65 protein-coding genes and 1 pseudogene (1 of these 66 cut by a window edge) are annotated in these 83,170 nt (G+C 51.0%); 42 read left to right on the top strand and 24 right to left on the bottom strand.

Annotated features, from left to right (window positions below; translation table 11 throughout):
- Nucleotides 1–1,945, bottom strand: the 5' portion of a protein-coding gene (locus DB48_RS06620; protein ID WP_041509471.1) for a parallel beta-helix domain-containing protein. The gene continues 707 nt to the left of window position 1, outside the view; only the first 1,945 of its 2,652 coding nucleotides appear in the window; its start codon is at nucleotides 1,943–1,945; its stop codon lies off the left edge, out of view.
- Between the two features lie 308 nt (nucleotides 1,946–2,253).
- Here DB48_RS06620 and DB48_RS20210 point away from each other — a divergent pair, with 308 nt between their 5' ends.
- Nucleotides 2,254–2,394: a hypothetical protein gene (locus tag DB48_RS20210; protein WP_160290141.1), complete on the top strand. Its 141-nt coding sequence runs from the start codon at nucleotides 2,254–2,256 to the stop codon at nucleotides 2,392–2,394.
- 186 nt (nucleotides 2,395–2,580) lie between these two features.
- On the opposite strand, the gene DB48_RS06625 is transcribed toward DB48_RS20210, so the two are convergent.
- Nucleotides 2,581–3,174 (bottom strand): arylesterase, encoded by a 594-nt coding sequence (locus tag DB48_RS06625; protein ID WP_052813679.1) that lies wholly within the window; start codon nucleotides 3,172–3,174, stop codon nucleotides 2,581–2,583.
- 34 nt (nucleotides 3,175–3,208) lie between these two features.
- Here DB48_RS06625 and DB48_RS06630 point away from each other — a divergent pair, with 34 nt between their 5' ends.
- Together DB48_RS06630 and DB48_RS06635 are read left to right on the top strand one after the other, a co-directional pair.
- The gene (locus DB48_RS06630) at nucleotides 3,209–3,961 is read left to right on the top strand and encodes an ABC transporter ATP-binding protein (protein WP_041509472.1); all 753 of its coding nucleotides are present in this window, start codon (nucleotides 3,209–3,211) and stop codon (nucleotides 3,959–3,961) included.
- Nucleotides 3,961–6,411 carry an ABC transporter permease gene (locus DB48_RS06635; RefSeq protein WP_041509473.1) on the top strand — a complete coding sequence of 817 codons (2,451 nt, stop codon included), beginning with the start codon at nucleotides 3,961–3,963 and terminating at the stop codon, nucleotides 6,409–6,411. Before DB48_RS06630 ends, DB48_RS06635 begins: the two co-directional genes overlap by 1 nt.
- Nucleotides 6,412–6,788: 377 nt before the next feature.
- On the opposite strand, the gene DB48_RS06640 is transcribed toward DB48_RS06635, so the two are convergent.
- Together DB48_RS06640 and folX are read right to left on the bottom strand one after the other, a co-directional pair.
- Nucleotides 6,789–7,712, bottom strand: a complete 924-nt coding sequence (locus DB48_RS06640) for a TIGR01777 family oxidoreductase (RefSeq protein ID WP_041509474.1) — start codon at nucleotides 7,710–7,712, stop codon at nucleotides 6,789–6,791.
- Between the two features lie 98 nt (nucleotides 7,713–7,810).
- On the bottom strand, nucleotides 7,811–8,176 hold the full coding sequence (gene folX / locus DB48_RS06645; protein WP_011866196.1) for a dihydroneopterin triphosphate 2'-epimerase: 366 nt from the start codon (nucleotides 8,174–8,176) through the stop codon (nucleotides 7,811–7,813).
- 75 nt (nucleotides 8,177–8,251) lie between these two features.
- Between folX and DB48_RS06650 the strand changes: the two genes are divergently transcribed.
- Both DB48_RS06650 and DB48_RS06655 read left to right on the top strand, forming a co-directional pair.
- Nucleotides 8,252–9,370, top strand: coding sequence for an AI-2E family transporter (locus tag DB48_RS06650; protein ID WP_041509475.1), 1,119 nt, complete (start codon nucleotides 8,252–8,254; stop codon nucleotides 9,368–9,370).
- A gap of 49 nt (nucleotides 9,371–9,419) precedes the next feature.
- The gene (locus tag DB48_RS06655) at nucleotides 9,420–10,337 is read left to right on the top strand and encodes a class I SAM-dependent methyltransferase (protein ID WP_041509476.1); all 918 of its coding nucleotides are present in this window, start codon (nucleotides 9,420–9,422) and stop codon (nucleotides 10,335–10,337) included.
- 38 nt (nucleotides 10,338–10,375) lie between these two features.
- Here the strand turns inward: DB48_RS06655 and DB48_RS06660 are convergent, their stop codons facing one another.
- The 4 genes from DB48_RS06660 to ackA form a co-directional block, all read right to left on the bottom strand.
- Complete coding sequence (locus DB48_RS06660; protein ID WP_041509477.1) at nucleotides 10,376–10,600, bottom strand: hypothetical protein; 225 nt, start codon at nucleotides 10,598–10,600, stop codon at nucleotides 10,376–10,378.
- Between the two features lie 728 nt (nucleotides 10,601–11,328).
- Nucleotides 11,329–11,760 (bottom strand): hypothetical protein, encoded by a 432-nt coding sequence (locus tag DB48_RS06665; protein ID WP_041509478.1) that lies wholly within the window; start codon nucleotides 11,758–11,760, stop codon nucleotides 11,329–11,331.
- 335 nt (nucleotides 11,761–12,095) lie between these two features.
- The gene (gene pta, locus DB48_RS06670) at nucleotides 12,096–14,234 is read right to left on the bottom strand and encodes a phosphate acetyltransferase (RefSeq protein ID WP_041509479.1); all 2,139 of its coding nucleotides are present in this window, start codon (nucleotides 14,232–14,234) and stop codon (nucleotides 12,096–12,098) included.
- Nucleotides 14,235–14,330: 96 nt separating this feature from the next.
- Entirely contained in the window at nucleotides 14,331–15,527 is a 1,197-nt protein-coding gene (ackA, locus tag DB48_RS06675) for an acetate kinase (RefSeq protein ID WP_041509480.1), read from the bottom strand.
- Nucleotides 15,528–15,721: 194 nt separating this feature from the next.
- Here ackA and yfbV point away from each other — a divergent pair, with 194 nt between their 5' ends.
- Nucleotides 15,722–16,165 (top strand): terminus macrodomain insulation protein YfbV, encoded by a 444-nt coding sequence (gene yfbV / locus DB48_RS06680; protein ID WP_041509481.1) that lies wholly within the window; start codon nucleotides 15,722–15,724, stop codon nucleotides 16,163–16,165.
- On the opposite strand, the gene pflA is transcribed toward yfbV, so the two are convergent.
- From pflA to DB48_RS06695, 3 genes are all read right to left on the bottom strand, one after another.
- Complete coding sequence (pflA, locus tag DB48_RS06685) at nucleotides 16,166–16,906, bottom strand: pyruvate formate lyase 1-activating protein (protein WP_041509482.1); 741 nt, start codon at nucleotides 16,904–16,906, stop codon at nucleotides 16,166–16,168. It abuts the gene before it with no gap.
- A 103-nt stretch (nucleotides 16,907–17,009) separates the two neighbouring features.
- Nucleotides 17,010–19,292 (bottom strand): formate C-acetyltransferase, encoded by a 2,283-nt coding sequence (pflB, locus tag DB48_RS06690; RefSeq protein WP_041509483.1) that lies wholly within the window; start codon nucleotides 19,290–19,292, stop codon nucleotides 17,010–17,012.
- 563 nt (nucleotides 19,293–19,855) lie between these two features.
- Nucleotides 19,856–21,388: a DUF3360 family protein gene (locus tag DB48_RS06695; protein WP_041509484.1), complete on the bottom strand. Its 1,533-nt coding sequence runs from the start codon at nucleotides 21,386–21,388 to the stop codon at nucleotides 19,856–19,858.
- 972 nt (nucleotides 21,389–22,360) lie between these two features.
- Between DB48_RS06695 and focA the strand changes: the two genes are divergently transcribed.
- Nucleotides 22,361–23,884, top strand: a complete 1,524-nt coding sequence (focA, locus tag DB48_RS06700; protein ID WP_041509485.1) for a formate transporter FocA — start codon at nucleotides 22,361–22,363, stop codon at nucleotides 23,882–23,884.
- A 136-nt stretch (nucleotides 23,885–24,020) separates the two neighbouring features.
- On the opposite strand, the gene DB48_RS06705 is transcribed toward focA, so the two are convergent.
- Nucleotides 24,021–24,935 carry a LysR substrate-binding domain-containing protein gene (locus DB48_RS06705; RefSeq protein WP_041509486.1) on the bottom strand — a complete coding sequence of 305 codons (915 nt, stop codon included), beginning with the start codon at nucleotides 24,933–24,935 and terminating at the stop codon, nucleotides 24,021–24,023.
- A 379-nt stretch (nucleotides 24,936–25,314) separates the two neighbouring features.
- On the opposite strand from DB48_RS06705, the gene yfcC reads away from it, so the two are divergent.
- Nucleotides 25,315–26,844, top strand: a complete 1,530-nt coding sequence (yfcC, locus tag DB48_RS06710) for a putative basic amino acid antiporter YfcC (RefSeq protein ID WP_041509487.1) — start codon at nucleotides 25,315–25,317, stop codon at nucleotides 26,842–26,844.
- Nucleotides 26,845–26,915: 71 nt separating this feature from the next.
- On the opposite strand, the gene DB48_RS06715 is transcribed toward yfcC, so the two are convergent.
- Together DB48_RS06715 and DB48_RS06720 are read right to left on the bottom strand one after the other, a co-directional pair.
- The gene (locus DB48_RS06715) at nucleotides 26,916–29,594 is read right to left on the bottom strand and encodes a TonB-dependent receptor (protein ID WP_041509488.1); all 2,679 of its coding nucleotides are present in this window, start codon (nucleotides 29,592–29,594) and stop codon (nucleotides 26,916–26,918) included.
- Between the two features lie 1,072 nt (nucleotides 29,595–30,666).
- The gene (locus tag DB48_RS06720; protein WP_041509489.1) at nucleotides 30,667–31,734 is read right to left on the bottom strand and encodes a methyltransferase; all 1,068 of its coding nucleotides are present in this window, start codon (nucleotides 31,732–31,734) and stop codon (nucleotides 30,667–30,669) included.
- Nucleotides 31,735–31,988: 254 nt separating this feature from the next.
- Here DB48_RS06720 and DB48_RS06725 point away from each other — a divergent pair, with 254 nt between their 5' ends.
- Nucleotides 31,989–32,645, top strand: a complete 657-nt coding sequence (locus DB48_RS06725; protein WP_041509490.1) for a TetR/AcrR family transcriptional regulator — start codon at nucleotides 31,989–31,991, stop codon at nucleotides 32,643–32,645.
- 66 nt (nucleotides 32,646–32,711) lie between these two features.
- Here DB48_RS06725 and cysK read toward each other — a convergent pair whose 3' ends face one another.
- Nucleotides 32,712–33,680 (bottom strand): cysteine synthase A, encoded by a 969-nt coding sequence (gene cysK / locus DB48_RS06730; protein ID WP_041509491.1) that lies wholly within the window; start codon nucleotides 33,678–33,680, stop codon nucleotides 32,712–32,714.
- A gap of 263 nt (nucleotides 33,681–33,943) precedes the next feature.
- Here cysK and DB48_RS06735 point away from each other — a divergent pair, with 263 nt between their 5' ends.
- Entirely contained in the window at nucleotides 33,944–35,155 is a 1,212-nt protein-coding gene (locus DB48_RS06735) for an RDD family protein (RefSeq protein ID WP_041509492.1), read from the top strand.
- Between the two features lie 49 nt (nucleotides 35,156–35,204).
- On the opposite strand, the gene cysZ is transcribed toward DB48_RS06735, so the two are convergent.
- On the bottom strand, nucleotides 35,205–35,987 hold the full coding sequence (gene cysZ / locus DB48_RS06740) for a sulfate transporter CysZ (protein ID WP_041509493.1): 783 nt from the start codon (nucleotides 35,985–35,987) through the stop codon (nucleotides 35,205–35,207).
- 188 nt (nucleotides 35,988–36,175) lie between these two features.
- On the opposite strand from cysZ, the gene smc reads away from it, so the two are divergent.
- The 13 genes from smc to DB48_RS06805 all read left to right on the top strand — a co-directional run bounded on the left by smc (nucleotide 36,176) and on the right by DB48_RS06805 (nucleotide 53,188).
- Nucleotides 36,176–39,613 carry a chromosome segregation protein SMC gene (gene smc, locus DB48_RS06745; RefSeq protein WP_041509494.1) on the top strand — a complete coding sequence of 1,146 codons (3,438 nt, stop codon included), beginning with the start codon at nucleotides 36,176–36,178 and terminating at the stop codon, nucleotides 39,611–39,613.
- 23 nt (nucleotides 39,614–39,636) lie between these two features.
- Nucleotides 39,637–40,668 carry a cell division protein ZipA gene (gene zipA / locus DB48_RS06750; RefSeq protein WP_041509495.1) on the top strand — a complete coding sequence of 344 codons (1,032 nt, stop codon included), beginning with the start codon at nucleotides 39,637–39,639 and terminating at the stop codon, nucleotides 40,666–40,668.
- A 67-nt stretch (nucleotides 40,669–40,735) separates the two neighbouring features.
- Nucleotides 40,736–42,745, top strand: a complete 2,010-nt coding sequence (gene ligA / locus DB48_RS06755; RefSeq protein WP_041509496.1) for an NAD-dependent DNA ligase LigA — start codon at nucleotides 40,736–40,738, stop codon at nucleotides 42,743–42,745.
- Between the two features lie 161 nt (nucleotides 42,746–42,906).
- Nucleotides 42,907–43,377 (top strand): DUF2919 domain-containing protein, encoded by a 471-nt coding sequence (locus DB48_RS06760; protein WP_041509497.1) that lies wholly within the window; start codon nucleotides 42,907–42,909, stop codon nucleotides 43,375–43,377.
- Nucleotides 43,378–43,864: 487 nt separating this feature from the next.
- Nucleotides 43,865–45,073: an HD-GYP domain-containing protein gene (locus DB48_RS06765; RefSeq protein ID WP_041509498.1), complete on the top strand. Its 1,209-nt coding sequence runs from the start codon at nucleotides 43,865–43,867 to the stop codon at nucleotides 45,071–45,073.
- Between the two features lie 48 nt (nucleotides 45,074–45,121).
- Nucleotides 45,122–46,006: an SDR family oxidoreductase gene (locus tag DB48_RS06770; protein WP_041509499.1), complete on the top strand. Its 885-nt coding sequence runs from the start codon at nucleotides 45,122–45,124 to the stop codon at nucleotides 46,004–46,006.
- A gap of 81 nt (nucleotides 46,007–46,087) precedes the next feature.
- A complete protein-coding gene (locus DB48_RS06775) occupies nucleotides 46,088–46,720 on the top strand; it encodes a thiol:disulfide interchange protein DsbA/DsbL (RefSeq protein WP_041509500.1) in 633 nt (210 codons plus the stop codon).
- Nucleotides 46,721–47,008: 288 nt separating this feature from the next.
- Nucleotides 47,009–47,275, top strand: coding sequence for a DUF4212 domain-containing protein (locus DB48_RS06780; RefSeq protein WP_041509501.1), 267 nt, complete (start codon nucleotides 47,009–47,011; stop codon nucleotides 47,273–47,275).
- A gap of 11 nt (nucleotides 47,276–47,286) precedes the next feature.
- Nucleotides 47,287–49,005, top strand: a complete 1,719-nt coding sequence (locus tag DB48_RS06785) for a sodium:solute symporter family protein (protein WP_041509502.1) — start codon at nucleotides 47,287–47,289, stop codon at nucleotides 49,003–49,005.
- 151 nt (nucleotides 49,006–49,156) lie between these two features.
- Nucleotides 49,157–49,777, top strand: a complete 621-nt coding sequence (locus DB48_RS06790; protein WP_041509503.1) for a class I SAM-dependent methyltransferase — start codon at nucleotides 49,157–49,159, stop codon at nucleotides 49,775–49,777.
- Between the two features lie 132 nt (nucleotides 49,778–49,909).
- Nucleotides 49,910–51,757 carry a DUF294 nucleotidyltransferase-like domain-containing protein gene (locus DB48_RS06795; protein WP_041509504.1) on the top strand — a complete coding sequence of 616 codons (1,848 nt, stop codon included), beginning with the start codon at nucleotides 49,910–49,912 and terminating at the stop codon, nucleotides 51,755–51,757.
- Nucleotides 51,758–51,805: 48 nt separating this feature from the next.
- Nucleotides 51,806–52,438, top strand: a complete 633-nt coding sequence (locus DB48_RS06800; RefSeq protein ID WP_052813693.1) for an exonuclease domain-containing protein — start codon at nucleotides 51,806–51,808, stop codon at nucleotides 52,436–52,438.
- Nucleotides 52,439–52,582: 144 nt separating this feature from the next.
- Complete coding sequence (locus DB48_RS06805; protein ID WP_041509505.1) at nucleotides 52,583–53,188, top strand: lecithin retinol acyltransferase family protein; 606 nt, start codon at nucleotides 52,583–52,585, stop codon at nucleotides 53,186–53,188.
- Nucleotides 53,189–53,367: 179 nt separating this feature from the next.
- On the opposite strand, the gene DB48_RS06810 is transcribed toward DB48_RS06805, so the two are convergent.
- From DB48_RS06810 to dapA, 5 genes are all read right to left on the bottom strand, one after another.
- Nucleotides 53,368–54,435, bottom strand: a complete 1,068-nt coding sequence (locus DB48_RS06810) for a ketoacyl-ACP synthase III (RefSeq protein ID WP_041509506.1) — start codon at nucleotides 54,433–54,435, stop codon at nucleotides 53,368–53,370.
- 99 nt (nucleotides 54,436–54,534) lie between these two features.
- Nucleotides 54,535–55,206 (bottom strand): GntR family transcriptional regulator, encoded by a 672-nt coding sequence (locus tag DB48_RS06815; protein ID WP_041509507.1) that lies wholly within the window; start codon nucleotides 55,204–55,206, stop codon nucleotides 54,535–54,537.
- 106 nt (nucleotides 55,207–55,312) lie between these two features.
- Complete coding sequence (locus tag DB48_RS06820) at nucleotides 55,313–56,878, bottom strand: aldehyde dehydrogenase (NADP(+)) (RefSeq protein WP_041509508.1); 1,566 nt, start codon at nucleotides 56,876–56,878, stop codon at nucleotides 55,313–55,315.
- A gap of 36 nt (nucleotides 56,879–56,914) precedes the next feature.
- Nucleotides 56,915–57,916, bottom strand: coding sequence for a 4-hydroxyproline epimerase (locus DB48_RS06825; RefSeq protein ID WP_041509509.1), 1,002 nt, complete (start codon nucleotides 57,914–57,916; stop codon nucleotides 56,915–56,917).
- 21 nt (nucleotides 57,917–57,937) lie between these two features.
- On the bottom strand, nucleotides 57,938–58,852 hold the full coding sequence (dapA, locus tag DB48_RS06830) for a 4-hydroxy-tetrahydrodipicolinate synthase (protein WP_041509510.1): 915 nt from the start codon (nucleotides 58,850–58,852) through the stop codon (nucleotides 57,938–57,940).
- 205 nt (nucleotides 58,853–59,057) lie between these two features.
- Here dapA and DB48_RS06835 point away from each other — a divergent pair, with 205 nt between their 5' ends.
- The 3 genes from DB48_RS06835 (at nucleotide 59,058) to DB48_RS06845 (ending at nucleotide 62,098) form a co-directional block, all read left to right on the top strand.
- Nucleotides 59,058–60,098 (top strand): proline racemase family protein, encoded by a 1,041-nt coding sequence (locus DB48_RS06835; protein WP_041509511.1) that lies wholly within the window; start codon nucleotides 59,058–59,060, stop codon nucleotides 60,096–60,098.
- A gap of 17 nt (nucleotides 60,099–60,115) precedes the next feature.
- Nucleotides 60,116–61,408, top strand: a complete 1,293-nt coding sequence (locus tag DB48_RS06840) for an NAD(P)/FAD-dependent oxidoreductase (protein WP_052813694.1) — start codon at nucleotides 60,116–60,118, stop codon at nucleotides 61,406–61,408.
- Nucleotides 61,409–61,507: 99 nt separating this feature from the next.
- Nucleotides 61,508–62,098, top strand: coding sequence for a uracil-DNA glycosylase family protein (locus tag DB48_RS06845; protein ID WP_041509512.1), 591 nt, complete (start codon nucleotides 61,508–61,510; stop codon nucleotides 62,096–62,098).
- Nucleotides 62,099–62,319: 221 nt separating this feature from the next.
- Here DB48_RS06845 and DB48_RS06850 read toward each other — a convergent pair.
- A pseudogene (locus tag DB48_RS06850) lies at nucleotides 62,320–63,638 on the bottom strand (aminopeptidase P N-terminal domain-containing protein).
- A 168-nt stretch (nucleotides 63,639–63,806) separates the two neighbouring features.
- Here DB48_RS06850 and gmhB point away from each other — a divergent pair.
- Nucleotides 63,807–64,367 (top strand): D-glycero-beta-D-manno-heptose 1,7-bisphosphate 7-phosphatase, encoded by a 561-nt coding sequence (gmhB, locus tag DB48_RS06855; RefSeq protein ID WP_152619109.1) that lies wholly within the window; start codon nucleotides 63,807–63,809, stop codon nucleotides 64,365–64,367.
- 88 nt (nucleotides 64,368–64,455) lie between these two features.
- Here the strand turns inward: gmhB and DB48_RS06860 are convergent, their stop codons facing one another.
- Together DB48_RS06860 and DB48_RS19655 are read right to left on the bottom strand one after the other, a co-directional pair.
- Complete coding sequence (locus tag DB48_RS06860) at nucleotides 64,456–66,654, bottom strand: sulfatase-like hydrolase/transferase (RefSeq protein ID WP_082035597.1); 2,199 nt, start codon at nucleotides 66,652–66,654, stop codon at nucleotides 64,456–64,458.
- Between the two features lie 101 nt (nucleotides 66,655–66,755).
- A complete protein-coding gene (locus DB48_RS19655) occupies nucleotides 66,756–67,091 on the bottom strand; it encodes a hypothetical protein (RefSeq protein WP_052813680.1) in 336 nt (111 codons plus the stop codon).
- Between the two features lie 319 nt (nucleotides 67,092–67,410).
- Here DB48_RS19655 and DB48_RS06870 point away from each other — a divergent pair, with 319 nt between their 5' ends.
- The 15 genes from DB48_RS06870 to DB48_RS06940 all read left to right on the top strand — a co-directional run bounded on the left by DB48_RS06870 (nucleotide 67,411) and on the right by DB48_RS06940 (nucleotide 82,289).
- On the top strand, nucleotides 67,411–68,925 hold the full coding sequence (locus tag DB48_RS06870) for a L,D-transpeptidase family protein (RefSeq protein WP_052813681.1): 1,515 nt from the start codon (nucleotides 67,411–67,413) through the stop codon (nucleotides 68,923–68,925).
- A 534-nt stretch (nucleotides 68,926–69,459) separates the two neighbouring features.
- Nucleotides 69,460–69,654, top strand: a complete 195-nt coding sequence (locus tag DB48_RS06875) for a Flp family type IVb pilin (protein WP_041509514.1) — start codon at nucleotides 69,460–69,462, stop codon at nucleotides 69,652–69,654.
- A gap of 103 nt (nucleotides 69,655–69,757) precedes the next feature.
- A complete protein-coding gene (locus DB48_RS06880; protein ID WP_041509515.1) occupies nucleotides 69,758–70,321 on the top strand; it encodes an A24 family peptidase in 564 nt (187 codons plus the stop codon).
- A gap of 11 nt (nucleotides 70,322–70,332) precedes the next feature.
- On the top strand, nucleotides 70,333–71,673 hold the full coding sequence (locus tag DB48_RS06885; protein WP_200890544.1) for an AAA family ATPase: 1,341 nt from the start codon (nucleotides 70,333–70,335) through the stop codon (nucleotides 71,671–71,673).
- A gap of 50 nt (nucleotides 71,674–71,723) precedes the next feature.
- On the top strand, nucleotides 71,724–72,563 hold the full coding sequence (gene cpaB, locus DB48_RS06890) for a Flp pilus assembly protein CpaB (protein WP_041509516.1): 840 nt from the start codon (nucleotides 71,724–71,726) through the stop codon (nucleotides 72,561–72,563).
- A 50-nt stretch (nucleotides 72,564–72,613) separates the two neighbouring features.
- Nucleotides 72,614–74,071, top strand: a complete 1,458-nt coding sequence (locus DB48_RS06895) for a type II and III secretion system protein family protein (RefSeq protein WP_041509517.1) — start codon at nucleotides 72,614–72,616, stop codon at nucleotides 74,069–74,071.
- A gap of 15 nt (nucleotides 74,072–74,086) precedes the next feature.
- Nucleotides 74,087–74,374, top strand: a complete 288-nt coding sequence (locus tag DB48_RS20390; RefSeq protein WP_041509518.1) for a hypothetical protein — start codon at nucleotides 74,087–74,089, stop codon at nucleotides 74,372–74,374.
- Between the two features lie 50 nt (nucleotides 74,375–74,424).
- Nucleotides 74,425–75,696 (top strand): pilus assembly protein TadG-related protein, encoded by a 1,272-nt coding sequence (locus DB48_RS06905; protein WP_235375353.1) that lies wholly within the window; start codon nucleotides 74,425–74,427, stop codon nucleotides 75,694–75,696.
- Nucleotides 75,697–75,705: 9 nt separating this feature from the next.
- Nucleotides 75,706–76,179 (top strand): TadE/TadG family type IV pilus assembly protein, encoded by a 474-nt coding sequence (locus DB48_RS06910; RefSeq protein ID WP_041509520.1) that lies wholly within the window; start codon nucleotides 75,706–75,708, stop codon nucleotides 76,177–76,179.
- The gene (locus DB48_RS06915) at nucleotides 76,176–76,610 is read left to right on the top strand and encodes a TadE/TadG family type IV pilus assembly protein (protein ID WP_041509521.1); all 435 of its coding nucleotides are present in this window, start codon (nucleotides 76,176–76,178) and stop codon (nucleotides 76,608–76,610) included. The genes DB48_RS06910 and DB48_RS06915 overlap by 4 nt, the downstream gene beginning before the upstream one ends.
- An 81-nt stretch (nucleotides 76,611–76,691) precedes the next feature.
- Nucleotides 76,692–77,939, top strand: coding sequence for an AAA family ATPase (locus DB48_RS06920; RefSeq protein WP_041509522.1), 1,248 nt, complete (start codon nucleotides 76,692–76,694; stop codon nucleotides 77,937–77,939).
- A 15-nt stretch (nucleotides 77,940–77,954) separates the two neighbouring features.
- The gene (locus DB48_RS06925; RefSeq protein WP_041509578.1) at nucleotides 77,955–79,280 is read left to right on the top strand and encodes a CpaF family protein; all 1,326 of its coding nucleotides are present in this window, start codon (nucleotides 77,955–77,957) and stop codon (nucleotides 79,278–79,280) included.
- Between the two features lie 11 nt (nucleotides 79,281–79,291).
- On the top strand, nucleotides 79,292–80,269 hold the full coding sequence (locus DB48_RS06930; RefSeq protein ID WP_041509523.1) for a type II secretion system F family protein: 978 nt from the start codon (nucleotides 79,292–79,294) through the stop codon (nucleotides 80,267–80,269).
- Nucleotide 80,270: 1 nt separating this feature from the next.
- Nucleotides 80,271–81,242, top strand: coding sequence for a type II secretion system F family protein (locus tag DB48_RS06935; protein ID WP_041509524.1), 972 nt, complete (start codon nucleotides 80,271–80,273; stop codon nucleotides 81,240–81,242).
- A gap of 51 nt (nucleotides 81,243–81,293) precedes the next feature.
- A complete protein-coding gene (locus DB48_RS06940) occupies nucleotides 81,294–82,289 on the top strand; it encodes a tetratricopeptide repeat protein (protein ID WP_041509525.1) in 996 nt (331 codons plus the stop codon).
- Nucleotides 82,290–83,170 lie beyond the last annotated feature (881 nt).

Here is an 83,170-nt window from a genome sequence, read left to right on the forward strand (position 1 = left end):
CATAGGGCAGGGCCGACCAGCCGGTGGCACGTTTGATTAACAGACGGGTCTCGACCAGGGTCTCGTTGGCCACACCGCGCTTGCTGGTGTCACTTGGCAGGGCAAAGGTCTTAGTGATCACTGTGCCGACAGGGAAGTCCATGCTCTCGTTAGCCGAGTAGTTGGCTACCTTGCCTTCAGGCACGAAGACGAAGCGGTATTTGCTGGCATAGTCGGTAAACAGCTGAGTGTTGAGATCGTAGGGAATGCCGCCTGAGTTGGCGCCAGTGCTAGGATCTTTGGTATCGGCAAACAGCTGATAGTCAGAGAGGTTAGGACAGTTGGCGCCCATTAGCGCATCCCAATTCACGCCAGGGGTAGTGGTGCTGCATAGGCTGAGATCGCCATCGCCCACCAGACCGCCTTCACCTTCGCCTATGGTGCCGCCACCACCGACCAGGTTACCACCGTCACAGCCTTGGACATCATCATCTACGCCGCAGCCGAAGATCTGATCGCCAAAGGTGACCGTATGCACCGGCAGGCTCACCTGGGCACAGTCCATGATCTTATCCTGGGTCTTCTCATAGAGGACGTCGGCGATGCTGATGTCAGTGTTGTTGTTGGCATATAGACGCCCGAAGGAGACATCGCCGTTGTCACGGGCACAGATATTGTCGCTACCATCCTCGGCGAATGGCTGTTCCTTAAGCCCCAGGTAGGCGGCGGTGCCGTTGTTGGAGAGCATCTCGCCCAGGCCATCGTAGAGGATCCCTGGGAAGGCGCCATGGCTCAGCAGATAGGCCTTGATGACATCTTCGATCAGGTAGCCGTTGGGCTTCTTGCCATAGTCTGTGATGACGTTGTCATGCAGATAGATGTTACGCGGGGTCGGGCGCCAGCCATCTTCTATGGGTTGTCCCGGCTGGCCATAGTTGCCCACGAAGGTGGTCATGTCTGGCTCGGCGATAAAGAAGCTGGAGACGGTCACCCCTAAGGTGTCGTGGCCGGTGATCTCGTTGTTGAAGATCTCTACATCGTTGGTGGAGAGGATGATCACCCCTGTGCCCGGCGGCACAATATGTACCCCGGCAGGGTTGGACGAGGCGTTGGCGAAGTTAGGGGTATTGTTGTTATAGACCTTGTTGTTGAAGATACGCACGCTTGAGCCATATCTGTGGTTGTTGATCGGCAGATCGAACACCAGGATACCGCCCGTGTTGCCCATGGCTTCGTTGTCGTAGACGTCGGCGTATTTAGAGTTTTCAATTTCGATACCCGCGACGTTTTCCTTAGCGATATTACGGCGCACGACTATGTACTCAGACTGGCCGACATAGATACCGGCATCGGCGCTGCCCCGTACATAGGTGTCTTCGATGAGGATGTTTTCACACTCTACCGGATAGAGACCGTAGGCGCCGTTGTCTTCGTCCAGCGCGCCCTCCCATACGGTAGCCAGGCGTCTTAAGATGATGCCGTTGGTGTTCTTCAGCTTGATGCCGTTGTTCTTGGCCTCATTGACCGACAGATCCTGGATGGTGATGTTAACGGCATTTTGCACGAAGATACCATCGCCGGTGATCGACTCGGAGAAATCCAGCACAGTCTCTTCCATGCCGTGGCCCATGATGGTGATGTTCTTAGCATAGGCACCATCGCCATCCACATCGCCGTCAAACAGCAGGGTCGACGCTATCTTAAAGTGGCCCTTGGGCAGCACGATCACATCGTTGCTCAGGGCGTTGATCAGGGCTTCCTGGATGCGGGTGGTGAGGTTTTCACCATCTTCTATGATGATGGCGCCGACGGGAAAGCTTGGGCCGGGATCCGTTGGCGTCGTGGTAACAGGTGGTGTCTCGACGTTGGGTGTTTCGTCATCGTCTGAGGAACAGGCGGTGATGGAGAGGGCCACTGCACTGGCCACTAAACTTGGGAGCAGCCACGAAGGCATCTTGTTGAACATAGTATCTCCTACTTATTGTTATTATTCCTACCTTAGATTGCACTGACGTACTAGATAAGCAATGTGAAATCTGGCCAACAATCTATTAACATCTGGGCTAATCAGTAGTTTAGTACATTTTTTAAACAGGTGTTTAAGATAAAATTGAGGGAAAACAGCTATGTGTGGAATTTATCAAACAGCAAAATTTCCCCTGTCAAACTGGTAGGAGCAGTTGATTTTAACCTTGAGGGCTGATAGGTAGGCTAATTACCTGGTTCTAGTTCTAGTTCTAGTTCTAGTTCTAGTTCTGGGACGGATGCATTGGGATGAAGCCTGTTGCGGTGAATATCCACAGCGATCGCCGTGAGATCTTTAGCGGATCAGATCAGGCGCTGAGCAGGGATTTCGTTATCTGGTGGTTTAAAGCAAATGAAAACGGCAAAGATGGCTGCATGCAACTGGCGTAAGAGTAACCACCTGTTAGCATAGTTTTTTGGCGCAAATCGTTAACGCGAGCCTTTGGCGAAAGTTAAGTGAGCATTCTGGGGCAAGATGTTCAAGCCTTTGTATAAGTCCTGGTATAAGACTATTTATAAGGCCTTGGATAAGGCTTTTCTATAAGATTTTGTATAGGTTCTTGCCCCTAAGTGATCCTATTCACTGGCGTGCTGCGTATCGATAAGCCAGGGGCGGATAAAGCTGACAATATGCGGCTGCGCCTGCTCGTTGGGGTGTATGCCGTCGGCCTGCATCAGTTCGGGATGAATGGCTATTTCCGTCATAAAGAAGGGCACTAAGGTCACGCCATGCTCGGCCGCGAGTTCCTGGTAGACCTGGGTAAACTGCTTGGCGTAACGCGGGCCATAGTTAGGCGGCACCATCACCTCGCTGAGCAACACTTCGGCGCCGGATGCCTTAGCGAGCTGGATCATTTTTGTAAGATTATTTTTCAACTGCTTAGGTGAGAATCCACGCAGACCGTCATTGCCACCCAGCTCGATAAAGACCCGCTTGGCCTTGGTCGAGTCAAGCAGGGCGGGGAGTCGACGCAGGCCGCCGGCCGAGGTTTCGCCACTCACCGAGCCATTGATGATGGTGAGCTCAGGGGATTGCTGCTGCAAAAGATGCACCCAGCCCTTGTCTTGTTCCATGCCGTAGCTTGCGCTTAGGCTATCACCTAAGATCAATATCGGGTTAGCATGGGCCTGGGGGATCAAAAACAAAGCGAGCAGGCAAGTAGCCCGCAAAAACCAGCTTAAGCGACGAAGCGAGAAGGAATTTATGTTAGAAAATAGTGCTATCAAGGTCAGTGATCTCTATAAATCGGTAACTACCCAAGAGGGAGAGCTTACTATCCTCAATGGCATCAATCTGGATGTCAAGTCGGGGGAGAGTGTGGCCATTCTTGGTCCTTCGGGATCGGGGAAGTCGACCCTGCTCGGCCTGTTGGCGGCGCTCGATTCACCAACTAAGGGGGATATCACCCTGGATGGCGTGGCACTTAATGGGCTGGATGAGGAAGGCAAGGCGGCACTTCGCAAACAGAAAGTCAGCTTCATCTTTCAGTCTTTCATGCTGGTCGACACCCTCAATGCCCTGGAGAATGTGATGTTGCCGGCCGAGTTGTCGGGTATCACCAATGCCAAGCAGAAGGCGCAGCAGATGTTGGAGCGTGTGGGATTAAGCCACAGACTCAACCATTTCCCCAATCAGCTGTCGGGCGGCGAGCAGCAGCGCGTCGCCATTGCCAGAGCCTTTATCTGTGAGCCTAAGGTGCTGTTTGCCGATGAGCCGACGGGTAACCTGGATGGCGCCAACAGCGACCGGGTTGCCGACATGTTGTTTGAACTCAACCGAGAGAGCGACACCACTTTGGTGTTGGTGACCCATGATCTGCAACTGGCTAATCGCTGTCAGCGCCGCTTGAACATGCAGGCGGGGCAGTTGAGTGAGGTGCCTAAAGATACCGAGAATGAAAGTAAGCGCACTGCCGAGCAAGATGTAATCCGTTCGAGCGCGGCGGAGGCGAGTTAATGGAGTCTCGCATCGCATGGAAGTTATTTAAGCGAGAGTTGCTGCAGGGCCAGCTGTTACTCATCATCTTGGCGATCACCCTGGCGGTATTGTCGGTAACGGGACTGGCGCGGGTTAGCGAGCGCTTGCAACTGGCGATTAACGGCCAGGCATCCAAGTTTATCGCCGCCGATCGCATCATCAACTCGCCGGTTCCTTTAGATGAATCTATCCTGGCTCAGGCCGACGCCCTAGGGCTTAAGCATGTGGCCAGCATGCAGTTTAATTCCATGGCCTATGCAGGTGATGCCTTTCAGCTGGTCACCGTCAGGGCGGTGGGCGAGGCCTATCCGCTAAAAGGGGTGATAGAGCTGAGCGATGGTCCGACTCAGCAACTCCCGCAATCGGATACCATCTGGTATGAGACTCGTCTCGGCGGGATATTGGGCTACCCGAAACAACTTGAGCTCGGTAATGCCAACTTCAGCCTGAGCGCCGAGATAGCCAGACTACCCGATGCGGGCTTCAACCCCTTTGCGTCATCGCCCGTGGTGCTGATGCGCCTCGAGGATGTCCCTAAGACGGGGGTGATACAGCCCGGCAGCCGGGTCAGTTATATTCATCAGTTTGCGGGCGACAGTGACCAGCTAAAGGCCTTCGAGGAAGCGGTCAAGCCGCTGCTGAACAACAGTCAGCGCTGGGTAGACGTGCAGTCGGGAGACTCGCCCATTGCCGGCGCGGTCAAACGAGCTGAGCGTTTCTTGCTGCTAGCCAGCCTTCTAGGTATCGCGCTCGCCTGCGCCGCCATCGGCATTGCGGCGCAGCGTTACTGTCAGCGCCATTTCGACGTGGTCGCCATGCTGAAGACCTTTGGCGCCTCCAGTCGTCAGATCCGCATTCTCTTTGGCCTGCATCTGTTGTTCGTCACCCTTGCCGGTATCGTGCTGGGGCTTATCGGCGGTTACCTGCTCGATGCCATGATAAGTGCCTACCTGCCGGCATCGATATCGGCATACTCGCCGCCAGTGTTTAGGCCCATCGCCTTGGGAATCGCCACCGGCCTCATTTCGGCCTTCATGTTCTCGGCTTATCCGCTGATGAGGCTGCTGGCCATTCCGCCCCTTAGGGTGCTGCAGCGTCAGCTCGAGGGAATTCAGCTGGGGATGTGGTTACATCTCTTACTCAGCATATTGGCGATGGCGCTGCTGGGTTATCTCTATTCTCAGAGCCTAGTGCTTACCCTGACTGTGGTCGCCGGCGTTCTGCTGCTCGGCGTCTTGCTGAGCCTGTTTGGCTTTTTGTTGATCCGCGTAGGACACGGCGTGGGGATGAAGACCACCAACCCTATGCAGCTGGCCTTGGCGGGGCTGAGACGCCGAGCCCGGCAGAACGCGGTGCAACTGGTGGGCTTTAGTAGCGCCTTGGTGTTACTGCTCACTATCATAGCGCTACGCCAGGATTTGCTCGATGAGTGGCACAAACAGCTGCCGGAGAAGTCGCCCAACTACTTCTTGGTGAATATTGCGCCCGAGGAGCAGGCGCCGCTGGAAGCCTATTTTAGTGACAATCGCGTCAAGGCGACCGATATCTATCCTGTGATCCGCGGCCGTCTCGTGGCGATCAATGGCGAGAGCCTGATCTCTGCCGAGCAGGCCGAGGCTGGGGCCGAAGGTCGGGTCGGTATTTCTCGTGAGCTCAACCTCACCTGGCGCACCTCTGTTCCCCCCAATAATGAGCTGGTGGCCGGGCATTTCAACCAAAAGGCAGATGAAGTCTCGGTCGAGTCTGGGGTGGCCGAGCGTCTCGGCATAGGCTTGGGGGATGAGCTCAGTTATGTGATCGACAATCAGCCGCTAAGGGTGAAAGTCGCCAGCATTCGCACCGTTCACTGGGAGACGATGCAGCCGAATTTCTTCATGATCTTCCATCCCGACGCCTTAGCCCCCTTTGCTTACACCTCAATGGCGAGCTTCTATCTGGATGATAGCAAGCGCCCATTGGTAATTGAGTTGATCAAACGTTTTCCGACCGTCTCCATCATAGATGTTGGCGCCATGGTGAAGCAGCTAAGGCAGATCATCGACCAGGTCTCCTTGTCGCTGACCTTGGTGTTGGTCTTGGTGCTGCTGGCCAGTAGTCTGGTGATGATAGCCCAGACAGAGGCGGGCATGGCGACCCGACAACGTGAGCTGGCGGTGCTGCGAACCTTTGGCGCCTCGGGTTGGTTGCTGCGTATGGCTACCGCGCTGGAGTTTGCCCTGCTTGGCCTGATAGCAGGCTTACTGGCCGCCATAGTGGCCGAGTTTACCATCTATCTGCTAAAGACCCAGGTGTTTGAGCTGGTGGTTTATATGCATTGGGATTGGTGGCTGTTGGCGCCACTTTCCGGTGCCGTCATCGTCGCCCTGCTGGGGACCTGGCGCTGTCGTCAGCTATTGCTTAAGTCCTGTCGACAACTCTTGCAAGGCTAGGGCCTGTTGACCTTTTGAGAACAATTTTTGTTCTAATTGAGCACGTTCAAATCGCGGCATGAGGCTTGAAGTATAGTTATTCTATATAAAAGCCGAGTAACAAAGCGTTGAACGTGCTCAAGACGAACCCTGTGGGCAGCGTCTGTATCATTTTTCTACTGCGTTATCGCTCATTGATGTAGTGCACTAGATTACAATCGCTCTGCCTTGTATAAAAGCGATACAGAATGCTGCAAAAATGAACGCGAAAGATAAACAGGCCTAGTGAGAAGAAGTGAAAGGTAGCGGTGCGAGTGCGTTATCGCTGGCGCCGCAGCTCCTCGGTTATAGCTTGTTTCTAGGTTATAACTCGTTTCTAGGTTTTAGCGTCTGGCGATTTATGGGTCGCCAAATAGACTCGCCAGTGCTTCATTTAGGTGGGTATAGTGAAAGCTAAAGCCTGCCTGGGTCAAACGCTCAGGATAGACGTATTGGCCTTCGAGTAATAGCTGAGACATCTCCCCGAGGGCCAGGCTTAACACGGGGGCGGGCACAGGTAACAGGGTTGGACGACTCATAGCCGTGCCTAAGGCATTGGTAAATTCGCGATTGCTGACCGGGTTAGGGGCGGTGGCATTATAGATACCTTGGCATTGCTCGTTATTTAACAAGAATAGGATGATGGCGATCAGATCCTCTCTGTGGATCCAGCTCATTCCCTGTTTACCCGAGCCGACCACTCCACCTGCGCCCAGCTTGAAGGGTAACAACATCTTCTTCAGCGCGCCGCCGTTTAAGCCAAGTACCAGGCCGATGCGTATGATGCAGACGCGGGTTATCTCCTGGCATTGTAGGGCAAGTTCCTCCCACTTGGCGCAGACGCTATGGGGAAACTTTTCCTCTTCGCCTGTGTCTTTGAAGTGGGCGAGATCGAAGCTCTCGTCTAAGTGCTCCTGTTTGTCATGATCGCCATAGATGCCAATGGCCGAGCCGCTGATGAAGACTTTGGGCGGTGTCTTGCTGGCCTCGAAGAGTTTGGCTAGACGAGCGGTAATATCCCAGCGGCTGTCACAGATCTTCTGCTTAACGTCCAGGCTCCAGCGCTTGTCGGCAATGGCCTCACCCGCTAAGTTGATGACAGCATCGAAGCCGTCGAGGTTGGTCAGGGCGCCAAGGTTGCCCAGCAACTTATGCTGATTGCCAACTATCAGGTGGGCCTTGCCAGCCGAACGGGTGAGCAAGGTGAGTTGATGTTCCTCTTCTAAGGCCTTGACTAAGGCCTTGCCTATGAATCCGGTACCGCCCGTGATCAAAATCCGCATGCCGACTCCATTTTTTTAGGGGATATCAAAAATATACACCATAGCGCGCGATTAGGATCACTTTTAGGCGGCGGTCGCGATAGGAATGTGATGAGGGCTTAGCCCTTTTGATAGCAGAGCTGCATCGAGACAGAGTCGGCAAATCTCAGGGCGTGTGGTTTGTCTATCTCCACAGATGCAAAATCGACCCATTCGTGATCGCTGGCAATGCTTAACACCTGATCCGTGAGGTGTTCGAGCAACGAGAAGCGATTGTTTTCAACTAAAGCAATGATTTTTTTCGTTATCGTGCGATAATTCAGGGCATCTTGCATATTATCGCTGTTGCGGGCCTTAGCGGCGCAATAATGGATTTCTGCGTTGATGGTGACGTCCTGCTTGTTGTTGATCTCATCTTCCTTTATGCCGATGTAGGTGCGAAGACGTAGGTTTTTAATTCGAATGATGGCAATTTCTGGTTTCATGAGCGTAATTTTTCTTGTGTAAGATTTAAGTTAAGCCTATCAATATTATGGGTAATTCAGAAGGACTTTATTTAGATGACTCGATTCGATAATCAGGGGGTTGCGTTTAAAGGCTTTGCCATCATGGCGTTTATTGTCGTGATCCTGGCAGGGATAAAAGCCGCCAGCCCTATCGTGGTTCCCTTTGTGTTGTCGGCCTTTATTGCGGTGATCTGCAATCCGGCGATCAACGGCATGACGCGGCTCAAGTTGCCTCGGGCTCTGGCGGTGGCCATTATGATGGTCTTTATCGTGTTAATGGGGCTCTGGCTGGCTTCTCTGGTGGGCAGCTCGATTAACGAATTTTCCCGTCAACTGCCAGTCTATCGCGATCAATTGGTGGAGCAGTTTGCCTGGATATTGACTAAGTTGCAGGCGTTCAATATCGAGTTATCCAAAGAGCAGATATTGGCCTATTTTGACCCAGGGATCGCCCTGTCGATGACCACTAACATGTTGTCCAGTGTCGGCGGCGTGATGGCCAATCTCTTCCTCATCATACTGACAGTGGTGTTTATGTTGTTCGAGGCCCAGGACCTACCTAAGAAGCTGCATTTTGCCCTAGACGACCCGGACATGCGTATTAAGCAGATAGACAAGTTCCTGCTGTCGGTGAACCAATACATGGTGATCAAGACGCTCGTGAGTCTGGGGACGGGTGTGGTGGTGGGAACGGTCCTGGCGATTATAGGTGTAGACTATGCCTTGCTCTGGGCCGTGGTGGCCTTCCTGTTTAACTATATCCCTAACATAGGGTCTATCATCGCCGCGATTCCGCCTGTGCTGTTGGCCTTTATTCAACTCGGCCCTGCGGGGGCGGGGGGCACGGCGCTGCTCTATCTGGCGACCAATACCGTGATGGGTAACATAGTCGAGCCTAAATATATGGGACGTGGCCTGGGGTTATCGACCCTGGTGGTGTTCCTTTCTTTGATCTTCTGGGGTTGGCTGCTGGGCTCGGTGGGTATGCTGCTTTCGGTTCCGCTGACCATGATCGTCAAGATCGCACTGGAGTCGAGTCAGAGTGGCAGCTGGCTGGCCATCTTGCTGTCCGATCGCGTCGATGAGACCTTGATTAGTGCAGAGGCCAAGAATGACGCCGAGGCTTCAACCGATGCCGTTATCGATAGAGCCTCTGATGCCGAGAAGCAGTGATTCATTATTCATACAAGTTTAAGTTTAAGTAATAGGTAAATAGCGTTAAATGGAGTCATTTAAACACGCACTACAACAAGTGCAATTTTCTGAGGAAGCCGAGCGGCTGTTTCATGGCCGTGGTGGTCGCTATGCGGGGGCCGAGCATCTGTGTCTCGACTGGTTTCCGCCGGTCCTGCTGCTCACTAGCTTTAAAGAGATAGATGAGGCGGCGCTTGAGGAGCTAACCCAGGCGATTCAGGCGCGCTGGCGTGCAGAGAAAGGGGAGCAGGCCTTCAACCTAGTGTTTCAGCACAGGTGCGCCGGGCAGACCCAGACCCATCTGCTATATGGCGAGGTGCCCGAGCCTCATATCGTCAGCGAAAATGGCGCGCGTTTTCAGGTGCATCTGCTGCGCGGACAAAATCATGGCTTGTTTCTCGATATGCGCGCCGGGCGTGCCTGGGTGAAAGCAAATGCGGCCCAGTCCAATGTGCTTAATCTGTTTGCCTATACCTGTGGCTTCTCTGTGATGGCGCTGCAGGGCGGTGCCGATCAGGTGGTCAATATCGACATGAGCAAGGGGGCATTAGCCATAGGCAAGCAGAACCACCTGCTTAATGAACTGCCCCATGGTGCCCGCTTTCTGGGACACGATATTTTTAAGTCCTGGGGCAAGCTAACCAAGATGGGGCCTTATGATCTCATCATCGCCGATCCGCCGAGTAATCAGCGGGGCAGTTTTGTGGCCACTAAAGATTATGCTCGCCTGCTGCGCCGACTGCCTCAGTTGTTGGCCCCAAATGGCGAGGTCTTGCTGTGTCTTAATGCGCCCGAGCTGGGGATAGATTTTCTTAAACAGCAGGTGGCAGAGCAGAGCCCGACGCTTGGGTTTGTCGAGCAGCTGGCTAATCCTGAGGTGTTCTTGGATAGCGATCCCGATAAGGCATTAAAGGTGTTGCGCTACCGCCAGCGGGAGCGGGCATAGCGCAACTGGGCTCTTGGCATGGCCATGAGCCGCTTAAATCAGTAGCGATAGAGTTCTTGAATCAAGGATTGACAGTGTGACTCGATGACCTGGGCTATCTGTTGGTGGTCCAGGTTTTTTAATGCCGAAATCTCGTTAAACAATTTTTCTTGTACGTCGAAGGGCATGGACATGGAGTCCATGAACATGTGGATAGATAAGGTGTCTCCCTGCGTAAACAGGTCGGCTAACCTTTGAGCCTCAAATTCGATCAGCGTGTTCATTGCATTACCTCATTCCTGCCTGCGCAAACCATTCGCTATTAATTAATTGATAGCAGTTCTCATTTGAGTCATTAGATCGTTTTATTGTAAAGAAAATGTTTTTTAGTTTTCGCAGCATTAAAAAAATGAAAGACTTTCACCTTGCTCCTTGAATATTGACACTTTTAGGCTTTTTTTTGCTAAATGTGGCCACAATACTGAAAGTTTTCTGTAAGTCGTGGTTTTTTAGTGTTAGACTAGCGCCCATGAGTTAGCAGATAGTTGCAGCTTATACCCAAGGCAAAATGCACCAATAAAAAAGCATGCCTGTACCCTACACAAAAATCTGGAGTCGTTATGGAAGCCCGTGAATACGAGAACGCCTATTACCAAGTGCAAGATGAAGTAATTGAGTCATTACCCGTTGAGATGGATGACGAAGCGTTTTTGGATTAAGGAAATATCCAAACTGAATTTTCACCTTCGCGTTGAGTCTGACTGAACGCATTAAAGTTGAGAGTCTTCAGACAGAAAGAGCAGCCCTAGGGCTGCTCTTTTTTGTGGTTGTTTTTGTGGTTGTTTTAAAGATTGGTATGCCGCGTAGTGAGTGATGCCATTGGCTATGTGCCTTTAGACGTCAGCCCTGGCCTCGGCAAACTTATTTGAGACAAGCTTCTCTGACGCAAGGTCCTCTGAAACAAGGTCCTCTGAAACAAGCTCCTCTGACACTAGGCCTTTTAAGGCAATCCTTAGTTTAGGTTGCCTTTCTCTGGCAGGATTTCGACTATCACCCAACGTTTCTTTATTTTGTGCAGGCGTATGGTGCGATCGTCTATCCAGGGTTGTCCGCCCTTGAGCCCCTTCATCTTGACGATCACGGTGACATCCTTGGTAAATTTACGGAAGAAGTCGATATCTATCTCTTCGATCTCCAGGGTGACGTCGCGCATGGAGAGGTTTAACACATGGCGCTGCACCGAGGCGGCAATATAGTAATGCGACAATACCTTTTGCATCGGCTCATCGACAAACTGCTTGGCTTTCTCGACATCTCTGTCGACATAGATGGCTCTAAAGAATCCTAATGAGACCTGTTCTGGTGTCATGACGCCCGAGACGGTTTCCGAGTCCGGGCTGCAGGCTGATAGGAGCAAAATGAAGATAAAGAGTAATTTTTTCATAGGGTTTAATCGATTGGCTTTGGTCTAGTATCGCGATTCTCTAATGCCTTGGCAAGCGGCGCACGTCAGTCGAAAGTACTTGACTCTTTAGGGTTGGGGTGGCATATCTGAATGAACAAATTGTTACGGTTATCCACAGAATCTGTGGACAAGTATGTTGAAGAGTCGATGCATAACTCTTAAGTGACTGAACTTAATTGGTAAATTAGTGTGGTCATTTTTTGACGCATTGTGCATCTATGAATATTTTTTAATCTTGCCAGACCGTTTAAGCATAAAAAAAGCCTGTCTCATGACAGGCTTTTTCGTGCTTTTGGCGTATTGCTCGGTGTAGCTTAGTTTTGTGAGGCCTGGATCGCTGTCAGCGCTATGGTGTAGACGATGTCGTCTACCAGGGCACCACGAGACAGATCGTTAACCGGCTTGCGCATACCTTGCAGCATAGGGCCGATACTGATGAGATCCGCACTACGCTGAACCGCCTTATAGGTGGTGTTACCCGTGTTAAGGTCTGGGAAGACGAACACGGTTGCTTGGCCGGCCACAGGGCTGTTAGGCGCCTTAGATTGAGCGACATTTGGCATCACGGCGGCGTCATATTGCAGTGGGCCATCGATCACCAACTCAGGACGTTTCTCTTTGGCGATACGGGTCGCTTCGCGCACCTTATCAACGTCAGAGCCTGTGCCTGAGCTACCGGTTGAGTAGCTGATCATGGCAACCTTAGGCTCGATGCCGAAGGCCGCGGCACTGTCGGCCGACTGAATGGCGATATCAGCAAGCTGCTCGGCATTTGGATCTGGGTTAATGGCGCAATCACCATAAACCAGTACCTGATCCGGCATCAGCATGAAGAAGATTGAGGATACCAGGCTAGAACCAGGTGCCGTCTTGATCAGCTGCAGCGGTGGACGTATGGTGTTGGCCGTGGTGTTTACCGCGCCCGAGACGATACCGTCGACTTCACCTTGCGCCAGCATCATGGTACCTAGCACCATGTTGTCTTCCAGCTGCTCACGGGCAACCACTTCTGTCATGCCTTTATGGCGACGCAGTTCAACCATAGGGGCCACATAGCGTTCGCGAGCGGCTTCAGGTTCGACAATTTCAACGCCTTCGCCAAGGGTCACACCCTGTTGGCCGGCGATACGCAGGATCTCTTCACGGTTACCAATCAGCACACAGCGGGCGATGCCTCGCTCGGCGCAGATGGCGGCCGCTTCGATGGTTCTTGGTTCGTCACCCTCTGGCAGTACCACAGTCTTTTGCGCGGCGCGGGCCAACTCGGTGAGCTTGTAACGGAACGCCGGTGGCGACAGTCTGTGCTCGCGTGGCGAGTTCATGGTGATGCTTTCTACCCAGCTCTGATCGATATGGCTGGCAACATATTCCTGCACCTCTTCGATACGTACGGCATCGTCCACCGGTACTTCATGGTCGAAGCGCTGGATGTTGAGCGAGGTCTGCCAGGTGTTGGTGTCGATCAAGAAGACGGGGAGACCTGTCTCAAAGGCTTGTTCACACAGCGCCATGATCTCTGGCTCAGGCTCATAGCTACCGGTTAGCAGCAGTGCACCCACCTTGACGCCATTCATTGCCGCCAGACAGGCCGAGACGATCACATCTGAGCGGTCGCCCGAGGTCACCAGCAGCGAGTCTGTTTTGATGTGAGTAACCATGTTGGGAATACTGCGGGCGCAGAAGGTGACCTTGCGCAGACGACGGGTATTCATCTCACCGGCATTGATGATGCGGGCACTCAAGTGCTTGGCTAAGTCTGAGGCACGTGGCGCCACCAGGTTCAGGTTGTATGGCACGCTACCTAAGATGCGTAGCTTGCTCTTACCGGGAAGCTGGAACATGCTGGCAGCGTCTGGACGCTGCACATCCTGGTGGTCGAACACCTCAGACAGGTCTGGACGAGCACGGCCTTCATCGTCAACCGGCGCACCAATCTTGTTGATGATGGCGCCGATGAGACGTTTGTTCTTGCTGCCACCCCAAGCGTTGTGAGCTATCTCGAGACGGTTCATCAGGGCGGTAGGCGTTTCGTTACCTGGCGCCGCGACGAAGATGATGTCGGCGTCCAGCGCCTTGGCGATCTCATAGTTGATGTCGTCTGAGAAGGGGTGGTTGCGGGTCTGCACCAGACCTTCGACGATCAGGGTTTCGCTTGGATCGGCGCACTCGGTAGCGCGGGCGATGATCTGCTCCATCAAGACATCGGTCTGATCGGTGCGGATCAAGTGCTCGGCGTGTGCCATGTCGAAGGGTTCGAGCGGGTTAACCGTCGGGGATTTGCTAAGAATGGTGGTCGAACGCTCTGGGCCCTTATCGGTTGGGCGCTGCTGGGCGATAGGCTTGAAGAATCTCACCTTTACCCCGTGGCGCTCCAGCGCACGTACCATACCTAGACTGATAGAAGTCAGGCCGACGCCGGTACCATTGGGGATGAGCATAATATTGCGAGACATAGTTACCTCTTATGCCCCGGCCAGTCTATCGGCCGGGTCTTGTCTAAATTGGTTGCGGCGCAAAGCGCCGCGATAGCATTTACTGCTTCGATAACATTACTTTAGCAGTGAAACGGCGTCTTCGGCGATCACCCACTCTTCGTTTGTTGGGATCACCATGGCTACCGGGCCATTGTCTGTTGTGATCTGGCCTTGGTTGCCAAAGCGCGCAGCCTTGTTACGTTCTGCATCGACCTCAAAGTTAAAGATAGCGAGCAGGTTAAGCACTTTCTCACGGATAAGGTCTGAGTTTTCGCCGATACCGCCGGTGAATACAAGTGCGTCCAGGCGCCCCAGTGGTACTGTGTAAGAGGCGATATATTTGGCCAGACGGTAGCAGAAGATCTCAAGCGCTAGCGTCGCGCCCTTATGGCCTTCGGCGTAACCTTCTTCGATGCCGCGACAATCGTTGGTCAGCTCGGAGATGCCCAGTAGGCCGCTCTGCTTGTTCATCAGGTTGTTCACTTCATCTAGGGTGTAGCCCAGACGATCCACTAGGTGGTAGATGATAGAAGGGTCGATGTCACCACAGCGGGTACCCATGACCAGGCCTTCGAGCGGCGTCAGACCCATAGAGGTGTCGACACTCTTACCGCCTTTAACCGCAGTCACTGACGCGCCATTGCCCAGGTGGGCACAGATGACGTTAGTGTCGGCCAGCTCTTTACCCAGCGCCTTGGCGGCTTCGCGGCTGACAAACAGGTGGCTGGTGCCATGCATGCCGTAGCGACGAATGCCGTGCTCGCGATAGAGCTTGTAGGGCAGGGCATACACGTAGGCTCGCTCAGGCATGCTCTGGTGGAAGGCGGTGTCAAATACTGCAACCTGTGGCAGGTTAGGGAAAGAGGCCTGCGCGGCGCGAATACCGATAAGGTGCGCCGGGTTGTGTAGTGGCGCCAGGGCGGCACAATCTTCGATACCCGCGATCACGCTGTCGTCGATCACCACAGAATGGGTGAACTTCTCACCACCGTGTACGACACGGTGTCCGATTGCCTGGATCTGGGCGGCGACTTCAGGATACTGACCCAGAATCTCTTTAACGATAAACTCGACAGCCTCGCGGTGGGCGGTGAAGGCCCCAAGCTTAGACTCGAATTTGTTGCCATCGACTTTCCACTTGATGCGTGAATCTTCCAGACCAAAGCACTCTGCTAGACCTGAGATCTGGTCGTCACCTGTAAGCGCGTCGATAATGGCGAACTTCAGTGATGAGCTGCCGCAGTTTAGTACCAAAACCAGTTTGTTAGACATGTTTAAAACCTTTTGCAAAGTGAGTGAATGACTGGCATTCACCAAAATTAAATGACCTCAAGCCTAGGGCCGATGTCGCTTTAAATTCTCGTTCCTGAGATTAAGAGCCGGTCTCTGCCAAGGCGATGCCGCTTGGGGCTGGCGCTCGCCTTGTGCTATGGTAAAGACAGTCTCTTAAGTGTTAGGTGTCATCATTGACTGTTCAAGTGTTAAAAACCTTAGGGGTCGGTCGTCGCTATATGAAGACCTGGCCTATGGTTCGACAACTTAGCTTTTATTTTCCAGAGTATCGCGTGATCCGTGCGACCGCTCTGGCGATTCGTTTGATGCCGCCGCTGGCTCTGTTGGCCGGCGGCAGTCAACTCTATCTGTATGGCTGGGCCTGGTTACCTCAGGCTATCACCATTGCCTTATTCTTTATCAGCTTGCCTATTCAGGGCTTGCTCTGGCTTGGCTGGCGCGCCAAGCATCCTCTGCCACTTTCTCTGCTGGACTGGGGCAACAATCTGTCTGCCAAGCTCCAGGGTATGGGGGTGGCCTGTAACCCCTTGGGTGCCAATGCCTGTTATCTCGATATGGCGGTCATCTTAAAAATGGCTTTCGAACGTCTCGATAAGCATTATTGGGAAGCGCTCTAGTTAGTAGACGGCGTTGATGCCGGCTTCCACAAACACCTGTTTAATCTGTTCCATGGTTTCGCGCGAGGGGGGAGAGATATCCTTGAGGGTATACTCTTCGCCCATGGCTTCCCATTTGTGTTTACCCAGCTCGTGGTAGGGCAGCAGCTCTACCTTCTCCACGTTGGTCATAGGTTTAATAAATTCTGCCAACCCCTTTGCCGATTCAACATCGTCGGTATAGCCGCCCACGACCACATAGCGTATCCACACTTTTTGTTGGCGTTTTTGTAGATATTGGGCAAATTGCAGGGTGCGATGATTGCTGACATGGGTTAAGGCGATGTGTTGGTCATCATCGATATGTTTGATATCGAGCAGTACCAGGTCGGTGTTATCGAGGAGTTCATCGATAACTGGGGTGTATTTACGGACGAAGCCGTTAGTGTCTAGGCAGGTGTGTATGCCTTGCTGTTTGCAGGCCTTGAACAGGGCCGCGACAAATTCGGCTTGCAGTATAGCCTCGCCGCCACTGGCGGTGACGCCTCCGCCGCTGGACTCGAGAAAAGGCCGATAGCTGATGATCTGTTCCATCAACTCGTCGACCTCGATTTCACGTCCACCGTGAAGATCCCAGGTATCACGATTGTGGCAGTATTGGCAGCGCATCAAACAGCCTTGCATAAAGGTGATAAACCGAATGCCGGGACCGTCAACTGTGCCAAAGGATTCCAGTGAGTGAATCCGCCCTTTTACTGTCATTGTGACTCCGAAAACTTCAATTAAAGTAGGCTGTGCTAAATTAGTGCACAGCCTAGCTTATATTCACCAAAAATCTAGCGTTTGACCGCTCGATTGACGGAAATTACATCCCTTTGGTGAAAGTACGTGTAATGACGTCCTGTTGTTGCTCTGGTGTCAGTGCGTTGAAGCGCACGGCGTAGCCAGAAACACGGATGGTCAGCTGTGGATACTTGTCTGGGTTAACCACGGCATCTTCCAGCATTTCGCGGTTCATCACGTTCACGTTAAGGTGCTGACCACCTTCACGAGTCTCGTTATGAGCGAAGTAACCGTCCATCAGTGCAGCTAGGTTAGCGCGGCGACCGTCTTCATCTTTACCCAGTGCGTTTGGCACGATAGAGAAGGTATAAGAGATACCATCTTGTGCGTGAGCAAACGGCAGCTTGGCAACTGAGGTCAGTGACGCGATAGCGCCTTTCTCGTCGCGGCCATGCATTGGGTTCGCACCCGGTGCAAATGGTGCGCCGGCAGGGCGACCGTCTGGCGTAGTACCCGTCTTCTTACCATAAACCACGTTTGAGGTGATGGTGAGAATTGACTGAGTCGGGATCGCGTTACGGTACATCTTCTTGTGACGGATCTTAGCCATGAAGCGTTCAACCAGCTCGGTAGCCAGGTCATCGACGCGTGCATCGTTGTTACCAAACTTAGGATATTCACCCTCGATGTCGAAATCGACGGCGATGCCGTTTTCGTCACGAATTGGCTTCACCTTGGCAAACTTGATGGCTGACAGTGAATCGGCAGCAATCGATAGGCCAGCGATACCACAGGCCATAGTGCGACGTACGTCTCTGTCGTGCAGCGCCATTAGGGCCGCTTCGTAAGAGTACTTGTCGTGCATGTAGTGGATGGCGTTGAGTGCAGACACATATTGGGTGGCTAACCACTCCATCATGGTGTCCAGACGACCCATTACATCGTCAAAATCCAGTACTTCATCTGTGATTGGCTCAAACTTAGGACCGATCTGTGTCTTGAGTTTCTCATCCACGCCGCCGTTGATGGCATAAAGCATGGTCTTAGCCAGGTTTGCACGAGCGCCGAAGAACTGCATGTGTTTACCCACAACCATAGGGCTTACACAACAAGCGATGGCATAGTCGTCAGAGTCGAAATCTGGACGCATCAGGTCATCGTTTTCGTACTGGATAGAGCTGGTGTCGATAGAGACCTTAGCGCAGTACTTCTTGAAGTTCAGCGGAAGCTTCTCTGACCAAAGCACAGTGATGTTTGGCTCAGGACTTGGGCCCATGTTGTACAGGGTATGTAGGAAGCGGAAGCTAGACTTAGTCACCAGAGTACGGCCGTCAAGACCCATACCCGCGATAGATTCGGTGGCCCAGATTGGGTCGCCAGAGAATAGCTCATCGTATTCTGGTGTACGTAGGAAGCGCACCATACGCAGCTTCATCACGAAGTGGTCAACCATCTCCTGGGCTTGCTGCTCGGTCAGCACGCCGTTCTTGATGTCGCGCTCGATGTAGACATCCAGGAAGCTAGAGGTACGGCCCAGAGACATGGCGGCGCCGTTTTGGCTCTTCACTGCGGCCAGGTAGCCGAAGTAAGTCCATTGAATCGCTTCTTTCGCGTTAGTCGCAGGACCAGAGATATCACAGCCGTAGCTGGCAGCCATCTGCTTCATCTGGCCAAGGGCTTTGTGCTGCTCGGCGATCTCTTCGCGTAGCTGCATGGTGGCAGAAAGATCTTCGCCTGCTTCAAACTGGGCTTGCAGTGAGCTGAACTGGGCAAATTTTTCCTGCATCAGGTAGTCGATACCGTACAGGGCGATACGACGGTAGTCACCAATGATACGACCACGGCCGTACGCATCTGGCAGACCTGTCAGTACGCCAGACTTACGGCAGCGCATGATCTCTGGGGTGTAGATATCAAACACGCCCTGGTTGTGTGTCTTGCGCAGCTCAGAGTAGACATACTTGATGTTTGGATCCAGTTCACGACCATAGGCAGCGCATGAACCTTCGACCATACGGATACCGCCATTGGGTAACATGGCACGCTTAAGTGGCGCGTCTGTTTGTAGACCGACAATGGTTTCGAGATCTTGGTCGATGTAACCTGCTTCATGAGAGGTAATGGTAGAGACTTTGTCGGTATCGAAATCAACCGGCGCGTGAGTGCGGTTTTCTTGCTTGATACCTTCCATCACTTTGTCCCAAAGCGCGCTGGTCGCTTCGGTGGCGCCGGCTAGGAAAGATTCGTCTCCTTCATAGGGCGTGTAGTTCTTTTGAATAAAGTCGCGTACATTTACTTCAGACTTCCAATCACCAGGAGTAAAACCTTCCCACGCTTTGGTGAACAGCTCAGTTTTTTCGGTCATCGTACTAATACCTTCTGTTTGAGATAAAGGTTATTGGTTATCGAGTGGCTGTCACTTAAGACGTTGCGATACACCAATAGCTATTCTTCGCAGCTCCCTTCAATGTATTACCCGGATGATGGGAACTGATTATCGAACCGGTAAACCGTGTCGATTTAAATCTGTTTTACGCGATATCCGAGCTCGTTTGACACTTACTGTCTAAGCCGATTCGGCTATCGTTAAATTGGTAAGACCAATTAACCATATGAATAGTACCATATCTGCCTAGGTGCTGCATCTGAATCGGTCTGCTTTTGCCCGAGTTAATGCCAAAATTGCTATCGGGTTATCATTTTTGGCGCAAAATTTCGTTTGCATCTCACCTGAGAGTCGGTTATTTGCGCGAGCCAACGCTCACCTTTATCGGGTGTTACCTGCATCTAAGGAGAATGCTGATTCCCTGGGGTTATGAACGCCATGCCCATATGGCATATTGATGCCGGTTATCAGCAAGTTTGATGTAAGTATAGGGGAGATAAAAAAGAAGAGGGCCTAAGCCCTCTTCGTTGTCGTTTGCGCGATTAAAGTAGCGCTGGGATCCCTTGAATCATACCCACTGCCAGCATGGCGGCGAGACAGATCACAAAGGCTAGCCCCGGAATGATGAGCCTGTCGGCCAGACTTAGGCTGGCGGCACGTTCTTTGTCGCCAATCAGACCATTGTTATCTAGCAACATGGTCAGCGCCCAGGCCAGTACAGGGTTAGCAACGAAAGAGGCGAAGATACAGATACCCGCCGCCTGGCTGCTTTGGGTGTCTTTCACCATCTGCATGCCTGCCTCCAGGAGTGGTAGGAACACGCCAACCAGGAGAGCGATTGACATCACAGGACGCCATACGGTGACATCCATTGGGTAACCCAGTACCGCGACTATGATACACAGGCTACCTAGCAGGATGGCGCCAGCAGGAATAGGACGCTTAGCGATTGCCGCCGGGATCATATAGGTGCCCCAAGACGAGGTGATGTTACCGCCACCCACTGCCGTGCCGACGATTTGGCGCAGTGAACAGGTGGTCATGGTGTCATCTACATCCATCAGCACTTTCTCTGTGCCTTTAGGGTAGTTCAGCTCCTGGAAGATACGGTGACCCAAGAAATCGGGTGACCACATGGCAACCGCCAGGATGGCAAAGGGGAGTGACGCGATAAAGTGCTCGAAGTTAGGTAAACCTAGCTGCCAGCCATGCTCGGTAGAGCCCCACCAGTAGACGGGGTTCAGGTTAGGGATGCCTGGAGCGGTAACAAACTGCAGATCTAATCCCGCGCCTAGGGCGAAGGCCAGCGCAATCGCGGCGATAGAACAAAGTGGGATCGCCAGCCAACGTTTACCTACCTTGGCCAAATAAGCGTAGATCACCACATTCACCAATAAGATGAAGAAGGCCACATAGCCAAGGCTATAGTCCAGGGCATGCTTGGCCTGTAGGCCGCCGGCCCAGTCGAATAGGGAGGTGATCTGACTCTTGGCACCCATGAAGCCGAGGAACACTAAGAGTCCCCCTGCGACGCCGCTGGAGGTGAGGTTTACTAGCCTGGAGCCCCCCTTAAAGTAACTGAGCAGCAGACCAAAGATACCCAGGAGGATCGCCAGTGCTAATGGGTGGGCACCGGCCAAGGCGATGGTGCCGATAAGCGGGATCATGGGGCCGTGGTTGCCGCCAAGGTTGGCGCGAGGGTTGATAAATCCAGAACTGATGATACAGAAGAGCAGGGCGGGGATGAGCATTTCGACGCGAACCACCTGAATGGCGAATTCGGCGCCCAGGTTGATGTGATCCCAGCGCTCGCTTAGGCCCGATGCCCAGGCGGCCATTACGGCCGAATACATCACCGTGATGCCGATAGTGCCTGCGATGGCGGGCACTAGGTCTTCCCACTCAAAGCGGAAATCGCGTCCCGGCAGGTTGAGGCCCCAACGTCTGGGCTTCATGATCTGTAATTCGTGGTCTAAATATTGTTCACGAGTGGCAAACTCGCTGGCAGGACGGTGAAGCGCCTTGTAAGTCAGCTCAGAGGCTTCCATCTCTTCTTTTTTGACTGTTTCTGACATAATTTCTCATTCTCCGAAAAGAACTTATTGACTCATCAATTCGATGAAGACTTAGAGGTAATCCTTGCAAGTCAGCGAGTGTCGTTTGTTGAAAGACCCCCAGGTGCCACTCGAGTAACTTGTCCGCCCCCAAGAATGGATAAAACACCCTAAATCCGGTGAGCAGTTGCATCCCTAACGCTGTTTAAAATTGGTCTGACCAATTTACCTCATAAATCTTAACATAGTGACTTTTGCCTGACATTAACTATCAATAAACTTGAAACTGGTGATTAGATGATTTGGGAGCTAGTTAACATCTTGTGTCGCCATTTCAGATAAATTTTTACATTAGGCATATATATTGCGTTTGGTTTTAGATCGCGCCTTCTGTCACTTTTGGGAGCCACTCCGCCAATTCTTTGCAAATAAGAGGCGCCTCTCACGCCTCACATTTTTAGCTGGGTCACGGCTCACAAAAGTGGTGCTTATTGTGCTCCGCACCTCACAAAGGGGCGCAAATGTCCGCCTTAGCCTTTTGCTATCTCGCCAGTTTGCCTTGGGAAAACATTGGCTAAGGATGTTAATCAACTTGCCTTATAGCTTAGGCAATAGGTGGTCAGTTGCCAGTTTGCTAGAGCAAACTACACACCTTCGCGCCTCAACACCGCATTCCTAGGTTTTTATGTTATTAACAATTGGTTTTCGCATAAGCTGCTGTATTAAAGCGGTTTTAAGGTGAATTGTTATCGGCTTAACAAGCTTGTCACCTCGATATTTGGCTATCAAATTTACTGATTGTCTCATTCATTAATATCAAATTTTATTTCGCCTTTTTAGTGGCTAATCTCGGCATAAGAGAGCGAGGCAACAAGCTAACTCTTTGTAAAAACATTTATTAATCTATAGCCGTCTCTAGGGAGATGGCACTTGCGGAGATGATGTTAATGAAATTTCACCCCTGTTTTACGCTTGGCTGGAGAAGGACACGTCATGACGATACCTAATCTAGTGCCACTTGCCGCCAGGCAGAGCCAGCCAACGCCTGTGGCCGAGACTAGCCTATGCCAGCGCGCCGCGGCTTACGGTCAGGAGAAGGTGACTAAGCAGGCGATGGCATCTATTGGCCAGGCGATGTTTGCCGGTGCTTTTATCGCACTCGCCTTCGTGTTTTATCTCACTGTCACCACAGGCGCATCGGGCGATTGGGGCATGGTGCGCCTGGTTGGCGGCCTGGCCTTTAGTCTGGGTCTGATGTTGGTGGTCATCTGCGGTGGCGAGCTCTTTACTAGTAGTGTGTTGAGTAGCGTGGCCTGGGCGCAGAAACGCGTGAGCACGCGGCAGCTGCTAGCCTGTTGGGGACGTGTCTATCTGGGTAACTTCTGCGGCGCCATGATCATGCTGGCATTGATCCTCAGTGCCAAGATGTATCTGTTAGACGGTGGGCTGTGGGGGCTCAATGCCCTGAAGGTCGCGCAACATAAGCTGCACCACTCCTGGGGCCAGGCCTTCGCCTTGGGCATCTTATGTAACATGCTGGTTTGCTTAGGGGTTTGGATGACCTTTGCCAGCAAGGAGGCGCTCACCAAGGCCATTTTATTGATGCTACCTGTGGCGATGTTTGTCAGCAGCGGCTTCGAGCACAGTATCGCCAACCTCTTTATGGTGCCACTGGGGATCGCCATTAAGCAGCTGGCCATCTGGGACTGGTATCAGATCCCCGGGTTTACCGCTCAGCAATTTAATGACCTGACTCTGCTTCACTTTCTGACCAATAACCTCATTCCTGTCACCGCGGGCAATATCGTCGGCGGCGGTATAGTGGTGGGCCTGGGCTACTGGTGGATAGATGCAGGCAAGGCTCGCGTCGTACCAGAAAAAGTACCACTGAGGGCGGTACATCTGGAGCCAGTATTAAGCAGTGACCAGCAGGGCAAAGAACAGATTCAACACAGCGATAACGCTGCCAATACCATTTCAATTTTATCTAGTAAAGTATGCAGGGGAGAGACCCAAATGCCTAAATCGATTCAAAAACTCAATGTCAGCGCCCTGATGGATCAGACACCTTTTACTCTAAGCCCCGAGCTATCCGTGTACGAGGGACTCAAGCAGCTCAATGAGGCGCAGCTGCGCGGCGCGCCCGTGGTCGATGCTCAGCGACGCCTACTGGGGTTTGTTTCTCAGCAAGACCTGCTGCGTAGTCTTTGGTCAGAAGAGTTTGTCCGTGGCATAGGCTACAAGGTGGCCGACCTGATGCAAACCCGGGTGCTGACGGTAACCCCTGATGATGCGGTGGCCGATCTGATCGAGGTAATGGTGGTGGATCGTGACAAGTTGTTTCCGGTGAGCGACATGGGCGTGCTGACTGGCAACACCTATGCCAGCTATGAGGAGCGGCTCCGTCACGCTAGCGCCAGCAAGCCGAGCTGCTTCCCTGTGGTCAGTGAAGGCAAGCTAGTGGGCGTGATCACCCGTGAGGCCATAGTGACCAAGGTGTGTGCTGTATATGGCTAAGGCGTCGCAGATGAAACTCGGCACCGATATGAATTGAGGGTCTGCGTGACTTTATAAGCCGTGCCGATTTCAATCGGCGAAAGTAGAAAGGGGCATTTGCCCCTTTTTTGCGTTTTATACTGTCAGCTAAGCCAGCTTATCGGCTCGTCTTGGCATGCTGACGATGCTTGCTGAGACGTCTGGCCTCGGTGATCACACAGTCTCGCAGCGGGTTTTCGCCCGAATCGCAGCGCCACACGAAAGAGAGGTGTCTCTGCATGTTAAGTTGCGGCGTCGGCAGGATAACCAGTTCACCGGCGGCCACCTCTTTCTCCACATCCAGGAAAGGTAGGCTGCTGAGGTAGGGCCCATTCTTCACTAAGGCCTTGAGCAGCGAGACATGCTCATACTCTTTCCATACGTTGAGCTTTTCGATGACGCCATGAATGGCCCCCTCGAAGATGCGGCGAGTCCCCGCGCCTTGCTCGCGCAGCACCCATCTCGCCTGCTCTAACTGCGCCAGGCTGATGTTGGTCTGTTTGGCATAGGGGTGATGAGGTGAGGCGACTACCACCAGATGGTCGTCTAACCATTGCTCCTGATACAGACGGCTGTCGTCGTTGCGCCCCTCTATGATGCCAAAGTCATATTCGTAATTAAGCAGGCCCTCGACCACGTTCTCGGTATTTTCCACTGTGAGCTCGATCCTAAGTTCGGGAAAATCGGTATCGATTTTACTGATAAGCTCGGGGAGCAGATGCTCGGCGGCGGTCTGACTGGAGCATAAACGAAAACGACCGCTTATAAGGTGTTGTTCGTGAAGGCCTAATTCTATTTGTTGTGCATCTTGTAGCAGACGTCTCGCCCTTGGGCGTAACCAGTTTCCCCAGTGACTCAGGGTGAGGCGATTACCCTGTCTGATAAAGAGGGGGCGGCCGAGTAGATTTTCCAGCTGCCCAAGGGACATGCTAACTGCAGACTGTGTCATCGACAGTTTTCGCGCCGCCGCACTCACACTTTCCAGGCTGGCTACGGCATCGAACACCATGATTTGTTTTAGGGAGTACTTCATTGACCTTGTGGCGTCCTAACTGAATTAACCAATAAAGAAAACTATCAATAAAATTGATGCTTGCGTGATATTGATTGTATGAGCGCCTGAGGGCTTTCACAAGTAACGCGTTGATTTTATCTGAGTTACTCGACACGCCTCACTCTTTAAGCGTGTCTTGTGCGCACCATGACATTTCTTGCCTACACGTGAGCTCAATCGAGCAGCTGACTTTGTTTGTTCGCGCCCAGTTTAGGCCATTCCAGTTTAGGCGATCCGAGCCGGTTGCTCTGCGCTTGATTGATTCAGCGCCCAACGGGTGATTCTTGTGCAGCAGAGGGGGAATTGGTTTATATTGGCGGGCAATAACTTAGATTCCAAGAATAACCATGGAAAAACAATGGCAAATCAAGCGCCTTCTTCGGCGGCAAACCCGAAAAATAAAATCCCTTTACCTGACACCTTAGTGATCATCTTCTTTGTGGCCTTGGCAGCCATGTTGTTGACCTATCTGGTGCCCGTAGGTTCCTTCGAGACCCAGGAGATCCACTATCTTGCCGATGGCGTTGATAAAACGCGTAGTGTGGTCGACCCTAACTCCTTTCGTTACAGCCTGGATGAGGCGGGAGAGCAGCTTAAACAGCCTGTAGCCCTGTTTGAGGGCGGTGGGGGCATAGGCTTCTTCAATTTTGCCTTCGAAGGTTTAACCTCGGGATCTAAATGGGGCACTGCTATCGGGGTTATCATGTTTATGATGGTGATCGGTGGCGCCTTCGGCATAGTAATGGAAACCGGCACCATAGATAACGGCATCATACGCTTGATCGACAAGACCCAGGGCAACGAGCGACTCTTCATTCCCGTGCTCTTTATTCTCTTCTCCCTCGGCGGCGCTGTGTTTGGTATGGGGGAGGAGGCGATTGCCTTTGCCATCATTATCTGCCCCTTAATGATACGCTTGGGCTTCGATGGCATCACCACTGTGATGGTGACCTATGTGGCGACTCAGGTGGGATTCGCCAGTTCCTGGATGAACCCCTTTAGTGTGGCGATCGCTCAGGGGATTGCCGGCATTCCTGTGCTCTCAGGCGCCGGTGTAAGGGGACTCATGTGGGCAGGGTTCACCCTGATGGGGGTGATCTTTACCATGCGCTACGGCGCCAAGATCCAGGCGGATCCGCAAAGCTCACTTTGCTTTGAGTCGGATCGATATTTCCGTGAGCATCATAATTCGAGCGAGTTACAGAGCCGTTTTAACCTCGGTGACAGTCTGGTACTGCTCACCATCTTGCTGACGGTCGTTTGGGTTATCTGGGGGGTTGTTACTCAGGCCTGGTTTATTCCCGAGATCGCCAGTCAGTTCTTTGCCATGGGGATTGTCGTAGGGATAATTGCGGTGATCTTCAGGTTAAATGGCATGACGCTTAATCGTATGGCTAGTAGTTTTAAGCAGGGAGCGGGCACCATGTTGGAGCCGGCCTTGCTGGTCGGTTGTGCCTCTGGGATCTTGCTGCTCCTGGGGGGCGGTAAGCCCGATGAGCCAAGTGTATTAAATACCTTACTCAATGGCGCCGGCAGCCTGATTGGTCAGCTACCCGCGGTCGCCTCGGCCTGGTTTATGTTGCTGTTTCAATCTGTGTTTAATTTCTTTGTCACTTCGGGCTCGGGTCAGGCGGCATTGACCATGCCCTTGATGGCACCTCTAGCCGACATCGTCGGGGTATCGCGTCAGGTGGCGGTGTTGGCCTTTCAGCTGGGCGACGGCTTTACCAATGTGCTGGTGCCGACATCGGCATCTCTGATGGCGACCTTAGGCGTATGCCGCGTCGACTGGGGCATTTGGGTCAAGTTTATCTGGCGTTTCATGTTGGCGCTCTTCTTAGTGTCGAGCATTGTGGTGGTCGCCGCTCACTACCTCGGTTTCGTTTAAGAGTGCACTTTCATTTAGGCAATAAAAAACGGCATCCTAGGATGCCGTTTTTTCGTTAAAGTTCAGTAAGATTAGAACTTCACTTCACCTTCTAGGAACCACTCACGACCGCGTGCGTTGTACACTGAACGCTGGTAATGAGGCCAAGAAGTTGCTGTTGGGTCGAAGTTAGGACCTGCGTCGAACAGGTTAACTACGCCAGCTTTCACCTTGATAGCATCTGTGAAGTTGTAACCTGCAGTCAGGTTCCACTTAGTCTGTGATGCCACTTCGTGTGCACTTTCGTCGAAGTCTTCGCCACCAGATGCTTTGAATGACTTGTACTGCATACCGTGCATACGCGCAGTATGGTAAGCACCTAAGGTAGCTTCGAAGTCATCGATGTACCAACCCAGTACTAGGTTAGCGCGGTACTGTGGCAGACCACCGTTGTCGATATCATCTTCAACTGGATCAGTTGGTGACAGTTGGTACTCAGATAACAGGATGTAGGTACCGTTGAAGTTAAGCTTCAGGTCACCCATGTTGTCCATATCCCAAGTGTAACCAGCAGTGATATCTAAACCACGTACTTTCTGGAATGCTAGGTTTTGTGCAACGGCGTTCACGTGAGTGATGGTGCCTTCTGCATCACGAGTCAGCATGTTTTCATACTGTTCGTATTCACGAGCGGCCTTGCTAGCGCTGATGTCGCTAACCATGTCATCCAGTTTCCACTCCCAAAGGTCGAACGACGCGTTGAGTGAATCACCGCCCCATACTGCACCAATGTTAGCTGTGTAGCCGGTTTCTGCTTCAAGATCTTTGTTGGCACCAGTAGTGCTGTCGATGTGAAGTTCGTTACAGATCTCGTTGATACGTGGGTCAGCATTTGGCTCACTTGGTGTACCACCCAGCGCTTGACACTGTTTGAAGTCAATTACTGTTGCGAAGCCCTTAGTCGCATCGCCATATACGCGGTGCATGTCTGGCGCACGGAATACTGAGCTGATAGAACCACGAACCAACAACTCATCCAATGGACGGTATTCAATGGTTAGCTGCGGAGACAGGTTGCCACCGAAATCATCGTAGCGGTCATAACGTACTGCAGCATCAACAGTCAATTCTTCTAGAACTGGTAGGCTGATTTCGGCATAAGTTGCCCAGTAAGAACGCTCACCGGCACCTGAAGAACCACCTGTGGTCAGGATGGCACCTTTCTTAGACTCTGAATCAGTGTTGGTTTCATAGTCTTGTTCTGTGTACTCGGCACCGAATGCAAACTGAGCATCACCCGCTGGCATTTCGAACGCCATACCAGAGATGTTCGCTTGAACGTTCTTCTGGGTAGACTGCGCACGCTCAAATGGAGAGTAGGCAACTGATTCGACGTCTTCTGCGCTCATGTTTTTCAGCAGAGAGTTACCGTTTTCACCGGCAGTGATGTAGTCGAACATGCCGCCAACAGTGGCGTAGCCGCTACGGAATACATCAACATTAGTACGGCCATAGTTTACTGACGCATCCCAGCTGTACTCGTCTGCCAGCGTGCCTTCTAGACCTGCGGTGAAGAAGTAGTTACGTGTCTTGGTTTCGCCTGCGCGGTTACCAAACTCGTGTAGACGACGTACATAGTAGTAGTCACCATCTTCAGCATTGGCGAAGTCACCACCTAGGGCTGTAGCCTTGTTGGTGAAGGTCTTGCTGAGGTCACCAGCAGATACAGTGACATTGCTACCATCGACTTTTACATCGTAGTCGTTGATTGCCATTGGCTCGATGTTAGTGGTTGATTTTGCTTCGGCAAAGTCAAGACGACCCACTAGGCTAATGTTATCAGACAGCTCGTAGTTGAAGTTAGTTGAGCTGATGAAGCGAGAGTTAGCTGGTTGTAGGTCGCGCCACTCTGAACGGTCGAAACCACAGATGCTACGCGCTGCATCCCAGAAGAAACCGCCTGCAGTACATTCTTCAGGAGTTAAAGCGCGAGCGCCTTTACCGCCTGCGATGCGTGCACCATATGAGCTGTACTGTGAGTATTCACTGTATGGCACTTTATCTGTATGTAGACCGAAGTTTTCACGGTCAGTCGCTTTTAGCTGCTCGTTGTCGGTGAACTCGATGAAAGTCGATACGTTACCGCGATCAGATGAAGCACCTAGAGATAGCGCGATACGGTCGCTTCCGCCGCCGCCATTAGTGGTATCACCGTGACGGTACTTAAGTGCAACACCTTCGAAATCTTTCTTCAGGATGATGTTGATCACGCCGCCGACAGCGTCAGCACCGTAGATTGCAGAACCACCAGATTGCAGTACTTCGATACGCTGTACGGCTTCCATAGGCAGGTTAGCAGTATCAACGAAGTTGTCCGTACCACCAGATGGCTTTGGATATTGGTTCAGACGCTTACCATTGATCAGTGTCAGTGTACGGTTAGCACCCGCACCACGTAGGCTGATAGAAGAGGCGGCAGGTGTGAAACCGTGAACAGACTGGGTAGTCATCGCACTGGTGGTTGAAGTCAAGCTTTCTAACGCATCTTGAATGTTAGTGAAGCCCTGTTTAGCCATGTCTTCAGCGCTCATGACGGTAACAGGTGTAGCCGTTTCCATATCGGTACGCTTAATACGTGAACCTGTTACTTGAATACGTTCAACGCTATCTTCATCTGCTGCATAAACGGCTGGCGCACTCAGTGCTGCCGTTGCGGCACCACCAATTAATGCGAAACGAACAGCTTTAGCCAATATAGAATTAGGCTGCATTGTGTTTCTCCCTGAGACTTATTTTAATTTTTGATTTGAACACTTATTTATTGACCGAATATTTATTCGCTCTAAGTGTCGATCTTTATTTAGTAAAAACTTTTCAAATATTTACTTATATTGATAAATCTTTACCTCGTGCTCGATATAATCATAGAGAGATAACAACTGCAACAAGGCGGCTACAGCCGATACGCTTACCTATCCATTTAGGTGATTATCCTTTTTGCAACATAAAACAAACAACTAATGTCGCCGAGTGGTTAAAATATAAGCCTATTATTTCAAGATGCCTCTCAATGTTGTTTTTAGAGCGTTATTGTTCTTTTTGTGTTAACCGTTCTGATTTGTTGTGTTTGTTTTGTGTTTTTAAATTTGCGTCAATTTGTTCTTTGTTTGTATTGATTGTTATTTAAAAAAATACAAAAAATATGAAAAATATTGTGGAAATGATTTGTTTGTGAGCAAAGTCACCTCTTTTTTTATCTGGTTTGTTGTTGCTTAAATGTTAATTTTTAAGTGTTGAGGAATGACTTGCTAATACAAAGGTGTGGTATTTCACTTAATTTATGACCTATTTGGCGTCTATGATGCGTCATTATTATTAAGCTTGAGAGATGGGGTTGTTAAATCAGTGTTACTTTGGCTGGTCATAGGAATGACAGCGTAATCTCTGCTTCTGATTAGCCCCATGAGCGCCTTATTGATTTAGCATTTGATCTAAGTTCCTGCGGTTAAATTCTTTCCGTTAAGAGCTTTCGGTTAAGTACTTTCGTTTAAGAGCTTTCGTTTAAGATCTATCCGTTAAGCTTTACCCGTTTGGACAGTATTGGGACTAAAGCAAAGTTAAGGGAGTAGGGATTAGGAAGTAGAGCGAGGAGAGAGTAAGAAGAACAGGGTGAGTCAGAAGTGCATAAGGGAGTATAGGTAGACCACCTGCCGATGCAGGCTGGTCTACCGGTTGGCTCATCCTCAGGCTCATTCTCGTTGAGTTCACCCCTAACATTTGCAACGACTGCTCATGACTTGTGTTAAGGCTTGTGTTTTAAGGCGTTGGCTTAAGGCTTATGTTTTACGGCTTGCGACGACAGCGCAGTAAGGTATGGCCTAAACCTATGTTATCGATATCCTCGTCAACATAGAGGCCAGCCGAGGAGATCAGTTTTAGCAGATCTTTCGAATGGTACATGCGGCTATTGCCGTTGGCCATGGCGGTGAAGTAGAGCGATGTGGCGTTAACGCAATAGGCGCCAGCCTCGCAAGGTTGTCTGTCCCAGAAGGTCTCTAAGATGCAGAGCTCACTATGAGGGGCCATATTGGCGGCAGCCAGTTTTAATATGGTCAGAATCTGCGCCTCGGAGAAGCAATCTAAGAACTGACTCATCCAGTAGAGATCTCCCCCCTCATAGAAAGGCGTATCAGCCTTTAATAGATCGCATTCAAAGCCATGGATACGTTCGCTTAAGCCCTTGTCCTTGGCATTTTCCATAGCCACCTTGAGTTGACCGGGCAGATCCATGATGGTGACCTCGACATCGGCATCGTATTGGGTACAGGCAAGTGCCCATTTTCCCGTGTTGCCGCCGATATCCACCAAGGTTTTTGGTTGAGCCTTAAAGATCAACGGCAGCACAGTGCCAAAGGCGTGATCCGAATAGAAGTGGTCAAACTCGAACCAACTCTGCTTAGCTGCCGCAGGCAACTGGCTTAGGCCGGGGTAGATGGTCTGCCAGTCGCCAAATACTTTCAAACCACTGGCTTCGCCTTTTTCCAGTGCCTTGTCGAGTTCGAACATCCCTTGATAACAAACGTCATGATTGAAGTTGAGGTTGACTCTGGACATCTCATCGTGAAGTAGGAAGTGACCTATCTTGTCCAGATGATAACCTTGCCCTGCTTGCCAGATGAGGCCCATGCTGAGGCCCATGTCCAGCAGGACGCCGACAGCATAGTCTGACAGCTCAACCAGGCTTGAGAGTCTGGCTCGGCTCAAACCTGGTTCGGCTTCTATTGTCGTTAAGAGATCAAATTTCAACAGACAACGGGCAACCTGGAAGGTTATGGGAGCGAATGCGATTTTTTGTGCTTCGAATTTGGCATCAAATGCCGAAATCGTTTTCGGCGATTGGTAAAAGTTCATCAGAGTCCTGACGCTTGTGTGAGTGAAATGCCATCCACTCTAGCCGGATCCCCCGTTGAGTACATCAAGTCTATGTCGATTTATCGACCTGGCTCGCGAAATCTGACAAGAGACAGCTGAAATTAACGGCGATACAAAGCGTTATTGATCACAGTGCTGCTGAGTGTGAGGGTTGCGGGCTAGGTCAAGTGTTACTCAGGTGTTAATATGAGTAGGCTCAGCCGCCGACGGCTTGGACTGATAAGGATAGGTAAATGCAGCAACCTCTTAGTTATGTTGGACGTATCACCCACAGGGCCGATGGTGAGGCCCGGCGCGTGGCTATTTTAGAGGCGACCCTGCGGTTGATCATCAGGGAGGGGGTGCGCGGCGTACGTCATCGCGCCGTGGCAACCGAGGCGCAGGTACCACTGGCCTCGACCACCTATTACTTTAAAGACATCAAAGATCTGATCAGTGACGCCTTAACCTATTTTGCCGAGAAGACCCTGTGGATGAATAACACCCTGGAGGAGAAGAGTTTCCAGTTGCTCGAGGTGCTCAAGGCGGACAGTGAGTTGATGCCCCTCGATAACATAGCTGTGCATCTGACCGAGTTTCTCTGTGAGCACATTCAGACTCAGGTGAGCCACAAAGACGATCGCATTCTCGAGCTGGCGTTTCACGAAGAGGCGCTACGTAATCCAGCGCTCGCCGAGGCCATTCAGTTGCTGGATAATGGCTTCATCAGGACTATCGAGCAGTTTTTTACCGCCTTAGGATCATCCTCGGCAAATGCCGATGCCCATCAGCTGCTCGGGCTCATTCGTTGGGTGGAGTATCAGAGTCTGATTAGTGGCAATCTAGATAGCGACTTTCTCAAGCAGACGGTGGGCGCCAGTATCGATAAGATATTGCGCGCCATAAAATAAGCCCCCAATAGCTAGCAAAAACTACCGGGGGCTTGAGTCAGTTAACGCGCCGGATGAGGGCGAGTCTTACTGTACGTTTTCCGCGTCGCCAAATTGGCCCTGGAAGAGTACAGATGAGAGGTAACGTTCGGCTGCAGAGGGCAGGATCACTACGATGTTCTTGCCTTCAAATTCAGGCAGTTCGGCGATACGGTTTGCTGCAACCACGGCAGCACCAGAAGAGATACCCACCAGGATACCTTCCTCTTTCATCAGGCGCTGAGCCATCTCGATCGCTTCTTCGTTGGTCACGGCTTCGACACGGTCGACCACTTCGAGATCTAGGTTAGCCGGAATAAAACCTGCGCCGATACCTTGGATCTTATGTGGGCCAGGCTGCACGGGTTGACCGGCCATGGTCTGGCCAATGACCGGTGAGTCTGCGGGCTCAACCGCTACTGAGGTGATCGCCTTACCTTGGGTTTGCTTGATGTAACGGCTAACACCTGTGATGGTACCACCTGTGCCCACGCCGGCAACGACGACATCTACTTCACCGTCTGTGTCATTCCAGATCTCTGGACCCGTGGTCTTCTCGTGGATCTCTGGGTTAGCAGGGTTGTCGAACTGACCCAAGATCAGGTATTTCTCAGGTGCAGATTGACGCAGCTCTTCTGCCTTGTCGATGGCACCCTTCATGCCTTTAGCGCCTTCGGTTAGGACAAGGTTTGCGCCCAGAGCCTTAAGCAGCTTGCGACGCTCTAGACTCATGGTGTTTGGCATGGTTAGGGTTAACTTATACCCACGGGCTGCGGCGACATAGGCCAGCGCAATCCCTGTGTTACCTGAAGTCGGCTCAATCAATTCTTTATCTTTAGTGAGCAAGCCCTTCTTTTCGGCGTCCCAAATCATATTCGCGCCGATACGACACTTTACACTAAAGCTAGGGTTACGGGCCTCAACCTTGGCGAGCACATTTCCCTTGCTGACGCGATTTAGGCGAACAAGAGGTGTATTACCTATGGTATATGAATTGTCTTCGAAAATTTTACTCATGGATTACTTGCTCCTTTATGTATACAGCTAAATCATAGTGTGGTTTCAGCGCATTAGAAATGATAGTTTCATATTCGTTATTCCTTTCTGTTATAAAAGCAGTCACTTATATCATAAATACCTCGCTGAGGGGGCTGGCCTAATGAGGATCCTATTGATAAGTTAGCAAAATGTATCCAGTCCGCTAACCCAAATAATCGGAATAAACTGCAGGGAGCAGATGAGTGAGTAGCACAAACGATAGGACAGGGGATTCGACTCATATGCCGATTGCCGCGCATCAATCATCGAGTCCTAAATCCAGCGCGCCTAAAACTAAAGATCCCAAAACAATCGTCACCCCTTTCGCCTTTCATGTTGCGCCTGAGCTGCTTTATACCCCGCTGGCATCGCCGCTCAAGCGTGGTCTGGCGATGTTAATCGACGCCTTGTTGATCAGCGTGCTGGCTGAGCAGGCCGGCGCACTGTTTATTCTCTTGGTCGGTTTAACCTTGGTCATTGAACGTCGCAGCCACCAATTGGGTAAGGCGCTGAAGTGGGGGCTCTATCTTGCCATGTTGCTAATGACTATCTGGGTCACCAGCGACAATATTATCTCTTACGGCGAAGGTGATAAAGCGGACGCGGGGGGCAAGTCGGCTCAGACTACAGGCCTTAAGGCCGACTCGTTAGAGACACTGAAAATCATGCCGCAGATCTTATCCTTCAGCCTGTGTGAGGAGGCAAGCTGCGCCGATGAGAAGTTAACGACACTATTTGGCGCCCTCGATACCTTAAAGGCAAGTGACAGTGAAAAGGTCGCGCTGGTGTCTCAATTAATCAAGGAGTTGTCGCTTTCCGACCAAGAAAAAGCGCTGCTAATACAGCGTCTGACTCAGCGTTATCCGAACATAGCGCCGGTTAGCAAGCCTGGTATGTCTAACCCTGATATGTCTAACCCTGGTATTTCAAGCCCTAGTACGTCTACCGAGGCAAACCTTGCCACCAGTGACGCAGCGCCTAACGAAGAGCCTGCTGCCGGCACAAAGCCAGACCATCAAGAGATTGCCGATAAGCTCACGCCGCTGGTTATCGATGCCGATAAACTCGATGAGGAAGATAAGCCCTCGCCCTACAGCCTACTCGAGTGGGCGAAGGGGATATTGAATGATCTCGGTTTAGGCTTCGGTTGGGCCGCCTTCTACTTTACCGTTTTCACCGCCTGGTTCGATGGCCAGACCTTAGGTAAGAAGCTGCTCAACATTCGGGTGGTGCCGCTTGATGCCTCGCGCATCTCCCTGTGGGATGCCTTTGGCCGTTATGGCGGCTATGGCGCCGGTTTCGCTACCGGCCTGTTGGGGTTCTTACAGATTTATTGGGATGCCAATCGTCAGGCGATTCAAGATAAGATCTCAGAAACGGTCGTTGTCGACCTCTCAAAGCCCAGAGAAGTCCCTGTCGAGGAGCGCTCCGCCGAGGTATATGGCGGCGCCTGATGCGCAATAAAAAGGCCTGCAATTGCAGGCCTTTTTATTGAAGTGAGTTTTATTCAGGGGCAATGTGCGCGTTGCGATAGGCGTCGCGATATTTGTCGACCCACATGGAGGTGGCACCGCAAATAGCGACCGGCATCACGATAAAGTTGATGATGGGGATCATCGAAAACAGGGTCACGGCGGCGCCGAAGCTAAAGCTGCTGCCCTTGGTCTGATTGAGGGCAAACTTCATGTCGTTGAAGGGTACCTTGTGGTTATCGAAGGGATAGTCACAATACTGAATCGCCATCATCCAAGCGCTAAACAGGAACCAGAGCACGGGGGCCGCCGTCTGGCCGATAAAGGGCACCCAAAACAGGATAAGAAACAGTATGGCTCTGGGGAGATAATATTTCAGTTTTATCCATTCGCGACCCAGGATGCGCGGCAGATCCTTAATCAGGTCGATAGTACCGCCGGTATTAAGGTCTTTGCCGGTGAGATATTGCTCCACCTTCTCCGCTAGCAGCCCGTTGAAGGGCGCCGCAATCCAGTTCATCACAGAACTGAAGATAAAGGAGAGCACCACCAACAGGGTCAACACCGCCAGCGGCCAGAGCAGGAAGTTGAGCCAGCTGAGATAATCGGGCAGCTGACCATTGATCCATTGGAACACCTGTTCCAGCTGACCGATGGCGAAGTAGATCACCGCCGCAAACAGCACCAGGTTGACGCTGAGGGGGATGAAGACGAAGCGTCTCAGGCCCGGCTGTTTGATCAGCCGAAAGCCGTCGAGGAAATAGTTCACGCCACTCTTTGCTGGCTTAGCTGCCTTGCTTGCTTGTTGATTCATAGTCTTATCTGAATATCCTTAGATCTTGCTTAAGGGCGATTGTGTGTCAGCCCTGTTGTAAAAACAAGGGTGAAATCACGTCGGCGGGCAGAAAAAACGTTACAAAATGCGGCATGCTTTGATAAAGTGACAAGCAATAATAACAGCGATGCAAAGCGCGCCCTCCTGAAGACGACCAAACTGGCACAATGAGACTCACACAGATAAAACTTGCTGGATTTAAGTCGTTTGTCGATGTCACTAAAATCCCTTTTAACCAACCGCTTACGGCCATTATTGGGCCAAATGGCTGTGGTAAGTCCAATGTCATCGATGCCGTGCGCTGGGTGCTGGGTGAAAGCTCGGCCAAACATCTGCGTGGCGACTCCATGGCAGACGTTATCTTTAACGGCTCCTCGGCCAGACGCCCTGTCTCAGTCGCCAGCGTCGAGCTGAGTTTCGACAATCAGCAGGGGCGTCTGGGCGGTCAGTATGCCGGCTATCAGGCGATTGCCGTCAAACGTCAGGTGAGCCGAGACGGTGAATCCAGCTACTTTCTCAACGGGCAGAAGTGTCGCCGCAAGGACATTACCGATCTCTTCATGGGCACTGGCCTTGGTCCGCGCAGCTACGCCATCATAGAACAGGGCACCATCTCCCGTCTTATCGAGTCCAAGCCTCAGGAACTGAGGGTCTTTATCGAAGAGGCGGCGGGGATCTCCCGCTATAAGGAGCGACGCCGTGAGACGGAAAACCGCATCCGGCATACTCGCGAAAACCTCGAACGCTTAGGGGATATCCGTCAGGAGCTTGGTCGCCAGATCGACAAGCTGGCCGAGCAGGCCGAGGCAGCGCGTCAATACCGGGCATTGAAACAGACAGAGCGGGAGCAACAGGCGCAGCTCGAGGTGGCCAAATACCTTGAACTCACGGTCCAGCATGACAAGTTGTCTCAGGAGATAGAGGCAAAGACGCTCACTCAGAGTGAGGGCGACGCAGGACGTGAAGCCCTGTCGCGCACCCTGACCGAACTCAAACTGAAACTCGATGAATTAGAGCGTCAGGAGCAGCAACAGGTCGAGGCCTTCTACCTCAATGGCAATCAGATCGCCAAGCTCGAACAGGAGGTGAAGCACCGCCAGCAACAAGACGCGCACCTCAAGCAGCGTATCGCCCAGGACAAGGAAAAGCTGGCGCTGCTGCAAGCCCAACATCAGGCGCTCACCTTGACCTGTGAAGATCTTAACGAGCGTCACAGTAGCGCCCAGCAAGCGCATCAGGCGCTGCAATTGCAGATTGAAATACTCGACGAGCAGCTCGGCGAGGTTGAGCTCTCGCTTGAGCAGGCGCAGGAGGCCGATAGCCAGGCCAAGCAGGCGGTCAATCAATGTCAGCTGCGCTTCGAACTCACCAAGGGTGAGCTGAAACATAAGCAGAGCGCCCTTACTCAACTAAGTGCTCAACATCAGCGCGCCGCTCAGCAGCTAGAGCAGCTATCCCATAAGGATGAGACGGCCAATCTAGCGCTGCAAAATGCCCAGTGTGAACGATTAGCCCTGCGAGTCGATGAGCTTAAGGGAGAAATTGACCAGGGCGCCGGCGCTCAGTCTCAGCTGCAGGAGCAGGCACGTCAGACCCAGACGCAGGTCGATGCCTTGTCTCAGTCGCTGGCCGAGGAGCGAGGCCGCCTGGCGGTGGTCGAGCGCATCTTGCCTAAGGAAGACGCACTACAGGGGCGTGCCCTCTGGCAGGCGATTCAGGTCTCGCCCGGCTGGGAAGCGGCGGTCGACCTGCTGCTCGATGGTCTGCTTACCCAAAGTGTCAGCGACAAGCTGGTTGAGGATGAAACTGCTAATGCTAAAGGCTTAGCGAGTGGTTTTCAGTTATGCGAGCCGCAGCAGTGGACGGGGCTGAGCAGCGAGGTCAACCTGTCTCCCTGGCTGTCGAGACTCACCTGGGTCGATAGCCTGAGCCAGGCCAAGGCGCAGCTGGGGTCGCTTGAGGATGATGAGCGTATCGTTACCGCCGATGGTTACATCCTAGGTAAGGGATTTGTGCTGCAAAAGGCTGAGCAGGGCAGTCAGCTGGTGCAGCTCAAGGCCGAGCAACAGGCGCTTGCGAGCAGCATAGAGGCCAGCGTCGAGGCGATAGATGAGCGCAAGGCGGTGCTCGCCGACCTTAATCAAGCCCTGGATGAGCGCCGCGAGGCCTTGGCGCAGCTTAATGTTAGCCTGCAGGGGACGCAGCTTGAGCGTGAACGCCTGATGGCGCAGGCCCAGGCGACCCAGGTACGCATCGCCCAGCAAAGCGAGCAGCAAACCAGGCTAAGGGTGCAGCTCGACGAACAGTGCGGCGAGATAGAGACTCTGGAGCAGAGCCTAGGTGAGCTCACCAGTCGCCGCGACCAGGAAGAGGCGCAATTGGCTGAGTTTAAGCGCGCCGCCGACAGCAAGGTGACCGGCCTTGCCGATCGCCGAGCCCAGCATAAGACCCTGGGGCGTGAGCGCCATACCTTGGCGCAACAGTCGCAGCAGCTGCAGCAGTCACTGCAGGCGATCAATACCGAGCAGGCACTTAGCCGCCAACAGGTAGAGCAGCTCGATAGGCAGATGAGCGATCTGCGTCAGGAATTAACTCAGTTGCAGGGGCAACTCGAGGGGCAGGATAAGTCCGATGGTAAACTTCAGGCCGACGCCATGGCCACCCAGCTCAATCAAGCACTGGCACGTCAGGCCGAGGTGCAGGCGAGGCTCGATGCGCTTCGCCTTCAGCAGGCAGAGCTGCAAAATCAAGCAGACGAGATAGGTGCCAAGCAAAAACAACAACTTGGCAAGTTAGAGCACTTGACTCAAGCCATCAGCGCGTTAAAGTTACGTCGCGAAGGGATAAAAGGTCAAATTGACAGTCAGTTAGCACAGCTTAATAGCCAAGAGGTGGAGATTGCTCAGGTGCAGCAGTCGCTGGATTTGAGTGTCAGCCTAAACCATCGTCAGAAGGCGTTGGAGCGCACCCGGGCGCAGATTGAACATCTGGGCGCGATTAACCTTGCGGCCATTGAAGAGTTTGAGCAGCAGAGCCAACGCAAGGCCTATCTCGACAGTCAAGATGCGGATTTGGCCAAGGCGCTCGGCAGCCTGGAGGAGGCGATTCGCAAGATCGACCGGGAAACCAAGACGCGATTTAAGGAGACCTTCGATAAGGTCAACCAAGATCTCGGTGTGCTCTTCCCTAAGGTGTTTGGCGGCGGCAGTGCCTATCTGGCCCTGACCGATGACGATCTGCTGGAGACAGGGGTCACCATCATGGCCAGACCGCCGGGTAAAAAGAATAGTACGATTCACCTGCTTTCGGGTGGAGAAAAAGCATTAACCGCTTTATCATTGGTATTTGCGATTTTTAGGCTGAATCCCGCGCCGTTTTGTATGCTGGATGAGGTCGATGCACCGCTCGATGATGCCAATGTCGACAGGTTCTGCCGACTGGTGAAAGAGATGTCTCAGAGCGTGCAATTTGTTTATATTAGTCACAATAAGATCACCATGGAATTGGCCGATCAACTAATAGGTGTCACTATGCATGAGCCAGGGGTTTCACGCATAGTTGCCGTCGATATCGATGAGGCGGTGGCTTTAGCCGACGCAGTATAATTTTGGGAAAAACAGGGTAATCAATGGAAAATTTGCAACTGGTATTGTTCGTGTTAGGCGCGGTAGCCATTATCGCGGTACTTGTGCATGGTTTTTGGTCCATTAGGCGGCAGCAACCTAAATCATTAAAAGAATCGCCCATGACTGGGCTATACACAGACAAGACACGTGACAGTGACGGTTTCGACGCCGATGGCGTTGGCCCTGTAAGAGTCGTTAAAAACAACGCAGAGCAAGGCATTCCCAAGGCCACCTCTACCAGTCGTGCTACACCAGCCGGTGTGCGGGCACAAGAGCGCGAGGCTGAAGAGGCTTCACAGAGCTTCTCTCTGTCGGATGAGCCTAAGCAGAAGGCGCCCCGTTCGCGTCAAGAGCCGGTATTGTCGGCGACGCCGAGTGAGGAGGTTGCCGCTGCCCAACTTGAGCAGATGGAATTAGGCCTTGGTCAGGCGCCGGCGCAGCCCTCGCTGTTTGAAGATCCAGTCACCGAGCGCAAGCAGGAGCCGGCGCGCCCGGCGCCTCAGGTCGACGCGGCGCAGCCAGCCCAAGCGACCCAAACACAACCAACCCAAGCACAGCCTGTTGAACCACAGCAAGTTGAGTCTAAGCCAGAGCCACAAGTGGCCGAAGAGGCACCTCTGGGCGAGCCACAGGATGTACTTGTGCTGCACGTGGTGGCCAAAGAGGGTGAGGCCCTCAATGGCGCCGAGTTGTTGCCAAGCCTGCTGACCCTAAACTTCAAGTTTGGTGAAATGGATATTTTCCATCGTCATGAGGATAACGCTGGAACTGGTAAGGTACTGTTTTCATTGGCCAACATGGTTAAGCCTGGGGTATTCAACCCAGATGAGATGGAGCAGTTTACCACTCAGGGCATAGTGCTGTTTATGACACTGCCTTGCTATGGCGACCCGCTGATGAATTTCTCCATCATGCTTAATTCGGCCCATCAGCTTGCCGACGATCTCGGCGGTGAAGTGCTCGACGGTGGTCGCGGCGCCTGGAGTGAGCAGACTAAACAGTCTTACCTACAGCGTATTCGTGCGCAGATGTGATCCCTAAACCGATATTGAACGAGAGGCCGCATCAGCGGCCTCTGTTGCTTAAACTGGATAAGAAACCATGCAAGCCATACAAGATGAGATTAAACAGTTAACCGACGAGCTCAATCAGCACAACTATCGCTACTATGTCGATGATGCGCCTTCGATCCCCGACGCCGAATATGATCGCCTCATGCGTCGCCTTCAGGCGCTAGAAGCAGAGCATCCTGAGCTGGCACAGGTCGACTCGCCTACCCAGAGAGTGGGCGGCGAGGCCCTGAGCAAGTTCACCCAGGTGACTCATCTCAAGCCCATGTTGAGCCTGGATAACGTCTTTAGCGAAGAGGAATTTAACGCCTTCTACAAGCGCGTCGGCGACAAGCTGCCTGAGGCACCGGCATTTTGCTGTGAGCCCAAGTTAGACGGTTTGGCGGTGAGTATTCTCTATCGTGATGGTGTGTTCGAGCGCGCCGCTACCCGTGGCGACGGCACGGTCGGTGAGGATATTACCGAGAACGTCCGCACCATTAAATCTGTGCCCCTGAAACTCAGGGGCAGCGGTTTCCCGCCACTGCTCGAGGTGCGCGGCGAGGTCTTCATGCCTAAGGCGGCCTTTGAGGCGGTTAACGATAAGGCCCGTGCCCGCGGCGAGAAACTCTTCGTCAATCCACGTAATGCCGCCGCCGGTAGCCTGCGTCAGCTAGACAGCAAGATCACCGCCAGCCGCTCTCTGGCCTTCTATGCCTATGCCCTCGGCGTGGTAGAGCCTGAGACCTGGCCGCTGGCAGGCAGCCATTTCGAGCAACTGATGCAGCTTAAAGAGTGGGGCTGCCCAGTGAGCAGCGAAGTGAAGGTGTGCGCGGATATCCCCAGTGTGCTGGCCTATTATCAGGATATCCTGATTCGCCGCGGTGACCTAGCCTATGAGATAGACGGCGTGGTGCTTAAGGTGAACGATATCGCCCAGCAACAGAGCTTGGGCTTTGTGGCCAAGGCGCCTCGCTGGGCCACGGCCTATAAGTTTCCGGCCCAGGAGGAGATCACCCTGCTCGAAGGGGTGGACTTCCAGGTAGGACGCACCGGCGCCGTGACCCCTGTGGCGCGCCTGCAACCTGTCTTTGTTGGCGGCGTCACCGTCTCTAACGCCACCTTGCATAATGCCGATGAAATTGCCCGCCTCGGGGTGATGATTGGCGATAGTGTGATCATCCGCCGCGCCGGTGACGTGATCCCACAGATTGTCGCCGTGGTGCCCGAGAAGCGCCCGAGTGATGCCCAGGCGATCGCCTTCCCGCCGCAATGTCCCGTGTGCGGCAGTGATGTGGAGCGTGTCGAGGGAGAGGCGGTCGCGCGTTGTACCGGTGGTCTCTATTGCGAGGCGCAGCGTAAGGAGGCGATCAAGCACTTCGCCTCGCGCAAGGCGCTAGATATAGATGGCATGGGTGACAAGGTGGTCGAGCAGCTGATCGACAAGGAGCTGGTGGCCAGCCCCGCGGATCTGTTTAAGCTCACCGCGTCGGCAATCACTATGCTGGATCGCATGGGGATGAAGTCGGCCACTAACCTGGTCAATGCCCTGGAAGCGGCCAAGCAAACCACTTTTGCGCGCTTCCTCTATTCTCTTGGGATCCGCGAGGTCGGCGAAGCCACAGCGGCAAACCTGGCAAACCATTTCAAGACGCTTGAAAAACTGAAGCAGGCGGATGCAGAGACCTTTATGAAGGTAGATGATGTTGGGGTGATTGTCGCCCAGCACCTGGTGCACTTCTTCGAGCAGCCCCATAACCTCGAGGTGATCGATGGCCTGCTCCAGGCAGGTGTAAATTGGCCCGATATCGAAGAGGTGGTCGAGGAGAGTCTGTCGCTGAAGGGGCAGACCTGGGTGCTGACCGGTACCCTGACTCAGCTTAACCGTAACGATGCCAAGGCCAAGTTACAGGCGCTTGGAGCCAAGGTGGCCGGCAGCGTCTCGAAGAACACAGATTGCCTGGTCGCCGGTGAGGCTGCAGGTTCTAAGCTGACCAAGGCACAAGAGCTTGGGGTCAAGGTGATCGACGAGGCCGAGCTCTTGGCTATTCTAGGCGCCTAAACTGGATGCGTGAATTAGCTGAGTAAATCAAGGTTAAAGCCTATGGGAGCGCCATCGAGAGATGGCGCTTTTTTTATCTCTCATGACCGCCTTTTGTTAATCGCCGTTGAAATCCTCTACATCATCACCATATAGAGAGAAACAGGGGAGGGAGAACGCCGTTGAATTTTGGACATATTAATTGGTTAGACGATAAGGGACACTTTAAGCCGCCGCTCATGTTGTACCTGATGCTGGCCTTTATCGCGCGGGGATGGTGTGTGTTTATCGCCTCCCTGACCCAGGCCAGCGATCGTGCCGGTTTGGTGGCCCTCATCTATCCGCAAAAGTCTGATTTCTTAATGGCCTTGGCGGCAGGTGTCGGCGGCTTAGTCCTCTATGGCTTAGTGATCGCCGAGCGCAAACGTTCACCCCTCTGGCTTAGACCGGCCTTCAATCAACTCAAACCTCTGCTGATCGGGCTCTTGATGCTGGATGCCGGTCTCCTGTTGCAGCGCCTCATTCACAGCCATTTTCTCTTCAGTTGGAGTTTTGGCCTGGACGCGCTATTTCTCTTCTGGAGCCTGCTCTATATTGGCAAGTCAAAGCACCTCAAGTACTACCTGCAAGATTGGCGCAACCAGGTAGATTAGTAAAAAAAAGCGCTGCAAGATGCAGCGCTAAGCATACCTTTTCGAATGAAAATTCAGTCTCAAGATATCGGAATGTTACAAAATACCCTATAAATCAATGTGAAAAACAACAAATTCACAAGACCTATATTAAGGACAATTGACAGCAACACTCTTTAAAGAAACATAATCCGGGGTTGCTATGTATCTCTAAAGAACAGAGCCATACTAACATTGTTTGAATATTGTATACAATGTTAAGTTGTGAAAATTGGTTGCGAATTTTTGCATATCTTATAACCAGCAGAGACTCGCCCCTGAGGCGGCTTTGTCGTCAATTTGTGCGTAAGTGGTCAATTTAATGACAGATTGTACAAATTGAGTTGCTATTGACTATAGTTATGTTATTAAAGTTAGGTTGCTTTTCATATTCTTAGGGGATTATCTCGCATCCACATCGGGTCGCGGGGCCCAATGGGTATGGGGAAAATCAATGGAGTTGCTTCGAGTGGCCAGAGCTGAGCCGATACAATTACCCCTGTCAAAGTTACAAACAGGCATCACTGTTAAATTACCCTTGTCTTGGAAAAACCATCCTTTCCTTTTTAACCGTATCAAGATTGAAGAAGAAGCGCAGATAGAGCTGATTAAGAGTCTCGGCGTGCCTTATGTGCTTCTCGTTTCAGGCGAAGAGTTGCTGGCGGAAGAGAGTACCGAGACGGACGAGCAGGCAGTCAAGGCCGAAGAGGTAGTGGATCCCATTGCCGAAGCCAAACGTAACGTGCGTAAATCTCTGCGTCTGAGTCAGAAGCGTTTCATCGACTGTGTCAACGAGTGCCGCTCCACCTTCAGCAAGGTGGCCAGCGATCCCGAAGGCGCCTATCGTGAGGCAGCCTCCCTGGTGGAGTCCCTCATAGAGCATATGTTTGAGTATGAGCAGACGCATCTTGCCTTGGTGAGTGCAGGTGAGAGTGATAACAGCGTGACGCAGCACGGCATCTCGGTGGCGGTATTGGCGCTGATGATCGCCAGAGCCATGGAGCTGCCTAAATCGGATATGCGTGACATCGCCCTAGGCTGCCTGTTCCACGACATAGGCAAACTTAAGGTGCCCGAGTCTATCCGCCGCAAGAAGACCCCACTGTCTGCCTCCGAGGCGAATTTCCTCAAGATGCACCCTAATTTTGGCTATGAGATGCTGAACAAAACGGGCCTGTTTAACAAGGCTGTGCTCAATATCATCTTGCATCATCACGAGTTTATCGACGGCTCGGGCTTTCCCGATGGCCTGACAGAGAAGAAGATCCCCATCACCACTCAGCTGGTGAGCCTGGCCAACGATTATGACGGTCAGCTGTGGGCGGAAGAGAGCCGCTCGCCTCAGGTCGCCTTGGGTTACCTGTTTAAGAACCATGCGGGGAAACATTCAGAGACACTGATCGCCGTATTGGTTAAGCTGCTGGGGATCTATCCACCTGGCACCCTGGTGCGCTTAAGCGATGGCGATGTGGGCAAGGTGATGGTTACCACACAATCGGTGAAACAGCCGCAGGTATGGGCCTGTCATCCAGATGGTAGCGAGCCTGGCCTGCGCTTCCTCAGCCAGGAGGAGGTGTTTGTCGATAGCGTGCTTAAGCGCGAGGAGTTAAACGAAGGCGCGCTGCGTGTGTTACAGGCCGATAGCGGAATAAGTTTTTATTTTGCTGGCACCCCATAGTCCCCTTGCGTTATTTTAGAGTCCTGGTTTCAAGCTAAAGAATTCAAGATGATAACATCTGTTGCCGTCGTCGGCTGCGGCTGGTTTGGTTTGCCTCTCGCCAAGGCATTAGTGGCCGAAGGCTTTAAGGTCACAGGTTCGAAACGGGCCCAAGAGGATGCGAAGGCCCTATCTGCCGATGGGATTGCCGGCTTTGCGCTGGATCTCGAGCAATTAAGTGATAGTGACCCCCTCAGTGATAAAGACTGTCAAGCGATAACCCGTGGCCTCGAGTGCGATGCCATAGTGATCAACATTCCTCCCGGGCTGCGTCGTGGCGATAATGGTTATCTCAAGCGTCTAGAGCGCCTCAAGGCCCTAATGGGGAGCCATAGCTACCAGCGCATTATCTTCATCAGCACCACAGGCGTCTATCCTTCTGGTAGTGATTGCACCGAGCGCGATGCCAAGGCCCATAGCCCGGCGAGTGAGACTCTGCTGGCGGCCGAAGCGCTTTTTTCGGCAGATGAGGCACTCTTGTTGGCAGATAACAGTGTTGGCGGCAAGCAAGCTGCGAGGGACTGCGTCGTCCTGCGTTTTGCCGGGCTTATCGGTCCCAAGCGGCATCCGGGGCGTTTCCTGGCGGGAAGAGAAGGTGTCTCCGGTGGTAACCTGGCGGTGAATCTGGTGCATCTCGATGACTGCATAGGCGCCGTAGTTGCGCTGCTTAAAGCACAGGGGCCTTTATCGCCAGCCTATAACCTCTGCGCGCCACTGCATCCCAGCAAGGCGGAATTTTATCGATTGGCGGCGACTCAGTTGGGACTCACGCCTCCAAGCTTTGTCGAGGGTGACCCGGTTGACGATAAGCGCGTCGATGGAGGCCTTATCACCCAGGAGCTAAACTATCAGTATCAGTTTACGGATCCCTTGGCCATGTTGGCGCATTGCTAATGCCTAACCGAATCTAAATTAGGCCTAAGCTTTGATGAGCCAGAGGAAGAAACATTTTTTCAATAATAAGAAGAGTTGGTTATGAAAAGAGTCATGAATCTATGTCGTTATATAAGCCTGTTGTTCGTCGCCCTGGCAGCGTTTCAGGTGAGTGCCCAGACTAAGTATGTCGAGGGGGTCGATTATGTGAAGGTGGCGGGGATCCCCGAGGTGAACCAGCCTGTGGTGCGTGAGTTCTTCTCCTACAACTGCCCCCACTGTTATCGCCAGGATGGCTTGATCAGTTCGGCCGTGGCCAAGTTAAAGGCGGAGATGGGGGATAAGCTGGCATTTGAGCGCACGCCGGTGGCGGGCGGCCGCGCGGCCTGGCAGCTGAGCCAGGAGGCCTATTATCTGGCGAAGAAGTTTCATGTCACCGAGCAGGCCCATGGCAATCTGTTTAAGCGGATCCATGAGGGCGATGGCGCCTTTAAGCGCCAGGAAGAACTGAGTCAGTTCTTCGTCGAGCAAGGTCTGCCAAAGACTGAGATAGATAAGGCGCTGGCATCAGTGGATAACAAGTTAGCCATTGCCGATTACGATACCCAGGCGCAGCTATCAGGGATCCGTGGCGTGCCTTCTTTGCTGGTAAACGGCAAATATCTGGTGAGCAATAAGCAGCGCAGTGCAGAGGAGCTGGCGGACCTGCTCGCCTACCTATCGACGCTGGAATAGGGCGTTTTTGCCTCCGGGTAGGAAAGCTCCTTCAATCCCTCAAGCCGCCTCCTGGCGGCTTTTTTGTACATTCCGTTAACATTTCTGTTCGACCTTAGTCTAGTTTGCAAGCCTATGAAAATTATAGGCTTACGCTGGCGTCAACTTCGATCTCCTTGTTTTGTAAAGAAAATGTGCAAATTCGCCTAAAGGTTGACGCTGGCGTTAGACCAAAGTCGCGATTGTCCTAAAGACTGCGCTTGCTAGATTAATTCATGACTTAATAATAATCAGCACAGGGGAGTCGCAATGGCTTTTGAAAATAACGAAAAGGCAGAAGGTTACTGGCGTGAAAATTTACGCCTAGTGCTCGGACTGCTATCAATTTGGGCTGCAGTGTCATTTGGCTGCGGTATTTTACTGGTCGATGTACTCAATGAGATCCATTTCATGGGCTTTAAGCTAGGCTTCTGGTTTGCACAGCAGGGGGCCATGTATGTATTCGTTGCACTGATTTTTGTCTACGTGGCGAAAGCCAATGCGCTGGACAAAAAATACAATGTTCATGAAGACTAAGGAGCAATGAGATGGATGTTCAAACGTTAACTTATTTGATAGTGGGCCTGACCTTTGCCCTCTATATTGGCATTGCGATCTGGTCTCGCGCCGGTTCAACGAAAGAGTTCTATGTTGCCGGTGGTGGTGTACACCCTGTGATGAACGGTATGGCCACCGCGGCTGACTGGATGTCGGCAGCCTCTTTCATCTCCCTGGCGGGTATCGTCTCCTTCGTTGGTTACGACGGTTCCGTTTACCTGATGGGCTGGACCGGGGGCTATGTGCTCTTGGCGCTCTGTATGGCACCTTACCTACGTAAGTTTGGCAAGTTTACCGTGCCCGACTTTATCGGCGATCGTTACTACTCTCAGGCAGCCCGTACCGTTGCGGTGGTCTGTGCCATCTTCATCTGTTTCACCTACATTGCCGGTCAGATGCGTGGTGTGGGAGTGGTATTCTCGCGCTTCTTGGAAGTGGACGTCGATACCGGTGTTTATATCGGTATGGCCGTGGTCTTCTTCTACGCCGTACTCGGCGGCATGAAAGGGATCACCTATACCCAGGTGGCTCAGTACTGCGTATTGATCTTCGCCTTCATGGTTCCGGCTATCTTCATCTCTGTGATGATGACGGGTCATATCCTACCTCAGCTAGGTTTTGGTGCCGAGTTGGTCGACGCGGCTGGCAACGGTACAGGCACATATCTGCTTGAAAAACTTGATGGTCTGTCGGCTCAGCTTGGTTTCTCTCAGTACACTGAGGGCTCTAAGGGAATGATCGACGTCTTCTTTATCACGGGCGCACTGATGTTTGGTACTGCGGGTCTGCCACACGTGATCGTTCGCTTCTTCACCGTACCTAAGGTGAAAGATGCGCGCGTGTCAGCGGGTTGGGCATTGGTGTTTATCGCCATCATGTATACCACCATTCCTGCGCTGGCCGCCTTCTCTCGTGTGAACATGATTGAAACCATCAACGGTCCTGAGTCTACAGGTGTGGCCTATGAAACGGCGCCAGACTGGATCAAGAACTGGGAAAAGACAGGTCTTATCAAGTGGGACGACAAGAACAGTGATGGCAAGATCTACTATGCCAAGGGTGAAACCAACGAGATGAAGATCGACCGCGACATCATGGTACTGGCAACCCCTGAGATCGCCAATCTTCCAGCCTGGGTTATCGCCTTGGTGGCGGCCGGTGGTCTGGCGGCGGCGCTGTCAACTTCTGCGGGTCTGCTGCTGGTGATCTCGACGTCGGTTTCACACGATCTGTTGAAGAAGAACTTCATGCCGGATATCTCGGACAAACAGGAGCTGCTCTATGCCCGTATCGCCGCGGCGCTGGGCATCGTCATGGCGGGTTACTTCGGTATTAACCCTCCAGGATTCGTGGCAGCCGTGGTGGCAATCGCCTTCGGCTTGGCGGCATCGTCACTCTTCCCGGCGATCATCATGGGCATCTTCTCTCGCACCATGAATAAAGAGGGCGCCATCGCCGGTATGGTGAGCGGTCTGCTGTTCTCGGCCAGCTACATCATCTACTTCAAGTTTGTGAACCCAGCCGATAACAACGCGGCCAACTGGTTGTTTGGTATCTCTCCTGAAGGTATCGGCATGCTGGGCATGATAATCAACTTCGGTGTGGCCTTCATCGTCAGCAAGGTGACCGCAGCAGTACCACAGAATGTCGTAGATATGGTGGAGTCTATCCGCTTCCCTAAGGGAGCCGGCGAGGCCCACGACCATTAATCGATGGAATGATTAGCGACTAGTCGCTAAGAGTATCGACTCAGGGAGCGCAGTGCGCTCCCTTTTTTTATTTTATATCTAATTGATTCAGCGAGTGCTTATCTGGCAGTCTCTGTGAAAGGATGATTAACTAAGATGAGCGGGAGTCGGTGTGAGTAACTATCAAATCTCTGTGGCGACATTCAATAAGCTGGCGCGCCAGTATCAGGACAAGTATATGCAGATGCCGCTTTATGAGCCCACCTATGATCAGTTTAGCGAGCTACTCGGTGAGCGGGATAGGGTATTGGAGCTGGCCTGCGGACCGGGTAACATCGCCCGCTATCTGTTGGCGCGTCGTCCTCAGCTCGATTACTTAGGCACAGACCTAGCCCCTCAGATGGTGAGTCTGGCAAGGGAGAATAACCCAAACGCGCAGTTTGAGGTGATGGACTGCCTGGCTATCGATCGCTTACCCCAGATGTTTGATGCCATAGTGTGCGGATTTTGCTTGCCTTACCTAGACAAACAAGAGGCGAAGGCCTTGATCGAGGCGATGGCAAAGCGGCTTAAGCCTGGTGGTCTGCTCTATTTGAGCACCATGGAGGGCGACTATGACGACTCGGCGATGCAGACCTCCAGCAGCGGCGATCAGGCCTTTATCTATTATCACTGCGGCGAGCGACTCACCCGTATCTTAAATACGGCCGGATTTGAGCTGCAAAGCTGTCACCGCCAGGACTATCCAGAGCGCGGGGATGTGGACCTCTTTATCATCGCCAGGCGTCGTTAAGCCCTTGGCTGGCCTTTAGTCGTATAGCAAGAGTTTGTTTGTTAAGGCTATAGTGAATAAAACGGCTGCTGTCTGGCAAGGCTCTAGGATGAGTCTTGAGGGCGAGACGCCGACCCTAGCTAGAGAGAGATTATGGACGCGAGCGAACTGCAACCTATTACCCAATTTTTAGGCCAGCTGACGCCGTTTGACAGCTTATCCGAGAAGACCCTGGAGCGATGCTGCCGCGCGCTGAGCGTCGGCTATTACAGTCGCTCCTCTGTCTATGTCCCGTTGGATGCCGACAATCCCCAGCTCTATATCGTCCGCAGCGGAGCCTTTGAGGTGCGCGGTGAAGATGGCGATCTCATTGACCGTCTCGGTGATGGTGATTTCTTCGGTTTTCCCTCGCTGCTCTCCGGTGAGATGGTGAGTAACCGGGTGCAGATCCTCGAAGATGGCCTGGTGTACCACTTGGACCCGGAAACCTTTAATCAACTGAGAAGCGAGAGCCGCGAGTTCGACCGCTTCTTCAACCGCGCCTTTGCCAAACGTCTGCGGCATCAGGGGCGCTTCAAGGCCAAGGAACTTGGCTCGACCAACAGGGTCAGCAGCCTGATGTCCAAGCAGCCCCTGTGTCTGGATATTAACGCCAGTGTCAGCGACGCCGCCCGCCTGATGCGGGATAACAGGGTCTCTTCAGTGCTCATTATCGATAACCATAAGTTGGCCGGAATTTTGACCGACAGGGATCTGCGCAATCGCGTGCTGGCAGAGTCTCTCGATGGCAGCCTGCCTGTGCATCAGGCGATGACGGTGAATCCGACCACTCTGAGTGCCAATGCCCTGGTATTTGAGGCCATGTTATTGATGAGCCAGCACAATATTCATCATCTGCCTATCATGGATGAGGGCAAGCCAAGCGGAGTGATCACCAGCACAGATATCTTGCGCGGGCAGAGCTCGCAGCCCTTGCTGCTGATTGGCGAAATAGAGCGTCAGCAGGATCTCGAGAGTCTCATCCATGTCTCCAAGCAGATCCCGCTCTTGCTGCAAAATCTGATCAGCGCCGACGCCAGGGCCGAAGAGATAGGCCGGGTTCTGACCTCGGTAACCGATGCCTTGACCCGTCGCCTTATTGTGCTCAATCAGCAGATCCTCGGTCAGGCCCCCATGCCATTTTGCTGGCTGGCGTTTGGATCTCAGGGGCGCCAGGATCAGGCGGCCTGCTCGGATCAGGACAATGGCCTGCTACTGGCCCATGAGATGGATGAGCATGCCCAGGGCTATTTCGAGGCGCTGACCAAGGCGGTCTGCGCCGGGCTGGATCGCTGCGGCTATGTCTACTGCCCAGGGGACATCATGGCGCAGAACCCTAAGTGGCGGCTTACCCTGGAACAGTGGCAGCAAAAGTTTGCCAACTGGGTCGAGCATCCCGAGCCCAAGGCCTTGATGCATGCCAGCATCTTCTTCGATATGCGCTGCGTCTATGGGCCGTCGAGCCTGTTCGAGGGACTGCAGTCTCAGGTGCTGGAATCCACCAAGGATAACGACATCTTCCTCGCGGGCATGGCGGGTAACGCATTGCAGGTGTCGCCGCCGCTGGGCTTCTTCAAGAAGTTTGTCCTGGAGCGCGACGGTCAGGAGGTGAAGGGGATAGATCTCAAGCATAAGGGCAGTGCCCTCATCAATGACATCGCCAGAATCTACGCCCTGTCGGCAGGGATCTGTGAGGTCAATACCGCCAAACGCATCCGTCTCTTGATGGAGCAGAACATCATCAATCGCAAAGATGCCCTGAATCTCGCCGACGCGCACGAGTTTATCGCCCACATGCGCCTGTCAAACCAGGGCTTTCAATATACCCATAATCAGCCCCTCACGAACTATTTGATGCCACAACAGCTCTCTTCCCTGGTGCGTCATCAGCTGCGCGACGCCTTCAAGGTGGTACATGACGCGCAGGCGGGCTTAAAGCTTAAATTTACCCGGAGTTTCTAGGTGCTAGCAGGCCTTAAGATCAGATCACAGCTCTGTTGGCGAGCCCTGATGGCAAAAGATGCCATGCTCAAGGGCTATCTGCAGTCGTTGATGCCGGTTATTGATGAGTCTTTCGTGGAGGCTGAGCTGCTGGCCATCGATCTCGAGATGACGGGGCTCGATGCCAACTTCGATCAGATCTTGAGTATCGGCGTGGTGCCTATTCGTCGGGGGCAGCTTATTCTGAGCGAGGCACAGCACAAGCTGGTGCAGATAGAGGGCAGCGTGGGACAAAGCGCCACCATACATGGCATCTTAGATGCGCATCTGGATGCGGCATTGACGCCCGAGCAGGCGATGGCCTGGTTTCTAACTGTGAGCCAAGGCAAGATATTGGTGGCCCATCACGCGCCGCTGGATCTCGCCTTTCTAAAATCGGGGCTGCAGGCCTCTCTAGGGGAGAAGACACGCCTGCTTGCCATAGATACCCTGCAGCTTGAGAAGCGGCGCCTGCTCAGACAACACGAGCATCTGCAAGAGGGGAGTCTGCGTCTCGGTCGTAGCCGCGCCCGCTATGGTTTGCCCGTGTATGCGGCCCATAATGCGCTCATCGATGCGCTCGCCTGTGGTGAGCTCTTGCTGGCGCAGGTGGCGGCGATGGGCGGTGCCAATAAGGTGAAGATTGCCGAGCTGCTGCCTTAATCTCGTGTGCCAAGAATATACTTGGTTACATTTTGCGCCTTTATCTTTGGCTAGTTTTCGCCATTATCTCAATAGAGACAGTATGTTGGATGTTTAGCATTTTAGGCGTCCGACAAGGGGTGAGCTAAGGTTGAGAGGATTATCATGGCGCTTCCTTTACTCTGGCTCGGTGGGGCCGCCCTGGGGGCAGCCTTTATCGCCGATGCCAAGCAGAAACAAAAGCAGTTAACCTTAGACAGGCGACTTGGCCGTGCGCCTAAGGCGGCCGATGATAAACGGGTGAGTCCGCTATCGCCCAGCGTATTGCATCTTGGTGAGGTCAAGGTGGCGCCTAAGCCTGGCGCCCTGGTGTGCTGCTTCGTCTTCGGGGTCATTGAGCATACCGGGATCTGGCTCGGTGATGACACCCTGCTAGAGCTTCACGGCAGCGGGCTTATTCGGCCTGTGTCATCGAGACGTTTTCTCGCCGGACGCACGGGCAGTCGTATCTTCGTCGTCTGTGACCATCAGCATAGGCCATTAATCGGTGAATCTGTGCTGGCGAGGGCGCAGCAGACCCTCTATCAGTATCGCGACTATGATCTCTTCGATAATAACTGTCACCGTTTCGTCTGGTCGTGTCTCACCGGCGAGGAGCTGAGCATCTCGAGTTTCGACAAGTTTAACCGTCTGCTGTCTCGCCATTTTGCCCAGGCCATCTATTGGGATGAGGCGGCTATTCCTAAGCTTGAACGGTCAGAGCTTGATTGAGATGGGTCAGCTTAAGAAGCTTGATTAAGCCAGCGGTGAGTGAGCCAGAAGAGTGAGCCTGGGCTGATTAAGCTAGGGGCAGTGCCCAGGGCCGATTGCGTTAGGCCAATGGAAATTCTTAAACCTTTGGACAAAAAAATGCCGACATCATGTCGGCATTTTTTATGTCTGTTTAGCGATTACTCGCCGCAGAAGTATTTTACGGCGCGCTCTACCAGCTCGATACCGGTTTTATCGCAAGGTGGTAGCTCGGCATCAGACTCGCTGATTGGCGTGACGCGCTCGCCCCACTTGAACAGCACTGCCGCAGAGGTCAGGCCGGCACCGAAGGCGCAAGAGAGTATGGTCTGATTTGGCTTGATCAGTCCCTTCTCCAGCGCATCGCAGATGGCGATAGGAATCGTGGCCGCAGAGGTGTTGCCGTAGTTGGCGATGTTGACCACAGCCTTTTCTTTCGGGATCTTCATGCGGTTGATCAGGGTATCGATAATGCGCTCGTTGGCCTGATGCGGGATCACCAGATCGACGTCATCCTTATCGACACCGCACTTCTCCAGCACTGTGTTGCTGAGTTTGCCCATACCTGCGATGGCACGCTTGAAGATCTCTTGACCGTTGAACTCGATATAGAAATCCAGCGATGCGGCGTTGAATCTGTCCATGGCGGTACCAAAGCCCGCCTTGAGGATATCACGACCGGCAGGATCGTTGTTGAGCTCATAGCCCAACACGCCGCCAGGCTGGTCTGTGGCTTCGACAACCACGGCGCCCGCGCCGTCACCGAAAAGTACGGCAGTTTCACGACGTGACCAGTCTAGGTAGAAGGAGAGACGCTCGGCACCGATCACCAAGACTTTCTTCGACTGACCGCTCTTGATCTGCGAGCTGGCCAGACCCAGGCCGTAGAGAAAACCACTACAGGCGGCGTTGATATCGAACGCGCCGCAGCTGGCACCTATGTTGGCCTGCACGGTAGAGGCGATGTTGGGGATCAGCGTATCTGGGCTGGCGGTGGCCAGAATGATAAGATCTATCTCTTCGCCCTTGATGCCGGCAGCGGCCAGTGCGCGCTGGGCGGCGACGGTTGCCAGTTCAGAGGTGTCGACATGACTGATGTGTCGCTGACTGATCCCAGTACGCGGCTTAATCCATTCATCGGAAGTATCGATAAAGGTGGCAAGATCATGGTTGGTAAGCGTTGCGGGGGGAACACATTTTCCCCAGCCGGTAATGGTGGCGTACTGCATCTGAATATTCTCTCAAAAATAAAAAGGCAGAGTACATCAGCTCTGCCTTATCAAACTAATCTAATAAGCCTAGCAATAAGTCAAGCAAGCTACAGTGATTTAGCTCACCTGTTGGGCAACCAGCTCACGTATGGCGTTGGCTGCATGTAATATATGGTCTCTCAGTAGCGTGACGGCCTTGTCGATCTCTTGATTGCGACAATAGGTCAGCAAGTCTCTGTGGTCTTGCGCCGCTCTGGGAATGCCGCCAGCCAGCAGCAGCTGTAGACGAATGTAGCGATCACAGTTGGTATTTAGACCGTGTACCACTTCCATGGTATGAGGACGATTGGCCGCCTGATAAAGGCAGGAATGGAACTTGGTATTGAGTTCGCTCCAGCTGCTCACGGCGTCTTCCTTTTGGAAGGCTGCCTCCAGTTCATCCAGGTAACCCTGAGCCTGTGCCAGCATCTCCTCATCGAGATTCGGGATCGCCTTGGCAAGCAGATCGGTTTCGATAAGGGCTCTTAACTCAAACAGCTCGGAAACCTGATCGACCGACAATTCGGTGGCAGTAGCGCCCTTGTGGGCTTCAAACTTTACGAGTCCTTCGGCTTCGAGTTGCAGCAGGGCTTCTCTGACCGGGATACGACTGACGTTCAGTGCCTCGGCTAAGGCGCTCTGGCGTAAAGGTTCGCCGGCGGCAATTTCGCCTGAAAGGATTTTCTCTCTTAAGACTTCCACCACGACCTGGGTGCGCGTTTTATGAACGATTGGAGTTGTTCGGCTCATAGTTCCCGTAATGTCTTTTCGTTATTATATGTGATCCGCATAAGATTACCGCTTATAGCACTATAAATAAAGGGAAACCGTGGTTTCCCTTTATTTAATATGCCTGTTAGAAGCGCTTTAGGAGTGTTTGATCGTCTCTTAGTGCGTCGGGCAACAATGCCGCGGGCATGTTCTGATAGCAGATGGGTCGCATCCAGCGGTGAATTGCCATGCTGCCCACCGAGGTGCTTCGGCTATCGGTGCTGGCCGGGTAGGGGCCACCATGGTTCATCGAGTGGCACACCTCGACGCCCGTGGGCATCTGGTTGAAGATGAGCCGACCGACGCGATGGCTGATGGCATCGACCAGGCTATGGACCTGGGCCCAGTCGTTGTCGTTCCCATGAAGTGTGGCGGTAAGCTGCCCGTCGAGCTGTTCGGCAACGGCTTGCATCTGGTGCGCATCCTCACACTCGACCACTAAGGCGAAAGGCCCAAAGACCTCCTGCTGCAGGCTGTCGTCGGCGAGATACACGTCTGCATCAAGCTTAACCGCAGCCGGGCGGGTATGATGGCTGGCTTCGGCCGCCTTGCCTTGGGCGAGTAGGGTAAGCGCTGGGCGGGCCAGTAGCGCCTCCGTCTGCTGCTGGTAGGTCTTAGCGATACCTGGTGTCAGCATGGCACTGGCGCCTTGCTCCGCCAGGGTCTGGCTGAGCCTGTCACAGTAGCGGGTTAGGGCCTCGCCCTTGATGGCGACTATCACCCCAGGGCTGGTGCAGAACTGGCCGTGGCCCATCATCATAGATTGTACCTGGGTTTCGGCAAGTGTCTCGGCTTGAGCCTCGAGTATGCCGGGAAGCAGAAACTGTGGGTTGGTGGAGCCTAGCTCGCCGTAGAAGGGGATAGGCTCTGGGCGCGCGGCGCAGCGATCGGCCAGGATACGACCAACCTTAAGCGAGCCGGTAAAGCCGACCGCCTTAATCGCTGGCGCATCAACCAGAAGGGTTGAGACCTCAGGCGTATGGCCCTGCAGCAGGCCAAATACCCCGGCGGGCATGTCACAGGCCTTGATGGCCTTGTCTATCGCCCGGGTCACCAGCTCGGTGGTGGCGGGATGTGCTGGGTGACCCTTGACGATCACCGGACAACCGGCGGCCAGGGCCGAGGCGGTATCGCCTCCTGCGGTAGAAAACGCCAGCGGGAAGTTTGACGCGCCAAAGACGGCGATCGGCCCCAGGGCGACCCGCCCAAGTCGGGTATCGGCCTTTGGCAATGGCTGACGTTCGGGCTGTGCCATGTCGGCAATCGATTGCTCGATAGGATTAAGTAGGTTCTGGGCAAACAGGCGCAGCTGGCCGCAGGTACGCCCGGTTTCCCCTTGCAGTCTGGCCAGCGGCAGGCCGGTCTCAAGGTGAGCCGCCTCGATAATCGCCTCACGATCGGCCTCTATATTGTCGGCAATTGCATTGAGAAAGGCGGCGCGGTCGTTATCACTCTTGTTACGATAGCTACTAAAGGCCTGCTTAGCCGCCTGTGTCGCCTGCTCGACCTGCCGCTTACTCGCGCAGGCAAATGACCAATCGATAGGGCTATTGCTGACGGGGTTAAAGCTATTAAAGGCTGAGGATTCGCCCTGCCACTCACCATTAATGTAATGTTGGCCGGTTAATCTGTTGGTGATGCTTGATGTCATTTATCTTGTCCTTGCTATTGTCCTTATTGCTGGCCTTTAGATCACCTGAAAGCCGAAGGCGTAGGGGTCGTCATCGTCGACCGTGATGGCATTGTGGCCCGTGATCCGCGCCCACCCCTTGATGCTGGGCTTGATGGCATCGAATTCGCCTACCTTGGTGGCGGCCTCGATGCGACCGACAAACTGGCTGCCGATGATGCTCTCGTGCGTGTATTCATCGCCGACCTTTAGCTCGCCGCGGCTGTAGAGCTGTGCCAGGCGCGCGCTGGTGCCAGTGCCACATGGCGAGCGGTCAATCGCCTTGTCGCCATAGAAGACGGCATTGGCGCCATTGGAGCCCTGGCTGATGGTGTCACCTGTCCAGAGTACATGGGAGACGCCGTTGACCGTGGGATCGTCCGGGTGGATACAGCTAAGTTCCTTGTGGGCAATCTTGCGTACGATAGGGCTCCAGCGCAGTATGTCACCGGCGCTCCAGTGGCGCAGGCCGGGAAAGTTAGCTTGGGGGTCGACGATGGCGTAATAGTTACCGCCGTAGGAGACATCTATCTTCAGTGGGCCAAGGCCGGGAATGTCCAGCACCACATCTTTGTGCGCCAGATAGGCGGGCACGTTAAATATCTTGACCCAATCGACCTTGGCACCTGTCTGCTGATACTCGACCCGTATCTGACCGGCGGGGACGTCTATGGTGAGTTTCCCCGGGGTTTTGGGGGTTAACAGGCCCGATTCCAATGCCGCCGTGATGGTGCCTATGGTGCCGTGGCCACACATGGGCAGACAGCCGCTGGTTTCGATAAACAAGATGGCCGCATCGGCGTTGTCGCTACAGGGGGGATAGAGGAAGGCGCCAGACATCATGTCGTGGCCCCTGGGCTCAAACATCAGCGCCTTGCGGATCCAGTCATATTGCGCCAGGAAATGCTGGCGCTTCTCGCTCATAGTGCGGCCCTCGAGATCCGGATGGCCACTGGTGACCAAACGGACCGGGTTGCCGCAGGTATGAGCATCGACGCAAAAGAAGGTACCTTTTAACATCTATGCCATACTCCCCTGAAATTAGTTGAGGTTATATTTGTCGAGATCCAGGCGTGTCGCCAATGCCTCGGCCATCACTTTTTCCACATAGGCACGCTCTTCACCAATTAAGGTCATGCGAGGCAGGCGCACATTTTCGCTGCCGCGGCCGACGATCTGCTCGGCAAACTTGATGCACTGTACCAGTGTCGGAATCGTGTCCAGGCGAAGCAGTGGCATGAACCAGCGATAGATCTCACGGGCTTCCTCGATACGGCCGGCGCGGGCCAGTTTAAACAGAGTAACAGATTCTCTCGGGAAGACGTTGGTCAGGCCAGAGATCCAACCCGTGGCGCCCAACAAAATGCTCTCCAGGGCGATATCGTCGACGCCGCAAAGAATATTGAAACGATCGCCGAAGCGGCTCTGTAGTTCGGTGAGGCGGCGGGTATCTGTGGTCGATTCCTTGATGGCGACTATGTTTGGCTCTTCGGCCAGAATGGCGGTCATTTCAAGGTTGATGTCGACGCCATAACCCACAGGATTGTTGTAGATCATGATAGGCAACTTGGTCGAGCGCGCCACATGTTGGTAATGGGCGATCACCTCGCGGTCTGTGCCGCGGTAGATCATGGCGGGGAGTAGCATCAAGCCGTCGACGCCAAGCGCCTCGACATCTTGGGCATAGCTGGCTGCCTGCTGCGCCGTGTTCTCGGTGCAGCCAGACAGCACCAGAATACGGCCATTGACCGTCTCTACCGTGTGCTTGATAAATTCACGCTTCTCTTCGGCAGACAGGGAGGCATTTTCACCTATGGTGCCCAGGGCAATTACCCCGTCGATACCGTCACGAATGAGGTCTTCCAGCATTCTCGCGTTCGACTCATAGTTAATCGAACCGTCGTCATTAAATTGGGTAGAAATTGCTGGGAATACACCTTGCCAGTTTACTTTCATGTTCAGACCTCTATAGATATTGCCGTGCAACGCGCGCGGCTAAAAAAGTGATATCAAGTTTTGGCGTTTACCAAAAAGTTATAGTATATTGTATACAATTTTGAGGGGAAGAAAAGCCCCTTGGTGAGATTGCCGCTATTTATGTTTTTATCTCTCATCGGTAAATACTATATATTGCATACAAACGATAACAAAGGAAGTCTCAATGCGCCTATTAGATTTAAGTCCTAGCTTTCTGGAATCTTGTACCCGATTTAAGACCCTTGATGCCCACACCGAAGGCGAGCCGCTGCGTATCTTGCTTGAGGGCTATCCCGAGATCCCAGGTGACACTATCTTGGCCAAGCGTCGCTACCTCACGGCGCATCTGGATCATTATCGTAAACTCTTGATGCACGAACCCAGGGGGCATGCCGACATGTATGGCGCCATCATTACCGCGCCCATTACTCCAGGTGCCGATTTCGGCGTGTTGTTTCTGCATAACGAAGGCTATAGCAGCATGTGTGGTCATGGCATCTTGGCGTTAGTCACGGTCGCGGTGGAGACGGGCACCTTAGCGCTGGGCGATACGCCAAGGGAGATAAAGATAGATGCGCCGGCCGGGCTTATCCATGCCTGGGCCTGTCGCGATGGCGCGGGCGAGCTCAAGGTGAGCTTTCGTAATGTGCCCTCCTGGGCCGAGGCGCTCGATTGCCGCGTAACCGTCGACGGCATAGGCGAGGTGGACTACGACATCGGCTTTGGCGGCGCCTACTACGCCTATGTCGATGCCGATGCCTTGGGACTAAGCTGCGCGCCAGATAATGTGGCGCAGCTTATCGACTGGGGGCGGCGCATTAAGCATGCCGTGATGGCACAGCATCCTTTGGTGCATCCCTTGGAGGAAGATTTGGGTTTCCTTTACGGTACGATCTTTACCTCGAATAAAACCACCTCGACAGATGCGCATTCACGCCACGTGTGCGTCTTTGCCGATGGCGAGGTGGATCGCTCGCCCACTGGCACTGGGGTGGCCGGTCGTATCGCCTTGCTGCAGGCCAAAGGAGAAGTGGGCCTGGGCGATCGCTTAAAAATTGAGAGTATCGTCGATGGCGCCATGTCGGTCACGGCGCTGGACTTGGTTGATTTTCATGGTAAATCTTCGGTGATCCCTGAGGTGAGTGGACGCGCCTTTATCACAGGACGTCATGAGTTTATGCTAGATCCTAAGGATCAGTTTCAGCAGGGGTTTATGCTCAGATGACCAGCCAATCATTTCAAATGCCCGCGAAAGATTGCGATGGGGTATCGCGAGATGGCGTCGTCGACGAGGGCGTAGATGTCAGCGTGATAGGCGCAGGTGTTATCGGTCTCGCCAATGCTATCGCCTTGCAAAAGGCGGGTTTTAATGTGCGCCTTATCGATAAACAAGGCGTCGCCGCAGGCGCCTCATTTGGCAACGCGGGCCATTTCGCCACCGAACAGGTCTTTCCGCTGGCCGATCCGGCCATGCTGCCAAAGTTGCCCGGCATGTTGCTGGATCCTCTTGGGCCATTTCGTATTCAGCCGCGTTATTTTTTCAAGGCCTTGCCCTGGTTCATGCGTTTTCTAATTAATATGCTGCCTGCCAGGCGCGCCCATAACTCGGCGGCCATCAAGGCGTTGAACCAGGTCAGCATAGGGGCCTGGCAGCAGCTGGTGGACGAGTGTGGTTGCCCAGAACTGCTCAAGTTGGCGGGGAGCCTGTTGGTGTTTGAGCAGACGCCATTGAGTCAAGTTGAGCGGGTGTACCAAGGCTATCGTGATGCCGGGGTGGCGGTTAAGCTACTCAGCGGTGACGAGGTGAGGGCACTGGAGCCTGATCTTAGTGCTGAGATCACTCATGGCCTGTGGTTTACCGAGGTTGGACATACACCGGATCCCGCGCTGCTTTGTGAGCGCCTGGCCGCGCGCTTCATCGCGCTTGGCGGTCAATTAGTCATCGGAGAGGTGCAGGACGTGGCGGTGGTGGATAAAGGAGTCCGATTGGCTACTGCGGCCGGCAAGACTTTATCCAGCGATAAGCTGCTACTCAGCGCCGGCGCCTGGTCTAAACCCCTGGCTCGCCAGCTTGGCTTTAAGGTACCGCTGGAAACCGAGCGCGGCTATCATTTGATGATGCCCCAGCAGAGCCGTTTACAGCGTCCGGTGGCGTCGTTCGAGCGTAAGTTCATCATCACGCCTATGCGCCGGGGAACCTGTTTAGCCGGTACAGTCGAGTTTGGTGGGCTCAAGGCGCCCCTGGTCGATGCCAGGGCCGATTGTTTGCTGCCCCATGCCAAGGCACTGCTGCCCTATGTGTTGGCGGGAGCGGAAATCGCCCAAGGTGAGCGCTGGATGGGCTTTAGACCATCCTTGCCCGATTCTCTACCCGTGCTGGGCGCCTCGCCCAAGAGTGACAGGGTATTCTTTGCCTTTGGCCACCAACATTTGGGCCTAACTTGGGCCGCCTTTAGCGCATCGCTCGTTGCCAACACGATAAAAGGGGAGCGCATCGGCGTGGATATGACCCCTTATCGTATCGATAGATTTTAAGTGGCAGATGTTGGGTGTAAAAACAGCGTCTAGCGGAAGAGTCGCCCGGCTTGGGTATTCGGCCTTATACTGAGCAGGTGAATGTGAGTCGGAGCCGGAATGGAAACCTTAGATCAACTGCTTAAACGTATTGCCCGTTGTCAGATCTGCCAGCCGCACCTTAGCCACAAGGTGCGGCCTGTCTTGCAGGCGGCATCGGACGCCAGGGTGCTGATTGTTGGTCAAGCGCCGGGTACCAGGGCAGCAGCCAGCGGGCTTCCCTTCGACGATGCCAGCGGTGACAGACTCAGGGACTGGCTCGGCGTGAGCCGGACGCAGTTTTACGATCCTAAGCTATTTGCCATTGTTCCTATGGGGTTTTGTTATCCGGGTAAGGGGAGTTCAGGGGATCTGCCGCCCAGGGCCGAATGCGCGCCAGCATGGCGTGAGCAATTATTGGCGCACCTTAGGGATATTCGCCTCACCTTGGTGATAGGCCAATATGCCCAGGCCTATCATTTCGGCAAAGCAAGTGGCGGCGTAACCGCCTGCGTATACGGCTGGCAGCACCATGGGGCCGACATCATGCCACTGCCTCATCCCAGCCCGCGCAATAACCTCTGGCTTAGGCGCAACCCTTGGTTTGAGGAAGAGTTACTGCCGGTACTCAAGGCGCGGGTAGCCGGCGCTATCTCAACTGAGACGCGGTAAACATTTAAGCGACGAGGCTACTCGCGACGAGCTTGTTAACGACGTGCCTGTTAGCGACATGCTTACTGGCGACGTGCTTATTAGTAACCTGCCTATTAGTAACCTGCCTTGGTCATATTAAGCGTCTACATTTGTGAGGCTTTATACTGGTATGGGGGTGACTGCCACTCTAACGTGAGCCGAGCAGCAGTCTTTTGCCGAAGAATGATGAGTTGATAGCATCAGCCTTGCTGCATGAAGGCCTCTATCTCTGCTATGGAACGTGGTACCTGTTTTGATAGGTTCTCATGGCCGTCGGCGGTGACCAAGATATCGTCTTCGATGCGGATCCCCATGCCGCGGTAGGCTTCGGGCACATCTGTGGCTGACTCGGGGATATAGATACCTGGCTCTATGGTAAAGATCATCCCCGCCTCAAGCTGACGCCACTGGCCGTTTTCATCATGATAGGGGCCGACATCATGGACATCCATCCCCAGCCAGTGCCCCGTCTTATGCACGGTGAAGCGTTTGTAGCTTTCGCTGGCCATGATCTCCTCATAGCTTCCCTGTAATAGGCCGAGTTCGATGAGGCCGCGGGCCATCACCTGCATGCAGGTCTCATAGAGCTCGTTCCATGGCGTGCCGGGGGTTACCTTGGCGATAGCGGCATCCAGTGCATCCAATACTAGCTGGTGATCGCCCCTTGGGCTTGGGTAAACTTACCATCGACCGGATAGCTGCGGGTGATATCGGCGGCGTAGTGGTTGAGCTCGGCGCCGGCGTCGATCAGCAGCATCTGGCCAGATTGGGTCTGACAGCAGTTCTCTTCATAATGTAGGCAGCAGGCGTTGTTGCCCGCCGCTACTATGTTGGGATAGGCGACCTCGTTAGCGCCGTGTGCGGCGATAGCATAGTTAAAGCTTGCGGCCAGCTGCGCCTCATTGATGTCTGCGCGGCAGGCCTTCATCACTGCCTTGTGGCCATCGACAGAAGCGTTAACCGCGGCGCGTATTGCCGCTTGTTCGCTCTCATCTTTGATCACCCTAAGTGGATGAAGGTATTTGGCCAGTGGCGTGATGCTCCGATAATATTTGGGCGTATCGAAACCGCTGGCTTGGCGCTGGGCGTTACACCAATCGATTAATTTGTGGTTAAAGCGGCCCAGTTCGTCACTGATAAATACCTGACGCTGATGGGTGAGATTCGATGCCATCACGGTATCTAGTTCGGCGATGTCAAAGGCCTGAGTCGCGCCGAATTTTTCGATGGCACCGGTAATGCCCGCCCTGGCACCGAAGCTGACCTCCTGTTGAGGGTCTTTTGGGCGACATAGCAAGGTATAGATTATCTCTCTTTGGGGGCCACGATAGAGTAATGCGACGGCGTCAGGCTCGTTAAACCCTGTAAGGTAAAGAAAATCATTGTCTTGGCGAAAGTGATACTTGATGTTCTTGCTACGTACCTTTTGCTGATAACCGACAAGAATCACAAAGCTGTCGTCGGGGAGCTTATCCATGAGGCGTTGGCGTCTGATTGAGTGAAGGGTGTTTACTGGCATCTCTATCTCTTGTGTAGCTATTAGCGATTGGTTTAACTATATTTGTATATTTTATTCATTTCTAGTCCCCTTCGACTTTATTCGTGATTGTGCGGTGCATTTTGTTGATTCAAGTGTGATAATACTGTTCAACTAATTATTGGGTTCAATCGAATTGGGGAAGTTTTCGTGAATCGTGCCGTTTTCCTGGATAGAGATGGAGTGATTAATGTCGACCATGGTTATGTGCATCAGGTCGATGATTTCGAATATGTCGAAGGCGTATTCGAAGCGTGCGCCGCGTTAAAGCAGCAAGGCTATAAGCTGGTGGTGGTGACTAATCAGTCGGGTATTGCCCGTGGACTCTACACGGAAGATCAGTTTCATAGTCTGACCGAATGGATGGATTGGAACTTCGCCGATAAAGGTGTCGACCTTGATGGTATCTATTACTGTCCCCATCACAGTGAGAAAGGCATAGGCGAGTATAAACAGGACTGTGATTGTCGTAAGCCTAAGCCGGGCATGCTCAAGAGTGCGGCGCAGTTCTTGAAGATAGATCTTAGCCGTTCAGTCATGGTGGGCGACAAGCGTGACGACATGTTGGCTGCGCAGGCCGCAGGAGTGCCGACCCGAATCTTAGTGCGCACGGGTAAAACGGTGACAGATGAGGCTATTGCCGCCGCCAGCATCGTTTTAGACTCTGTCGCCGATGTGCCCGCTTACCTAAGTTCTTTACAAGACGCTTAATGCTTTAAGCGCAGCATTTAATTTAAACCCGAGTCGCTGATTAATGCTTATCTAGGCTAATGTCTACTGAAGCTAGTGTTTACTGAGACTAGTGTTTACCTAGATTAGTCTTTACCTTAGGCGGCGATATATTTTGTCCCTTGGCATACTCAGCGCCATCTGTGTTGGCGCTGAGTAGCCGCTGCTTAAAGGCAAGGCTACACTCGCTGCGCGGCGTGTCAATAAAGTCAGCTTGATAGTGTTGACATAGTGAATCGAGCATAGCTTCCCAAGGCGCATCACCCGAGTAGTCACTGAGGTTATACCAACGTTTGTTTGCCGTATCGACTAAGATAAGCCGCTCGTCTTTAGGTTGCATGACCAGTTGCCATTGCTGGGCATACACTGAACGCTGCTTTAACCGTATATTGTTGTGATAGGACTCAGGTTTCATCACAGCGCGACCATCTTTTCTAATTTCGTAATGAGATGCGGTTTCTGACATCACCTTTTTATCATCGATAAAGCTGGTATTAATTGAGGCTACCGGAAGCGATGACTCGACAAAGATATGTCGCTGGTTGTCGCTAGGAGTATGTGGTTCTGTTAAATCTTGAGGTAGTGGCTGACCGTCAAACTTCAAATTTTCAGATACCATTGCCTCGTCGTTTGTAGCAGAGAGGTTGGCAACTATGCTGGGTGCGACGTCAATTAGTGAAAATAAACCATCGACTTTGCCTGCTGGATTTACTGGTTTACCATTTCGATATCTTAATGACGCGAGCAGCACTTGCGATTGCTCCTGAGATAAAACATTGGTGCCATGGCCCCAGGCGGCAACATTGAGCGCCATTGGCTGCGCAGCATCGGCTGTTTGCGTTTCAGTATCGGTTGCCGCGAGTCTATCTTGACTCAACATGAACCCTTCACCGTGATCCGATAACAGGTACACCACAGCATTGTCTAATAGACCTCCCTGACGTAATTGGGCAATAAAGTTGGCAATTTGCATATCGACTTTTCTAATCATTTCGCCATACATATAGTGGTTGTAGTTACCATCCCAACGCGATTTATCTAATTCGATAAAGTCTTTTGAGGTAAAGGGCCAGTGTAACTGACAGAAATGTACGGCCAAAAAATTGGGTTTATCGACCGATAAGCTGTGTATCACCTCATGATTAAACAGCAAGGGATGGTAAGTTTTACCGTATGCGCGATTGATATAGAGGTAGGGGAACAAGTCACCCAATAACGGCAAGTTAATTGCCAAGTTTACCAAGGGAAGGTCGGCCACATTCGCTATAATCGCATCGGCGGCGCCCACCTTAGGACCAATCACACGGTCAAAGCCGTAACTCTTATCGATTTGGTTGAAGCGACGTTCATCTATGGCATAAGTAGTCTGATAGCCATTGGCGGCAAGCCGCTCTAATAGGGGGAAGGGTTTACTGACGAGTTCTGGCGGTGCAAGGTTGAATCTGGCTCCGTTATTTGTCGGATATAAGCCCGATAAAATTCCCATCCAGGCCACAAAGGTGCGTCCCAGTGGCGTATAGGTACGCTCATAAATCAGAGACTCTGATAATAGTTGATTCAGTGTTGGTGCAAGCGAAGGATCGGCGCCGCGATAGGCAAGATGATCTGGGCGCAAAGCATCAATACCAATGACAACAATATTAGGCTGATCACTATTGTTGGAAAAAACGGGTGTCGTTGTGTTGCGGGTAAATACATAGAGAGGCACAAAGCTAAATATCAATAGGCTAATCACAAGCAGGGCCCTCAATCCTCTGTTGTAATTGGCCAGTGTGCCCATTAAAGCATAGATAAGATTGGCTAACAGTAAGAGCCCCAAGGCGACTAGGGTGATACCCGTCGCCAGCGGCGTGCCGCGAAAAAAACCCAGTAATGATGTTGGATAGAAATAGGCATTGGCCGACAGAACCCAAATGCAATGCAGGAGTAACAACACTAACCAAATCTGTGTCTTAACATTGTCATTAGCTGTGATGGCAAACCATGGACGACAGGAAAGGGTGATCACCAAAGCCCAGCATGCATGGAGTATCAACACCATAAGCGCAAAATAACTTAGGTCTAACAATAATCCTTCAGTGAGCAGATACTCAGCTTCGATGCGCGTCATGGCATTGGCAAGAGAAAAGGCGGAATAATATTGCAGTAACTGTTTAAAGTTAATCGCAATGACCATGAAAAAAATGAGCATGGCTAGCGTTCTAAAAAAAGTGCGCTTGAGTGAGATGGCATTCGTCGATGTTGTGGTTAACTCTGCGTCGTCAGGCATAGTCTCTCTCTATTGGATTGCGGCGGAAATACTCAAAGTATCTCTATCCTCATTTGACCTCGTTCAGCTCATCTCGCTCTTTAATCATCCTTCATAGTGCGTCATTGATGCGGCAATGGGGGAGCAGCCTGCTCTCTTGCTGTTTGCGCATCGAGTGTCGTAGGCGGCATTAGTGTTGAGTCAGTTGATGAATCCTTTGTTCTAACCTGAAAGTCGTTGAAGTGATTTAATAAACCATCTTCATTACCTGAGGGCCAATCACCTAGCAATAAATAGCGCTCGGCTAATGTCGCACCAGATTCAACCTCGGTTTTTAGTTTAAAACGAGCATTAGCCACGGTAAAAGCGGGATAGATAATGACCAGCAGTAATACGATTATCAGCAAAATTAAAGTCAGCTGAAGTATCTGCTGGCGAGTTAACTCCATTTTTATCATGGTGTTATATCGTCCTATTGAAGTGACCTCATCTATAAAAGAGGCGATTAGTTACCTGTTGGGTAAAGTATAGATGAATAATTTATCTCTGATGTTTAGGCGATTTGGAGGACGATAATTCAAGCTTTTAAATTAAGAAATAATCTTGTCTTAGCGCTATGCCTGAACTAAACCTGAGCTAACCGTAATGATGAATTTGTCTCTTTGCCGCCAGAAAGGTCGTTGCACTGACCACTGCTGGTTGGCGTGATTTACCTATAATGTTACAGGAGGATACCGTCACTATATTTCTTCTGTTGAATAGGATGGGCTCGACAATATGAAATTGCTCTTATCTTATATCCCGACCGTTTTTGCTTGTTTAATTAGCGCTAGCCTGAATTTCATCGGTCAATCCGCGCTGGCGGCAGACAATATGGTTCAGGGTACGCCGTTAAACCATCATGTCGTGACTAGTGAGCCTGAATTTATTTGGTTCGATCAGCGAGGGCCCAGGGCGTTAACCCTGGAGATGCTTGCCTTAGCCCAGGAACTAGGTTTTTGGCAGCAGATAGGCTTGTCAACGAATGAGGCGAGTGCGCAGGTGACAAGAGACTTAGACGATAGATATTCGCAGCTCTTTATTGAAATGCTGAAAACATTAAGGCTAGGGCAGGGAGATGAAGCCTTGTCGAGCATTCAACAGCTACGCCGCGCAGTGCAAACTGAGCAGCTTCATGAGCTACTCGACACCATGTTACCTGAGCACAAGCAGGTGCAACTGTTACGTGAACAAATTAGACGTTATCAACAGCTTGAAAAGTATGTATGGCCAGCCATCTCCGCTAGGCAATACCGTTTGGGTCAGCGGTCGCCCGAAATCGCCAAGTTGAGGTGGATGCTCACTCAATTAGGCGACTTACCAATTAAACCGTCTAATACCTATAGAGAGGCGATTTATGACCCTGCTATGGTCAGCGCCATAAAGCATTTTCAACTAAGGCATGGGCTACCTGAAAGCGGAGAGTTAGACAGCTCGACCCGCAAAGCACTGCAGATATCACCTTCACAAAAGATTGCTCATCTGCGCCAAGCGTTATTTCGTTGGTTTGCGTTACCCATTCAATTGCCGGAGCGATACTTGTGGGTCAATATTCCTGCGTACCAATTACAGGTAATGGAGAATGATACCAGTGTATTGAGTATGCGAGTGATTGTCGGCAAACCCGAAACGCCGACGCCACAAATGGTGACAACACTGAACCTGGTGACACTGAATCCAACCTGGACTCCACCTCGAAGTATTGTATATGGTGAGTTACTGCCGAAAAATGGTCAAAATCCTGGGTATCTTGCCGCCCACGGATTTGAGCTGCGTAAGGTGACTCAGGGTCACTCCTTAGCGTTACCATTAACAAACCATTCTTCTAAGCAAATTGCGGCGCTATTGGGCGAGTATCAACTTGTTCAGCAACCAGGTGCTAATAATTCATTGGGACGGTATAGATTTTCGATTCCGAATAATGCAGCCATTTACTTGCATGACACGCCCGCAAAGCAAATGTTTACGCGTCAAGATCGCGCCTTGAGTCATGGCTGTGTGCGTTTAGAAAAAGCTGACATCTTAGCCAAGTACCTTTTTACTCGGCACACTGATCAGTCGCCAGTGGTTATCAAAGAAGCATTAGCACAAAAATTGCCGCGGTATTATAAGCTCGCTGAGCCTTTACCCGTACTGATTACCTATTTAACGACTTGGGTAGACACTGGAGGAGTGGTGCAATTTCGCCCCGATATCTACAAGTTGAATTCAACTCTAGCAGAGAGAGCCTCAGTTACAGATTTGGGGTTATAGGCCATCGCCTATAACCACCTTTATATTCTATCTAAGTGTTTTGTGTTTGTTTGGTTAATACTTTTGACTGACTTGATTGGCAAATTTGATATTGGCTTTCGTTGTCAAATACACAATGTATCATCAAGTCTTACGTCTTCTTCTTACGACAAAATCTCGCAACTACTTGTTAGTAAGAGCTTTCCAAACTAGCTAGGTTTGAATAAAAATTAGCTCCCCATAGCACAATAATCCTCTTAAAGTTGTTTGTTTTTTAATCTATGTATCGTGAAAACTTTGCTACCCTTAAATGTAACGGCAATGTTGGATTATGCAGTTTTTCCAATATTGCTGTTCGACAGGTTAGGTAGCGAGTGATGAAGCTTATTCCTGTCATGATTAAAAATCGGCAACAGGAACACATATTCGGTAGCAAGTCATGGCACTGATGGATACGAGGTGATGAAGCTGATAGCAAGGCAAGATAGATGGGTAATCGCTTCTGTGAGCTCAGCGGCTATACAAAGCACCTCTTTGGGTCGTTAGGAGATAACTATGAACCTTACAAGCTTATTTAAAGATTTTATTGAAGATGAAAGTGGCTTAACGGCAGTGGAATATGCCATTGCCGGTGGCCTGGTTGTGGGCGGGATGATTGCCGCATTTAACCTATTAGGTGAAAACGCAACAGATAAGATTGATTGTCTAGCCTCTGCTGTTAATGGTAATAGCCAAGACTGTACAAACTAATTAAGGCATTCAGCTTGTGATAGAGGTGCCTAGTTTGGCTTGAATACTAGGCACCTATGCTATTTGGATAATGTTAAATGCCTATCTAAGAGATACGATCTCAATGACAGATGCCCAATTATTACTTCAAATCACGTTGGCGGCGCTGTTTTTCATCATAGCCATCGCCACAGATTTAAGGTCGCATCGCATTCCTAACGCCTTGTCGCTTGCGGCGATTTTCTGTGGTTTTGCCATCAACGGATATTATGCACAAATCAATGGTTTACTCTTAGCCAGTTTTGGTTTTGCACTGGCGTTTATTATTTTGTTTCCTGTCTTCATTTTTAGGCTACTCGGCGCTGGCGATATTAAATTGATGATGGGAATTGGTGCCCTAATGGGGCCAGAGCTTTTGGCATGGAGTCTCTTATATGGCGTCGCCGCAGGCGCTGTCACTAGCGTATTACTCGTGTTGTGGCGCACGGGGTTGAGTGGCGTTGTTAACACCCTTAAACGTTATTGGGACTGTATTTATTGCCGAACCTACTTTAAACCTGAGCCTAATGAAGCAGCAGGGCAGAAAGTGCCCTATGCACCGGCATTGGCCATAGGCTGGCTGGTGGCTTGCAGTATTAACTATGATTTGCCAAGTGTCTATTTGCAGTTAAGTCATTATTTGGGATAGGAAGTCTAATTATGTTGCAATCGGATATGGGTCATTCTGTAGATGTTCAATCATCATCTCAGCCTAGAGACCATGAACACATTGGTGATGTGAGTAAGTTGGCTCCTAAGCCTATTTCCATAGATGATACAGGTTTATCTGAAGCATTATTATTAGATTTATTGGTTAAACACATATTTACCGCAGGTGTAGTCACTAAAGAATTGATGGTCGCCAAAATGGGCATAACGGGAGGTATCTTGCAACAATTGCTCGATACCGCCAAGAAGCTAGGCTGGGTTGAAAACCGACAAACGACGGCTGATGGCCAGATGCGCTATGCCTTGAGTCATACGGGTGAGATTCACGCAAAGTTAGTTTTTAGCCGCAGCGGTTATCTCGGACTGGCTCCCGTACCCCTTAAACAATACATACCCATCTGTAAACAACAATCTAGCAGAGCGCGCCCCATTACCTATGAGATGCTTGAGCAAGGGCTTAAAGCGCTCGTGTTACCGCAAGACCTACTCTATAAAATTGGGCCGGCAATGAATTCCAGTCGGCCTGTATTGATATACGGCCCACCTGGAACAGGTAAAAGCTACCTGTGTCGCAACCTAAATCTGACTTTGGGCGATGCAGTGTTAATTCCCTATGCGATTGCTATTGGCAATGAAATCATTCAGGTCTTTGACCCTGAATTGCATCATCGCACCGAAGTTGAGGCAACGAATAACCCATTAGATTTAGGCAGTGGCCATGATCCAAGATGGATTCAATGCCAACGTCCGCTTCGGATCACTGGTGGTGAGCTCACGAGTGAAATGCTAGAGGTACAATTTGATGCCCATAGCCGGACGTATATGGCCCCACTGCAGCTTAAGGCCAACAATGGCATCTTGTTACTCGATGATTTAGGGCGACAACGCATCAGTGCGAAACAACTCTTTAACCGTTGGATCATACCGATGGAAGAGCATAGAGATTTTTTGAGCCTACAGTCTGGCGAACATTTTGAGATCCCATTCGAGCTAATTCTACTCTTCTCTACTAACCTTGATCCTAAAGAGTTAGTCGATGAAGCATTTCTTCGGCGACTTGGTTACAAGATCCATTTTGATGCACTAGATGAGTCACTCTACCGCAAGATTTGGTTTCAGGTATGTGATGAATTAGCGCTGAGCTGTGACGAAGAGGCATTTACATACCTGCTGAGGGAATATCATCAAAAGTTTGCTAAGCCTTTGATTCCTTGTTATCCACGAGATTTACTCGGCATTATGTTTGACCAAATCTGTTTTATGAAGCTTGAACCAGTGGTGACACAGCCTCTCATCGACTCAGCATGGTCTATTTATTTTGTTGAGAGTTGATGTTAAGGCGCTGTCTTAGTTGACATTATGGTTAACGACGGGAGTTCATTATGAATAACAAAACGATTCTATTTGTCGTCTTGTCAGTGATATTTGGTGTAATAGCGGTTTTCCTCGCTCAAAATTGGCTTGAGTCCAACACCAGTGGTACCAAGGTGGCAAACACCACCAACGTGGTAACAGTGTCAAGCTTGGTGCCTATGGGGACCATTGTTGATCGCAAGCATTTAGTTCTCACCGCTGTCCCTGAAGGCATCGTGCCTAAAGGCTCTGTGACCAAGTTTGAAGATGCCGAAGGAAAGGTCGTAAATCAAAAGCTGTACCCTGGTGAGATTTTACGCCAAGAAAAACTGATCAATAAAGGTGAGGGGAGCACATTAGCTAGCCTTATTCAGCCTAATATGCGAGCAGTTACCATAAGGGTAAACGATGTGGTTGGCGTAGCAGGTTTCTTGCTCCCAGGTAACCGAGTAGATGTAATCAACCTTTTTAAAGAGGGGGATTATAAGACTGATGTGGTGCTTTCTAATGTAAAGATTTTGGCTATCGATCAACGTGCGTCAAATGATGAGAATAAACCCGTGCTGGTTAGAGCGGTTACCTTAGAGCTGAGTATGGCTCAAGCGGAACAGTTGTTGGTTGCGAAAGGGCGTGGCTCACTGCAATTAGCCTTAAGAAACCCCAATGATGATGCACAAGTTGAGGTGGCTTTACTCAATCAAGACAAATCTGAGCCGTCCGAGTCGAATAAGCCACTCGTTGAGGCTCAGCCTGTAGTCATTAAGCCATCAATACCAACTGAAAAGGTCGTATATGTTCAGTCTGGCTCTAAATCTAAGGTGCTAATATTAAAAGGAATACAAGAACAAGAGGTTAAGGTAAATGATTAATCGCTTAAGTACATACTTGATACAACCCATGGGTTGAAGAGGAGTGGACTATGCTACGTTCGACTGGCAAAAACTGGAAGCTAGGATGCATGTTCTTGGTGCTCATTTCGGCCTTGATGCATCTACCAGTAATGGCTGGAGGGCCATTTGAGGGAGCAAAGGAGTTAAAGCAGATCCCTATCTTTAAATCTCGTGTCTTACCATTACCTAAATCGGTACAAAGAGTCTCTGTTGGGAACCCTGATATCGCAGATATCAAGCTCTTACCCAAGAATAATCTGTATGTACTGGGTAAAAAGTTGGGTAGTACGAATGTGATGATCTGGGATGAAAACGAAATATTAACCAGTGTCATGGATATTGAAGTGACCCATGATTTAAATGGATTAAAATTACGTTTGCATGAGTTTTTACCCACAGAAAAACTGGCAGTACAAACCTCTCAGGGACAACTTTTATTAAGTGGTCAGGCTTCCAATCTACAAAAAATGAACACTGCAATGGAGTTGGCTCAGGCATATGTGGATGCGGCGCCTACGGTAGGTAAACCCAAAAGTACGGTATTAAACATGATGACCATAGGAGGCGGTCACCAAGTGATGCTTGAAGTGGTCGTTGCCGAGGTTCAGCGAGAAATCGCGCGTCAGTTTGATTCAAAATTTCTGATCTTTAATCAAGGCTCACACCTGTCCGGCGGTGTCGTTGGTGGCGGTGGTGGATTCGTCGATTCGGGTATTGGTGGAGTAACCAGTAAAGGCTTTTTCGCTCAGTATATTAACCAAGACTTACTGATAAACTTTGCCCTCGATGTGGCTAAACAAAATGGATTAGCCAAGGTGTTGGCTGAGCCCAATGTGACTGCTATGAGTGGTCAATCAGCCGAGTTCTTATCCGGTGGCGAATTTCCCGTTCCTGTGCCAGACAAAGATGGTAGCACTACGATTCAATATCGTGATTTTGGTGTCGGGGTGAAGTTTTTACCCACTGTGTTGGATTCAGGCCAGATAAATTTAAATTTGGACGTAGTTGTTAGTGAATTAAGTAATTCTAATTCTGTTTCGATATCAGGGAGCAATACCACTTCAGTTTTAATTGTTCCCTCTCTGGTTAAACGCAGCACAGCGACAACGGTTGAGTTGGCCGACGGTCAAACGATCGCCATTAGTGGCCTGATTAGCGACACCTTACGTGAAAATATCGACAAGGTGCCAGGTCTCGGTGATGTTCCTGTATTTGGACAACTCTTTTCCAGCAAGAGTTTTCGTAGTGGCCAGACAGAGCTAGTGATTTTAGTGACGCCTCGCTTAGTGAGACCTTTCAATAAAAAGGATGTTGTCCTTCCCACAGATGGCTTTGTTGCTCCATCGGATGTCGAGTTTTATCTACTGGGTAAAAGCTCTACCAAGGAGCGTCCTAAGGACAAGGCGGATACGCCATACGAACCTGTGATGTCTAATATCAAAATTGAAAACAGTGGCACTCAACAGAAATACGGCCATTCACTTTAGATTGGAGTGATGAGTATGAACAGTTTTAATGTCAGAGTGAGTGAAGTGAACAAGTGGCTATGTATTATTGCATGCAGTTTACTTGTGTCGGCTTGTGCTAACGAACACAACTTCTCTATGGGAGACAGCTATTTACAAGTGAGAGATGTTCAAGTTCTCGATCCTGAAGCCTCTGAGCGTAACGACGGATTAGTCTTAAGCTTAGAGGGTAACTATGGTCGTCAAGTGATGTTGAATTATCGAGAAAGTAGTGAAAGTCCCACTAAGGCTAAAGAGCTAGGCACCTCGATGATAATTGAATAATTATTAGTCGGAGATCAAATATGTATGGCACGTCAGGCAATGATTCGATAATGCATATAGGTGTAAGGCGTCAGCGCGGTGCAATTTTGGTGATGTTTACCATAGGCTTATTTTCGTTGCTTGCAGTGGCCGCATTAGCCCTGGATGGTGGTCATATGTTACTGAGCAAGGGGCGGTTACAAAATGCTGTGGATGCCTCGGCCCTGCATGCAGCTAAAGCACTCGATAACGGTGCAACGCTAGCGCAAGCAAGGCAGGCGGCAGTGAGCATGTTGTCACAGAATCTTGCTTTTAAAGAAAACAATGAACTGGAAACTAATATCAGCTTTAGCCCTGCCGATTACAGCACAAATAATGTAACGAGTAATATCTCGATTGAGTTCTCAGTTTTGCCCGACCCCTTCATCCCTGTCACTATCGAAGGGAGTGAATATGTCAGAGTGAGAGTTGAAAATGTTGGTTTAGATAATTTTCTTGCCCAACTGTTAAGTTTCAATAAACGTGTTAGGGCATCAGCGGTCGCGGGGCGAAGTACTGATATAACTTGCAACAATAAAATTGTGCCCTTATTGGTTTGTGCAGTGAATGATGATCCCGATTATACCGTAACCGGCCCAAATGGAGAGCAAGTACCGGCCCCCTATGGCATAGAGACTAACAGCCTGTACGCTATGAAGTCGGGTTCAGCGCAGGCAAGTGATGAAGCTATCGGGCCGGGTAATTTTCAATTATTAGCTTTGGACGGCACAGGGGCCGATGTTATGCGCGAGGCGCTGGCGGGTGAATACTCAACGAATAGCTGTGTTGGAGCAGGTGATTTCGTACCGACAGAGCCTGGTAATAATGTTGGCCCTGTGTCTCAAGGTCTGAATACCCGTTTTGGTCAGTGGCAAGGCGGGGGGTTGAATTCCACGGATCACCCAAGAGATCGCAACATATGCCAGGGAGAACGCATTAATCTTGATGCCGATGGTAACATAGCGAACCCTAGCGCCGCCTACTATAGTCATGGCCAATATTTAGCGGATTCCAATATCGATAATTGTATAGACAGTACTATAGACGCAAATTATCGCAGAGAGATGCCAGTGGTTATTGGTGTTTGCGATGGACTGACCAATGGCCGTAATGAAATTGAAGTTAAAACGACTGGTTGTTTTTTCTTGGTACAAGATGTTGACCAAGGTGGGCAAGAATCCTTTGTAGTGGGGGAGTTTGTGACCGAGTGTCCAGGAACTGGCAATGCATCGGTCGATCCCGATTTCGTCAGCAATAATCATACAATAGTGCTTTATAAAGATCCTGATAGCCCAGACTCCTAGGAGAATGCAATGAACTTTTCGTTACAAAAGGGCGTCGCGGCAGTTGAAATGACCATTCTATTGCCTTTTATGTTGCTACTGGTTTTTGCAACCGGAGAGTTGGGTCATTTTTTGTTTCAATATAATACCCTGACTAAGTTAGTTCGCGATGCTGGATTGTATTTAGGGGCTCATGCAGATACTCAGCAAACATCAATCCTTCCCAATCCATTGATTGATGAAGAGTGTGGTAATTGTATTTCAAAGACTAAAAATTTACTCCTCTATGGTAAGACGACTGTAGGAGCAAGCCCGATCTTAAAAGGGTTGAGTGCGTCAGATATTAATATTGTTGAGTCTCCAGCCGGCAGCCGAAGATTGGTTATTTCGGTGTCGTACGACTGGCAACCGATACTGGGGGAGAAACTTACTACTTTTGGCCTGGGCAATGAGGTCGATCTTAGCTTTAATCTCAATACTAACTATGCGGTTATAGCGTTATGAGAAGAGATAAAGGCATCTATACTGTTGAGTTTGCAATTGTTGCGGCAGTGTTTTTTATCTTACTGTTTGGTGCCATTGAGGTTGGGCGACTATTGTATACATACAGTGTATTGCAGGAAGCTTCGCGCCGCGCAGCGAGATTAGCAATTGTGTGCCAGCCGACGACAAATATAGACAGTTTGGCTTTGTTTAACGGCAACAATTTGGTACCTAACTTAACTGCCGCTAACCTTGACATTAGCTATCTTCGCGATAATGGCGATCCAGCAACTGGCGCCGATATCGAGTTGGTCAAAGCAGAAATTAAAAATTATCAGCATGATCTCTGGATACCCGGATTACATCTCAGCCTAAATTCGCCAGTATTTACCACCACGCTCCCGCGAGAGAGCTTGGGGGTTTTTCCTGGAGGAAGCACCATCTGTCAATAATCACGATATTAGTGTGATGACTCTCCGAATTAGCGACTATAGTAATGATAAGGATTGTTGTAGTAACTCAGGGTTGGCTATATGGACAAACCATTGAAATTATTCACTAGTAAATCTAGTAATGCTTCGAGTTTAGAGGAGAATATGGATTTTTATATGCCTTCTCCATTGAACGTCTTGTTGATAGATGTGCAAAAAGAGTTTTTACCCAAAATTGAGGCTAATTTAACTCAGTGTGTCAATTTACATTGGGAGAAAACTACAGATTTGACAGGAAGTAAAAGTGCCGATGCGTCAGGTAAGTCTTTTAACCTGATTTTGTTGGTCATTCCAAATGAAGAAGTGTTAGCTCAACAAGCCTTAGCATGTGCTGCCAGTTATAAGTCAGAGGTGATAATTCTAGGAAGAGATACCCCCCAAAAAGTAATACGACATGCCTTTCAATATGGAGTGAGTGATTTTATTCCTTTGGATGCGCCCGATATTGAACTGATCACAGCGCTTAAAAACATTGCCCAGCTGTTAAGCACCAAGGCTGAGCTTGCGCCTGTATTAGCCGTTGTTAACGGTAAGGGCGGCTCGGGCGCCAGTTTTATTGCGTCAAGCTTGGCTGCTATCGCCGCTGAGCGAGGTGATATGGATGTAGCTTTGTTAGATACTGACTTACACCATGGGGCACTAGCACACATTTTAGGAGTGGAGCCTAATTATTACCTTGTAGATGCTTTACAGGCCTTGGATGAACTCGATGAGGTTGCATTGCGTAGTGCAATGATTTCGAAAGGTAAGTTACATCTGCTTGCCGCGGCTCCTTTCTCATTATTAAATTTGCATCATGATATTAAGTTGGAAAATATATACGACTTAATATGGAAGTGCCGTCAGTTTAATGATCAAGTTATTTTAGATTATTCCCGTGGTCCAGAGTATTGGAATATTGAATTGCTCCGCAACGCAGACATTTTGTTGGTGGCGCAGCAAAATTTAATCATAATTAGAGAGGTAAAGGCGCTTATTCAACAGCTAATTAATCATTTGGGTATTGATAAGAGTAAAATCCATATATTGGTTAATCGATATAATAAGTCCGATGCACAAATAAAAATAAATGATATTAAGCATGCGCTTGGGATTGATTCAGTGTTTGTTGTGGGGAATGATTATAACTTGGCAAGCCAATGTGAGGACTTGGGTCGACCCATCACGGAAATAGCTAAAAAACAGAGAATGTACCTAGATTTAGTCGACTTGACTCAAAATTTAATTCCTGCGAATGGTGATGAGCCTAAAAAAGAGAAAGGCTTTTTGTCGCGTTTATTGGGACATTAGTTGAGGTGTCTTATGATGGAGAATAAGAGTTTTTCTGGTGAGGAAAGTTATCAACCCCTGAGTGTTGAAGAGCAAGAACTAAAAATAAAGTTGTATGATAAGTTACTTGGCGTGATGGATCTGTCATTGATTGAAACGGTTTCAGCAGATCAAGCTCGGGGTCAAATAAGTGAAATATGCGACAGGCTCATGAGTGATTTGCATATTCCAATTAACCTTGCATCTAGAAAAAGATTAATAAAACTCATTATTGATGAAGTATTAGGTTTGGGACCGCTAGAGACATTATTAGCAGATCCGACAGTTTCAGATATTTTGGTTAATTCTTTTGATAGGGTATATGTGGAGCGTCATGGTAAATTAGAGCATGTCAATGTTAAATTCCATAGCAATGCTCACCTTCTCAATATCATAGATCGTATTGTCTCTAGTGTCGGGCGTCGTATTGATGAGTCATCACCCATGGTTGATGCTCGATTGGCTGATGGCTCAAGGGTCAATGCCATCATTCCTCCCCTGGCCTTAGATGGCCCTTCGCTATCTATTCGACGCTTTGGCGTTGATAAATTAACGGCAAAAGAATTGATCGATTATGAGTCAATTACAGCTGACATGGTCGAACTTCTTCAAGGTGGCGTTAAGGGAAAGTTAAATGTATTGGTCTCAGGCGGTACCGGTAGCGGTAAAACCACATTACTTAATATGTTGTCTGGCTATATTCCTTCTGATGAACGTATTGTAACTATTGAAGATTCTGCCGAGCTGCAATTGCAGCAACCTCATACCGTCAGATTAGAGACACGTCCGCAAAACATCGAAGGTCGTGGTGAGGTGACGCAGCGAGATCTCGTTAAGAACTGTCTGCGGATGCGACCAGACAGAATCGTGGTTGGAGAGGTTCGTGGTGGTGAAGCATTAGATATGCTTACGGCGATGAATACTGGCCATGAAGGCTCGCTTACCACATTGCATGCCAATAGCCCTAGAGATGCGCTAGGCAGATTAGAGTATATGGTTTGCATGGCGGGATTTGATATGCCAGTGAGTAACATTAGAACTCAAATTGCTTCAGCTATCGATTTGGTCGTTCAACTTGAACGCCAAGAGGATGGGCGAAGGCGTGTGATTAGTATTCAGGAAATTAACGGCATGGAAGGCGATGTCATCACTATGTCTGAGATATTCCGTTTTACTCGCGAAGGTATCAATGAACATGGCCAGATAAAGGGCAGTTTTGAGGCTACCGGCGTCATCCCGGGTTTTCACTCTAAACTCAAACAACGTGGCATCGATTTACCTTATAAGTTGTTTAACTGCGGTGATCCTTTCGCTAAGTTTTAGGAGATACACCTATGCTTTCTAATGAAGTGATATTTTTAGGGTTAATATTCATCGCGGTTATTTTCCTTTCTCAAGCCCTATTTTTACCCGTGTATAGTCCACAGCGTGCTAATACTGCACAGGTTAGGAAACGTTTACAGAAGTTAGCACAGGAGTCTGGTGATGGAGTACTGGAAACCTCGTTGCTTAGAAAAAATCGTTTAAGCAAAGTGGGCGCGATAGGTCGAGCATTAGAGCATATAGGTTTTATAGAAGATTTAAGCTATCGACTGGAGCTTGCTGATTATCGTTTATTGGGTCATCAGTTCTTACTGTTAGCCCTGGTGACTGCCAGTGTGATTGGTGGGGCTAGCTGGTGGTATATGCGTGAACCATTAATGACTGTCTTCGTTGTTTTCATGGTTTTCATGTTGTTCTTTTTCAAGCTCAATAGAGACACTGCCAAAAGAATGGATGCGATCGAAGCGAGCTTTCCCGATGCCCTTGATGTATTAAGGCGTGCCTTACAAGCGGGCTATTCTTTTTCTGATGCCATTAAGTTAGTCACTGAAGAGATGGATGGACCCCTGGCTAAAGAGTTCAGCCTAATGTTTGCCAACATCAATTACAGCAAAGACACTAAAAGGGCCATTCTCGGATTCATCGAACGTGTACCAAGCGTGTCGGCCATGGCATTTGCAAGTGCCGTCATGGTGCAGAAGGAAACTGGGGGGAATTTAGCAGAAAATATCGATAACCTGTCTCAAGTCATCCGTAAGCGTTTTATGTTTCGTCGACGAGTGAAAACGCTATCGGCTGAGGGACGGCTTTCTGCTTGGATTTTAATTTTATTACCTTTTGTACTCTTTGCTGTTATCTACATCCAGACCCCTAGTTATGTCGGCGAACTCACAGGAACCGAAGATGGGCGTCGTCTCTTAATATGGGGCGCGATTGGTATGACACTCGGTGGCCTTTGGATCAGTAAATTGATTAGGATTGATATGTGATATGGACTACTTAATAGGACTTATTAATCAGCTCTTTGATGACCCCAAACACGTTGAATGGGCAATTTATATCGTTGCTGCGATAGTGGGAATAACACTCGCATTATCAGTTTCTTTCCTGATTAGCGGCGTCTATTCGCCCGTAAGAAAGCGTTTACAGCATATTACTGGTGAGCAGAGCCAATCAGGTGCCTATGAGCAAAGTGAAGTAAACAAGACCTTAGAGCATGGTATTGGAAAGTTAAGTAAGCTCTCTTTTTTGAATTTATCTAATGACGAGACTCGTCGACTACTAATACATGCGGGCTTGCATTCAGACAATGCATTGGCGGTATTTAGTGCAATTCGACTTTTGTTATTGCTGACTGGTGCAGTGATCTCTGTAGTGCTACTCCAATATTTTAATGATTTATCAGTCATGATCAGTATCTATTTAGTCTGTTTGATCATGGGGGTTTTGTTTTTGGCACCATCTACTATTTTGACCTATATGGCACATAAACGTATGCGTGCGCTGAGGGTCGGATTTCCTGATGCGCTTGACTTGCTGGTTGTTTGTTGTGAGGCGGGATTAGGGCTTTTAGCGGCTTTACAGCGTGTCGCAAGAGAGCTTTCATTAAGTCATCCTGACCTATCCAGTGAACTCGAATTGGTGTGCAATAAAATTAGAGCGGGACTGACAGTAAAAGTGGCCCTGAATGAGTTTACGGAACGCACAGGGCTAGAGGATATTAAGGGACTCAATTCGGCTATCTCACAGAGTATAAGGTTAGGTACCGGAATCGCAGCCACACTAAGGGTGTTTTCTGAGGAATACCGAGATAAGCGCTTACAACAAGCCGAAGAACAAGCGGCAAAGATGGCTGTAAAAATGATATTTCCGATGATGTTCTGTATATGGCCCTCTTTCTTTATTGTTGCCGTGGGCCCAGCTGTGATGAAAGTGATGAAAGTCTGGGGGCAAGCTTTCTAATTTAGCAATGGGGCAATATGTTGTGCTTTAAATAAACTAAGGAGTGAGTTTATGTTAACAAGGTTCGGGAGATCGCGGCGATTGACTGTTGTCGTGTTGGTTTTTTCACTCATTTTGTGTGGCTGCGCATCTACCAATGAGGAAGCTCAAATTTCTCCCAAACCGCAGCGCCAAGATCTATATAAGGGACAGTCTCAAATTGCTTTGGGAGCTAGTGCGCCCATATCTGAGCAGGATGCACTTAATCGAGCCATCGATGCAGAGCGAGCTGGTGACCTGGATAAGGCGCTTTATGCTTATATTCAAGCGTTAGATTTTAATCAGAACAATGCCGATACTTTTTATCAAATTGCGCGAATTAACTTGGCAAAAGGTAATCAAGACATAGCGTTTAAAGCGTATAACGAAGCTCTTACTATCGCTCCAGAGCACAAGTTAGCCAATGCTGAATTAGGGATTCTTGAGATTGACCAGCGTCAATACGCATTGGCTCGAAAACACCTTGAAAAGACCGTCATGCTCGATCAACAAAGATTAGCAAAGCAGAAGACGACCGCTGCGAATACTGGGTATATTGCTTTGGATGAGCTATCTCCTTTAAGAGTGTATAACGCATTGGGGATTTTAGAAGACCTCGAGAATTACCATCAGATGGCGAGGACCTATTTTTTGTTGGTCTTAGCGTTTCAGCCGCAATCGCCAATAATTGCCACTAACTTAGGTTACTCATTTTATCTTGTTGGCGACTATGAAAAAGCGGAAGTCTATCTTAAGCAGGCATTAAGAGCCGATCCCAGTTTTAATCGAGCGTGGTCAAATTTAGGTCTGGTCTACATACGACAAGGGTTGTATCGAAAAGCCCTGGCTAGTTTTGAGCAGACAATGTCCAAAGCTGATGCATTAAATGATCTGGGTTACTTTTTAATGTTAGAAGGCAAGTATGAGCAAGCGATCACTATGTTTAAGCAAGCGATAGACACTTCACCCACGTATTTTGAGCGCGCACAGAAAAACTTGAAGATAGCCTTGGCGTCTAAAATGAATTAACAATCAGGTCCGTTAACTCGATTTTAGCTTTAGCTAAGGTCTGGTCGAAGCACAATTACTCTTACTGGTTTTTTAGACTTTTCAAGATAGATCTATGCTGTCATAAGAGGTAATTAAATCATCAACGCAGGTATATCTGTGGTTTAGGGTAACTATAGGATAAGTCAAGGTACACTTTGATGGTGTTAAGTCTATGCCTGTATGCTCATGATAGTGGCCTGTATGCTCATGATAGTGGAGTGTATGCTCAAGAGAGCTCGCCGGTTTTTAACGAGAGAGCAGAGCCGTGTTGTCGTGGCCTGTGACTAGATGACGATATGTTTGTCGAGGAGAGGGCATGTTTGCCAAGGAGGGGGCGCCGACCTGTATTTCAGCGCTCATAGGTGAAAAGGTTACATATCCAGTCATGGCTACAGTCATGGCCGCCAGCATCGTTTGAGATTTTAGAGTCGATACGCCAGCTTACCAGGCATCATTAAATTGCGCTTTAATCATGGCTTGTCTTAATTAGGACTTGGCTTAATCAAGACTTAGATTAATCATGGCTTGGCTTAATCAGCGCAAAGCTTTAAATCCTCCTATCTTTCTGTCCTATCTTTTGTGCTATTCCTAGCTTCTATGGTGGGGATGAAGCGAGGTTTGGGGCCGATAGCCAGGTTATTGTCTATTGAAATATCGCCTTTCTGATGGGGAATCCATCACATTGTTCGATGTTTGAGCATTTGGGCCAGATTTATAAAACATTCTGAGAAAAGGCCTTGACGCCTTAGTCGCGCTGAGTAAAATACGCAGCCCTAGCCACTCGGAACTACCGAGATGTGCAAATGCTCTTTAACAATTTATCAAGTAATCTGTGTGGACACTCACAGGTATTGAGTTAA

It is taken from the genome of Shewanella sp. cp20 (assembly GCF_000832025.1).
In the GTDB taxonomy this organism is placed as follows: Bacteria; Pseudomonadota; Gammaproteobacteria; order Enterobacterales; family Shewanellaceae; genus Shewanella.

Coding starts and splice junctions, on each gene's coding strand:
- DB48_RS20210 (WP_160290141.1), top strand. CDS start 2,254: ATGAAGCCTGTTGCGGTGAATATCCACAGCGATCGCCGTGAGATCTTT.
- DB48_RS06630 (WP_041509472.1), top strand. CDS start 3,209: ATGTTAGAAAATAGTGCTATCAAGGTCAGTGATCTCTATAAATCGGTA.
- DB48_RS06635 (WP_041509473.1), top strand. CDS start 3,961: ATGGAGTCTCGCATCGCATGGAAGTTATTTAAGCGAGAGTTGCTGCAG.
- DB48_RS06640 (WP_041509474.1), bottom strand. CDS start 7,712: ATGCGGATTTTGATCACGGGCGGTACCGGATTCATAGGCAAGGCCTTA.
- folX (WP_011866196.1), bottom strand. CDS start 8,176: ATGAAACCAGAAATTGCCATCATTCGAATTAAAAACCTACGTCTTCGC.
- DB48_RS06650 (WP_041509475.1), top strand. CDS start 8,252: ATGACTCGATTCGATAATCAGGGGGTTGCGTTTAAAGGCTTTGCCATC.
- DB48_RS06655 (WP_041509476.1), top strand. CDS start 9,420: ATGGAGTCATTTAAACACGCACTACAACAAGTGCAATTTTCTGAGGAA.
- DB48_RS06660 (WP_041509477.1), bottom strand. CDS start 10,600: ATGAACACGCTGATCGAATTTGAGGCTCAAAGGTTAGCCGACCTGTTT.
- DB48_RS06665 (WP_041509478.1), bottom strand. CDS start 11,760: ATGAAAAAATTACTCTTTATCTTCATTTTGCTCCTATCAGCCTGCAGC.
- pta (WP_041509479.1), bottom strand. CDS start 14,234: ATGTCTCGCAATATTATGCTCATCCCCAATGGTACCGGCGTCGGCCTG.
- ackA (WP_041509480.1), bottom strand. CDS start 15,527: ATGTCTAACAAACTGGTTTTGGTACTAAACTGCGGCAGCTCATCACTG.
- pflA (WP_041509482.1), bottom strand. CDS start 16,906: ATGACAGTAAAAGGGCGGATTCACTCACTGGAATCCTTTGGCACAGTT.
- pflB (WP_041509483.1), bottom strand. CDS start 19,292: ATGACCGAAAAAACTGAGCTGTTCACCAAAGCGTGGGAAGGTTTTACT.
- DB48_RS06695 (WP_041509484.1), bottom strand. CDS start 21,388: ATGTCAGAAACAGTCAAAAAAGAAGAGATGGAAGCCTCTGAGCTGACT.
- focA (WP_041509485.1), top strand. CDS start 22,361: ATGACGATACCTAATCTAGTGCCACTTGCCGCCAGGCAGAGCCAGCCA.
- DB48_RS06705 (WP_041509486.1), bottom strand. CDS start 24,935: ATGAAGTACTCCCTAAAACAAATCATGGTGTTCGATGCCGTAGCCAGC.
- yfcC (WP_041509487.1), top strand. CDS start 25,315: ATGGCAAATCAAGCGCCTTCTTCGGCGGCAAACCCGAAAAATAAAATC.
- DB48_RS06715 (WP_041509488.1), bottom strand. CDS start 29,594: ATGCAGCCTAATTCTATATTGGCTAAAGCTGTTCGTTTCGCATTAATT.
- DB48_RS06720 (WP_041509489.1), bottom strand. CDS start 31,734: ATGAACTTTTACCAATCGCCGAAAACGATTTCGGCATTTGATGCCAAA.
- DB48_RS06725 (WP_041509490.1), top strand. CDS start 31,989: ATGCAGCAACCTCTTAGTTATGTTGGACGTATCACCCACAGGGCCGAT.
- cysK (WP_041509491.1), bottom strand. CDS start 33,680: ATGAGTAAAATTTTCGAAGACAATTCATATACCATAGGTAATACACCT.
- DB48_RS06735 (WP_041509492.1), top strand. CDS start 33,944: ATGCCGATTGCCGCGCATCAATCATCGAGTCCTAAATCCAGCGCGCCT.
- cysZ (WP_041509493.1), bottom strand. CDS start 35,987: ATGAATCAACAAGCAAGCAAGGCAGCTAAGCCAGCAAAGAGTGGCGTG.
- smc (WP_041509494.1), top strand. CDS start 36,176: ATGAGACTCACACAGATAAAACTTGCTGGATTTAAGTCGTTTGTCGAT.
- zipA (WP_041509495.1), top strand. CDS start 39,637: ATGGAAAATTTGCAACTGGTATTGTTCGTGTTAGGCGCGGTAGCCATT.
- ligA (WP_041509496.1), top strand. CDS start 40,736: ATGCAAGCCATACAAGATGAGATTAAACAGTTAACCGACGAGCTCAAT.
- DB48_RS06770 (WP_041509499.1), top strand. CDS start 45,122: ATGATAACATCTGTTGCCGTCGTCGGCTGCGGCTGGTTTGGTTTGCCT.
- DB48_RS06775 (WP_041509500.1), top strand. CDS start 46,088: ATGAAAAGAGTCATGAATCTATGTCGTTATATAAGCCTGTTGTTCGTC.
- DB48_RS06780 (WP_041509501.1), top strand. CDS start 47,009: ATGGCTTTTGAAAATAACGAAAAGGCAGAAGGTTACTGGCGTGAAAAT.
- DB48_RS06785 (WP_041509502.1), top strand. CDS start 47,287: ATGGATGTTCAAACGTTAACTTATTTGATAGTGGGCCTGACCTTTGCC.
- DB48_RS06795 (WP_041509504.1), top strand. CDS start 49,910: ATGGACGCGAGCGAACTGCAACCTATTACCCAATTTTTAGGCCAGCTG.
- DB48_RS06800 (WP_052813693.1), top strand. CDS start 51,806: ATGGCAAAAGATGCCATGCTCAAGGGCTATCTGCAGTCGTTGATGCCG.
- DB48_RS06805 (WP_041509505.1), top strand. CDS start 52,583: ATGGCGCTTCCTTTACTCTGGCTCGGTGGGGCCGCCCTGGGGGCAGCC.
- DB48_RS06810 (WP_041509506.1), bottom strand. CDS start 54,435: ATGCAGTACGCCACCATTACCGGCTGGGGAAAATGTGTTCCCCCCGCA.
- DB48_RS06815 (WP_041509507.1), bottom strand. CDS start 55,206: ATGAGCCGAACAACTCCAATCGTTCATAAAACGCGCACCCAGGTCGTG.
- DB48_RS06820 (WP_041509508.1), bottom strand. CDS start 56,878: ATGACATCAAGCATCACCAACAGATTAACCGGCCAACATTACATTAAT.
- DB48_RS06825 (WP_041509509.1), bottom strand. CDS start 57,916: ATGTTAAAAGGTACCTTCTTTTGCGTCGATGCTCATACCTGCGGCAAC.
- dapA (WP_041509510.1), bottom strand. CDS start 58,852: ATGAAAGTAAACTGGCAAGGTGTATTCCCAGCAATTTCTACCCAATTT.
- DB48_RS06835 (WP_041509511.1), top strand. CDS start 59,058: ATGCGCCTATTAGATTTAAGTCCTAGCTTTCTGGAATCTTGTACCCGA.
- DB48_RS06840 (WP_052813694.1), top strand. CDS start 60,116: ATGCCCGCGAAAGATTGCGATGGGGTATCGCGAGATGGCGTCGTCGAC.
- DB48_RS06845 (WP_041509512.1), top strand. CDS start 61,508: ATGGAAACCTTAGATCAACTGCTTAAACGTATTGCCCGTTGTCAGATC.
- DB48_RS06860 (WP_082035597.1), bottom strand. CDS start 66,654: ATGCCTGACGACGCAGAGTTAACCACAACATCGACGAATGCCATCTCA.
- DB48_RS19655 (WP_052813680.1), bottom strand. CDS start 67,091: ATGATAAAAATGGAGTTAACTCGCCAGCAGATACTTCAGCTGACTTTA.
- DB48_RS06870 (WP_052813681.1), top strand. CDS start 67,411: ATGAAATTGCTCTTATCTTATATCCCGACCGTTTTTGCTTGTTTAATT.
- DB48_RS06875 (WP_041509514.1), top strand. CDS start 69,460: ATGAACCTTACAAGCTTATTTAAAGATTTTATTGAAGATGAAAGTGGC.
- DB48_RS06880 (WP_041509515.1), top strand. CDS start 69,758: ATGACAGATGCCCAATTATTACTTCAAATCACGTTGGCGGCGCTGTTT.
- DB48_RS06885 (WP_200890544.1), top strand. CDS start 70,333: ATGTTGCAATCGGATATGGGTCATTCTGTAGATGTTCAATCATCATCT.
- cpaB (WP_041509516.1), top strand. CDS start 71,724: ATGAATAACAAAACGATTCTATTTGTCGTCTTGTCAGTGATATTTGGT.
- DB48_RS06895 (WP_041509517.1), top strand. CDS start 72,614: ATGCTACGTTCGACTGGCAAAAACTGGAAGCTAGGATGCATGTTCTTG.
- DB48_RS20390 (WP_041509518.1), top strand. CDS start 74,087: ATGAACAGTTTTAATGTCAGAGTGAGTGAAGTGAACAAGTGGCTATGT.
- DB48_RS06905 (WP_235375353.1), top strand. CDS start 74,425: ATGCATATAGGTGTAAGGCGTCAGCGCGGTGCAATTTTGGTGATGTTT.
- DB48_RS06910 (WP_041509520.1), top strand. CDS start 75,706: ATGAACTTTTCGTTACAAAAGGGCGTCGCGGCAGTTGAAATGACCATT.
- DB48_RS06915 (WP_041509521.1), top strand. CDS start 76,176: ATGAGAAGAGATAAAGGCATCTATACTGTTGAGTTTGCAATTGTTGCG.
- DB48_RS06920 (WP_041509522.1), top strand. CDS start 76,692: ATGGACAAACCATTGAAATTATTCACTAGTAAATCTAGTAATGCTTCG.
- DB48_RS06925 (WP_041509578.1), top strand. CDS start 77,955: ATGGAGAATAAGAGTTTTTCTGGTGAGGAAAGTTATCAACCCCTGAGT.
- DB48_RS06930 (WP_041509523.1), top strand. CDS start 79,292: ATGCTTTCTAATGAAGTGATATTTTTAGGGTTAATATTCATCGCGGTT.
- DB48_RS06935 (WP_041509524.1), top strand. CDS start 80,271: ATGGACTACTTAATAGGACTTATTAATCAGCTCTTTGATGACCCCAAA.
- DB48_RS06940 (WP_041509525.1), top strand. CDS start 81,294: ATGTTAACAAGGTTCGGGAGATCGCGGCGATTGACTGTTGTCGTGTTG.